The sequence below is a fragment of the Paenibacillus sp. tmac-D7 genome, assembly GCF_006519665.1.
In the GTDB taxonomy this organism is placed as follows: domain Bacteria; phylum Bacillota; class Bacilli; order Paenibacillales; family NBRC-103111; genus Paenibacillus_G; species Paenibacillus_G validus.
Genome location: NZ_VIDW01000009.1, coordinates 1 through 115,343, shown reverse-complemented (window position 1 = coordinate 115,343; position 115,343 = coordinate 1). Strand labels below are relative to the sequence as shown.

Genomic DNA, 115,343 nt, shown 5'->3' with positions numbered 1-115,343 from the left:
ATGATGCAAATTGTTCTTCATCTGATTGAAAGCTTCAGCCAGTTGTCCGAGCTCATCCCGCCTCGTTGCCTGCACATCCGCAATCGCAAGATCGCCGCCGGAGATCGACTTGGCCGTCTCCGACAACTGGCGCAGCGGCTTCGAGATCATCCTTGAGATGAAATACCCGATGATTAAAGCCAGCACGAGATTGATGACGCTGACGGAGATGACCAGCCTGCGAATATCGGTGATGACGGTTTGACTCGCCGCCTTCTCTGCATTCATCAACTGGTCCTGCTTGTCGGACAACTGCCCGGCGAACTTGACAATCACGACGCCAAGCGGAAGTATACCGGTTTTCGCTTCCTGAACGGCGCTTTCCAACTGATCTTTGGGAAGCCCGAATATCCGGTCCACCTTCTCCTTATATTGCTTGTTCAGTTTGATCGTATACTCCAGCTGCTCCAGCATTGCGGGATCGGCAAGCGCGCTTTTCATCTGCGCGAACAATTCGTCCATGCGTGCGTTCGTATTCGAAAAGTCCGTCTTAAAGAAGGCATCCTTGGTCAATAAATAAGCGTTCAAATTACCGTTTTGCGTGGTTGCGTAATATTTGAGGTTGTCCGCGTAAGACTTCATGACGGCATGACGGTCTAAGATGTTGGAAAGGGACTGATCGATTCGATTCAAGGAAAGATAATACATGGTACCCGCACAACCGGCGATCACGGCGATAACCAGAAAACCGGCCAGCAGTTTTTGCAGAATGGATATTCTCATCTTGTAACCCCCCCTTTCCCGTCATTCCCCGAGTCATCTCTTGACATTCTCTTACTTTTTCTTGTTCTTCTTCGAGTCGATAAATACGGCTACCGTGATGATGACGCCCTTCAAAATTTGCTGCCAGTACGAGGACACGTTCAGCAAATCCAACCCGTTGTTCATGACCCCGATGATCAGCGCGCCGATAACCGTGCCGCCGATCGTACCGATGCCGCCGGAAAGACTCGTTCCCCCGATAACGGCTGCAGCGATCGCGTCAAGCTCATACATCATACCGGCCGTCGGCTGACCGGATGCAATCCGGGAAGTCAGAATGATACCGGCAATCGCGGACAGCAAGCCGGCATAACCATAAATCAGTATTTTATATTTTTCCACATTAACGCCTGCAATCACAGCCGCTTGTTCGTTGCCGCCGATCGCATAAATATATTTACCGAACTTCGTTCTGTTCAGAATAATGTAGGACACAAGAGCCACAATGAAAAAGATGATAATCGGCATAGGAATTCCTAGTACGCTGCCTTGCCCGATGAACTTGAAGGAGTCGGAAAGATTGCCGATCGGCTTCCCGCCGGTAAACAGCAAGGCGGCTCCTCTAGCTGCTGTCATCATGCCCAAAGTGACGATGAATGGAGCAATCCGCCCTTTGGCAATAATCGTTCCGCTGATTAGACCCGTGCCCGCTCCGATAGCCAGCCCGACCAGAAGCGCAAGGGCCAGCGGAAAGCTGCCGGGGTGCGACATGCTGGCGACGACGACGGACGTAAGGGCGATGACGGATCCGGAAGACAGGTCGATTCCCGTCGTAATAATGATCATAGTCACGCCGATGGCGACGATACCTACCACGGACATCTGTCTAATAATGTTCAAAATATTGCCTGAGGTGAAAAACGTAGGGGACAGCAAGGACATGAGAATGACGAGACCGATCAATATGAGAAGCATGCCGTAACGACCGAGCAAAGCTTTCGCCTTCGTTGAACGTTCTTGCGGACCCGGTTTTTGGCCCTGTACAATTACAGTTTCTTTCATATGCTTATCCTCCAGTATGAATGTGTTTCTTTAAATCGCGTCCGGCTTGCGTCAACACGGACTACATATGTAATAGCATCCTTCGGTGGAAGAAATGACTTTCTTTTCGCCGTTGAGCCTTGAATGAACTGCATCTCATAGACCAAACATCGTGCTTAAAGACTTGTTGCGGAAGGACACATCCCGGATGGGGTGTCCTTCCACGCTGAATGTCGTTCGAATGAAACTATAAAACTATAAGGCTACCCGTATTTGGATTACTGCCATTTTTTGATGTACTCTTCCACGTTGGCTTTGGTCACAAGCTCATAAGGAATGTAAACATTCTTTTCTACCTTCTCGCCTTTTGCCGCTTTAATAGCCGTTTCCAATGCGCCCCTGCCTTGGCCGTCCGCATTTTGGAACACGGTGACATGCAGCTTGCCGGATTTCACGAACTCGAGCGCATCCGGGGTTGCATCGACGCCTGCGAACACGATGTCCTTCGCTTTGCCTGCCGCTTCCGCCGCCATAATCGCGCCGATCGCCATTTCGTCGTTGTTGGAGACAACCGCATCGATTTTTTGACCGGAGTTCAACCAGTTCTCCATCAGAGCCATTCCTTTGGCACGATCCCAGGAACCCGTTCCTTCCAGTACCAATTTCATCTCAGGGTTCTTGCTGATGATTTGTTTATTTCCTTCAGTCCGTTTGATTTGCGCTTCCTGCCCCGATTGTCCGGTCATGATGCCGATATTTCCTTTGTTATTCAGCAGCTTGGCCACTTCTTCCATCTCCATAATGCCCGCCGTAATGGATTCGGAACCAACGTAGGACGTCGCTTTATCCACACCATCATAAGAACGGTTCACAACGACGATCGGAATGTTGGCTTTATTGGCGCGGTCCACCATGTCTACAATGGATACCGTATCGACCGGAACAATCGCAATCGCGTTAACCTTCTGCGAGATGAAATTCTCAACTTGCGCCAGCTGTTTGTTCGCATCATTCTGCGCGTCAACGTAGGTCACTTCGACATCTTTCTGAGTCGCCTGGTATTTCTTCATCCCGTCCTGCAGATAGCTTAGCCACTTGTCGCTAAAGTCCGGGAGCGCGGCGCCGATCACGATTTTTTTACCGCCGGAAGCGGCATCATTACCACCGGAAGGCTTGGCCCCGCTTTGATCCGGTGCTGTGGATTGGTTAGTGCCGGAAGAACAAGCGGAAACGATCATTGCAAACACCAAACTTAACAATAGGACCATGCTGAATTTTTTCATAGTACTTCCCCCTCAACGAGTTTGATCAAGCGCTCTCCTGTGACTGACTAGACGCTATAACTCACTTACTGGATGGTGTAAACTCCCAGTCTTTCCTTTCCTCACCTCCTTAAAGTGTGATGTAAGCGTTCTCAGGATACGGCGTTCATGGTTCGTTCTTCTTGCGGACGACGGACATTTCTCCAGCCACCTCGTGAATCCTGCATCGATTTGCTGCCGCTTACTCGTCTTATCATCGCCTGCAAGCTTCTTTACGTAAATTGGGTTAAGCGCTTTACCCTTTATAAAGTAAAGCACTCATTCCAGAGAAACATTTACCAGATTAAGCGCTTTACCTGCATTTTACTATAACCTTTTATTTCTTGCAATCCCTTTCATAAGAATTTTGTCGGTATACGAACAGGCATCCTCCTGCCGGATCGAATTTTATGCTGCTGAACCATCCTGCTGCCACTGCCGGCAGTTTGGCGCAGTCAACCTTAAAGTAAGCGCTTCCTTTTCGGGGTAATCGATTACCTTTTTAGCACATTTTAATTTATTTGCTCTTTTTTTGCAACAAAGTTCTTGGTTATTTCCGATTTTCGCCATGCTTTCTTACTTTTTCTTCGAGGTGGAATTTCGAATCACGAGCTGTGGGGGCATTTTTATGTTCTGCTTGAGATTCGCTTGGCGTTCAATTTTGTCAATCAGCATATCGATTGCTTTTTTCCCCAATTCATGGACCGGCATCGCAATGGAAGAAAGTTCAGGAACTACGATTGTACACATTTGTGTGTTATCGAAGCCGATGACAGACAGTTCGTCCGGGACTGTAAGATGACGTTTTCTGGCCGCTTGCATAACCCCAATCGCCATGATATCGTTACATCCGAATATCGCAGTGGGCCTATCCGTCAAATCCAATAAAGTTCCGGCGGCGATTTCCGCATCTGCCATTTTGGAGCGGGTTATGACAATCATGTTGTCCTCCGCGCTAAGCCCGGCACTGCGCAAAGCCGATGTGTACCCGCGGATTCGCTCCCGGCAGCTGATCGAATCGTCAGCAATAACGCCTATTTTTTCGTGTTTCAGGGAGATCAAATGCTCGGTCGCCATAAATCCGCCCCAATAATCGTCGACGGTCACACTATCGATGGCCATTTCCGGCCGCTCGTGCGCAAAGAGCACGACGGGAACTTCATCTTGAAGCAGCTCGCTCAGCAGCTCTTCGTTGCTAAATTTTGAAGCGATAATAAAACCGTCGACCTTCTTTTGCCTTAATAGCGTAATATGTTTTGCTTCTTTCTCCGGATTATTGTCGGTACTGCACATCACGATACTGAAACCAAGTTCTTGCCCGCGATCCTCGATATGCTTCAAGTACTGCGCATAAATCGGGTTATCCATATCCGGGATCAGCAGTGCGATCTGGTACGTGCATTTCCCCTTCAATGCGGAAGCCAGTACATTAGGCCGATATCGCATCTCGTCCATGATTTGGTAAATTTTCTCCTTCGTCCTATCGCTTATTCTTCCCTTGTTGTTGATAACCTTGGAAACAGTAGCGGTCGAAACACCTGCGACCTTGGCGATGTCATAAATGGTCGGCTTCATAGGCATTACACTCTTTCTTTTGATGAAAACATGTCATTTGATTTGTTATTGTACTATAATACCAATGAAAACACTACCATTTACTTTTTTTTGAAACCAACAGACTTTTCGGGAATTGTATCGCGGTCACGCCGACTGAACTCCGCAAACAGCAAAAGATCCCGGAGGCACTATAGCAACTGCGGGACCCTTGCTTGCGCTATTTATCCAAATGGATGTTGAACCCGAGAATCGTATCTTTGCGGTGCCGCTCGATCTCCAGCAGCGTTTCGATCCTGGCATCCTCCGGAGCATGCTGCTCCAGGAACTTACGGAACGCCACCATGAATTGAATCTCCATGTTCAGTTCATTGTAGTTATTCGGATAACCTTCGAGCGTCCGAAGGTTATCCTCCCATTCCGCCAAGTCCGTGCTCGCGCTCTCTCCCTCCCGTACTCTTCGGGTGAGCTCGCGAAGCCTGGAGAGCGCTTTTCCCAGGGGCCCGGTGCGCTTGTGTCTTTGACGCAGCACATAGCCGGCCAGCAGCAGCAGCCCCAAACCGATCCAAGCTCCAAACTGTTCCATCCCATCACCATTTTCGCGAAAATTGGAAACAACCCTTATCCCAACCGTTGAAGCAAAGTTCGTTCCCCATTATATCACAGCCCGCCTCGGCTTGTATCCGGCTTCAAACAGGGGTGTACCGGAAACTGTCCATGAATTTTTTCTGCTGTCACCTACCGTAATCGGATGTACGATCCGAAAACTATACTGTTCTGCATCATGTTTGGGATATATGCTAAGGAGGAGTTTTTATATTACAAAAAACACACAGCGCGGCAGGGCTCGTGGCTGCTGAAATCACGCTTGTTTATCATGACGTGACTTTTTTATCCTGGGAGGCGGCCGGGGCTCTTCTGCTTGGTTGCTTAGCCGGCACTTTGGCCGATGTAGATAAACAGGGGTCGACGATGGCCAGGGTGCTTTTTCCGTTGTCGGCGCTGCTCCGCATTCTGAACGTACGTCACAGGACGGTTACGCATTCCTGTCTGTTTATCGGGGCTTTGATGCTTCTGGCTCTTCCTTTGCCCGTACTTTATTACTGGGTATTCATCGCCGCCTATGCTTCACACCCGCTTATCGATTTACTCAATGAGAAGGGCGTGCAGCTGTTCTGGCCGCTGAAATTGAAAGTTCGCGTACTTCCCAAATTTCTGGCTGTGGATACGGGATCGATGAGCGAGACGGTATTTCAATGGCTGCTGCTTGCCATAAGCTTGTGGATTCCTTTCAGAACGATTGAATTCTGAGCACCAAGCTTTCCTTGAGTGCCTGCCAATCATGCCAAAAGGATAGTCACACTGCCGGTCATGCGCCGCCGCTGCAGGTAGACTATCCTTGTTTCAATTTTCTTGAACGAAGCCCCGTTTTTTTTTCCACAGATGATAAATCAAGACAATGAGCCCCAGAAAAACACCATAGATGCCAATCGTGATCACGATATTCCCCGGCTCCGTCATCAAATGATCCCCCACCAGAGCAAACAACAGCATCGCCGGTATTTTGCCCAGGGAGGAAGCAGCGGCATAAGCGGCAAACGAAACGCGGCTTAGGGCCGAATATATATTTACAAGGATAGAAGGAACGAACGGAATCAATCGGGTAAAGAGAATGGCCAAAAACGCATTTTGTTCGAACAACGCCGTGATTTTTCCCAGGCTGTTGTGACGGTGCAATATTCGCACGCCCCATTCTTGATATCCATAACGAATAAATAAAAACATCAGCATCGAAGCCGTTGCGGAGCCTGCCCACGTGATAACCGCTCCTAGGGCAGGGCCATATGCCGCGCCGATCACGCCCCCGACAACAGGATAGGGAATGACCGGAAATAAGGCCATCAACGTTGCGATAATTATGACTACTGCCACCTGATTAGATGGATGGAACCAAGCCAGGATGACATCCCCGTAAATGTAAATGAGATAGGCAATTCCTAAGTAGAGGATCGCCAAACCTAGTTTTTTGTACATGATAGTCTCCCAAACCGTAATAACTGCTAGTTTCGCATATCTGTTGTTATTCTAAAACGCTCCATGGTCAATTTCCTTCAATTGTTCCGCTCTGATCTCCCTCACTCCCCCTGCTTTTCCGTTTCTTCACGAACAGCGTCAAGATAGCCGATACCGCCAGCCCGCCGACGAACCCGCCGCCATGGGCATAGATGTCGACATTCGGAATCAGGATGGAGTAGACGAACCCGATAATGACAATCGTTCTAACCGTTTGCTTCGACTGGTAGTCGATCAGATCCTTGCGGAAAACCGACAAGTACAAGTACGCGGCATACACGCCGTAGATCGCTCCCGACGCCCCGGCCCCGACATAGGAATCCGTGTGCAGCCACGCACTGGCCAGGTTGCCGATAATCCCGCATATCAAATAGAAAACCGCATACCGCCAGGAGCCAAGCATTCGTTCAAGCGGCGCCGCGAATACGTAAAGCGCAAAACTGTTAAACAGTAAATGCTCGAACCCGATATGCAAGAAGATGGACGATACGTATCGCCACGGTTCCGGCTGCAAACCGGGAAGATCGAACATCGCTCCAAACCGGAGCAAGGTGGCGGTATCCTTCGACGACCCGTACACTTCCATGGCCGCCATGAGGAGCAAATGAATCGCGATCAGCGTCGTGGTGACCGGATACAGCCGAACGTACTGCTTCAAACTTTCTCTTCGAGCAAACAAGCTTCCTCTTCCTTTCCCTTTTAGCCGAATTCACCTGGAATCGCCCCATGCCATACCCGTTATTCACTATGTTTAACGTTGGAACAAAGAACGACTCCGTCGCCATTGTGCGAACAGAGCCGTCCTGTCAGCCTCCGATGTGTGACATTTCGACTTTCTTTTTTTTGAGTCCCGGCGTATTGGAAAGCCTTTCTTCGGAATAACGATCTTTGCGCTGGCTCCAGTAATCCCTGATAAATTCCCGGATCTGCGGATCGCTCCACCCCTCACGCAAGGGGGCGCGAAGATCGGTGCCCGCTGAAGCGAACAAACAGCTGTACAGCTGCCCCTCCGCGGAGAGCCTTGCCCGGGTACATGTAGAACAAAAGGCTTGAGTAACCGAAGAAATCAAGCCGATCTCCCGCTCCTCTCCTACATAGCGGTACCGCGAGGCCACCTCCCCATAATGATTGGGCTTAACCGGCTCGATCGGCATTTCACGATGGATTCGCGCTACAAGCTCATGGCTGGGAAGCACTTGATCGAGTCTCCATCCATTGGAATTGCCGACGTCCATATATTCAATAAAACGCAAGATATGCCCTTTCTCGCGGAAGTATTTAGCCATGGGAACAACATCCTGGTCGTTCGTTCCCTTCTGGACGACCATATTCACTTTCACTTGCAAGCCCGCCGACGCAGCGGCGTCAATTCCTTCCAGAACGCGGGATACTTTAAAACCGCGTCCGTTCATCTGCCCAAACCGATCATCATCCAGGCTATCGAGGCTCACCGTAACCCGGTGTAATCCCGCTTCCTTTAGCGATTTCGCGTGCTTCGCGAGTAAAGAGCCATTGGTCGTCATGGCAATGTCCTTGACTCCGTCGATTTCACGGATCATGCGGATGAGCGCAGGAAGTTCTTTGCGCATGAGCGGCTCCCCGCCGGTGATGCGCACTTTCTCCACACCGAGCGAAACAAATATCCGGGTAATCCGGGTCAGCTCTTCGAAGGTTAGAAGCTTTTCCTTAGGAAGGAATTTGTAATCAGGCCCAAATATTTCTTCCGGCATACAATACCGGCAACGGAAATTGCATTGATCCGTCACAGACATACGCAGGTCACGAAGAGGGCGTTGTAGCTTGTCAACAATAGGATGAGTTGGTTCCTGCATGTGCTAATCACTCCCTCTACGATCGAAGTTAGTTCTCAAAAACAATCTGTCCGGACTCCCTGCAGCTGTACCCGCCCAAGGCTTCCATCTCCGTCTTGAACGATTCGGATTGAATGACATGCACCAGCATTTGCCCTTCCGGACTGTCGTAAAAGCGCTTGGTCATCAAGAGGTCGTACCGCTCTTCGGCTACCGGGATAAAATCAAGACCCATCGCCTGGGCCGCCGAATAAATGCCGAGACCGACATCCGCCGCTCCTCCCGCCACAGCCGCCGCTATGCTGAGGTGATTGATCGCTTCGCGATCGTATCCGTATACCGCTTCCCGGCTGAGACCTTCTTTTTTTAACAAATAATCAAATAACAGCCTCGTCCCAGCCCCCCGCTGACGATTGATGTAAGTGACGTGAGGCTTTACAAGATCTTCCATACATCTTATTCCTAAAGGATTCCCTTTAGGAAGGATCCAGCCTTGTTCGCGATAGACTAATTGAATCAATACGACGTCATGCCCTTTTAAGTGCTTTTCAATATAAGGAACGTTGTAGGTTCCCGATTCCTCGTCGAACAGATGGATACCGGCCGCATGGGCCTCTCCTTTCTGGATGGCGAGAATGCCGCTCATACTTCCAACATGAGAGGATACCAGGAAACGATCCGGATGTTCTTTGCGCAGCAGCGTATGCAGGACGTCGACGGACAGGTCATGGCTACCGGTTATAACCGTCGTACGATCGATCTGCTCTTTGGGCCGATAAAGCTCGAGCTCTACCACTTCGCCTTGCTCATAGCCCATATGCCCCGCAGGAATTCGAAGCATTCCGTCCGCGCGCACCATAGACATGGTGACTCCGGCCGCGCGGGTCAAAGGATTCGCCACATACGCGCCATGAATATAACCGATCGTCATCCGAACGAAATCGTCCGCCCCAACGTCGGAGACGACTCGTCTGCCGAGCTTGACGGGCAATGCGGCTCGCTTAGGCTCGATAAGACCATAATAATGGTAAACCAACGGCCGTGCAAACCATTCCAGCGAAAGATAGGCCGACACGGGGTATCCGGGGATTCCAATAACCGGCGTCCCCTCCACCACGCCCGTAATGGAAGGCTTGCCCGGCCTGGTCGCCACTCCATGAGTAAAGACTTGACCTAATTCGCCGATAACGTGAACCGTATAATCTTCCGTTCCCGCGGAAGAGCCTGCATTCAGAATGACAATATCGGCGATCCGAGCCGCTTCAAGCACTTTTTGTTTAATGACAGCGTACTCATCCTTCACGATACCGAAGTAAATCGGCTCCGCTCCCCATTCTTTCAGATACGAAGCAAAGACGGTGCCGTTAAACTCGATGATCTCCCCGTTATGTACGGTCTCGGACGGCTCGATGAGCTCGGTGCCTGTCGGAATGATCGCAACCTTCGGTCTGCGCAGGACAGGCACCTCTAAGTTGCCACCGGCCAGCAGCGCCCCCAGGTCGACCGCGCGCAGCGCATGGTGAGCCGGGACGATCATTTCACCCACGACGACGTCTTCTCCAATAGGACGAATATGCTGCCAAGGGGCTACCGGTTCAAGAATCTCAATCGTATGCTCATCCACTTGATGGATATGCTCGATCATGATGACGGCATCGAACCCGGAAGGAATCGGATCGCCTGTATCGACGATTGCATAATCAACGCCTTGTTGAAGACGGACCGGATTCTTCTCATCCGCCCCATGCGTCTTTACCGCCAGGACGGCGACTCCATCCATTGCCGAGGCATGATAATTCGGCATCGACACCTTGGCATAAACAGGCTCCGCCGTGACTCTGCCAAGGGCGTCGGTTGTCCGGACCCGCTCGATCTTCCGGTCAAACGTGATCTTCTCCACAAATTCACGCTGGGCGTCCTGCAGCGGAGTGTCTTCCAAATAAATTTTACGCATTGCTTACTCCTCCCGACACCATCTGCTTCCATGTCATCCCTATGTATTTGTCCTTAATAGGAGCTCCCGAACAGCATGACCTTCACCTGTTCCCCTTCGGCAACGCCTTCTTTGTTCGCTGCGATTTCCACAATGCCGTCGCTTTCGACCATCGTTGTAACGAGTCCTGACTTGCCGAACACGGGCACGGCCCACAGCTCGTCCCCGCGCTCTTCGAGACGAACCCGGATATAGTCGCTTCGCCCCGCGGCCGAAGGAACATTACGGGAAATGCGCGCCCGGCTTCGTTTATCCGGGACCTCGTTTGATTCGCCCTGAAGCCGTCTTAGAATCGACACCACCAATAAATCGAACATGATCAGAGCCGATACAGGGTGTCCCGGCAACCCTACGACCGGTTTGCCCTGTGACTTCCCGATAATCGTCGGTTTGCCCGGCTTCGTGGCGACCCCGTGTACAAGCACCCCCGGTTCGCCTAGCGCCTCGAGCACTTGAACGGTGAAATCTCGCGTCCCGACCGAACTGCCGCCTGACAGAAGAAGAAGATCCACCTGTTCGAACAGGGCTTTAGCACGCGTTAGCAACTCCTCATACTCATCCCGCACGATGCCGCCATACACCGCTTTCGCTCCCAGTTGGGCAAGCCGGGCGCCGATCATGATGCTGTTAATATCGCGAATCTCTCCCGGGGAAAGCTCCGCTTTGTCCGGAGGCACAATCTCATCTCCAGTGGACAGAATACCCACGACCGGGATGGGGTACACCGCTATTTCCGTTACGCCAATCGCGGCCAATACGCCTACATCCTGCGGGCGGAGCCTGCTCCCCCGGGCCAGCACACGATCCCCGACCCGTACGTCATCCCCGGCGCGGATCACATTCTCTCCGGGAGCGACCTGCCGATATACATTAAGCAGGTCGCCCACCTCTTCCACGTGCTCAATCATCACGACGCTATCGGCGCCCTCCGGCAGCATCCCGCCTGTAGGCATGTATTGGGCCTGTCCCTCAACAAGCGGCAGCTCCGCCCTCTTGCCCATATGGATGTTACCCGTAATGTCAAGGAAAGCGGGCAAGGACTCGGAGGCGCCGTAGGTTGTTTTCGCCTGAACCGCATAACCGTCTACCGTAGATCTTGCGAACGGCGGAACCTGTTCCCGGGAAAACACATCCTCCGCAAGTATGCGGCCCACCGCCTCCAGGATCGAAATTCGAACGGGCTCATGAATAGGAGCGAATTGCTCTTCGATCACGGCCATCGTTTCGTCCACGGTTTTTACATTAAAAAATTTCATGCGCCCTCCCGATTCTGAAAATAGTAACAAATCTACACAAATATGGTTGAAATCCATTATAATCAAGAGGTACGAAGAAGGGGGCAGAACCTATGAAGGTCAAGCTATTTGCCAATTTCCGTGATATTTGCCTGGACAAAGTCGTCGAAGTGCCTTCCCCTGACGGGAGCTCTGTCGCTCAAGTGCTTGAAGATTTAATCAAGCTTTATCCCGCCATGGAAAAGGAAGTATTCGACGGCGACCGGAAGCTTATGCCCTTCGTTCATGTGTTTATTAACGGAAAAAATATCATTCACGAAGATGGATTGAACACGCTCGTTAGCGGGGAGGACCAGTTCGCTCTATTCCCTCCGGTAGCAGGAGGATAATTCGAAGATGGCGGAACAAACGCTGGAATTCCGTGGTATTCGCTGCGAGCATCTGATGAATTATTTCAAGGAATTGGAGGCGGAACAGCAAACCTTTGCATTTCCTTATGTCTTTCATGGTCCCGGTTGGCGCGCGGACATCCTGAGGGAAGATCAGGTCCGGATTACATCCCGATTTGTTGTCAATGCGGTTTTTGTCCGTTTTGAAGCTTCATCCGAACAGGAGCTCCAGGATGTGATTGCCGCCTATCGCCGTAAAACATTTCGGGCAGGAGGGTAGAAAAAGGTGGAATCTGGATTCCACCTTTTTCCCGTTTGTGCTTTAGTTAAATAATCTCCAGCTCTTTCAGCTTTTCTTCCGGAACGACGCCGTTCACCCAGCCGCGAACCTGATAATATTCATCAAGCATAATATCCATACGGCTTACCGATCCCGCGCTGTTCCCTGTCGCGGGTTCTTCCGTGAAGCGTTTGGGCAGGTAATCGTCCTCGCGCTTATTAAACCCGGCCAGGTTGTTATAGTAACGTTCCAGATTATAGATTCTCTCCCCGATTCTCATCACATCGTCAGCGGTAACCTCCACGCCCGTCATCGTCGAGTACTGCTGCGCATAGTTGTCGGCATTCTCGGAGAAGGAAGAGAATTTACAGACGTTCATCGAATCGGAGAACGAGAGAAGATCCTGGAATACTTTAAGCAGGGCTCCTTTGCCTTCGGCCTTCAGACGGTCCGTAGGCTCGGGAATTCCCGCAATCTCGCTGGCTACGGTATAGCCGCGCAGGTGACAGGCTCCGCGATTGCTTGTCGCATAGCCCAATCCGATCCCTTGAATACCGCGAGGGTCATAAGCGGGAATCGATTGTCCCTTCACCGCCATAGCCAAATTCGGATCCCCGAACTGCGCGGCCGCACGGGTAGGCCCTTCCGCTAAGATATCCCCGATGCCTTGGCGGAAAACCATCTGTTCGATCAATTCAATCATCCGATCGGCGTCGCCCCAGTTGAGATTCTCGGAGATGAGCCCTCTCTCAGCCGCCTCCATCGTAACGGACAGGACATTCCCCAGTTCAATCGTGTCCATCCCATATTCGTTACACATGTTGATCATGAAGGAGATCGCGGCTCCATCGCTTAATCCGCAGTTCGCCCCCAGCGCCCAGCCCGATTCATATTCGAAGCTTTCCACGCGGGTCTTGTACTTGCCTTCCTTAACTTCGACTTCCTTCTTACAGGCGACCGGACAGGCGTGGCACGTATTATCGGCAACCAGCAGCGTAGCGTTGACCGTCTCCCCGCTATGCCCTTCCGCGCCGTCCCAGTTCGTATATTTGGAGTTCATGGTCGGCAAAGCCCCGACTTCATTAATGAGACTGGTGAGCACGTTCGTGCCGTATACGGATAATCCGCCCTTCTTCGGAGCGGTAAGCCCGCCTTCCATAATAGCCTTAAGACCGTTCTGATTCGCTTTCTTATAGGCTTCGTCCCGGGAAGGAACGGGCATGTTTCCTTTTTGCTCAGCCTTGATGACAATCGCCTTCAGATTTTTGTAGCCTGCGACGGCCCCTGTTCCTCCGCGTCCGGCCGCACGGTCGTTCTCGTTCATAAAGCCGGCGTAGCGCACGAGATTTTCTCCGGCCTGTCCGATCGTCATGACGCTAAGATTGTCTTTCCCATAACGGTCTTTCATCGTCTGTATGGTGGCTCGCGTTCCTTGTCCCCACACATCGCCGGCATCGCGAAGCTCGGCCTGCCCGTTCTCGATGTACAGGTAAACGGGCTTGTCGCTCTTGCCTTTGAAGATGATATTGTCTATGCCCGCCCATTTCAGCCTGGCCGCCGTCCATCCTCCCATATGGGAATCGGTTACGGTGCCGGTGAGCGGAGATTTCGTAACCACGCATAAGCGCCCGCTCATCACGGTTCTCGAACCGGACACCGGCCCCGTCATAATACAGAGCATATTGTCATCCGAAAACGCTTCCAAATCAGGGCCGTTATCTAATAAATACTTCACCCCAAGACCACGGCCGCCGATAAATTTCCTGGCCAAATCCTCGTTAATCTCTCTGTAAGCAATGGTTCGGGACGTTAGATCGACAACGACTTCTCGATTTTTAAATCCGCCTAACTTCATTCAACTCGCCTCCCAAAAGGTTGTGAAACAAGTAAAAAGTTGACATTCTATTCATATTATTTCGACACATCCCAATAAATTCCTGCTTTTTCACGAGCGCCCCGCCCGTTTTAAAAAAGATTGCTATGTCAGGAACTTCGTAATACATTAATAATTGAAACTATTTCTATCTTTTGGAAACGATCTGCTAGGGAGGATGAGCCATGAGGCCGAACGGAAGGATTCAAGTGATCTCTTATCTTGTAGGTTTCCTGCTAGTGTTTGGCGTAATCGCAGGCTGTAGCAGTCCGGCGCAGGGTACCGTTGCAAGCGCCGGAGACACAAAATCGATTGTACTGGCAACAACGACCAGTACGCAAGACTCGGGTTTACTGGATGTTATTCTTCCAGTCTTTGAGAAGCAATCCGGGATTCAGGTCAAGGTCGTAGCCGTAGGTACCGGACAAGCGATCCAACTGGGGAAAGACGGGAATGCCGACGTTCTTCTCGTTCATGCCAGGAAAGACGAGGACGATTTTGTCGCTTCCGGTTACGGTGTGAACGCTTATGATGTGATGTTTAACCAGTTTCTGCTTGTCGGACCCAAGGAAGATCCTGCCGGGGTGAAGGGGATGACGTCTGCAGCGGACGCTGTTAAGGCCATCGCTGCGGCAAAGGCCGCTTTCATCTCGCGCGGGGATGATTCGGGGACCCATAAGAAGGAGCTGTCCATTTGGAAAACCGCAGGGCTCAAGCCCGAAGGCCCGTGGTATTTTTCAGCCGGCCAGGGAATGGGGGCCACGCTCCAAATGGCGGATGAAAAGAACGCCTATACCCTTACGGACGAAGCGACGTACTTATCCAACAAAGGAAGTCTTGTCGTATTGAAGGAGGGCGATCCTACCCTGCTCAATCCATATGGGGTCATTCAAGTGAAATCCAGCGGTAAAGCGGAGTATGGGGAAACGTTCATTCAGTTCCTCGTCGGCCCGGATGGCCAAAAGCTTATCGGAGAGTTCGGCAAGGCCGACTACGGGAAAGGCCTGTTCGTCCCGAATGCCAAAAAAAGATAAAGGTTTAAAAGGGCGTGTCTATGATTTTTAGCTTGCAGGTCATGGAGATTATTGGGTTATCCATACAAGTTTCCACGATAGCCGTTCTATTCGGTATGCTTGTCGGCATCCCCTGCGGCGCTTTTCTAGGCCTGTATTCCTTTCCGGGAAAGCGCTTTATTGTTATTCTGCTCTTTACTTTGATGGGACTGCCTCCCGTTCTCATCGGCGTTATCGTTTATATGGCGCTGTCCAAATATGGTTTGCTCGGTTTTTTCCAGCTGTTGTTCACCCCCGAAGCTATGATTATCGCGCAGACCATCCTCGTGACCCCGATTATTACGGGACTGACGATGTCTGCGGTTCAGGCACGGGAAAGAACGTATTGGGAAACGGCCAAAAGTCTCGGCGCCACTCCCTTGCAGCTTGTATGGACGATTCTTAAGGAAGCCAGAGGCGGAATTTGGTCCGGCATTTCCACTGCATACGGGCGTGCGATATCGGAAGTCGGCGCGGTGATGCTCGTCGGCGGAAATATCGAGCATGAGACTCGCGTCATGACAACCGCTATTATTCTGGAGACCCGCAAAGGCAATTTCGATATCGCCCTGCAAATCGGTGCTGTACTGCTGCTCATCAGCTTTATTTTTAACAGCTTTCTCGTGGCGGGGGCCTTGCAAAACCTGAACGACGGGAGGAGAAAAACCTGATGAAACCGCTAGAAATTCACAATCTAACTGTTGCCTCCGGGGAGCGCATCCTTTTGTCCATCCCCGCTGCATCTTTCGATGAAGGCGTCATGTATGGAATTGTAGGACCTAGCGGTGCCGGGAAGAGCACCTTTCTACGGGTGTTGAACCTCTTGGAAAAGCCTCGTTCAGGGAGCTTATCGATCTGGGGGCATAAGGTGAATGCAGCGGAGCTATCCCACTCGAAGGGTGTTCATTTACAAAGACAGATGGCGTTTGTCGCGCAGAAGCCCGTGATGTTCCAAACTACGGTTTTTGACAATGTGGCGTTGGGGCTCAGCTATAGAGGAGTTCCCCGAAGCAGGCGGGCACAGCTGGTGAGGAAAGCGCTCGACCTGGTCGGTCTTGAGGCAGCCGCGGGCCGTAAAGCGACCTCTCTCTCGGGGGGAGAAGCCCAAAGAATTGCTCTGGCGCGGGCGCTCGTCCTGGAACCGAAGCTCCTCCTGCTGGATGAACCGACCTCGAATCTGGACCCGGCGAATGTAGCTATCATCGAACAGATCATTACTCGAATCCGCAAAGAAAGAGCTATGACGGTCCTGATGGTTACCCACCATTTGCAGCAAGCCCGGCGATTATCCGATCAATGTCTGTTCCTCCATCAAGGACAGATCATCGAACAGAACGTTACTGAAGCTTTTTTCGAATCGCCTCGGCATGAAACCCTGCAAGATTTCATTAGCGGAAAAATGGTCTACTGACGATCAACGGATGACGAACGGGCACCATACCCCGGCCGCTCATGAAGCAGGGATAAGCATCCATGCATGCTTATCCCTGCTTCATCCCGTTTCATCGCTCATTTACCTTCAACCGGATACTGGACTAACCGGGCCGCGTTATTTAAATGATAAATTTTCATATCGCAGCTCCTTCCCTACTCTCCTCCACATACGGAATGGTTAGCGGACCAAGCGGCAGCACGGCCACCGTCATCTCCTCGCCATATTTGGCCTTCAATTGCTCCAACGTATTTTCAATGTCCCGGGTCGGCTTGAACATGGCCATCCGGACGTCTTCATCGCCCAAGGTCGAATAGACGTAAACATCCGCCCAAACTTGAATAACCGCCTGTTTTTGTACCTGCCACTGATCGAACATTTTAAAGGGACGGTCATTAATCATGTCCAGTATTTCTTGTGGAGTTTTTCTCATTCGCAAAATTTCCGCATAGTTACCGTGATTAGGCAGACCGTCCGAACATTCGGCGGCGCAAATAATCGTACCTCCTTCTTTCACGATTTTGTGGGCCGCGCTCATCCCCTTGACCGCTTGGTACAAATTTTGATCGAGCGGATAACCCGAATTGGAAGTAATCACAACATCAAACCGGCGATCGCACCTGATCATGGCATGCTCTTTCGTAAATGCGCAGCCTGCATCATGAGCTTCAAACAGTTCTCCGGCAAACACTTGCGTTATTTCTTTCCGACTGTTCAAGGTCACATTCAACATGAAGTCCGGCTTGCACATACGATTTATTTCTCTCGTCATGTCCTGCAAGGGATTGTTGAGCATATTCCCCCAGGTGGACAAAGGGTCTCCGATCATCCTGGCATTGTGGAAGGTCAGAATCGTTTCAATCCCCGCAATTCCGGGGACGATGCCTTTAGGCCCCCCTGAAAACCCGGCAAAAAAGTGAGGCTCTATAAAACCTGTGACGATACGGAAATCAGCTTCTACATAAGCTTTGTTCAAATAAGCATCGCACCCGAATTCGCTGTGTCCGACCTTCACCAGCTCGTCTTGATGATGGCAGTGATGGTTAATAACTCGGATATGATCCACGACCCATTCACCCAACATCTGAACGAACTCTTCCCTTGTCTGATCCCGATGCGTGCCTGTTCCGTTGATAATGACATAGTTATTCAGCGGAACATGCGGAAGTTCTTCAATGATCCATGGAATCAGCTTATCGTTCGGAGTCGGTCTGGTAATATCGCTAATGACAATCGCTATTTGATCCGTAGCTTTGACGAGTTCTCTTAACGGCGGTAAGCCGATAGGCTGCCTTAACGCATTCATGACGGCTTGCTTCTCGTCCTTTAAGCCTTCGAGATGGTGCGGTTCAATGATGACCGAATGATCAGGCACGTTAATGTGTAAGCTTTCTTTTCCGTATAAAATCGTCGTTTTCAAGAAAAACCCCCCCGATGCCTTTATCCATTATCACGAACGATGAAAGAGGCGCCCGCCCATTCATAAGGCGGGTCGCCAATCAGATTACAAAGTTGTCGCGCCGGTGCGGGTGATCTTCACCACTTTATTGGTTAAAGCTCCGATTCCTTCAACCGTACACTCAATCGTATCCCCGTCCTTGATAAAATCAGCTCCGGCCGGCGTTCCCGACAGGATGACATCTCCAGGCTGCAGGGTCATGACTCTGCTGAGATAAGAAATCATATGATTGATTCCGACAATCATCAGGTTGCTTCTGCTGTCCTGCAGCACTTTACCGTTAACATGCGTTTGCAGCAGCAAAGATCGGGTGTCCAGTTTCGTTTCAATCCAAGGTCCGAGCGGGGTGAAGGTATCGAACGATTTGCCTACCATCCAATGACCGTCCGGATGGAAATATTCCGGCGAAGCGACATCGTTTGCAACGGTATATCCAAAAATATAACGCTCCACATCATCTTCGGGGATATTCTTGCCTTCCTTCCCTAGGATGACGGCAATTTCCGTTTCGAATTTGACCTGCTCCAGCGTGGACGGAATGATGATTTCCTCTCCCGGACCAATGACGGTGCTGACCGGTTTAAAGAAAAAAACAGGTATGCTGGGCAACGTCTGCGGTCTCTCATGCTCGAATTCCACATAATTTTTGCCGATCCCGATAATATGTCTGGGCTGAAGAGGAGCGACAAGCTGAACGCTTTCCAAAGCATAGCTGTTCCCCGTATAATTCCATGTCTCGAATACATTTCCCACGATTTCTTGGACCGTTCCGTCCACCACTACCCCGGACCGAACGGTTGGATCTCCCGCTGCGGTAAATCGCGCAAATTTCACTGGTTTACACCTTCTTTATTTAGGATGAGGAGCTGTTCGATCAACGATTATCCCGACTAAGCAAGCAGCCGATAACCGGGCAGCGTCAGGAATTCTTCAAAATCAGGAGCGAGGGTCATCTGGCTGAACAGCTCTCTGGCCTGTTCATATTTCCCTTGCGTATATTGTTTTTCACCGACCGCACTTCGAATTTTGGCCAATTCCTCAACGACCATTTGCTCGAACAATTGTTCCGTGATCGGGCCTCCGTCTTGCAAAACCCCTCTGGGATGACGAATCCACTGCCACACTTGAGCCCTCGATATTTCTGCAGTAGCCGCGTCTTCCATCAGATTATGAATCGGAACGGCTCCAGATCCGCGCAGCCAGGCTTCTATATATTGAATGCCTACGCTGATATTGGTTCTAAGCCCCGATTCCGTGATCGGTCCTTGCGGGACCTCCAGCAAATCGGCGGCCGTCACTTCGACGTGCTCCAGCTGCTTGCCCACCTGATTCGGCGCCGGCATGATCCGATCGAACACCTCCATAGCAACCGGCACAAGACCCGGATGCGCCACCCATGTGCCGTCGTGGCCGTCGGTAGCTTCCCGCTCCTTATCGGCCCGCACTTTGTCCATAGCCGCCTGGTTGGCTTCAGGATCGTTCTTGATCGGAATTTGCGCAGCCATCCCGCCAATGCAGTGCGCATTCCGTTTATGGCAAGTTTTGATCGCAAGCAGCGAATAAGCGCGCATGAATGGAGACGTCATCGTCACAAGACTGCGATCCGGCAGGATGACGTCCGGTCTGTTGCGCAATTTTTTGATATAGCTGAAGATGTAGTCCCATCTGCCGCAGTTGAGACCCGCAATATGATCGCGCAATTCAAACAGGATTTCGTCCATTTCGAAAGCGGCCAGAATCGTTTCGATCAGCACCGTTACTTTGATCGTTTGTTGAGGAATCCCGAGCCTTTCTTGAGCGAAGACGAACACTTCGTTCCACAGCCTTGCCTCTTCATGCGATTCCAGCTTCGGCAAGTAAAAATAGGGGCCGCTGTTTTTGCCAAGCAGCGTTCGGACGTTGTGAAAGAAGTACAGGCCAAAATCGAACAAACTGGCCGAAACGGGCTCCCCGTCGACGAGAACGTGTTTCTCCTCCATATGCCAGCCGCGCGGACGCGGAATCAAAACAGCCACTTTATCATTCAACCGATAAGACTTTCCTTCCGGGCTTTCATAACTGATCGTATGATTCACGGCATCCCGCATGTTGACTTGCCCCAGCATCGTGTTCTCCCACGTAGGCGAGTTGGCGTCTTCAAAATCGGCCATGAACAATTTCGCACCGGAATTCAGCGCGTTGATCACCATCTTCCGGTCGCCGGCCGGCCCCGTTATTTCAACTCTTCGATCCTGCAAGTCAGCCGGTACCGGGGCAATCGTCCACTTTCCGCCGCGGATATCCGCGGTAGATGGAAGAAAATCCGGCAAATGCCCTTCATCGATTTTTTTCTGCCGCTCGGACCGTTTGGCCAGAAGCTCTTTTCGCGTATTTCCAAACTTCCGCTGCAGCGACACGACAAACTCCAGCGCTTCGGGAGTCAGTATTTCCATAATTTCGGTTGTTTGCTTCCCTTGAATGACTACATGATCCAATTGATAGTTCTCTTTCATGTCGAATCGTCCCTTCGTTATTTGATTTATCCCTGATCGATTGCTATTTCCGAGGCGTAGGATTCCATGCATTTGGGGTATCCCGTACCGCCGTCAGGTCATGATCGTCCGGCCAAAGCGTCCAGAGCCGCCTGCGCACAAATGATATCTTGTTCCGAGGTTCCTCCTGAAACGCCGATACCGCCGATTAAGTGCGAATCGTGATAAATGGGCAAGCCGCCTCCAAGAATAATCATGTTGTCGATATGCGCTATGCCTTGCAGCTCAGGCTTATCTTTGATTTTGGAGTACCACTCGGAAGTCGGAATTCCGAAGCCAACTGCCGTGTAGGCCTTGTTATGAGCAATTTTCTGACCAATCAAAGAAGCTTTGTCCATACGAAGAAACCCTTTCGGGTTCCCTCCGTCGTCCATGACCATAATATTGACGGCTATGCCTAATTCATTCGCTTTATGCACACAAGTTTCTATCATTGTCATCGTCATCTCTTGCGTCAAAACCGGTTTTTGTCCAACAATTGCCACTGCAATTTCCCCTTTGCTATGATCTTGAATCAGGACTTGCCGTAATTTGCGGTTTTCCCCAGGTCATCTCTTCACCAATTCGATGTCGGGGAGAGATGAATCAGGCCGCTTGTTTCCGCATGGTTCCAGGTCATTTCATAAATCCCGTTTATTTTCGTGATGAACTTTACCGTTATTTCGCTTCCGTAGGCTGGTGGAAACATGAATTTGTCAGGCAGCTTCACTAAACATTTCGGAGCAGGCGAGTCTGCGTCTATTAAACAAGCAGCATTCACTTCGTATTCATCCTGATGCCAAGCGATCTGATAAAGTCCGGAATGAGGGAACATATAATTTTCCGAGGTCTTCACTTTAAAACTAAAAAATTTGGACTGGCTTGGCGATACGCTCCCATGAATCGTATAGTAATCGCCTAAATAGTCCGGCACACGATCGACTTTACCCGATTGTATAAGCTGCCTGATTAGCGTGGAGCCAATTTTCTGACCATGACGCTCAAGCTTCTCAATCGTAACGATGTTTACTTGCCCCATGGTATGCTCCCGGAGGGAAACCATATTGCCGCGTCCATATTTTCCATATGTAAAATCAAATCCCGCAACGATATGTTTGGGGTTTAGCGGAAGAATAAAGTCGGAAACAAACTGAGCCGGAGCAAGCGATGAGAATTCTTTATCAAAACGAATGACGTACAGGGCGTCAACCTTCATTTGTTCGAATATTTTTATTTTTAATGACAACGGCGTCATGCAAGGTCTCTGGATTTCCCGGGGGTCAAGCACTTCTTTGGGATGCGGGAAAAAGGTCATGACGGCCAGCTGCATGTTTTCCTGGATAGCCAATTTTTTAGCGCTGTTTATAATATGCTGATGAGCCAGATGAACCCCGTCAAAAAATCCCAAGACCAGCACACAAGGCTGCTTGGCCTGATCGCCATTCGGGTTTACGGGTGAGTCATAACAAATCACGGCCATTCTCCCTTCAAAGAGATATATAGACAAAATAACGCCGGATCGCATCACTTATCGGAAAAATGGTTGAGACAGGCCGGGCCCGAAGTTGAGAGCAGGTCGCAGATCACCCATGCCGCCTGCTCCTGCTCAGCTTCGATTTCATCCGCAGCTGCTAAGAGCCTATTCTTGAGGAACTCCCTTGCGTAAATGTGCTCATTCGCTTACGAAACGCCGGTGAGAGATGGACCTGATGAGTTTTAATGCTGTTTACACCCTTAATTTCGGTCAATGCAGGCTCGACAATAGCCAAGTATGTAAAACCAATGGCCGGACATGCACTGCAGGCCCCTATGAATTCGATCGACACTTCACCATCTTCGTCGATGTCATGGATGATGAGATCGCCAGCATGTCCCCGCAGACGCGCTCTGACATCTTTAATCGAATCATTGATTTCCTTAATCGACGGAACGTGGGTAGACATAGTCTCGTTCATAGGCTTTGCTCCTCACCTTATTTGATAAGTCCGATCGCGCGCGCTTTGGCATCCAGGTCGATTCCTAATGCTTTGGCATAGTTCAAGCCAAATATTTTTTTCTTCATTTCTTCTGTGACATCCGGGTAACCGTAGCCTTCCTGAAGGTCCTCAGGCATTTTGAAGTTATCCAGAATATCAATGTAGGACTGGACGTTCGGCCACAGCCATGCGTCCGTTCCGTAACAGATGCGATCCGCGCCAACGTGAAGAAGCGCCTTGCCGAGCAGTTCGGTCATCGCCCGCGGAGCAACGAAGTATTGGTTGAACCACAGAGGCATGATCATATAAATGTTGGAAAACCGCGAAGCAATGTTGATCGCCTCGTCAATGTAAGGGTCTCCAAAATGGTGCATGGCGAAGTTCAGCTGAGGGAAATCGTACGCCGCCTGCTGCAGGTCGTTCGGACGCAGGTGCTCCACCCGCTGGGTAGGTCCAATCGGCAGCCCTTTATGAAACTGCACGGTTTTGATGCCGAGCTCGATAGCTTTCTCAAATAGCGGGTAGGCGATTTTCTCGTCGTCCGCGCTCCACCAGTTCCTGATGGTCTGAGCTTGGTAGAACTTGATACTGACAGCGCCCATTTCTTTCACTTGGCGCTCCATCTCTTCCATCGCACCGTTGAGCCCCTGGTAGAGAGGATCAACCGCGCCACAGAAGAAGTAGCGATCGGGCTTCGTTTGGGCGATTTCGTACGCTATCCGAACAGGCGCCATGCCATCCTTGAAGACTCCGAAGGCCGGAATCGGCTGCACCACCGCGAAGTCCGTATCGGACTCGTCAAACAGCTTCTTATTCGCCCATTCGTACTCCGGCGGATTCTCGATCCCTGCATACGACACCTGCTGGCCGTTGATGCCTGTGAAGTCGAGGAATCCTTTCATGGACGCCTTGCCCATTCGCGAAGCGTCATTGATCATTTGCTGCTCCCGAAAGTCCATTGCATGTACCACAGCATCGAAAACGATTGCACCGTTTCTCATATCTCTTCGCCTCCAAATTTATATGATCTTTCATCGATCAGTTCAGGCTAACAGACTTATAATTGCTTCGATCCGAGGCCATCCAGCGATACTCGAAACAGGTCGTACGTCTCGGCGATATGCTCGCGCATCAGCTTTTCCGCGAGGTCCGGGTCACGATCCCGAATCGCCGCAACGATCCGGATATGCTGATTCGCAAAACGCAGCATCTGAACCGATGAAGTATGCGGAAAGTACAGCCGACGCGAGAGACGCACCTGGTCGGCGATAGATACCGCCATCCGGGCGATGACGGGGTTACCGCACCCGCCGGTGATCTTGTCATGGAAGTCGCTTCCCAGCGAGACCATGAGTTCGGGATCGGGAGCCTCATTTTTGTTCAAAATTTGACGGTATTCATTATCCACCAGCTCCAGCTCGGACGGATCCATGTAAAGCGCAGCGAGGCGCGCCGCCATACCGTCTATCGCCATTCGGGCCACAAAAAGATCTCTGAGATCGGTCGGGCTTAATATCCGGACGTTTGCGCCCCGATTGGGTATGAGCGTGACTAAACCGTCTTGCTCCAGCTGCAACAACGCTGCGCGGACCGGAATTCGGCTTGCGCCCAGCTCCTCGGCAACGACACGCTCGATGATCGGGTCACCCGGCTGGTAATAGCCCTGCAAGATGCGTTCTTGAATCTGACGATATATCGTTTCTTGCTTACTCATGCTCATAGGTAAAACCTCACTTCAATTTCATTTCCATTCCGTAGACCGTATTTCGTCCCCCCCAGCCTATATCGTTCAAGACCGTGCCTGAACCGGGTATCATAACCGGGCTCATCGTTGATTAGACGCTCTGACCACCGGCATGACTAGCCCAGCTTGAAAGGGTCGCGGCTCTGACCGGATAGCTCCACCCAAACGGACTTCACTTGCGTGTACTCCTTGATGGACTCGAGCCCGTTCTCTCTCCCGATACCGCTCATTTTGTAGCCGCCGAAAGGCGTATTGAAGGAGATGGTGCGATAGGAGTTAATCCAAATCGTGCCGGCGCGCAGGGCGTGCGCTACCCGGTGTGCCCGCTGAACGTCCTTGGTCCAGATACCGGCTCCCAAGCCGAACGGGCTATCGTTCGCCTGACGTACAATTTCTTCCTCGTCCTTGGCGGCGATCACGCTGAGCACCGGACCGAAGATTTCCTCCCGGGCCACTCTCATCTTGTTGTTTACGCCCGTAAGGATCGTCGGTTCGATGAAGAAGCCGTCTTGAAGTTCCGCTTCCGACGGGGCTTTGCCGCCGTAAACCAGCTCGGCGCCCTCTTCCAGACCGATGTTAATGTAGCTCTGCACTTTGTCGAGCTGCTCCTTGAAGGCGATCGGTCCCATCTCCGTCTCCATCTCCAGCGGGTTACCCAGCTTGATGGAGCGGGCCTTCTCAACAAGCCGCTTGACCAGCTCGTCATGGATGGATTCCTGGACAATGAGTCTCGATCCGGCGATGCACGTCTGACCGGTAGCCGCGAAAATACCGGCGACAACCCCGTTGACCACTGCATCGAGGTCCGCATCATCGAAGACGATATTCGGAGACTTGCCGCCCAGCTCGAGCGTGACCTTGGCGATATGTTCCGCAGCATCCTTCATCACCCGTTTCCCGGTCTCCGTAGAGCCTGTGAAGGCTATTTTGTCCACGCCAGGATTCCGGACAAGAGCGCTCCCCGTAGTGGCGCCGTAACCGGTTACAACATTGAATACGCCATCCGGGAAGCCCGCCTCCTGAATAAGCTTCGCGAACTCCAGCGTGGAGGCTGGCGTTTGCTCGGCGGATTTGACTACGAATGTACAGCCCGAAGCAAGCGCTGGCGCGAGTTTCCAGGTTAACAGAAAGAGCGGCGAGTTCCACGGCATAATGGCGCCGACCACGCCTAGGGGCTCTCTCCTCGTGTAAACGAAGAAATTAGGCTTGTCGGAAGGAATGGTTTCCCCCTGGATCTTATCCGCGGCGCCTGCGAAGTAGTAGAACCACTCCGACATCGCGCTGAGCTGTCCGCGCGTTTCTCTCAGGAGCTTGCCATTGTCCATACTCTCGATGGTAGCGAGCTCTTCCGTATGATCCGCAATCAGCTCGGCCAAGCGACGCATAAGCCGCGCTCTCTCCGTCCCGGTCATCTTCCCCCACGGGCCCTCGTCGAATGCCCGGCGAGCGGCATCAACCGCAGCTTCTACATCCTCTGCGCCAGCTTCAGGTACGGTGGCCCAAACTTTGCCCGTGTAAGGATTAATCGTCTCGAAGGTTTTGCCTGAGCGGGCGTCGAACCACGCTCCCCCGATAAACATCTTGTAGTCACGAACATCGACAGCCTTCGGTGCCTCGATCAGCTTCATTTTCCCCAACTCGTTCACCTCTCTCGGTTTAGTGTAAAGGGTGTGTCTTTACTTTAATTGTATACCAATTGAATACCATAATCAAGGAAATTTTGGCAATATTACCACTTCTCTTCGGGTCAAGGTTGACCGCCCTTCACTGGTCCAAGCACTGCCGCATGAGGATGAACCCGGCACGCCGCAGCATGGTCCGGACCTTCTCATGGACTTTGTGGGTCTTGGGAATAGGGCCATCCATTCATGTTCAGGAATGCCTTCGTGGTGTGACTGCCATCTTGAGTCTCGGCCAGCGACTTGGGCCCCTCGAAGCCGATTACTTTCCACCCGATATGATCTTTGTTGCCTCCGTAGACCGGATCTGAATAAAAGCCTTGTCTCGTATGAAAGACCAGCGTGTGAAAAAAGTCCAGTCCCTCATCCGAAACGGGCTGATTGGATGGAGGTGCGCCGCCTACGGTCGAGTCTTCGTCCCCGGCCTCCGCGTTTATCAGGAACGGCTGTACCGGCGGCTCGCCGGAGAGCGTAAGCAGCACCTCATCCTGCTGCTCTTCGGTCAACGCGATGAACGCTGCGCCGAATTTCTCCCGGCTTACTTCGTCCAGCTCGCGGACGCCCTCCGTGTACTTATCCTGCATGGCCTGCATGCGCGTAATCCAGGCTTCGAAGTCTTTGCCCGCCAGCTGCAGGAATCCGCTGCCGTCGGCGTTAGCATAAATGTAGTCGGTACCGGATATGTAGCGGTCAATATACCGCACCACATTCGCTTCTCGCGCGCCCGGGTCGTGATCGGTGGGAATGATGCGCGCCGTGGCGGCCTCGATGGTCAACCATTGGTGTTCGTCAAAGAACAACCGCTCGTCGGTATTGGCGTCAATCGGGAGCATCTCCCAGTTGCTTTGGCTAGTCATCGCTCCTACACATCCTTTCTTATCGTGCCTGAACGGCTACGTCCAGACCTTTGCCGTGCACCTGGGCGATATATTCCGAGCAGCGCCAAGCGTTAGCCATAATCGTAAGCGTCGGATTGACTCCCAGGTTCGGTAAGAAGCTCCCGTCAAGTACGTACAGGTTGTCGACGTCATGCGCCCGGCACCATTTGTTCAACACGGACTTCGAGGGGTCGTTACCCATCCGGGCTGTGCCCTGCTCATGGCAGGTGTTGCCGTTAATGCCCTCCATGTACACGGGGATGGTCTTGCTCGCGCCGGCCGCTTTCAATATCTCGATGTTCTTATCGACCTGCCAGTTCCCTTGACGGATGTCATTAGGGTGAGCGGTATGCGTTATTCGTGCGACCGGGAGTCCCCAGGCATCCTTAACCTCCGGATCCAGTTCAACCCTGTTGGTCTCCCGGGGCAGATCGTTAACGAGGACGCCGATCTTCATGCTGTGGTTAAACAGCTCCCGGTCTGTGTCCTTGGCCGCCTTGCCCCAGGTCGGCCGTCCTGGAAAGGTCCAGTTCACCGGAAGGCCCAAGCCGGACGCACAGATCAGCGAACCAAGAATATGCCCCCGGCTTTGATCCGTCTCGTAAAATTCCATGGAAGCTCCATTCACATAAGATCCCGCCCAGCCGTAAAGCGGGTCGTGAATTTCCTTATCGAACAAGCCGATGGCGAAGATGTACTCATGAAAAGTCACGTTTCTCCCCACTTGACCGCTGCTGTTCGCCAGTCCGTCCGGAAATAAATTCGACTTGCTCGCAAGCAGCAAGCGTGCCGATTCAATGGCCCCGCAGGCTAGAATCACGATGCTGGCCTCCTGCTCGACCTCGCGTCCGTTCTCGTCGATATAGATGGCTCCCTTGGCACGTCCGTCCTTGTGCAGCGTAATTTCGCGGACGTAAGTATCGGGCCGCAGTTCCAGCAGCCCCGTCGAAAGCGCTTCCGGAACAAACGTATGCAAGGTGCTCGACCTGCCACTTGTCGGGTCGCCGAACTGCTGCACGAACCCGGAGTGGTTAGAAGGCTTTCTTCCTTTGTGCTCCTTCGTAATTACCGCTTGAGGCATCGGGAATGAATTATAGCCCAGCTTGGAGCATGCCTCGTGAAACACCTTCCCGTAAGGGGACAACGGCATCGGCGGGCAAGGGTACTCTTTGCTGCGCGGTGCCTCGTACTTATTCAAGCCGCCCTTCCCGGATACGCCGAACTCCCACTCCACCTTGGTGTAATACGGCTCGAGCTCTTCGTAGGTAATAGGCCAATCGGCAAGGCTGGCGCCCGGGACATCTCCGTGCAAGGTATGAAGCATGAAATCCGACTTCGCAGCGCGCGGGAACCACCCGCTCATATGTACAGTTCCTCCGCCCACCAGGTTGGGAGTCGGCGAGAACCTGCGAACCACCGTTTGGGCGTTCTCATCGGGCCGGTAAGTACGCGGTTTTAATTTCTCGTCCGGCCAAATGTAGTTCCGGTTGAGGAATTTCAGTTCATCCCCGGAGAATTGCTCGGGCTTCAACCATGGACCGCGTTCCAACGCTACGACCTTCAGACCGGACTCGGTCAAAACCTTGGCCGCCGTTGCGCCGGTTGCTCCTGTTCCAATGATGAGGACGTCGACTGGATCTGGCTTATGAGCGTAATTCATACTTCGTACCCTCCCTAATTTATGTACAATATAAATTCTCTGGCAGGTTATCCTTTTCCTTCTTCTTTTTTGTAATCGGTTTCATCCGTTCTTGACGAATGCTGCCGAACCGGGTGAATCCTGAGCTCTCGCTTTCACCTCAACGCCGAAACCATTTAATCAGTTTATTAAGCCGTTTGGGACCTTCCCCGCCGGTAAAGAATACGGCGATGAGAATGACCAATCCCAGCACGATCAGTTGGGGCTCCGGCAGGATGCCGACCAGGTTCATGATGTTGGAAATGATGCCGATGAGGAGACCGCCTATAACGGCGCTGATCGGATTGCCGGTCCCGCCGAAGAGCGACGTCCCTCCGACTACCGCGGAAGCGATGGCATTGAGCTCATATCCCTTGGCGAGCAGCGAGCTGCCCTGCTGAAGCTGGGCGGCCAGGATGAGTCCCGCCAGACCTGAGAACAGTCCGGATATGACATAGGTGGTGATCAGATTGCGATTGACGGGCAGCCCGGAGAGACGGGCGGCTTCGGGGTTGCCGCCGATGGCGTACAGCTGGCGGCCGAAGGTTGTATATTTCATAATAAAGGCAGTGACGAGCATCACCACAATAACCAGAATGACGGAGTTCGGTATTCCCAGGAGACTTCCTGTAAATAGCTTCAGGTAGGTTGGATTGGAGACCTCAATCAGGGTGCCGACTTGAATGAGATACGCAACCCCTCGGGCGATGCTGAGCATGGCGAAGGTGGCAATGAAGGGTGTAATGCCCCCGTAAACGACAGCAATGCCGTTGATCAAACCCGCTGCAGCGCATACGGCCAAGGTTAACGCAATGACGATCGGAATCGGCAGCCCCTGCCGCAGCAGGACAGCGACCATCACCGTTCCCAGAGCGGCAATCGAACCGACCGACAAGTCAATGCCGCGTGTGACAATGACTTTGAACTGACCGATCGCCAGGATCGAAACAACAACTCCAGTCACGATGATGTTCTCGATATTGCGGCCGGTCAAAAAATAGGGCGAGGCGATCGCTCCTGCCACCACAGCCAGACCCAAGAAAATAACGAGGTAGCTTCGCTTGATGAGATCGACGATGCCGGATGAAGCGAACAGCGGCCCCCGCGATACCACCGACGTCTCTTCCTTACTGGACTTATTCAGCGTCTGCATGACTGTCCCCACCTTTCACTTGTATTCTTGTATCAGTAGCATTGCGCGATGACCACATCGCCGTGAGGATCCACTTCATCGTGCAAGAACTCGCCAACGATCCGACCTCGGGCGATGACTAGAATACGATCGCACATAAGCGTTTCTGGAAGCTCCGAACTCATGAGCAGCACGGATCCTCCCTCACGCACGAACTCCCCGATCAACTTGTAGATCTCCTCTTTGGCCCCGACATCAATGCCGCGTGTAGGCTCGTCAAAGATCAATATTTTCGTTTGGCTGGCCAACCATTTGGCAAGCACCACTTTCTGCTGGTTACCGCCGCTAAGATTCACGACTTTTTGATCCGGACCCCTCATCTTTATGTTCAGCGATAGGCCCAGTTCCCGAGCGCTCTGCTCCTCCCGGTTGCGGTTAATCACCGAATAGCGGCTCACATCGGATAAACTGGCCATCGTCACATTCTCAGTTACTGACATATTCAACACAAGGCCCTCGGTTTTGCGGCTTTGCGGAAGAAGTCCGATCCCTGCGCGGATGGCCTCGCTTGGACTTCGGAGCTTCGTCGGCCGACCGTTGATCGTGATCTTTCCGCTTATCCGTTCGCGTGCGCCGAACAGGCAAGCGGCCAACTCCGACTGTCCGCTTCCCACCAAACCCGCCACGCCGAGCACCTCGCCACGGTGAAGCTTGAAGCTTATATCGTGGAGAACGGAGCCATCATGGAGGTTCTCGACGGAAAGTGCGACATGCCCGGGATCGCCTCCTAGTCCGTAACGGGGCTTCTCGCCTCCCCCCAACGATTCTCCCAAGAGCGAGCCCCCGAGGTTTCTCCCGATCATCGCCCGGACGATGTCCGCCGGCGTCGTTTGATCAACCTCGTACGTTCCCACCTTGCGGCCGTCGCGCAATACGGTGATCCGCTGACAGATTTCAAAAACCTCATCCATTCGATGAGAAATATAGATGAATGTCACACCCTGTTTCTGAAGGCTTTTCAGCACCTGGAGCAGACGTTTAACGTCCTGCGCAGGCAGGGTGGCTGTCGGTTCATCCAAAAGTATGATTGGAGGGCGACCGTGGAGCGTTTTTGCCACATGCAGCACCTTGGCGAGTTCAACGCCCTGCTGTTGGGCGGTGGTTAACGAGCTGACCGGCTGATTCACATCGATGTTGATGCCGAGCCACTCAAGCGCCTCGCGGGCCCGCTCCCGCATCGTTCGCCAATTCAGGACTCCGCCGGCGCCACGCGGTAAGTCGCTGAGAAAAATGTTTTCAGCGATCGAGAGGCCCGGTACGAGGCTGAGCTCCTGATAAATAGTGAAGATCCCCTCGCGTTGACTGTCGTGCGGATTGTTGAACCGTACAGGTCTGCCCTCCAGCTCAATCGTGCCGCTATCAGGCCTTTCCACTCCGGACACCGCACGGATGATCGTAGATTTTCCGGCGCCGTTTTGGCCGGCCAGACAGTGGATTTCACCCCGGCGAATATCCAGGTTAATACGGTGCAGCACCTGGATACCGGAGTATGACTTACAGAGCCCTCGAAGGGAGAGAGCCAACTCTTCTTGTTCGACCATTTGACGCTGCCTCCTTTCACATCTGTGAGAGTGCTCGCTTCGACGAAGGAAGCCTGACACATGATCGGCAGGCTCACCGTCGTCCAGCGAGCGTCCGGCGTTCGAAGTCATTGATCCTCTGCCTGTCGTCTTATGCCTTCTCGACCTCACCGGTAAACTGCGCTTGTTAACCGTTCGTCATATGGCTTTTCCTGCATCCTGCATGTATGTTCCCGTTCGGGATACTTTTATTGAAGTTTGGTGAGAGATTCTTTGGAATAGTAGTAGCTGATGTTGGGGTCGTAGAACTGTTTGGCGTTTTCTGGGGTGATAAGGACGTTTTCCGTGTATCTGGCTCCGCCCGGACAGCTCGTCTTGTTCCCCTTGACCGCGTCTATCGCCATCTGAACGGCCGTTGCACCTTGCAGGTACGGCGAGTTCGACACAGTCGCTTGGAGAGGACCATTCGGTTCGTCCATCATCTTCTTGGCAAGAGCCATAGCGCCATCGTAGGAGACTATAATCACTTTGTCTAGGACGCCGGCTTCCCGCAAGCCTTGCTCAATGCCGGCGTGCATAACGTCACTCATGCTGAATACCGCTTTCAAATCGGGGTTCGCCGTGGCGATTTGTTGAACCGGTACGCGAGCTTTGTCCGGCAGCCATTCGCCATAGCGGATAGGAAGGATTTCAATTTTGTGGCCCGGGTTCGCTTCGAAGTAGCCATTGAAGCCTTTGAGGAAGCCCTCTTGCCGTAATGCCGTCGTACTTTCGCCGGAGTAGCCGCCAATGACGGCCAGTTTGACCTTCTCGTCTTTACTGTATTTCTGCGCAATTTTTCTCGCTAACTCTTTACCTGCCGAGGCAGCGGTGTCCAGCTGATCTTCCGCTACGAAACAGTACGACTTCTTCTCAAGCTCTGGGCTAAGACGGGTGTTGACCGCAACGAGAGGGATGCCCTCTTTCTCCAGTTCATTGACGGTATTCGCTATACCTCGAGGATCAAGCGCATTCACTACAATGCCCTTAGCGCCTCTGCTCATCATGTTCTGAATATCCGAGTTCTGTTGGACTGCATCTCCTCCAGCGTCTGTTACTAAGATCGTCACACCCTGTTTCTCGGCTTGAGCTTTGGCCCCTTCAATCAGCATCTTATACCAATCGCTTCCGGCAATGCGGTGTTGTGAGAAGCCGATGATGAGGTTATCGCTTCCCTTTGTCCCGGACTCACCCGCACTGGACGGTTGGCTGCAACCGTTGAGAGTTAACGCAATAAGCCCTAAGCCTAACACAGTACGACCCATCTTTTTCATTTGGACCACACTCCTTTATTCAGTTTTTGTTTCCACATTGACGGCATCGGCCAGCTTCCGTTCGATGGCAATTCTACCTAACCGGCATGTTGAGCTCCTCCATCCCGCCTTATTTTTTTCAAGCATTCTGACTTATGTAAGCGTTGTCACAATAGTATACCAAGTGAATACCATTGTCAAGGCTTGAAAACTATATGTGGAAATATATATATTTATCTACAAATATCCCATTTTTTATGCGATATTCTCCATCAATCGACTTCAGCACAACTCATTTCCGCCCATTAAGCAGCCGTATCAATCGCAATTCGCCTGCAGCCCCCTAACCATTTAGCCACGATGCAACGAATTCCTGCTGATGGCTATTGATTAACTTCAGATTCTGGTTTATAATATATGTATACAAGTATACGACTAGAATTTGAGTAATGAAATTATTATAAAGACCAAAGGAATGAACGAAATGGTTCTACAAGAAGAAATCATGCTGGAAGCACTTGAAGACTTCCCTGCCTACCTGCCTTTGCGAGAAGTTGTATATCAAACCTTAAAGAAGGCGATACTGAACGGAAATTTAAAGCCCGGACAGCTGCTGAGCGAGAATCTGATTGCTAACAAATTATCGGTGAGCCGTACCCCGGTTCGGGAAGCCCTTCGCAGCTTGGAAAACGAAAATCTGGTTTCCGTACTTTCAGGCCGTAAAGTGATTGTATCGATCCCGACGATTCAGGAAATCGAAGAAATCTATGACATACGCTTGATTGTGGAAGCGGAGGCCCTCCGCAAAATTACAGCAGACGACAGCGCAATTATCCAACAGCTGGAAAATTGCGTTACAATGGCGAAGGTCCACCTTGAAAAGGAAAACTTGCAGGAGCTTCATAAAACCAATTCGGAATTTCATCTCACCATCATTTCCGCCTTGCAAAATAACAAATTAAAGCAGTTTGTCGATTCGCTTCAGGACACCATATCCCGGTACAGCCTGTACTCCAAAACAAACTACAAGCTGGCCCAAGACCTGGAGGATGATCACTCCCAGATTCTGACTCATCTCAAGCAAGGCGATAACGAATTGGCGGTTCAAATTTTACGTCAGCATTTCACAACGACCAAGGAAATATTGAAAGCGATGTTCTAATACAGCGGGCAAATCGTCCGGTTTGAAAAAGACAACAAAGCACCTTCAGCAAGGGATCGTCGAGAAAAACTCGAGGGTCCCTTTTTGATGCGTTCTCAGATGATGAACAAAGCCCCGCCGATCGTTCTCCCCAATAATAAAGAACGGCTGCTGACCTTGGTCAGCAGCCGGATCGAAGATGATCTCCATCATAGGAGATGAACGTGATGAATAAGAGCAGCCGGCATCAAGCAAGTAAAACGCCATTTTGAGTTAGCACCTGTTTTAATTCCTGGACATCGATTGTTTTCGGAGTGAGCCCTCTCGTCGTGGCGAGAGCAGCCGCAGTTCCTGCAGCCTCGCCGATTGCCACGCAGGATGGCATTGCTCGGACGGCAGCAGCCGCTTCATGCGTAGCGGAAATACAACGGCCGGCGACCAGCAAGCCTTCCAGTTCAACAGGCAATAACGCGCGATAGGGTACATCGTAGCTATCGTCTACCTGGATCCAGGTGCTCTTCGAATCTCCGGGATTATGAATATCGATAGCATATCCACCACGCGCCACGACATCATCAAACCTTGTACCCTTCACGACATCCTCCTGCGTGAGTATATATTCGCCGATGATTCTATGGGTTTCCCTAATGCCTGCTTCGTTGGCCGTCTTGATGAGGAATGACTTTTCAAAACCAGGCACTCGTTTTCTTAAGAAATCTACAACCGACATCGTCTGGTATCGCAGCTCCACCTCTGCAGCTGTAACTTCAGACGCATTGGTCCCATCTATGAAATTAACGCGGGTAGCATTAACGGTAACTTCGCCTTCCCTTACGTTTGTAAACAAATTCAAGGTTTCTCTGCCTATGTTATATTCGCCGTTTTCTTTAGCCGCAGCTATTTCCTGCCAAAATCCTGAACAAAACAGCTGTTTACGCTGGCTGCCGGCAGGAAGATCTCCTTCCGCACTGCCTATCGCGTACCATCTGAAATTGTCCCGATTTCTCTTGATTTCTTCTTCGACCCGGTCGACATTCACGTTACCGACTCGGCAGTACACGGTGACGGGCATTTTTTCCCCGTCTTTTTCCCGGCCTTTTACCGTTTTGGCGCCCGCTTTCACAGCGACGTCGGCGTCCCCGGTGCAGTCGACAATGACTTTACTGAATAAAGTATGAGCGCCGGATTTGTTAAACACCGTAATGCCTTTCACTACGCCATCCTCAACCCATACATCCTTCAACAAGGTATGGTATAAAAAGCTCACTCCGGCATCTTTGGCCATCTTCGTTAACACAAATTTCAGGTATTCATCATCGAAAGGCGTAATCACGGGATTTTTCCCCCAAGGCGGGTTCCCTTCCTTGGGGCGGATAGGACCATGGCATGCTCCCATTTCCTTTAAGGAGTCAAGTATTTCTTTAAAAAGACCGGCTATCGTCGGTTCGCCATGAGCGTCATAATGGTTCGCATACGGCGACACTAGTGCAGAAGTTGAAGCCCCGCCCAGGTAACCATTCTTTTCGACCACAAGTACTTTGGCCCCGTTTCTAGCTGCCGCAATAGCTGCCGGCGCCCCCGCCGTTCCCCCGCCAACCACAATGACATCCCATTGATCATGCACTTGCATAACAATCCCTCCTCTGAAAGTTTTACGATATGTAGAAGTGTCGGTTGATTGCTGCTCCTCGCGGAGCACTTGTATACATGTATAACTTCTTGTATACATGTATATTAAAGCGTTATCAATGAATTGTCAATATTTATATTTACACATCTCAGCCCAAAAACATGAAGAAGCCCCATCCGAAGAGGGGCTTCTTCATGTTTTTGCGGCTCGGTCAAGCTTCATGGCGAGGCATTCCGTGATTTCTGCCCTGCCTCTTCGCATGATACATCGCCATATCCGCATTTTTTACCAATGCTTCTATCGTTTCTCCATCAAACGGGAACATGCTGATCCCAATGCTTGTTGAAATATACAGATCATGATCTTGAATACGGAAGGGCGCATTCAATGCCTCCATAATCTTCTGGCAGTAAGCTTCCGTTTCCGCTTTTGACGTATTTGGCAGTAGGATGGTGAATTCGTCACCGCCTTGACGTGAAACAATCCCTTTATCCGATACAAGATCTTGTAAGCGCTGGGACACACGCTGCAGAAGAAGATCGCCGACGGAATGACCCATCGAGTCATTAATGAATTTGAATCCATCCAAATCCAGATAAAGCACGGCAAACAATTGATTTTTTTGTTTGGCTTCGGCCATCGTCTTTTCAAGGATATGTTGAAACGATTTACGGTTGGGGAGTTCAGTTAAGGAATCGAAAAATGCCAATTTTCGAATGGTTTCCTCCGCTTTATTACGTTCGATTACCAGCCCTATTAAATAAGCGGAACGCTCGATCATTTGGAGTTCCCTGGTTTCGGGAGATTTTCGAGTCTTGTAATAGATAGCGAATGTTCCGATCACCTGATTGTCTTTATCCGTAAAGGGGACAGACCAGCAAGCCCGAAACCCGTGATCCAGCGCAATCTCGCGGAAATCCCGCCATAACGGATCATTCTCAATGTCAGATACAATAATATTTTTGTTATAATAGGCGGCGGTTCCGCAAGAACCCATGTCCGGTCCAATTCGTATGCCGTCTACAGCCCGCAAGAAAGAAGCCGGAAGACGGGGAGCCATTCCATGTTTTAATAAATCGTTTTCAAGCAGCAGAATGGAACAAACAGCCTCTGTTTGCTTCTCTACAAATTCAATAATGTGACCTAAAATATCTTGTAGCGGCCTGCCTTTGGCAACCATTTCCAGAACCACATTTTGCTCGTTCAAATGATCTTGAATTAACTTTCGTTCAGTAATGTCGCGGCCGACAACAATTAACCACTCCCGCCGACCATCCTCGGCCATAACAGGTTCTTTAATAAACTCGATAATTACGGTCGAGCCGTCGGAACGCTTGAATTTTTCTTCAAAATGAATCGTTTTGCCTCGTCTCCAGGCTTCATTGTCGGTTTCTTCGCATGTATGAAAAAACTCTTCCATATGCGGCTTAGAACGTTGAAAATCAAGATTTGTTTTCCCCTTATACGCGTCACGGTCTAACTCAAATAACTGCAGCGCAGCATCATTCGCTTCAACCCATGCCCCTTTACCGTCTTTAAAAACAATGATATCAGGCATGATTTGAATTAATGTCAGCAGGTAATCACTTGTCTTCTCTTTTATATGTTCTAACATGGGCACCATCTCAGTTCCGTGAAGGTAAAATAATTACTCACATATTCGACATGAACCATCCGCATCCTCCATGCCCGTTAAAATTTTACCATTCAAAAACCACACCGTCTTTCGTCTCCTACGTCGTTCTTTCTTTATTGCGATTGAATAATTTCACAGCTGAATAAACGAGAAGACCGGCCACAATCACGGCGGCAACCGGGAACAAATACCCCTTCGCCAGCTCCCCGACCTCGTGCCAATTGGGACCAAGCTTGTACCCAAGATAAACGTATAAACTCGTTATAGGCAGCATGGCACAAAACGTAAATAACGAGAACTTCCAGACACTCATTCTGGCCATGCCGCACGGAAGCGAAACAGCGGTCCGAACCCCCGGGATAAACCGGCCCAGAAAAGCTACGCCCGCCCCATACTTATGGAAAAATCGTTCGGCCTTATCAATCTCTTTCGTCCGTATAAAAAAGAACTTGCCAAACTTTATTATCACCGGCCTCCCCCCATACTTTCCTAATGCGTATAGAGTCAAGGGTCCTGTTACCCCTCCGACTGTCCCTGCCAGAATAGCCAGCCCCAAGTTCATATCCCCTTCATAGACCCAATAACCGACGAGGGGAAGAACCAGCTCTGCCGGAACAAACTCGAAAGTCAGCGCCAAAACGACGCCTATGTACGATAATTGTTTGAAATAGCCAATAAACTCCAATAATATCTGTTCCATTACTCACCTCATCTTGTTTCCTTAGCAATACGCGAAAAAAAATCGACGGTTTCAGGTCTCATACAAACAAGAACACAACATCATCGTGTTGTGTTCTTGTCCAAAACCGATTTAAACGCTTCCCATAAAGCATGACTTAATTCAATAGCCTTCGTTTCAATCATAGAGGTCTGCACGACCCATTCTCCGGAAACATGTTGAATACGGACGGAATGGTCATGTTTATTTAAGTAGCTTAACATTTGTCCGATCGTTAATAATGGAAGCGCTTTATGTTTCTCGACCCCGTTCAAGTAATAAATCATCTCTTCGTGGTCACCCATAGCTATATATTCGCCTTCTTGTGGAATCCAATGGTTTCGCAGGTATTCTTTTTGAACATCTGTCAGTTCTTGCAGGTGGGAAGAAGTAATTCGCTGGAGCATCATGATCCTCCTTACTTAAGCTATGATGTTATCATAAAAACAAAAAAGACCCGAATCCAGCCAGGATGCGCTATCATCTAGCGCTTATCGTCCTGGACTGCGACGGGTCTGGAGCACAAAAAGACCCGGATTCACGGGTCAACGATGCAAGTCTGCATACATACACAATTTGACCCATCTACTGCTGACGAGGTTAGCTGTCGGGCTCGGGAAAGATGGTTCCCTACATGGAATGATTCGCCCCAATTTCATTGGTTCCCCCGCTTTCCGGTTTCGTGTAAACCGGAAATTAAGCGTGATTTCATCATACAAAACTGCTATTCGCAAGTCAATAATCCAAAATCTTACAATTCATTGAGAAGTTGTTCCGGTCGCTTACTCCACGCGAGTTATTTTCGCCTGCCGACGTACAACTTCGCCATCCGTCTTGTGCAGCTGATTCAGCAATTCGATCTGAAAACTGCCCGGATTGTCGGAGCCGGCGATCTGGACCGCTCGCTCTGCGGCAACCCCATAATAAGCCAATGCCGCCACAGCAGCAGCCGCTTGATCGTTCTCCACCGCAAGGAAGGCGCCGACCACCGAAGTCAGCAAGCAGCCTGTTCCGGTCACTTGGGTCAGCAGCGGCGTACCATTGCTCACCCGATACGTCGCCTCGCCGTCGCTCACATAATCGTCACGGCCTGTGACGATGACGACACAGCTCATCGCCCGCGCCGCTTGCCGGACAAGCGCAGGCACTTCCCCGGCCGCACTGCCTGCATCGTCCACGCCTTTAATGCTCCACGATTTCCCGACGACGTTAGCCACTTCCGCAGCATTGCCTCGAAGTACCGAGATCCGCAGCTCCTTCATGAGCGAACGGGCCGTTTCCGTGCGATATGCCGTCGCCCCGGCTCCCACCGGATCGAAAACAATCGGAACGCCATGCGCGTTCGCCGATTGCCCCGCGATCCGCATGGCGTGAACGATACGGTCGTCCAGCGTGCCTATATTCAAGACGAGGGCGCCGGCGATTTGCGCCATCTCTGCAACCTCTTCGTGAGCATATGCCATAACCGGCGATGCTCCTAAGGCCAGCAGGCCGTTCGCCGTGAAATTCGTTACGACTACATTCGTAATATTGTGCACGAGCGGTTTATGGATCCGCACCTTATCAAGAATATCCGCGAAATATTGAACGTTCATTACCCCATCCCCTTCTTCCGGTTACATGATACTATCTCATATCGCGGATGGTTTGCCAAGCGCTTTATACGAGCGCACAGATATAAATAAAGAAGCCCCCGCCATACACCCGCGAGAGCTTCAAATCCCGTTAGGTTTGATCATGTTGCAGAGCTTTCCCGATAGCTTTCATTGTTGGTTATTGGGGTTCTTTCTCGTTTCCAAGCAGTCCGGCTCCTGGCAATCCGAATAATACGTAGTCACCTTCTCGGAATCGAACGTGCCAATAATTTCAGCGCAATGCTTACACAAGATTACACCCAGGTCTACGCTAATCGAGGAGTTTTCCATGCATGATCCATCCTTTCTTTCATGAAGTCGGATTAGCTCGGCAGCCAAGCTGGCATTCGCCTTTTCAATAACATGTTATTCCTGTTTATTATACACTATTCTTCTTATTTATGTCGTTATATTTAACGATAATCTCGAATAAAATATTTAATTCAGGTTGTAATTTCATTAAGTACACACGGAATAGCAGAAATTCTTCCTTTATTGCTCACAACTCGCCGAGTTTGACCTGCATTGCCGGCGCCCGCCAACACGACTATACCGGCAGCTGCCGGCCAACGCCGCTTTACCCGAACTTGGTGACGACATACGTTCCCGTATTTGTAAAGCTGCTCATTTCCTCGAATATGCCGTTCACCTCGGAAAGCGAAACTTCTCGCGTCACCATTTTCCCCGGCGTCAATTTCCCGTTGGATACGAGGGGCAGTACAGCATGATAGCGATGCGCCGGCATGCCGAAGCTCGTAATGAAAGAAAGTTCTTTCAGGATCATCTCATCGACCGGAATCGCGATGGACCCCGCATCCTGCTTCGACGTCATGCCGATTTGAAGATGCCGGCCGCGCTTGCGCAAGCTTCTGATCGCGCTAACCGCCGTCTGCGACAGCCCGAGCGCGTCTACCGACACATCCGCTCCGCCTTGTGTCATTTCGTTGACGGCTGCAATCGGATCGGTCGTCCTGCTGTTGACCGTGTAAGCGGCTCCCATTTGCTTCGCCAAATCGAGGTTGGCATCGTTGATGTCCACGCCGATCACATTCGCCCCCATAGCGGAGGCGATATTGACCGCCGATAGACCTACCCCTCCGCAGCCGTAAACAACAACCCACTCGCCGGGAAGCACCTGAACCCGGTCCACGATGCCGTGGAAAGCGGTAATAAATCGGCAGCCCAGGGCCGATGCTTCGGCAAAACTGATTTCTTCGGGCAAATGGATCATATTCCGGTCAGCGACAGGAACCGCCACATATTCGGCGTAGCCGCCCTGATACGTTAAGCCGGGCATCAAGAGCGAATCGCAAAGATGGGAATGGCCGCTTACACAATGCGGACAAGCGCCTTCGCTTCCGGAAAACGGCACCGTGACTCGATCGCCCTTCTTAAACCGGGTCACTTTGCTGCCTACCTCTTCCACAACGCCGCTAAATTCATGGCCGAGAATATTAACGGGAACGAGACCGCTTTCCCAAAAGTGATGATCGCTTCGGCATACGCCATTCGCCATAACTTTCAGCAGAACGCCATCTTCCGCCGGCTTCGGATCTTCGACTTGCCTCAGGATCAAGTTTTTAGCACCTTCCAGTACAAGCGCTTTCATCATTGTTTCCTCCTCAGGTATGTTCAGGCTGCAGAACGTCCAGGCCAATCGCGGCGGGCAGCACTACGCGTTTGCTCAAGAAGCCCAGCATGACTGCCGGGCTTCCCGAATATTTTATGGCAATGCTTCTTCTTCGGTCCAACGCTTTCCGGCGCACCTGCTTCCAGTCGAATGTGCTGCCGCCTCGCACCGATAGTGAGATGAATAACTCAAAATTTATACAAGAAAAAAATACCATGGTTACGCATTTGTGTCAATACTTCCGTTTATTTATTCGGAAACTGCCGGACACTATTCGACGCCAACGGTCCGTTTCAGTTCCCTCATATCCCGAATCACAAAATCGGGAGAAAAAGTTTTCAAGTACGCTTCTCCCTTGAGCGACCAAGAGACCGCGGCGGAAGCTACTCCCGCGCCACGGGCGGACAAAATGTCATAGTGACTGTCGCCGACCATCAAGGTATGCTCCGGGGAGGCATCCAGCAAGGCAAGCGCCTTCCGAATCGGCTCCGGGTCCGGTTTCCCTCTTTGGACGTCTTCTTCCGTAACAAGCGTATCCATATAGGGCAGCAGTCCGGTTGCTTGTAACCCCATCACGGCCGTTTTCTTTATTTTACTTGTCACAACGCCTAGCCGGATACCTGCCTCGTGCAGCGCTTCTAACGTCTCTTTCACATGAGGAAACGATTTCACTAAACGCTCGTGATGGGTCTCGTTATACGCTCGGTAAGCTTTTATATAAGGCTCTACCTCTGTTGACTTTGTATAGACCTCGAGCTGCTCTCTTAATGGCAGCCCCATGCTTTGGGCGATAAACTCCCGGCTGCAGCTTTCCGCATGGGGAGCGTCTTTCAGAACATGCATAAAGGAACGGATAATCAGCTCATTCGTATCGACAATTGTCCCGTCCAAATCAAAAAGAACCGTTGTAAACAACGTCCTCCCACCTTCTCCATCTATTTTACGGCCCGTCCCTTATCGTAAACCCGTAGACTTTCTCACTACAAGCTCCGGCAGCAGCACAATCCGCTGTTTATGCGTCACATCGCCCTTCAATTCCTGAACAAGCAAATCGACGATCTGCCTTCCCATCTGTTCCATCGGTTGAGCTATCGTCGTTAGCGGAGGGTCCGTAATCGTGGCCAGCATCGTGTTGTCAAAGCCGATCACGGATACATCCTGAGGCACCTTCAGTCCGTGCTCGTTCGCCGCCTGGATCGTGCCGATGGCCAGAAGGTCGTTGGTCGCAAATATAGCCGTCGGCGGTTCGTCCCCGCTCAGCAGCTGCAGAGCCAGCTTTTTCCCGTTAGGAACGGTGGCCTCGCCAAGCAGGACAAGGCTTTCATCAAGCTGCAGATCATGCTCCTCCAGAGCCTGATTGAAGCCGCGAACCCTTTCCTTGGCGCACCGGATATTTTCCACAATAAGCCCCATTCTGCGATGGCCGAGTCCTATGAGATGTTTGGCTGCTTCATAGCCTCCGACAAAATCATCGATCGAAACGGAGTTGATGGATATGGTCGGAATATCACGGGCGATCAGAGCAACAGGCATATTCGGCTTGACCAGATTTCTCGTAATCGTTTGCTGGTCTTCAAAGCCCGACAGGATAATGACTCCGTCCACACGTTTTTTTTGCAGCAGTGTAAAATAGGAAGCTTCCCTGTCCGCATCGTAATCCGTGCTGCAGATCATCACGCTGAAACCGAGTTCCCTCGCGCGGTCCTCGACGCTTTTGGCGATTTCCCCAAAAAAAGGGTTGGCCAAATTCGGAATGATCAATCCGAGCGTATAGCTGAATTTTCCGGTTAAAGCCGTAGCGAGCGAATTCGGCGTATAATTATGCTTTTCGATAATCTCCAACACTTTTTTTCTCGTTTTATCACTAATTCTGCCGGTATTATTGACAACTTTCGATACCGTAGCGATGGATACTTCGGCTTCCTTAGCAATGTCGAAAATATTAATACCCATTGCACAAACCTCATTTTCTATATATTCAAGGAAAACGTTTAACTCCCTTCATTGTATTATACTTTCAAAGGTTTTGATCATGCAATGGAGGAATTCAAAGCACCCTCGTTTCTTCCTTGGAGAGAAAGGCGTCGGCAGCCGCTTGGGCAATTTCCAAGGCCCGAAGTCCGTCGATGGCCGTACACGAAGGCTTTTGTCCATGACGAAGGCAATCGATAAAATGAGTCATTTCCAGCAGAAACGCATCCTTGAATTTTGTCGCAAACTCAGGAATAATATCGTGGCTGCTTCCCTTGGGTCCCAAAATGCGCAAATCGTGATGCCTCAAGGAGCCGATCTGCAGCGTGCCTTCCGTCCCGACCACCTCGCCCCGGATGTCGTATCCGTAGCCGGCGTTCCGGCTCGATTCGACATCGCCGGCCGCGCCCGATTCGAAGTTTAGGTAGGTTAGCGCCTGATCGACATCCCCGTATTCGCCCATGAAGGCGTGAAGCTGAATGCTTCCCATAGACCTGACGGACCGCACTTCAGACCCCATTAAGTATCGGGCCATGTCAAAATCGTGGACGGCAAGATCGAGAAAGATGCCGCCGCTATGTTTAATATACGCCTCCGGCGGAGATACGGGGTCCCGGCTGACGCCTTTAAAATAGATCGGCCGGCCGATATCGCCGGCATTGATTCTTTTCTTCGCCTCGGCGTAGGCCGGATCAAAGCGCCTCATAAACCCGACTTGGCAGGTAATGCCGGTTTCTTCCACCAAGCGAACAAGCTCGCGGCCTTCTTCCACAGACTTCGCTATCGGCTTTTCCACAAAAATATGTTTGCCGTGCAAGGCCGCTGTTTTCAGAAATCGGGCATGGGTATCGGTAGGCGTCGATAGGATCACAGCGTCGATATCCGGGTCCGTAAACACATCATCCGGATTCGTCGTCCATGCCTCGACCCCGAGCTCCCTTGCCGCCCTTTCTGCCGTCTCCGCCCGGGAGGACGCCACTTTGACCAGTTTGGCGGATTTGATTTTCGTATGAAGATTTTCGGCGTGCCAATACCCCAAGCGGCCCAGCCCGATAGCCGCGCAACGAATGTCTCCCTGCATATCCACACCTGTCCCTCCACGCGTCTTACGCGCTCTTATTTTTCGTCATGACATCAAAGCATACGGCCAATACCAGAATAAGGCCTTTCACAATATACTGCCAAAAAGCTTCCATATTGAGCAGGCTCATGCCGTTATCCAGGCTTGCCATAATGAGCGCCCCCAGGATAGCGCCCACCACCTTGCCCCGGCCGCCCATCAGACTCGTTCCGCCGATAACTGCCGCGGCAATCGCGTCAAGCTCCATCATATTACCCGAGCTGGGAGCACCGGCGTTAAGCCTTGCGGATAAGACGATACCGGCGATGGCCGCTACCAAGCCGTTCAGCATAAAGACGAGCAGCACAATCTTTTTGACTTGGATACCGGAATATTTTGCCGCCTGCATATTGCCCCCGATGGCATAAATATAACGCCCGAACTTCGTGCTGCCCGCAATGAACGAGAACAGCAGAACGAGTCCCAGCATGATGAGGACGGGAATGGGATAGCCTTTGTAAGAGTGCATCGAGAGATAGAAAATGACCATCAAACCGGTAAATAAAATCAAGCGGGCGGCCAATTTGCCGGCCGGTTCCAGCTCCAGGCCGTTTTTCTTCCTGGAACCTCTCTTCTTTAACGTAAAATAAACTAGGAGAACAATCGCCATGATCGTCAAGATCAGGCCGAACAAACTATTTACATATTGATCGCCCAGCACTTTATAGCTCGGATTCATCGGCGCGATCGAAATCCCTTTCGTTATGCCGATTAATATTCCTTTAAACACCATCATACCGCCAAGCGTGACAATAAAAGACGGAATATTCAGATAAACAGTCGCAAAGCCTTGGATGCCTCCGACGATCACGCCCAAAAGAAGCACGGCGAATAGGGTTGGAACCGTTCCCCACCCTTCCCAGGCCATTAAAGCTGCCGCAACCCCGCCGACCAATCCGACAAGAGAACCGACCGAAAGATCGATATTCCCGGTTACGATGATAAGCACCATTCCGGTAGCCAATATCGAGACCACCGACATTTGTACGGTCAGGTTGGAAATGTTGCGCGCGCTAAGGAACGTTCCGTCCGTTAATACGGAAAAGATGATCCATAAAATAATTAATCCCGCAATCATCGCATACGAACGGATATCGATTTTTTTCGTCAGCTGCCCTGCAGGAGTGCCCGGAGCTGCGGCCAGTTTATGTTCCATTTCATCTACCTCCTCCGGTTGCATAATGCATAATTTTCTCTTGCGTAGCCTCCCGATAGTCGAGCTCGCCTTCGATTCTGCCTTCACACATAACCAGGATCCGGTCGCTAATGCCGAGCACCTCTTCAAGGTCCGATGAAATCATAATGACGGTAACGCCCGCCTCTACAAGCTCGTTCATGATTTTATAAATTTCAAACTTCGCCCCAACGTCGATGCCGCGCGTGGGCTCATCGAGAATCAAAATTTCAGGCTCGGTCATCAGCCATTTGCCGATGACGACTTTTTGCTGGTTGCCCCCGCTGAGATTTTTAACCTGTGTCTCGACGCTGGATGTCTTAACGTTTAAAGCGGAGACGTATTTTTGGGAATACTGAATTTCATCATCGGGATGAAGGACGAATGCCGAAATTTTATTCAAGCTGGCTAAGGTGATATTCTCAGCTATGCTCATGTCGAGCACAAGACCGTATTTTTTCCGATCCTCGGAAACAAGCGCGATGCCGTATTCGGTCGCTTCGACGGGACTCTCGATCCTCGCTTTAACCCCATCAATCCATACCTCCCCTTCCTTCTTCCCGGGGAATGCGCCGAAAATGCCGGATACCAGCTCTGTTCTTCCCGAGCCCATCAAGCCGGATATGCCGAGAATTTCGCCCTTGTAAGCTTGAAGATTGACACGGTCGACAAGCTTCCGCCCGGGGTTCTGCTCGTCGTATACCGAGAAGTTTTTCACTTCAAGGGAAAGCTCTTTCCTCGTATGAGGCTCGCGGGGAAACATTTTATCGAGCTTTCTGCCGACCATCATATAGATTAACGATTCACGGTCAAGCTCATGAATGTCTTTCGTTCCGACATAGGTCCCATCCCGAAGAATGGAAACAGAATCGCAAATTTCAAAAATTTCGTTGAATTTATGGGAGATATAGATGCAGGTTACGCCATTTTCCTTAAGCTTCCTTATGATGTTCATCAGAATCTCGACCTCGTGCTCCGTCAATGCCGAGGTCGGCTCGTCAAGGATTAAAATTTTTGCTTTTTTCGACAGCGCCTTGGCAATTTCGACCAACTGCTGCTGTCCGACACCCAGGTTCTTCACCTTTTCATTAGGATTGATCTTTAAATCCAGCTCTTTCAACAACGCCGTCGTATTCCGGTAAAGCTCATCCCACTGAATGACGCCCATCTTTGTCGGTTCGTTGCCGAGAAAAATGTTTTCTTGCACGGAAAGCTCCTGGACGAGAGCCAGCTCCTGATGGATACATACGATGCCTGCCCGCTCGGAATCGGCCGTATGCTGAAAATGCTGCACTTCCTTGCGGATTACAATTTCCCCATCGTAAGTGCCGTATGGGTATACGCCGCTAAGAATCTTAATAATCGTCGATTTTCCAGCGCCGTTCTCTCCGCAAAGACCGTGAACCTCGCCCTCTTTAATTTGTATGTTCACTTGATTGAGCGCCTTGACGCCAGGAAACTCTTTGGTTATGCGATTCATCTCCAACATATATTCGCTCAAAGTATCACCTTCTTGACCATTCGGAGTTTAAGTTTCCAAGGATAGATCAGGAAAGAAAGGAAGCGGCGGTGCCCCGCTCCCTTTCCCACCCTCCAGCTTTTACGAAAGCGGCATAATGCTCTATTGGGCTTTAGGCCATTGATCCTTCGGCATATTTTTATAGATGTCTTCCATTTTTTGATAGCCGTCTTTAATTACCGTGTCTACCACATTCTCCTTGGTTACAAGCTGCACGTCCATGAGCAGACTTGTCACTTTTTTAGTACCGTTATCCACCGTTCCGACGTGACCGTTTTTGAAATTTCCGCTGTTCAACTCTTTGATTTTCGCTTCGTCTTTTGCCGCCAAAGCGTAGACAAGATCCATCGCGGTTTGGTTCAGAACTTGAGTAGGCTTGTACACGGTGCCGGTTTGTTTGCCTTCCACAATCCGTTGAAGGGCGGCGATGTCGGCATCTTGGCCGGAAACGCCCACTTTACCCGCCAAGCCTTGCGATTCCAGCGCTTGGACTACACCGCCTGCGGTACCGTCGTTGGAGGCAATAACGGCAACGACGTCGTTCTTCGCCTTGGTCAGGCCGTTTTCTGCAATTTTCAGCGCCTCCTCCGGGTTCCAGCCTTTCGCCCATTGCTGAACGACGATCTTAATGTCGCCCTTGTCCATATAAGGTTTGAGCACGCTTTCCTGCCCTTGTTTCAACAGATGCGCGTTATTGTCTTCCGGACCGCCGAGCACCCAAATGTAATTGCCTTTCGGATACCGGTCCGCGAGCATCTTGGCTTGCAGCTCGCCTACCTTGACGTTGTCGAACGTAATATAATAATCCAGGTCTCCGTTACGGACCAAGCGGTCATAGGCCACTACCGGCACTCCGGCCTGATGCGCCTTTTCCACAATAACGCCGGACGATTCCGAGTCTTGTGCCGAGATCAGCAGGGCGTCAATCCCTTGTGTCAGCATGCCCTCAACCTGCTGTACCTGTTTCGCGGCATCTTCTTCACAAGACTGGACAATCAGCTTGAATCCCTTCTCGTCTGCATATTTTTGCGCCATTTTCACTTCACGCTGCCATCTCTCTTGCTTCATGGTGCCGACGGAGAAACCGATGACCACTTCATCATTTTTACTTTTTGCGGCGCTGGCGCCAGGTTCACTGGAGCCCGCGTTTTGCCCGGCCGGCGCACCGGTTCCCGCCTGCTGACTGCAAGCGGTCATAAAGGCGGATAGCAGCACGATCATCATCGAAACGCTCTTCAAAACATTCTTCTTCATTCCAAAACTCCCCCTTCATATTAAGAAAGCGCTTTAATTAATAGGCGCATATCTTCTTTGATGAGTGATTCCGGTTCGTCATGCTTCGAACGCAGCGGCAATTGATCGTAATAATTTTCCAGGATGATCCAGCCGGTATAACCGATCTCCTTTAATACCTCCATGCTGCGGTAAAATCCCGAATCGCCCTCTCCGAGCAGAGACGAGCTGATTTTACCGTGTTTTCCGTCTTTCACATGGATTTCATCACCTAGCAGGGGAGCCAGCTCCTTCAGCATGGCGGGGGCGTCATATCCCCGGAACAAAGCGTAATTTTGGGTATCGAAATAAAGCTTCAAGTTCGGCCGGTTGACGATTTCGGCCAACCGGAACATCATCTGCGCAGCCAGCAAATTTTCTGTAGACACGGCAATGCCCCGCTGCTGAGCGTAATCGCAGGCGGAGATCAGCATCTCCGCGCTGCGAATGAGATCCTGCTCGCTCACGATATCGCTCACTTGAAAGCTCGGGATCATGACCGTAGGAATGTTCATCGCTTCCGCCGCCTCAATGGATCGCATGATGGCTTCCTTCACGATCCCGCTGTCGACGGAGTCGGGAGGCTGCGTCATGCTGTACGCATCCGTTACGCGAACGGCAATGGACGGAAAAGCGATGCCATATTGCTCGGCCAGCCCCAGATAAGCTTGTTGGACCGTTCTCCGCGATACAGGAAACCCTCTTTCGTAGCTTCCAATTTCGAGCTGGATGCCCTCAAACCCAAGTTCGGAGGCGGTCCTGCAAGCGTAAGGCCCGTCGATAGGCAGCGACCAATGGCAAATGCCCAGCTTATACGATCGGTTTACCATGATGGCGTTCCCTCCGTCACTTCGATTTCAGCCATGCGTGGTCGGGATCATCCTGGAACTTCCATGTGCGTACCGGGCCTGCCATCGTGTTCAAATAATACAGGTCATACCCCGGGGGCGCCGAGACCGGATGGTAGCCTCTCGGCACGAGCACCACGTCTCCGTCCTTCACAACCATCGTCTCATTCAGGGAGCCGTCGTCCGTATAAACGCGCTGGATCGCAAAACCGCCCTCCTGTTTAATCCGGTGGTAGTACGACTCTTCCAGATAGGTTTCGTCCGGCAAGTTATTTTGATCGTGTTTATGCGGCGGGTAGCTGGACCAATTCCCGTTCGGCGTGAACACCTCGACGACCAGCAAACTGTCCGCCTGCGCACTCTCGGGTAAAATATTGTTGACTTGCCTCTCCATATCGCCCGTCCCTCTCATTTCAACGGCGACATCTTCAGGCGATATCAATCTCGCTTCGTATGTTCCCTTGCCAGGGGCCGAACAAATCGCTATCTCCAACTCCGTATCTGCAGCAATTCTCACAGAGTCGCCCGGCGGCACATAGACCGAATAAGGAGCCATTTGCTCGAACACGCTCATCCGCTGGCCGATATGCTCCCAGGTTTTGTTCTGCGTAGCCACCGTCGCCTTCCCGCTTAATAGGACGACGCACAGCTCGTTCCCGCCGGTTTCCTTGTGCAAAGACTGGCCTTCGGCTAACGTATATACCTCGAATCCCACGTGACTCCAGCCTGCGCTTTCAGGTGTGACGACAAGCCGGTTCCCGTTGCTGCCCGGCTCTTTAGACGAGGGTACGATCAAATTGCTCAATGAGTTCAACGTCATTTCCCCTTTCGTTGTAAAACTTGCTCTACGGCATGGACAATGTTCTCCGGTCCGATATTGTATTTCTTCAGCAGCGCATCGTTGGAACCGGATTCGGAATTGCGATCCTGAACGGCTACCCGCAGCATCGGAACGGGGCAATTTTCTACCAGCACTTCCGCAACAGCGCTTCCAAGGCCTCCATAGATCGTGTGCTCCTCCGTCGTTACGATGGCGCCGGTCCGCTCGGCCGCCTCCACGATGGCCGCCTGGTCGATCGGTTTCACGGAAGGCATATGAAGCACGGTAACCCGGATGCCCCGGCTTTCCAGCGTCTGGGCGGCTTCCAGCGAACGAACCGTTTGCGTACCGGTTGAGATGATCGTCGCGTCTTCACCGTCTTTGAGTTTGATCGCTTTTCCCAGCGTAAACGAATAGGAGACTTCATCGAAAATCGTCGGCAGCGGGTCCCGGGCAAGCCGGATATAAACAGGCCCGTTGTATTGGTTGGCGAACTCCATCATTTTCTTGACCTCCACCCCGTCGGCCGGAGAAAGCACTACCATGTTAGGAATGCTGCGCATAATCGCCAGATCCTCAAGACCTTGATGGGTTTTGCCGGTACATCCGGTAAGAAGCCCGCTGTAGGCACCGATCATCTTGACATCCAGCTTGGGTTGTGCGACCGTCACCATGATTTGGTCCAAAGCGCGTTTGGTAATAAAGGCGGCGAACGAACAAACCCAAGGCTGCAGGCCCACCGTTGCGAGACCTGCCGCCACACCGACCATATTTTGCTCGGCTATCCCCATTTGGAGAAATTTGGACGGGTTGGCTTCGGCGACTTTATCCATCTTGGTCGAGGTCGCCAAATCGCCGTCCAATGCATAGACTCGCGGATCGGTTTGCGAAAGCCGGACCAGCGTATCTCCGAAGACGTCCCTCATCGCAACCGCGTTTCCCAACTGAACCGCCATCAGCGACTCCCCCCTTGTAATTGTTGCAAGGCTTTCTTCAATTCCTCGGCGTTCGGTACCTTCGCGTGCCAGACGTAGTTATTTTCCATAAAGCTGACGCCTCGGCCCTTCAACGTATGCGCAATGACGATAACCGGTTTACCTTGCACCGCTTTGGCGTCCGAGAAGGCGTCGAGCAGTTGTTCCATCGAATGGCCGTCCACCTCGCTCACATGCCAGCCGAACGCCTCCCACCGCAGTCGCGGGTCCTGGACGGGAGCCTCGCGCAAATCGCCTTCGCTGCCCTTCCAGCCATATTGCTGCAGCTTATTGTAATCCATCACGACGATCAAGTTGTCCAGCTTATACTTCGCTGCCACATCGGCCGCTTCCCATACTTGCCCTTCCTGGGCCTCGCCGTCGCCGATCACACAATACGTATAGAACGATTGGCCTTGCAGCTTGGCGCCCAGCGCCATGCCGACCGCTGCGGAAATTCCTTGGCCGAGGGAGCCGGTGGACATATCCAGGCCCGGGAGCAAATTCATGTCGGGGTGCCCTTGAAGGCGGGAATCGATTTCGTCAAAGGTCGGGAGCTCCTCGACCGGGAAGTAGCCCCTCAACGCCAGGACGGTGTATAAGGCGATGGCCGAATGCCCCTTCGACAATACGAAGCGGTCCCGGTCGCGTCCGAGGTGATCCTCGGGGTTGATATGCATCGCTTCAAAATACAGGCTGACCAAAATATCCGTAACCGAAAGCGGTCCCCCGATATGCCCTGCATTGGCATGATGGACCGTTTCCAAAATCAACTGCCTCGTCCTGGAGGCCAACCTTTCAAGCTCCTGTAAACGAAGCTGGGTTAAGGTTCCATTCATTTCGCTTCCTCCTTCAGCTGCTTGATCCACGGTTTACAACACTCTCGCGGATTGGACTTTGTCTTGCATTTGCCGATAGGCCGCTTGGACATCTTCGCTTTCCGATACTTCCGCGACGCCCAATCTCCACCACGATTCGTAGCCGGTCGTGCACGTTCCCGGCAGCACTTTGATATCGATCAAGGTCGATACCTGCTGCTGCTTCGCGTCGGCCAGTGCGCTGTGCAATTGTTCGAGCGTGCGTACCGTGTAGCCAACCGCGCCCTGGCTTCTCGCGTGGCCGGCATAATCGATCTGCACATAGTCGCCGGTCAGCCGGCCGGTTTCCCTGGAACGGTAACGGAATTCGTTGCCGAATCCTTGGCTGCCTTGGCCCCGTTGCAAATTGTGTATACATTGGAAACCGTTATTGTCGAGCAGCAGGACATTGATTTTATAGCCTTCTTGAATAGAGGTGACCAGCTCGGAGTGAAGCATCAAATAGCTGCCGTCGCCAACAAGCGCGTACACTTCCTTGTCCGGCTCCGCCATCTTAACGCCTAACGCCCCGCTCACCTCGTAACCCATACACGAGAAACCGTATTCCATGTGGTAGGTTTTAGGCACTTTGCTTCTCCACAACCGCTGCAGGTCCCCCGGCATGCTGCCGGCTGCGCAAATGATGATGTCTTGTTCATCGATGAAACGGTTGATTTCGCCCAATACACGCGTTTGCGCTAATCCGTCGGGGTTCTCGGCGCTGTAGTAACGGTCGACCTCCTCATCCCACTGCTTCTTCAAAGTCTCGATATGACCGGCCTCATAACCGCTCCGGTACCCCGCTTGCTTCAAGGCCTCCGCCAAAACCGGAAGCGCTTCCTTCGCATCGGCAACGATCCGCTTGGCATCCATTTTATACGCATCAAACTTGCTGACGTTAATGGATAAGAAATCGACGTCCGGGTTTTGGAACGCTGTTTTGGAGGAGGTTGGGAAATCCGCCAAACGCGTTCCGATCCCAATGATCAAATCGGCTTCCTTGGCCAGCAGGTTTCCCGCGAGCGAGCCGGTTACGCCAACCGCCCCGATATTCAAGGGGTGATCCCAGGGCAAGGCGCTTTTCCCCGCTTGCGTCTCCGCCACCGGAATGTGGAACGCTTCCGCAAATGCCTTTAATGATTCGGCAGCCTGGGAATAATGAACGCCTCCCCCGGCAATGATCAGCGGCTTCTTCTTGCCTCGGATCAGCTCAACGGCCCGTGCGACGGTTTCTTTATTCGGCGCTGCGCGCTCCACATCATGAACCCGTTTCCTGAAGAACGCGGCAGGGTAATCGTAGGCTTCGGTCTGTACGTCTTGCGGGAGCGCCAACGTTACCGCTCCCGTATCAACCGGATCCGTAAGCACGCGCATCGCATTCGTAAGCGCAGTTATCAGTTGTTCGGGGCGGGTTATGCGATCCCAATACTTGCTCACCGGCTTGAAGGCGTCATTGGCCGATATGGTGTAATCGCTCGGATTTTCGATTTGCTGCAATACCGGATCCGGCTGCCGGGACGCGAAAATATCGCCAGGCAGCAGCAGGACGGGAATGCGGTTTACGGTTGCCGTCCCTGCGGCCGTCACCATGTTCAGCGCTCCGGGTCCGATCGACGACGTGCAAGCGAAAATTTCCGTCCGATTGTTTTGTTTGGCAAAAGCGATTGCCGCATTGGCCATACCCTGCTCGTTTTTACCTTGGTAGTAAGTCAGACTTCCCCGATCATTCTCGAGGGCTTCCCCTATTCCCGTCACATTCCCGTGGCCGAAAATGCCGAAGACACCCTTGACGAATTTGCGTTCCGTCCCATCGACACGGATATACTGGTTATCCAGGTAATTCAGCAAGGCCTGAGCCATCGTTAATCGTATCGTTTGCATACTTGCAACACTCCTTGATATGGATTGGGGTTCAAGAAGACCCGGATTAAGCGTTGACGGTTTGGATCTGGACAAGCTTCCCGGATTTGAACGAATCCGTTGCGGCGATCGCGATCGCAAGTGCAGCCTTGCCGTCTTCTTCGGTACAATCCGGTTTCGTTCCGTTCATCAGACTTTCAATAAAATGAGCCATCTCCAGCAAATAAGCATCTTTAAACTTGCTTGGAAAATCAGGGATAATGTCGTATGTGCTGCCTTGGTGGTTCAAAATTTGGATGTTATGCTCGCGCAGCGAGCCGATTGTGATAACCCCTTCCGTACCGACGATTTCTCCCCGGATGTCGTAGCCGTAAGGCGCAATACGCATCGTTTCGATATCGCCAGCCGCTCCGTTGCTGAATTGAAGCGTTGTCAGAGCCTGGTCGACATCTCCGTATTCGGACAAGAAGGCGTGCATCAAGACATGACCCGTTGCTTGAACGGAGACGACATCCGCATTCATCAAATATCTGGCGATGTCATAGTCGTGAATGGAAATGTCCAAATAAATGCCTCCGCTGTGCTTGATGAACGAGGCCGGCGGCACATTGCCGTCCCGGCTTAAGCCTTTGAAGTAAATCGGCTGGCCGATGTCCCCCTTCGCGATTCTCTTCTTCGCTTCGTGATAGGCGGGGTCGAATCGTCTCATAAATCCGACCTGACAGACGACGTTGTTTTTACGAATCGCCTCAATCACTTCGTCCGCTTCCGCTAACGTTTGCGTGATCGGCTTTTCCACAAAAATTTGTTTTCCCTTTGCAGCCGCTTTTTTGATCATCTCCGCATGTGTGGAAGTAGGCGTCACAATGACCACCGCATCGATATCCGGATTGTTAAACGCGTCGTCCGGATCGATCGAATAGCTTTCAATCCCCAGCTCGCTCGCGACCTGCTCCGCCCGGCCTGCAATCGGATCGATGACGGTCAGCAGCCGTGCCCCCCTGATTTTTGTCGCCAAGTTTTCCGCATGCCAGTACCCTAAACGACCTAATCCCAATACAGCGCAACGAATTTGCTTCATGCTGTCCACCGCTTTCTTTTGATTTGTTTGGTTTGATGTTTATAGCTGCTCTTCCAAATTCACGGCTACGGTTACGGTTTCCAGCATCTCTTCGATGGCAAATGCCGGCCCCTCTTTGCCCATACCGCTTTCTTTGACTCCGCCGTAAGGCATTTGATCGGCGCGGAAGCTGCTCGTATCGTTAATCATGACTCCCCCGACCTCAAGCAAATAAGGAATCGTGTGCGCAAGAGAAACCGATTGGGTAAATACACCGGCCTGCAAGCCGTATTTGGAGTCATTGACCAGCCGGACGGCTTCTTCGATCGTCTCATAAGTGGCAATCGATACGACGGGAGCGAACACCTCCTCATCGACGACCTTCATGCCCTTGGTAGCGCCGGTAAGAACCGTCGGGTAATACACGTTGTTCTCTCTTCTGCCGCCGGTCCAAATCTTCGCGCCTTGTTCAACGGCCTCGTTCACCCACCCTTCAATGCGGATCGCTTCTTTCTCACTGATCATAGGCCCAACGATTGTGGAAGGATCCAGCGGATCGCCGACCTTGAGGCTTGCCGTGTATCTGAGAAACGCCTCCATGAAAATTTGTTCGATCTCTTTGTGCACGTAGATGCGTTGTACGGAGATACAAATTTGGCCTGCATGCGCAAAGGACATTCGAGCCAGCTTGGCCGCAGCCGTTTCCACATCGGCGTCTTGGTGGACAATCGTTGCGGAGTTCGACCCCAGCTCCAGCGTCACTCTTCGCATCCCGATCGTTCGATGGATATGCTTCCCGACTTCGGGAGACCCGGTAAAGGTATACTTATGGATCCGTTGATCCGTGAGTAATTGATCGCCCAAGGTGGAGCCGCTTCCCACCAAACAGCTTGCGAAACCTTTCGGCAAACCGGCTTTCTCCAGAAGCTCGCACAGCTTCAGAGCGGAATAAGCGGTATCCGAAGCCGGTTTAATGATGACGGGATTGCCTGCCGCCAAGGCCGGAGCGACCTTGTGGACAACCAGATTTAAGGGAAAGTTGAAAGGCGTTATCGCACAAACAAGGCCTATCGGTTTTTTGATCGTGTAAATGAGCCGCTTGCCGATGTTAAGATTGGGCGCCACTTGAGCCGGAATCATCTCGCCGGTAATTTTGATCGCTTCCTCTGCCGACAACAAGAAAATCAGCGCCGATCGGTTTACCTCAGTCCTGGCATCCACAATCGGCTTACCGCCTTCGGCGGCAATCGCCTCCGCGAATTCCTCCAGATGGTCAAGCAGCAGATGATACATCTTCATCAGAACCTGAAATCTCTGGGCGGGAGCGAAGTCGGATTGCCTGAACGCCCGCTCCGCCGCTTCCAGCGCCGCATTCATCTCCGCTTCTCCCGCCTTGCTAATTTGTGCGAATAATTCACCTGTATATTTATTGTAAATAGGATGCAGCTCGGAAGTTTCAACCCATTCACCGCCTATGAACAGCGGCTTAATTGTTTTTTGCGCCAGCATGGCGACCCTCCTTCATTCCTTTTTAATAGCATAACACTAGGGGAAAGCCTTTAACCTAAAGCTATAAATAGTTGCCTTATTTTATCCGCTTTCCGCTGCGCTTGCGCTTCTGCTGTCCCTCGCATGAGCATTCGCCGATTTGTCCGAACGGTTCCAGTACACGGTCAAACAGGCCGCGAGCAAGCCTGTCGCCGCTGAGAACAGGAAGCCGCCGGTTAAATCGGAGCCGTCGTTAAACCATCCGCCAAGGAAAGGTCCCAGGAAAATACCGAGCGAGTAGAACGCCTGATAAAATCCCATAGCGGTTCCGCGCTTCTCCTGGCTGATCCCTCGCAGCGCCAAGCTTAACAACAATGGAAAGCTCAGTCCTTGCGCAAATCCGTTGATCCCCTGGGTCAAGCACAGCAAGCCAAGATCATGAATAAACGGGGTGGCGAGCGTAAAGACGGCGCTGCCTGCAAAACCGATCGTCAAAGTCGTCCAGCTCCCCCATCGTTTCATAAACAGTCGACCCGACAGGAAGGTGGCGATTGCATGGGGAATCATAAAAGCAACGACCAGCATGCTGATGGCCTCTTCCGTTCCGCCAATCTTGAATGCCTGCAGCGGTGTAAACCCGAATATGGTAATAAACAACGTACTGTGGCAGATCGTGGAGAGCAAGGATACTTTCAACAAGTTCGGCTCTCTCACAACGGCGGTCAATCCGTCCCAACCCACAGGTTTCTTGAAAGATTGGCGCTCCGTATCCTTAATGCCCAGAGAAAGCAGCGCGCCTAGCATAGCGAAAGCGAGTGCGACCCAAAAGGGGGCGTGCCACCCCCAACCGCTGACGAGAAATGCGCTTGCGCTCATTCCCAGAAGCTGAGCAGCCACGGTAACGAACTGTATGTTGGACATCGCTTTGGCTATGTTCCCGCTTGCAAAATAAGCCGAATACAGAACCGTAAAGACGACCCAAGTCGACGCGGATACGCCCGAGACAAGTCTGGACACTAAGATCCAGCCGAAATCCCCCATTAATAAGCCCATGCAGCTCAGCATGCTCATAACCAAACCGAGTGAAACGAACAGCTTCCTTCGGCTTAAATAATCCGACATCATGCCCAGTGGAAATCGGATAAGCAATTGGGTAATGCCGTAACTGCCCAGAATCAAGCCGATCAAGAGATGACCGGCCCCCTTCTGCTCCAGATAGGAGGATAAGATTGGCGAATACACATACTGGGAAGACCAGAACAGGAAGGTAACCGCGATAAACAGCGCATGATCTTTGACTCGGATACCATGAATTTTCTCGATGTCTACAACCTCCTTGATGGAGTTCTATGCGCATACGGCAGCCTGCGCATTCCTTCGTAGCAAGACTTTAATCGACGGTGACGAAAGCTTCCCTCTCGATCGATTCATAGCAGGCGTCAATCACTTTCATATTCTGGATGGTGTTGGCCGGCGTATAGAATGGCGTCAAGCCTTCCAGCACACATTGCGAGAAATGCTCGACTTGCAGCACATACTGATGGCCCGCGATCGTTTCATCCCTCGAGGCCCCATCGTCCGTTTCCACCGTGATCGAGGATACCCCGTCCGTTAATTGCGGTAAAAACGCCCGGTTCACCCTCACGCATCCCTTGGTGCCCACAATTTCATAATGATGCCGCTGCTTCTGATCCATTGAGGCATCGAACAAGGCCGTCATCCCGTTCTTCAACTCCATGAACCCGGCTGCCGACAGATCCACCCCGCCCGGCTTATCTTTCTTAGCCGATACAAACACCCGCTCAGGCTCGGTACCCAGCACATTCCGGATCGCGTGCACGCAGTAGCAGCCCACATCATACAAACAGCCTCCGCCCAGCTCCGGATTCGTGCGAATGTTGCTTTCCCGCCCCTCAAGGAAGAACGAAAAGCTTACCTTCATGGTCTTGAGTTCTCCGAGCTCGCCGGAAGCTATTATCTCCCGGACCCGTTGATGCTGCGGATGAAATTGGTACATGAACGCTTCCATAAAAATAACGCCGTGCCGATGACAAGCTTCGATCATATGTGCCGTCTCTTCGGCCGATAATGCGGCAGGCTTCTCGCATAAGACGTGTTTGCCTTTCTCTGCGGCTTTGATCACCCACTCGGCGTGGAGCGAGTTTGGCAGCGGAATATAGACCGCGTCGATGTTCGGATCTTCCAGCAGCGCGTCGTACGTCTCGTACACGTTCTCAATCTGGAATCGCGCAGCGATTTCTTTCGCGCTCGGCTTTGAGCTGGCGATTGCTGTCACCTCCGCGTTGACCGCATCCCGAAAAGCCGGAAGCAATTCCTCCTGCGCGATTTTGGCCATGCTGATAATTCCCCATCGAACCTTGTTACTCATCGTTTGACCCCTTCCGGTTTTTATGGTATTACAGGTACGTGGCCGCAGAGGAACGGAAGCGCTTTCAAAAGGGATTTGTTGCATGGCTGCCGCCTCTCCCTGTCTAAGTTGCATCCTCCTTCTCTATCGACCGGAGGTTATCGGTTATGTAAGGCCTATATAAGGAAAGTGTTTAACCTGAATTCTGCTGGTTTGCGCATTTAATTCCAACTAAGCGGAGCTGCTTTACGATAAATTCCCTTAAATCCAGCCCGTATCGCCGGATATTACTCACATTCATGCGTTCTAACTATCGTCTGACCTCGCTAATTGGTCTGCATTTTAGGGAAAGCCTTTTCCTTATTCTATGGTTTTTATTTTAGCATATATGGCAATATTTATCAACTCTGAAATTCTTTGGCGCTTATTCACACCCTGCCTATTCCCTATTCGTCATACGTCAATAAAGCACGGTGTCGCCCGCATGAATCGACGTCAACTCTTCCGTCGCTTGAACGGCGCAGGCCAGCGGCTCGGTTAGGGCCGCTTCTTCAAGCGTGACATGGTCCGGAATTTTATAAATCATATCCTCTCGGGCCATGACATATTTCGTAAAGCCGCCGTCTATACCTGAGCATGCCCGATGCTCACAGGCGGGTAACTCTTATAGGTGTCATGGTAAATATGCAGATCCGTTCCGCAAATGTTTTTACGACAGCTTTCATTTTCGCCCTCCCCTGGATTCGATTTGGCAAGGTAAACCTTTACCCTCCAATGAGCTTATACTAGCATTATTTTTAGAACTGTACAACAAAATTATTAGCGCTGGACTGTTCATAAAAACAAGACGGGAGACTCCATAGAGCCCCCCGCCTTGGTCCTGCTACTTTTCAGTCCGATTGTTCGGATGTCAGCATTCCGTCATTGGCCGGTCCGTCTTCACCCGCGATTCCAAGCAATCGGGCCTTTGACAGTCGGAATAATAAAAAGTTATTTTCTCGGAATCGAACGTTGCAATCATATGCTCGCAATACTTGCACAGGATCGTTCCAAGCTCAACCCGGGAAGTTGCGTTGTCCATACATGATCCATCCTTTCTTCCATCCGCTGCACGGATTCGGAAACATGGCCGGCATAACCCGCTGCGCAACGCCTTTCGTTATAACAAGCTTTTCACGGTCTGGGCGATCCCCTGAGGGTCCATCCCGTAATATTTGTACACTTCGTTGGGCTCGCCGAGAACGGCAAACTGGTCGGGCAGGCCGATTCGCTTAAACTTGCAGGCAATGCCCGCCTCCGCAATAATCTCGGCCACGGCGCCGCCAAGGCCTCCGTTGATGCTCTGGTCCTCGACGGTCACGACGCAGCCTGTCTCCAAGGCGGCTCGGAGCACCGCATCCGTATCAAACGGCTTGATCGTGTGCATGTCGATGACTCTCGCCTTGATCCCCGATTGTTCCAGCTCTTTGGCCGCCATCAACGACCAGTATACGCTGCTGCCCGTGCCGATCAGCGTCAGATCTTTGCCTTCCTGAACGGTGATGGACTTGCCGATTTGAAATTCATAATCGTTATTCAGGTAGACGTCCGGTTCCGCGCCTCTGGCAATGCGGATAATCATGGGACCCAGATAACTCATCGATTCCCGGACCACTCTTGCGCACTGGTTGGCATCGGCGGGGCAAATAATGGTCAAATTCGGCACCGCCCTGTAGAAGGACAGGTCGGCGATCGCATTGTGGGTGGGCCCGCCGCCGGATGTGACTCCCGCGTGAGTGCCAATGAGCCTGACGGGCACATCATTGTAGGCGATATCCGCATGGATCTGGTCTGCGGCTCTCAGAGGCAGGAACGGTCCGAACACTTGCGAAAACACAATTTTGCCCGATAACGCCAATCCTGCCGATATGCCCACCTGGTTCGCTTCCGCGATCCCGACATTAAAGCAGCGGTCCGGATATTTGCTCATGAATTTGCCGACAGTCGAGGATGGAGCTACGTTATCGGAGCAAAGAAAGGCAAACTCCAACCCTTCATCGGCCATTTTCATCAACTCTGAACCATAAACCTCTCTGGCCGAAGACAAAATTTGATCAAAATTCAAACTAATTTCCACTGCCATAGCTTATCTCACCTTCCTTTTGCTTTCGATGGATTCGAGGGCTTCTTCCCACTTGGCTTTGTTCAGCGAGCCTGCATGCCACGCGACGACATTTTCCATGAAGGAAACGCCCGCGCCCTTGGTTGTCGTGGAAATAATGCAGATCGGCCTTCTCGGGGTAACGGGGTCTGCCGGAGGCAGGGACTCCAGCGCGCTGCATACCTCATACATGTCGTTGCCCTGGATTTCGATGACATCCCAGCCGAAAGCCCGCATTTTATCTCCAAGAGGATCGACGCTGACGGTATCCTTGGTCGGACCCGACATTTGCAGGTCATTCTTATCGATAATTGCTACCAGATTGCCCAGTTTAAATTGGCCCGCCGCCATGAAGGCTTCCCAGTTCGTGCCCTCCTGAAGCTCGCCGTCGCCAATAATGCAGAAGGTTCTCCAGTTGGCCTTGGACATTCTCGCGCCTAGCGCGAGGCCGGTGGCGAGGGGCATACCGTGCCCCAGCGAGCCTGTTGAGGCCTCGATGGCATCAATATATTTCCGGTTAGGGTGCATGCTGAACACCGCTGTGTCAAGCGATTCGAAATGTTCGACCATGTAGTCCATCGTGTACATTCCCATATCGGAATAGATTGTATAAAGCGCTTCGGCACAGTGGCCTTTACTCAAAATGAGCCGGTCTCTTTCTGCCCATTTCGGATTTTTCGGATCGTAGTTCATGTATTTGTAATAGAGGGCAACGGCAACGTCCACGATGGACAATTCGCCGCCCAAATGACCGGCGGTGCCGATTCTGTAAATAAAGGTACACAGATTTTTTCTGATTTCTACGGCCTTGTCTTCCAGTTTTTGAACCAGTTCCAAATCGACATTACTCATCGTTGAGATCTCCTTTGTACATCGCAGATTGATCAATCGCCAAGCTCGTTAATCTTCGTTGCATTGGATAAGCACCTTCGTATAGTTGCCGCTAACATGGGCAGCGAATGCCTCTTCCCCCTGAGCCAACGGGAAAACTTTCTGCGTAAACGGTTTCAAATCAAGCTTCGGCAGCAGCTGAACGGCCCGGGGAAACGCATACGGAGCCACGAAGATACCCGAAACCGTAAGCTCGTTCCAATAGCATTTGTCGTACAGATTGAACGGCATCTCATAGTCCTTCGGGAACATCGCGATATAGAGCACGGTGCCGCCTCTTGCCGCAATGTCGCATGCCGCGTTGGCGGCTCTGGGAGAACCGGAAGCTTCAATAACCAGATCGAAGCCTCGCCCTCCGGTAATTTTCCTGGATTCCTCCCGGACATCCTGGTTTACCGGGTCGATCACATGCTCGGCTCCAAATTCCAGGGCCAAGTCCCGCCTGTTCTGGATCGGCTCGATGAGTGTCAGGGAGGTGGCGCCAAACCTCTTGATCAGTTGAAGGGTCAGCAGACCGATGGGGCCGCCGCCTGAAATGGCCACGCGATGCCCCGCCTTCATGTTCGCCTTGTCCACAATTCTTACCGCAATCGACACAGGCTCCAGAAGGCAGGCTTCCTTCAAGCTAACATCGTCAGGAATTTTCCATACCTGGGATTCATGCCAGACGATCGATTCGGACATGCCGGGTCTGTTATACTCCATCATATGTTCGCAAAACTGCTCCTGCCCGTTCAGGCAATAATAGCAGGTGCCGCAAAATCTCAAGAAGTTGCCCGCTACCCTGTCGCCGACCTTCAGCCCTTTCTTAACGGCTTTTGGCCCGAGGGCCACGATGGTGCCGGAAACCTCATGACCGAGCCCGAACGGCGGTTCCAAATCGAATATGCCTTCCACCAGGTGCGGATCGGAACCGCAGATGGAACAATAGGCGACCTTGATTTTGACATCCTCGTCCCCCATCTCCTGCTCGGGAATTTCGATGACCTGAACGCGCCCTCTTGTTGCTTCATTGGGGTCTTTCAAGCTGCCTATTTTCACTGCCGCAATCGTTTTCACAGAGGCTGATCTCCTTTTTACAATGTAGTGGCAAACCCGCCGTCGACGTTAATGGTCCAGCCGTTGATGTAATCCGAGGCGCGGCTTGCCAGGAACACAGCCGTTCCCATCAGATCGGAAGGCACACCCCAGCGCTCGCTGGGAATACGGTTTGTAATTTTGTCATAGTATGCTTTATCCTCGTGCAATTCCTTATTGACGTCGGTAGCCAAAAAGCCGGGGGCGATCGCGTTCGTTTGAATATTGTACGGGCCTGCTTCATTGGCAAACACTTTCGTCAACCCTACAATGGCATGCTTGCTGGTCGTATAGGGCGGGCATTTTTTGTCGGCGGTAAAAGCGAGCGCCGAAGCAATATTGATAATCTTGCCCGATTTCTGCTTGACCATCTCCTTCACCACCCGATGGCTCAAGTAATAGACGGCATTCAAATTAATATCCATAATTTTTTGCCACGCCGCATCCGGATAGTCCAGAAACTCGCCGAACATGCTGGCGCCGGCATTGTTGACGAGAATGTCAATTTTCCCATACTGCTCCATGCAGGAATGGACTACACGCTCGATGTAAGATTTGTCGGTCAAATCCCCTTGCAGAAACGCGACCTTCCGGCCGGTTTCTTCGATAAGCCGCTTGACCTCGGATACGTCATCCGTAAAGTGAGGGATGAACAGGTCCGCGCCTGCTTTGGCAAAGGCGACCGCGTACGCCATGCCAAGGTTCTGGTTGGCGCCGGTTACCATGGCGACCTTGCCTTTCAACGAAAATGCATCCAATGAAAAATCTGCGAGTCCCTGTGACATGCTGGCACCTCTCTTTGTATGAAATGAATTTATATATTGATTTTACTGATTCGTCCGGCGGATTGGGTGTGCTTTTTTTAGAAATACGTGTGCATTTTCATGTTTATGACGGGGGCCGCCAGCCCTCATCTGCACGAAACGATTCGGTTTGACAACGTTCTCATCCTAAAATTATAATGACTATATCCAGAATTTAACTACAATACGGAGGTAGGTTATGGCTTCAAAAGTCATCCTGTATGCGGAAGATCATCTAAAGAGCATGTTCCGTGATTGCAGCACTGCAAACGCAAGCGGGTTTACCATCTCGTATAGGGCCGATTCTTATGATGCTTGTGCTGAAAAAGCGGTGGAACTCGCTGCCGATGTGATCATTTTTCAAGTCACCCATCCCGTCTATAAAATCCAAAATTTTTTCCATGACTTAGCGGTATTCAATATCTCCCCTATTCTGCTCATTTTTAATGTCATATCGGAAAATGAAATCGCTTACTCCGTTACGACCCATAAAGACATTCATTATATGAATCAAATCAAACAGTATTTCACCCATGCTTTAAGCCCGGCTTATCATTGTCGATTTAATTATATCGGGGAAGAAGAAGACTCCAACCTGATCATGGATTCGAGGATTAAGAGGCTTGAAAAGACCGAATATTTGAACGATATATTGCGGGGAGTCACGAACAGCGAGTTTTTGTATTATAAGAAAAAGGCCGGTCTGAACCTGAATAATTCCGGGTATTATTTATATCTATGGAATTTGATGGAAATCGAATATGCGGATCACGATTTGAACAAAAATATTTACTACTTCGTCGGAGAGGAATTTGTAAACGAATGTCAGGAGGTGCTCGACGAATATGGAGGCGGCGAAGCTTTCTATATTAATCCGACCCGATTGTGCATCATGATCAATGACTATGATTCCGTTAGCCAGGCCGGCAAGCAGTATAAGCTTCTTGATATTATCTCGAAGCTGAACAATGTAACCAATTGCAAAACAGCGTTCCGATATATGAGCGGTTATATCAAAAATATAGAGGATATCCGGAGCGCTTACGAATCGTTTGACCGGTTGAAAATTTACAATTTTTTCTGCAGGGACGTTAAATTAATTACCCAGGAGTACGTGAATTCCTTGCGTAAAGAAATCAACTATCACTATATTGATGACATGCTCCGTGAAATCAGGGAACTGATCAATTACGATCTGTTCAACCCTAAATTGAGCGAGCTGATCAAGAAACTGTTCCTGACTATTATTAAGCCAAGTCTCAACTACAATCTTTACTACTATTGCCACACATCCCTGTTATCCACGTTAAGCGATAAGTACGGCGATTTATACAATAAAAAAATAACCGACAGCAATGCCCCCAGCCAACTCTACTATTCTTCTATTGAACAAAAATGCTCCGAATTTATCGAATCCCTTCATTTGCTTAAAGCGGAGCTATCCATCAAAAATACGGTTAAAAACTCCATCGTATTTCAGGCCATCGAATTTATACATCAGCACTACAGGGAAGATATCACGGTCCATTTCATTGCATCCAACTTAAATATAAGCAATTCCTATCTAAGTCAAATTTTCAAGAAGGAGCTGGGCATCAGCATCATCAAGTACATCATCACTTATCGCATACAAAAAGCCAAGGAGCTGATTGCCTCAAGCGACGAGCTGGTTTGCCATGTAGCCGCCAGAGTCGGTTTTTTTGAAGTCAAGCATTTTTCCAAAACGTTCAAAAAAGTGACCGGCTTATCCCCTATGCAGTACAAAAAACAGAATATGAAGGCCGGATATATTTAAGGATACGGCGAAAATGCCCTAGCTCACCGATAAGTTACGGAGTTAGGGCATTTCATTTCACTTATACAGCATGGGCAACCCGGGCCTTGCGAACATAATAATCCCAGCCAATCACGACCACCAGAAGAATACCTTTGAGAAGGGCTTGATAGAACGATTGCACATTGAGCAAAGCCAGAGAGTTATCCAGAATGCCTAGTATAAACAGCCCCATTACGGCCCGAGTGGCGCTTCCCTCTCCTCCGGCCAGGCTCGTTCCGCCAATCACGACACTGGAAATGACCGTTAAGGCAGCGGCTCCGCCCACAAACGGCGAGGCCGAATTCAACATGCCGGTGAGCAGAATGCCGCCCATGGAAGCAGAGACACCGGAAATAACGAAAACGCTAATCTTATAAAACGGAACAGCAATTCCCGTTAGCTCCGCCACTTTGACATCTCCGCCCACGGCATATACATTACGTCCGTACTTGGTTTTGCGAAGTACGTATTCCGAAATCACATAGAATATGACAAAGATCCAAATGAGGTTGGGAATCCAAAGCGTTGTCTCGTTGCCAAGCCAGTTTAAAATCGGATCCTGCGTCATAATCGGTTTTCCACTCGATATTTTGAGAGCCAGACCGTTGTAAAAAAACATGGCGCATAACGTGACGATAAAGGAGTTCAGGCGCATCACGCTGACTAACAGACCCGAGAGCAAGCCGATCAAGGCGCCAGCCAGCAGCGTGATCAAAATAGCGGCCATCATGCCTGTATAGGATGACATTTTCACCAGAAATATGCCTGAAAACGCCATCACTGCACCTATCGACAGGTCGAATTCCTTGATCAAAATGACAAACGTCATCGCAAACGCCATAATTCCGTAAATACTGATCTGCATAATTAAATTATTGATGTTCTGGAACGTTAGAAAATAAGGCGCACAGAAGGAGGCGATAACAAACATCCCGATTAAGATAAGCAATACTTTTTGTTCGTACACGTTTCTTAAGACGCTCATTTCTTTTACCTCCTGCGAATACCCCTGGTTTCTTTACGTTTATCCAAAATGAGAGCCGCAATAATGATGAGCCCCTTCGCCATCATCTGGTCAAAATTGCTTAACCCGACGAGAACAAAAAGATTGCTGAGTACCCCGATTAACAGTACGCCTATCATCGTGCGAATGATGTTTCCTTCGCCGCCGGCCAAGCTCGTTCCGCCTATCGCAACTGCCGCAATAACATCTAATTCGAAGCCGACTCCGGCTACGGGAGATGCGCTGACCGTTTGCGAGCTTCGAATAAAACCACCGATCGCGACTAACACGGCCGCTACAATGTATGTAATCGTCCGAATCCGATGAATAGGAATACCGGACAAACGGGCGGCTTCCGGATTGGCTCCCGTTAAATAGATAGACCGGCCTAAGGAAGTGTTTTGTAAAATCACATGCAGGATGACCGCGCAAACGATCATCAGGATGACAGGGGAAGGGAGACCTAACACTTGCCCGTAGCCAAACCATTTAAACAGCGGATCTTCTTGCAGCATAAGCGTAAATCCTTTGGTATACATAAGAGCCAGGGCGGATAATATCGTTCCCGTACCAAAGGTTATCATAATCGAAGCTCCAAAGTCGCCTTTAATGAGACGAAGGATCGAACCATTCATGATCCCAATGATAACGGCTATGCCTATAACCGTGATAACGGACCCTACCGTACCCAGGACGGGAAGAAGCCCCACCGCAAGCACGCAGCTAAGCGATAAGATGCCGGCGATCGATAAGTCAAAAAAACCGGCAATTACAACAAACGTCATCCCGAGCGCGCCCAATCCCAGAACAGAGATTTGAGTCAGTACGTTGATGATGTTCCCTTTCGACCAAAACACAGGGGATAACAACGAGCCGATGACGAGTAACAGACACAGGGCCAGGACCGGGCCGAAATCGGCTAATCCCATTCGTTGTTTAATCCGACTGACAGAGGTCTGATTTTGCGCAGCTGTAACCGTATCCACTGTATCCATCCTTTCTCTAAATAAGCGCATGCTGCAAGATGCTCTCGGCACTCGCTTCGGACTGAAACATTTCCCCCTTAATTCTTCCTTCATGAAGAACGACCAGGCGATCGCTTAAGGCAATCAGCTCTTCCCAATCCGATGAAATGAGCACAACCGCCTTCCCCCTCCGGGTGAGTTCCCGGATAACCAGGTAGATTTCTCTCCGCGCCCCGACATCCACGCCACGGGTAGGTTCGTCCAGAATGAGAATATCCGCATCGGAAAATAAATATTTGGCCACGACAACCTTCTGTTGATTGCCGCCGCTAAGATTCAGCGCAATTTGTTCGATCGAGGGCGTCTTGATGTTAAGCTGCGTGACGAGATCCTCGGAAGCTTGGCGTTCCGCCTTTGACTTGATAAATCCCCACTTGACGATTTTACGGATCGCCGCCATCGTGAAATTTAACCGGAGCGGGAATTTTGTAATTAACCCATGGTCCTTCCGATCTTCCGGAACCAGGGCGATCCCGAGTGCAATGGCTTTGCGCGGATTCTGGATATCGACCCGGGTCCCTTTATACCTGATTTCACCTTGATCATAGCGGTCTGCGCCAAAAATACAACGGGCAATCTCCGTTCTTCCCGAGCCGACTAACCCGGCCAACCCTACGATTTCTCCGCGTTTTACATCGAAGGAAATATCGTGCAGCTTATTTTTTAAACTTAACCCTTTGACCGATAAAATCTCTTCGCCAAGCTCGATAAACTCGCGCGCGGGATATTCTTCATTCAGATCGCGGCCCACGATTCCGCGTATGATTTGATCTTTGTCCGTATCGGCGACAAGCCTCGTCTCTACGACCTGGCCATCGCGCATAATCGTTATTCGGTTACAGATCGTAAAAATTTCTTCCAGCCGATGGGAGATGTAAATAACGGTCACTCCTTTGGCCGTTAAGGAGCTGATCGTATCGAACAGCTGGGACAATTCGGGCCCGCTCAATACGGCCGACGGTTCATCCATGATAATGAGGTCGGCTTCAAACGACAGCGCTTTCGCAATTTCGACCAGCTGCATTTGCGCCACGCTCAGGTTTCTCACGATCGTATTCGGACTCAGATTAGTACCGATCTGCTTCAACAGGACGGCCGCTTGTTGATTGACCTGCTTCCAGTCAATGTTATGGGACTTGCCGAATAACCGCCCCAAGAAGATGTTTTCGGCGATGGACAAGGCCGGAACAAGGCTAAGCTCCTGATGAATAATGGCGATTCCCTTCTGCTGAGCAGCCAGCGGAGAGCTAAAGCTTACCCGTTCTCCTTGAAAAAGGATCTCTCCCTCATCCGGCTGGATGACGCCCGACAATACCTTCATTAACGTGGACTTCCCGGCCCCGTTAGCGCCCAGCAAACCGTGAACCTCTCCTTTTTTGACAATTAAATTGATGTCCTGAAGAGCATTCACGCCTGGAAACGATTTGCTTATCCCTTTCATCTCTAATACATCCATGGATGAACACCTGCAATCCATTCATATTTTAATCAACCGGCTCTTTCAGGCATGTAGCCCTGACGGGTGCCCGTCAATAGGTCGGGGTGTAACCGGCTAAGTTTGCTCTCGTAAGCTTCCCTGTCGGAACATAAATCGCTTTTTCTACCGGTTTTTTCTCTATGGCAGCCAAAGCCACTTCGATCTCTTTCTGAGCGGTCCAGACTAAATCTTCCGTAACCGTTCCATACATGTCTCCTTGCTCGAGAGCTTTGACCGCTTCTTTCGTTCCACCGAACCCGATCACTTTGACTTGGTCCGTCTTTCCCGCCTGCTTAATCGCCTGAATAGCCCCCATCGCCATGTCGTCATTATGGACGAACACACCGTTCAAATCCGGATACTTGGATAAGAAGTCCTGCATAATGGATAAAGCTTTGGCACGGTCCCACTGCGAGGTTTGAATATTCAGCACGTTGATGTTCTTGCCTTGCAAGCCCTCTTTAAATCCGGCCGTACGATCCTGTACCGTAATCCCCGGCGCACCTTCAATGATCACGACATTACCGCCGGCGCTCCCCAGGGCCTCGGCCATTAACTCGCCTGCGAGCTTACCGGCGGCGATGTTGTCCGGACCTACAAACGACGTAATATAGGGATCTGCCTGCTTCGATACCGGCAGCGTCCCGATGATTACGGGGATTCCCGCATCATGAAATTGCTTTAAGCTGGGAACGATTCCCTCGGGATCTATGACGTTCACAAGAACGGCGCCAACACGCTGCGACAGCAAATTTTTAGCTTGCGTAGCCTGCGTGAAGGGATCGAATTGGGCATCCATATTGACAATCTCGGCCCCTGCTGTCTTGGCGTCTTGTTCCGCTTTGTTAATAATGACCTGTACCGGCGGGATGGATGTCGTGGACCACAAGGCGCCGATCTTTTTATTGCCAGCCTGACTATTGCCGGATGAATTTGCCTGGTTTGCCGTATTTGCCGGGTTTGATGTACCGCATCCTGTAAGGAGCAACGCAACGAGTAATACACTTGCAACGACACTAGTTATTTTTTTCATCTTTCTCCTCCAAATTATATAAGTAATAGAATCAGATAATAATACGCTTACATTTTTAAGTTTTCTAACCGCCCCGGATCATTTCCCCCCATTGGTTTATTGTTTTTACTACTTGTATTTTACTTAGATTGATTCGGGAATTGGTGTGTTTTTTTTATCAATACGTGTGCTTTTCCATTATTATTGGGCGCAGAGGCCCGGGGTAATGATCACAGATTGCCGCAACGCCAAAAGACCTACAGCATACAGCCTGTAAGTCTTGGCGCTCGCCTATATACATAGGATGCGAAGGTCCGTTTCACAAAACGGATTCCGCTAAGATTTCCGCGATATCCTTCGCCTTTACTTGCTCCTCGATGCCCTTCACCTTCGCCCCGTCGCTCATCATCGTCAGACAGTAGGGGCAGGCGCTGCTGACCGTTGTCGGGTTAACGGACATCGCCTGTTCGATTCTCGCCACGTTAATGCGTTTGCCGGCCGTCTCTTCCATCCACATCAAACCGCCGCCCGCTCCGCAGCACATCCCGTTCTCGCGGGTTCGCTCCATTTCCACCAATTCCACGCCGGGGATCGCTCTTAAGATGTCCCTCGGTTGATCGTACACCTGGTTGTACCGTCCCAAGTAACAGGAATCGTGGTAAGTAATCCGCTCCCTGACTTCGCGTTTGGGAATTAACTTTCCTTCTTTGATCAATGCATCCAGCAATTCCGTATGATGATACACTTCCGCTTCGAGCCCAAACTCCGGGTATTCGTTTTTCAACGTGTTATACGTATGCGGACAAGCCGTCACAATCTTTTTTACGTTATATTTCTTGAACGTTTCCATATTTTCCTTGCAGAGCTCCTGAAACAAAAACTCATTGCCCAGCCGGCGTGGCGTATCGCCGGAATTTTTCTCCTCTTCGCCGAGCACGGCATAATTGACCTGCGCTTTGTTGAGCAGCTGGACGAACGAACGGGTCACCTTATTGCTTCTGGCGTCATAAGAGCCCATCGAGCCGATAAAATAAACAATTTCAAAGTCGGGATTTTCTTGGACCGTGGGGACGTGCAAATCCACGAAATCGTGCTTCCATTTAAAACGGTCCTTTTGGCTGAACCCCCACGGATTGCTTTGTCTTTCAATATTTTGGAGCGCACGCTGCCCGCCCGAAGGGATGCTGCCCTGCATAAGGACAAGCTGCCGCCGCAGATCGATAATTTTGTCGACATGTTCATTCCCGACCGGACATTGATCCTCGCAATTCCGGCATGTGGTGCATTCCCATATTTCTTGCTCGCTCATGACGTCGCCGATCAAGTTGACGTCTTCGATAGATTGATCCGAAACCGACCAGCCCGCTTGCTGCAAATGCATCGTAGGCGCAATATCGGTTCCGTCGCGCTCCGGGAAAGAGCCGTGCGGACTCCCGTTGCGGAACGTATGCACGCCTTCGTAGCCCATTACAAAGCTTGGCACCCAAGGGGATTGCGACGTTAAGCGTTGGCCCTTCTCCGTTAAGTGATCGCGCATCTTGGAAATCATATGCATCGGAGAAAGAGATTTTCCGGTGTTCGACGCGGGACAAACGTTGGTGCATCGGCCGCATTCGACGCACGCATAAAAATCCAGCATTTGCTTTTGGCTAAAATCTTCAATTTTCGCTACCCCGAACGATTCGGCGTTCTCATCTTCCAGATCGATGCTTTTCAGCTTTCCGACCGGTTCGCTTCGCTTGAGCCATATGTTGATCGGCGCCGCAATAATATGAAAATGCTTCGATTGCGGGACGTAGATTGCAAAGGAAAGGAGGATCAGCAGATGCATCCACCAACAGGCAAGAAACAAAACATGGTTCGCCGTTGCTGACATACCGTGAAACGGAATGGCCATCAGAGAAGACAGGGGAGCGTCCCAGGAAAATTCAACATGCCGCAGCATAGCGCGCTCCAAAGCTAGAGACAACATAACGGAAAGCATCAGAAAGAAAATGAAAAAGATGACGATACTCGGCTTCCAGCCCCGCTTAAGCCGTTTGATTCGCTCGACATACCTTCGGTATCCGGCATAGCCCGTGGCGAGCAGGATAAGAACGACCGTCGTTTCCTGCAGCAGCGAAAAAACGGAATACCCCGGAATGGGCAAAGGCTTTCCGGCTATGCCTTTATAAATCAAGTCGATGGCGCCCAATTGCACAATCAAGAAGCCATAGAAGATGATGACATGCATCCATCCGCTTTTCCGGTCTTTGAGCAGCTTCGTTTGACCGAAAATTTCAGCGGCAAACGCCTTCAACCGCTCTTTAATCGTATAGGGGACGGATGCAGGCTGGCCTAATCGTATATAACTGTAGCGGGCATAGATGACTTTGGCAGCGAAATAAAGCCCGGTTCCCGTTACTATCAAAAACAATAAAAGTTGGACCCCAGCCCACATCGCAATCTCTCCCCGTATGTAATCTATATAATCGATCACTTCAAATCAATTGGCGATTTTCTTTTTAAACTCTGCCGTCAGCAATGGAACGATCTCGAACAGATCGCCCACGATGCCGTAATCGGCAATCTGGAAAATCGGCGCCTCCGGGTCTTTATTAATCGCAACGATCACTTTCGAATTGGACATGCCGGCCACATGCTGGATCGCCCCGGAGATTCCGCATGCGATATAGAGATCGGGTGTGACGACTTTGCCCGTCTGGCCGATTTGCAAGCCGTAATCGCAGTATCCTTCATCGCATGCCCCACGGGAAGCTCCTACGGCCCCGCCCAATACGGACGCGAGCTCTTGCAGCGGCTCGAATCCATCCGGATGCTTCACGCCGCGCCCGCCGGAAACGACGATCTTGGCTTCCGCCAAATCGATCGCTCCGGTCGATTTGAGCACGATTTCGCGGATCACGGTTTGCAGATCGACAGGCTCCGCTTGAAACGGAACCGTTGCCGGCAGGGTCGGGGACGGCTCGACCTTGAAATTGTTCGGACGAATCGTAATAAACATAGCCCCGGAGGAGGTAAACCGTTTCTTCTCAAAAGCTTTCCCGGCATAAATCGGGCGGATATAAATCGGCTCCTCGCCTTCGAATTCCACCCCGGTGCAATCCGTAATCAAGCCATATCCGAACCGGGAAGCAATCCGCGGTGCGACGTCCTTCATGTTCGCCGTATGTCCGACGATGATCACATCCGGATTCGTCTCTTGAATGACTTGGACGAAAGCATGAAAATAAAGATCCGAATGATAACGGTTGTACCGATCATCAGATAAGGTCCATACCTGATTCGCGCCATGTTGACCGAGCGCTTCCACATAGCCGTCGGCCCCGCTGCCGAATGCGGCGGCGATCAATTCGCCCTGACCTGCGATTTGTTTGCCGAGCGACAGCGCCTCTAACGATACTTGGCGCAGGACGGAGCCCTTCGACTCCGCGAACACTAACACTTTTTTATTCATCAGACGTTCTCCTCCCTAATAGATAACAGCTTTATCGAACAGGATGCTGACGAGTGCGCGCGCCGAACCGGACGAATCGCCTTCATGGACGAATTGGCACGCCTTTCGCTGAGGAGGCAAGTACCGGTCCACCGTTTCCGTCTTGGCGTTCTGATCCATACCGGCGAATGCATCGGACGGGATCGTATGTATCGCTTTTTTCTTCGATTTCATAATGTTAGGAAGCGAGGGATATCGTGGATTGTTGAGTCCTTGCTGGCATGTGAGAAGCAGCGGAAGTTGGCCTTCGATTTGATAAATGTCGCCTTCCACATCCCGCTCCAACTGCACCTGGTTTTGTTCGACGGTCAGCTTGACGACCGATGTGACATAAGGGATCTTCAATTGTTCCGCCAGACGAACCCCCACTTGCCCCGCCCCGTTATCGACCGACTGGTTTCCCGTAAGGATCATATCGATTTCCTTGTCTTTCAAATAATGGGCCAACGCTTTGGAGACGACATATTCGTCCCCCTCCACTCCGCTGATAACGACGGCCTGGTCCGCTCCCATGGCGAGTGCATGGCGAAGCGCCGTTTCCACGCGCGCGGGACCGACCGAGATGACGGTAACGTCGCCGCCGAATTGCTCGCGCAGCTTGAGCGCTTCTTCCACCGCATATTCGTCATACGGATTAATCACCCAATTGGCCTGGTCTTCCACCACTTGACCGTTTACCAGCTTGATCTTCTCTTCGGTATCGAACGTTTGCTTCAAGCAAACCCAAATGTTCAAACCGTTCCCCTCCTTTGATGGTGCTGCTTCCTGTCTATAAAAGACAAGGGCCGTTCTGGGCGGACATCAGACAGCCCTCTGCGTGCCCTTACAAGGGTGGCGGGACTCGAAGCGGCGGACGTTCGTCGTCAATCTTCAAGGGCAGCCCTACCGATTTAAAATCCGCGATCCGGCTGTGTCCGATAGATTGAATCATGCCGCTGGCTTCAAGCTGGGGCTCTTTCATCATCTCGGCCACATTGAGGACAGGCGACGCCGGAATGCCGTTCTTGACCAGCGTTTCGATCCAATAGGCCGAGCTCTCGTGCCGGGTAATATCACAGATCAAGGCTCTTAGTTCATTTCGATGGATGACGCGCTCCGCATTGGTGACAAAACGCGGGTCGGCGATCCATTCCTCCCTGCCCAGAACGCCGCAAAGCTTATGAAACAAACCATCGTTGCCGGCAGCGATAACAACCCATTTGTCCTGCGTCGGAAAGGCCTCGTAGGGGACAATCATGGCCGGTCCCGATCCCCATCTTTGGGGCGATACGCCCGATGCCCAATAGGCCGGAATATGATAGCACATCCAAGCGATCGTCGTTTCATACAACGAACTGGTGATCCGGTGTCCTCTTCCTGTCTGCTCGCGCAGCCGCAGAGCCCCAAACACGCCTAGCGCCAGCCACATGCCGGTCGACATGTCAATGATGGAAGTCCCTACGCGAACGGGCTCCTGACCCTCATGACCCGTTACGCTCATGATTCCCGCCATCGCCTGCAGCAGCGGATCATATCCGGCCTCCATCCGTCTCGGGCCGTGGTTCCCGAATGCGGTTACTTCCCCGTAAATAAGCCGGGGGTAGCTTTCCGCCAAGCTTTCGAAGTCCAATCCTTGACGTTCCATCGCTCCCGGGCGGCTGCTGACCAGCAGCACATCCGCATCCTGGAGAAGGCCATGCAGCTGATCTATTCCTTCTTGCGTTTTGATATCGAGATAAACTTGGGCTTTATTCCGGTTTAACGCAAGAAAAGTCGGACTGGCTTCTTCCCAGAAGGGGGGACCCCAACCGCGGGTCGCATCCCCGCCCGGAGGCTCCACCTTCGTCACGGATGCCCCTAGATCGGCCAATATCATAGCGGTATAGGGACCGGCGACATTTTGCGTAAGATCAACGACGCGAATTCCATCTAAAGGCCACATATTCCCTCCTGTAATGCGTTAGTCTTCAAGCTTGATCCCACCCTGACGATCGCCGCGCAACAATCCGGAATCTAATAGGAGCGCGGCAGCCCGAGCACATGCTGGGCGACATAACTGACGACCAGGTTATTGGCAATTGGCGCGACCAGCGGCAGTCTGGCTTCACGGAACTTCCGCTCAATGTTGTATTCGGTTGCAAAACCAAATCCGCCATATGTGTTCATGGCCATATTGGCCGCCTTCCAGGATGCTTCGGAGGCCAAATATTTCGCGATATTCGCCTCCGGCCCGCGCGTGTCGCCCTGATCGAACTCACGGGCGGCTTGGTTGCGCATCAAGGTTGCCGCTTCAATATCCATATAAGCCTGCGCGATTGGAAATTGAACGCCTTGATTTTGTCCGATCGGACGCCCGAATACCACTCTCGAGGAGGCATATTCCACCGCTTTATCGACAAAGTACAGGCCGTCTCCGATACATTCCGAAGAGATGAGAATCCGTTCCGCATTGACCCCGCTCAGCAAATATTTAAATCCTTTGCCTTCTTCGCCGATCAAATTTTCTACCGGCACTTCCGCCCCTTCGAAGAACACCTCATTCGTTTCATGATTAATCATCGTTTCGATCGGCCTGACCTGAATTTTCCCCTCCTGCTCCCGCAAGTCGAGAATAAACAAACTAAGTCCGTCCGTTTTCTTCGCCACCTTGTCTTTAGGCGTGGTGCGCGCAAGCACCATCATCAAATCGGAATGCTGCACCCGGGAGGTCCAAATTTTTTGGCCCTTGATCACATACCGGTCCCCTTTTCTTTCGGCAAACGTCGTGATGCTCGTCGTATCCGATCCGGCCGTCGGCTCGGTAATGCCGAACGCCTGCAGCCGAACTTCACCTGAGGCGATTTGGGGAAGCCACCTTTGCTTTTGCTCCTCGTTTCCGTGCGTAAGCAAAGCCCCCATCGTATACATCTGAGCATGGCCCGCCGCCGCATTGCAGCCGCTGCGGTTAATTTCCTCCAGGATAATGCCGGCTTCCATCATGCCGAGACCCGAGCCCCCGTATTGTTCGGGAATCAACGCCGACAACCATCCTTCCTTGGTCAGCTCGTCAATAAACTCTTCCGGGTACTGATGCTGCGCATCCTTGTCTCTCCAGTAAGCATCGGGGAATTTCTTGCATAAAGCGCGTATGCTTTCCCGTATGATCTGGTGTTCGCTTTCCGTCGATTTCATAGTTTTCTCCTCGTTTCAGTTGGATTTTGTTATAGACTCAGACGATATCCAGGAATACGGGCGGCCTTTTTTCGTTGTATGCCCGAATCCCTTCTTCCCGGTCCGGGTGCACAATGGTGCGGTTGTAGCACTCAAGGGCGAGTTCGATCCCTTCCTCCAGCGGAAGATCGATGCCCAAGCGAAATGCTTTCTTGGCCATTCTTACCGCCAAGGGCGAATTTTGCGCAATCGTCTGGGCTGCTTGCAGCGTCTCCTTCAACAATTCACCCGGCTCAAGCAGTTTATTGACCATTCCATATTCGAACGCTGCTTCCGCGGAGAGAGGTTTCCCTGTCAACAGCAGCTCCAGGGCAAGCCCCCGGGGAAGGAATCTTCCAATCGTCTGCGTTCCGCCCACCCCGGGGATTATGCCGCGCGTCACTTCGGGTAACCCGAACTTGGCGGATTTCGAAGCATATACAAAATCACCGCTTAACGCTAATTCGCACCCGCCTCCGAGAGCAAACCCGTTGACCGCCGTAATGACCGGCTTGTCGGATTGACGAATTTTGCGGAATACGTCTTGAAACAGCCGATGCTGTTTAAGCCACTGCTCATTGGTCATTTGATTTCGTTCTTTCAAATCCCCGCCGGTGCAGAAGGCCCTCTCGCCTGCACCCGTGAAAACAATAACCCGAACCGATGCATCCTCGTTTAATCGGTCCAGCGCATCTCTTAACGCGAACCCTAATTCGGTGTTAATCGAGTTCATGACCTCCGGGCGATGTAACGTAAGCACCGCAACAGCGCCCTGCTCCACTCTTTCCTCCAGCAAACCGTTCATCAGATCCTCCTCTTTCCCGATCGTCGGGTCCGGGCTTTACTATTCCCTTAGGGATGCGGGTGCAGCTCCATCGTTTTACCTGCCTTCAACACTTGGCTCGGCAGCTGATGACCCAGCTGCCGCTCCAAACGGCGGCTTGCGGCCAACAGCTGATCCAGATCTATGCCTGTTGCGATATTCATGTCATGAAACATATTCACCGTATCTTCGGTGCAAATATTTCCCGTTGCCCCCGGCGCAAAAGGACAACCACCAATGCCCCCTAAGGAAGCGTCAAAATGACGGATTCCCTCCACATAGGCCGCATAAACGTTGGCCAGCCCCATTCCCCGCGTATTATGAAAATGCATATGAATTTCCAGATGCGGCCATTTCGCTTTCACGTCTCGAACCGTTTCCCGGACCAGCTCGGGATTGGCCATTCCAGTCGTATCGGCGAGCGTAACCGACTCCGCTCCCAAATCCAGGTATTGAGCAATCACTTCGAGTACGCGAGACCGGGCAACCTTCCCTTCGAACGGACAACCGAACGATGTCGCGACACCGCCCCGCACCGGCACTCCCGCTTCGGCGCACAGTTTGGCAACCTCCACAAATTCGTTCAACGTTTCAAAGGTCCCACGGCGCAGATTGGAGCGGTTATGGCTCTCGCTCGCCGATACGACCAAATTGAGCTGATCGGGATTGGTCCTTAGGGCGCGCTCCGCCCCGCGATAATTGGGCACCAGCACCTCATAGCGGGTGCCCGGATTTCGCTTGATGTTCAGCATCACTTCCTCCGCATCGGCCATCTGCGGAACCGCTTTCGGATGTACGAACGCTGTAACTTCGATCGCGGTAACTCCTGCAGCCGATAAAGCGTCGATCACCTTAATTTTGACCTCGGTCGGGACGAGCTCGGGCTCAATTTGAAACCCGTCCCTCGGACATACATCCGAAATCCATACGCGATTGTCAGACACTTTCATTCCCCTTCCTGTTCACCTTTCATGAGCGGTCCCCTGACTCGCCCTTCGCTACCGCTCATCGCCGGCGATATCGTTGTTCAACTCGCCGATTCCCTCGATATAAACGCTTACTTCGTCGCCGATTTGCATAGGCCCGATGCCTGCAGGAGTTCCTGTGATGATGACGTCGCCCGGCAGCAGCGTCATGACCTGACTGATATAATGAACCAGATAAGGGACGGAAAAAATCAGGTTTTTCGTATTGGAGCTCTGTTTCACTTCACCGTTTACCGTCAGCTTGATCTCCAGGCCGGACGGATCGATACCCGGAACGATGCCGGGACCGATCGGACAAAACGTATCGAACGATTTCCCCCTCGTCCATTGACCGTCCGCAAACTGGATATCCCGGGCCGTAATATCGTTCGCGCATGTATAGCCCAGGATATAATCCGCTGCTTCGTTCTCACGAATCCGGTAAGCCTTTTTCTTGATAACCACCCCCAGCTCCGCTTCATAATCGAGACGTTTGCTTTGGGCGGGGTAGATGACCGGGTCTCCAGGTCCGACCACCGTGGTGGACGGCTTCAGAAAGAGCAGCGGCTCTTTGGGAAGATCCAGGTTGACTTCCTTCGCATGGTCGACATAATTCAAGCCGACACAAACGATTTTGGATGGCTGAACGGGAGACAGCAGCTTGACCCTGCTTAGAGGCGTCCGCGCTTCGCCGCGAGCATATTCCCCATAAATATCGCCCTGCAGCTTGGCGATTTCCCCTTCCTGCAGCCAGCCGTAACAAACTTCATCTTGAACCTGATATCGAACGATCATGTCCCTTCTACCTCCTGGAATAATAATCTTCGTTATGATTATTCATATTGCAAGTATCATGCCAACCGTTTCATGCGGGTTTTTCCAGCCTCGTACCGTTAAGCTGTGCAAATATTGAACGAAGGATGTTCATTATTTGAACTCATCTCGCCCGTCGTTAAAGTTGTTAAAAAAGTGAACATCCCTATCTGGAACTCAGCCGGGTCTCAGTTCTGTCGTCAGGGAAGAAATACGCGGCAGGCTGTCCAGGAATACAATCTTTTCCAGACTGCGTTCGACACGGTCAGGGGTGAGTACCCGCCCTGCGCAATCCCGGTATTTGCCGATTAACGCTTCATAGCTAAGGGGATGCTCCGGGCTGCCGTCGGCCATTTGCTTGCTCCTTTCCAGCACCCTCCCGTCCTTCAGCTTGACCCGAATGAGAGCAGGGGCCTCTTCCACGCTTCGGGTCCGATATTGCTCATCGATTCCAAATTCCACCTTCTCCATGAGCCCCCGAATGACCGGATCGTTCACTTTGTCATCGGTAAACGTATCCAGCCCCACCTCGCCGTCCGCCACTGCGGCCGCGAGAACAAAGGGCATGCTGAACTTTCCCTCGGTCCCTTGAAGCGGCCGGTTGTGAACCAGCATGATCGGCCCGACCGGACCGCAGCCCGCATAGATGCTCTCGATTTGGTCCGCTTGGCATCCATACTCCTTGACCAGCGACAGCATGGCGTCAATGGCCGTATGGGTAGCTGCGCACGACGGATACGGCTTGACAAAAAAACCGGGCTGCAAGAGGTCGAAGGGTTCTCCCATGCTTTCTTTCAACACCGGTTGTTTATTGGCGAAGTTGGCGAAAAAACCTGTTTTTCCTTCCAACGCTTCCGGATTGGAGGTAAAGCCGCATTGGGCCAAATAGGCGGCGTTAACTCCATTGCGGGCGGCGATTCCGGCGTGGAACGGCTTGGTCATGGAGCCGAAATTTTGCCTTAAGCCGCTAGCCGAGGACGCGGCTATCCCCAAAGCATGGATCATCTGGTCGAGACTCAAACCAAGCAAATACCCCGCTCCCGCCGCTGCGCCCAGAACGCCGACGACGCCGGTCGCGTGCCAGCCGGCCTGATAAAGCTCCGGCTCCGCCGCTGCCCCGATTTTGCAGGAAACTTCGGTTCCGATCAAATAAGCCGTTACGAGCTCCCGTCCGCCGGCATCCATGCTTTCTGCCGTTGCCATGACGGAAGGAAGAACGACGGCACTCGGGTGCCCAATCAGCCGCCAGGACGAATCGTCATAATCCAGGGCGTGGCAAAGAATCCCGTTTACAAACGCAGCTTGTAACAACGATGCAGAAACAGCGTTCCCCAGCAGGGTATAGCCTCCCCGCTCTCCCAGGCGTTCTGTATAGGTTAGCAGGCTGGAAGCGATCGGATCGGTATTTCCGGCCAATCCGACGCCAAGGGTATCCAGGATATGCTCAATCGCACGCCGGCGGTGGTTCTCCCCGATCTTCCCGGCTGCTTCGCTTACTATAAACTTCGCCATCTCATCAACCAAGCTCATATCGATCCATCCTCCACCGCCCTCCAGACCGGAGCGTATAAGAAATTTTTACAGCTTAACGCTTACCGCTTTTACTTGGGTATACGTGTGCAGCGATTCCAAGCCTTTTTCCCGGCCGATTCCGCTTTTCTTGTACCCGCCGAAAGGGGCTTCCACATCGATCGGACTGTAATCGTTAATATAAACTTGGCCGGCCTGCAGTTGTTTGGCGACACGATGCCCCCGGTGTATATTTTCCGTCCATACTGCAGCCGCCAGACCGAACTCTGTATCGTTGGCCAATCGAATCGCTTCCTCCTCGGTATCAAAGGGAATGACGACGACGACAGGGCCAAATATCTCTTCCCGGGCAATGGTCATCGTGTTTGTAACATCCGTGAAAATGGTAGGTTGCATGAAATAGCCGTCTTTCAATTTCTCTTCTTGCATGCGGCTGCCGCCGTAAACTAACCGGGCTCCTTCTTGTTTGCCGATTTCCACATACCGGAGCACGCGGTGCAGCTGCTCTTCACAAACCAAAGGACCGATCGTCGGATTATCGATGCCATACCCGATCTTTATTTGTTGGGCTTCTTCAATTAATTGTTCGACAAAGGCAGGCAGGATCGAACGCTGGACGATTAAGCGCGTACCCGCCGAACACACCTGGCCGGTATTAAATGTAAAGGCTCGCAAGGAACCTGCCGCAGCCGGATGTAAATCCGCATCATCAAACACGATATTCGGCGATTTACCGCCCAGCTCCAGGGAAACGGGAACAATCCGATCGGCGGCGGCCCGCATGACGATTTGTCCGGTTTCGACCGAGCCTGTAAAAGCAATTTTCCGTACCGCAGGATGGTTGATGAGCGGGGCGCCTGCTTCCTCGCCGTAGCCCGTGACCACATTGAAAGTGCCGGGCGGCATCCCCGCCTCAACGCAAAGCTTAGCCAGCTCCAACGTAGAAAGGCAGGCCTGCTCGGCAGGCTTCATCACGACGGAATTCCCCGCGGCAAGTGCGCTGGCCGCTCCTCTCGCCGCCTGCGTAATGGGCACGTTCCATGGCGTAATATGTCCCGTTATCCCATACGGCTCGCGATATGTATACGTCAGGTGTTCGTTGCTGGCCGGGATCACCTCGCCGAAAATTTTGTCCGCCGCCCCGCCCAAATATTCGAAATACCTGGCGCTCGTTTCTACCAAAGATGCTGAAAAAACGAGCGGTCTCCCGGTATCGATCGTTTCCATGTAAGCAAAATCTTGTTTGTATTTACGCAAAAGCTGGGCCACGCGGTTTAAAATTTGTCCGCGGGCACTCGGCTTCAAGGCGTACCAAGCCTGAAACCCTTCTTCCGAGCTGCGGACGGCGCGCTCGATATCCTCCTTGTTCCCGCGGGCAAAGCTCGCAATTTTGTTCCCGGTAGAAGGGTCCACCCCTTCAAAATATTGATGATTGGCCGGCTCCACCCATTGACCGCCAATGAAATGCCCATATGTTTCCTGCAAAGCGATTTGTCGATCCATTCGCCCTCACTCCTTATTATTTATTTACTAGAATTGTGGCTCTCGTTACTTCACGGTTTGCGGATTTCTCCAGAGCAAGCGTCGCTTCTTCCAAGGAGAATGCAGCGTCCAACAAGCCGGCAAACGGATATTTCCCTGCGTTTCTCTCTAAAAATTGCAAGGACTTATACAGATACTCCGGGTTATAGCGATTGGCAGGAATAATCTCAATGGCTTTCCGGACCAGCAAACCGGGATCAAATGCCGTCGTATGCCCCGGCGTAATATTTCCCATGACGACATATTTGCCATTCTGCTTCACAAGGTGGATGCCTTCGCTAAACGCATCGGGAACTCCGGCTACCTCCAAGCCAAAATCGGACCCCCAGCCGCCGGTCAGCTCCTTGACGCGGTTCACTCTTGCATCCAGCGTATCGTAGGCGTTCATATCGATAAGCTCATCTGCTCCGAATTTCTTAGCCGTAACTAAACGCGAGGGCGCGCTGTCGATCACGATCACTTTAGCCCCTCTCTCCTTGGCGACGGCGCAAGCGGTTAATCCCAATCCGCCGGCCCCTTGAATAACGATGGAATCGCCCGGGTTGATATGAATTTTGTCAAGGCCGAATAAGATTTGGGCGAAAGCGCAGTTCGCACTGGCCGCTTCCGCATTGGACACGCCGTCAGGCACTTTGAAAAAATATTGATCGTGGTGAACCGTGTAATAAGAGGCGAATGTTCCGCTCTGCCCCTGGTATTTATACATATGAATGCAATGATGGAGATTACCTGCCAAGCATTCTCTGCATTGATTGCAGGTTACAAAATAGACCGGCACGACGCGATCCCCTACCTGCACCGGATTGCCCGCGTTGTCCGTCTTTACGTTGTCCCCCAGCTTGGCAATCCGGCCTATCATTTCATGACCGATGACTCCGCACTTCAAGGTAGGGTGATGGCCTTTAAACACGTGCAGTTCCGAACCGCATACGTTCGTTTGAAGCACCTCCAGCAGCACGGAGCCCGCTTCGACTTCCTCGGAAAACTCATGTTCCCGAACCTCAATTTTCATCGGTTCGGTCTGATAAACAATTTTACCCTTCATGTGCTAGCACCTCATCCTTTATGCCCCAAGGTAAAGCTGGCGAATTTTGTCGTTTTCTTTAATGTGCCGGGATTCGCCCTCCAGTGCGATTCTGCCGTTCTCCAGCACGTACGTATAATGCGATATTTCCAGCGCCAAATGGACATTCTGCTCCACAAGCAGAATCATCGTCCCTTCCTCATTGATTCTCATAATGATTTGGAAGATGTCACGAATGATATTGGGCGCGAGGCCAAGGGATGGCTCATCGAGCAGTAAAATTTTCGGATTACCCATTAAAGCCCTGGCAATGGCAAGCATTTGCTGCTCGCCGCCGCTTAAAGTGCCGGCGTATTGGTTCAGCCGTTCCTTCAACCGCGGGAAGTAGGCAAACACCTTCTCCAGATCGGCCGCCACCTTCTTGTCCTTTCGGGTAAAAGAGCCGATGCGGAGGTTTTCTTCAACGGTCAGCAGCGGGAACAGCCTTCGGTTTTCCGGACAGTGTATCACCCCGCGCTTCACGAGATCGCTGGGCGTTTTTTTCAGCATAGATTCGCTTTCCAGGTCATAGCTTCCCTGCTTGGGCGGAATCAGACGGGAAATCATCTTCAAGGTAGTCGACTTCCCGGCGCCGTTGGCCCCGAGCAAGGAAATGATCTTTCCTTGCGGTATTTCCAGGGAAATACCCTTCAAGGCATGGACATGCCCATAGTAAACATGGATGTCATGAAGTTTTAACAAAGCTATCCACCTCCCCTAAATACGCTTCAATGACAGCCGGATCGTTCTGGACCTCCTTGGGCTGGCCTTCGGCTATTTTTTCCCCAAAGTTCATGACCGTGACATAATCGGAAACCTTCATGACCAACGACATGTCATGCTCAATCAGCAGAACGGTATAACCCATCTCCTTCTTCAATTGCACAATGAGATGGCTGATACGCTCCGTCTCCACCGGGTTCATCCCGGCTACCGGTTCGTCAAGCAGAATCATCTTCGGGTCGGCCATCATCGCCCGCCCGATGTCAACCATCTTCTGATAGCCGAAGGACAGGTTCGATACTTCTTCACCGGCAAGATGGGAAATATTGAGCAGCTCCAACACTTCATGCGCTTTTCTCACCGCATTCCGTTCACTGGCCCGATTGGCCGGTAAATTCAGAGCGATGGAGACGATATTTTTCTTCATTCTGGGATGGTAACCCGTCAGGAGGTTATCCATGACCGTCATTTTTTTGAACAACTCCACATTTTGAAAGCTTCGGGCGATCCCTTTCCGGATGACTTGATGCGGCTTGTATTTGTTCAGATCTTCCCCGTTGAATACGATCTCCCCGGACATCGGCGTATAGAATCGGCTGATGCAATTAAACACGGTCGTTTTGCCAGCCCCGTTAGGTCCGATGAGCGAGTAAATTACCCCCTTGGGCACTTCAAACGAGAGGTCGTTGATCGCTCTAATTCCCCCGAAAGTTACCGTTACATGACGGAACGTCAGCATACGCCTATTCACCTCCTGCCTGTTGCGATAACCATGAGTTACGGTCTTCCGCCACGGTTTTATTCAGCTTCCGCTTGAAAAGCCCCTTCAAGGACACAAGCCCTGCCGGCCGTAATAAAATAATTAATGCCATCGCGGAACCGATCACGATGCTGTGCATGCCAATGAGATGTTCCGTGAAATGAGGGAGCACCGAGAACAAAATCGTGCCTATGATGGCGCCGGGTATGGAGGCCAGTCCCCCAACCACGATCATCGCCAGCAAGAGGAAGGATGTGGTCACCGAAAAATCGCTCGGACTGATGTAGCCCAGCCAGTAGGCATACAACCCGCCCGCCAATCCGGTGAAGAAGGCACTGATGACGAACATGACGGTTTTATACAACGCGACATGAATGCCCATCGCCTGTGCCGCCACCTCGCTATCCCGGATGGCCACGAAAGCCCTGCCCAGACTGCTTGCGACAATGTTGCGGATGAACCAGGTGACGAGAACCGTCACGGCGACGATCACATAGAAAAATTCGATATCGGAGGATAGAAAAACGGGTCTCGATACGGCCATGCCTTGATAGCCTTTCGTTAAAGAATCCCAGTTCAGAACCAGCAACGGCACCGACAGCCCGAAGCCGAGCGTAGCCACAGCCAGAAAGTGACCGCGAAGCCGCACAGCGGGCAGGCCGATCAGCAGCCCGATCACCCCGCTGACGATGCCCGCCATCAGGAAGGATACGAAGAATGGAACTCCTCTTTCCCCTAATATGGCTACCGTATACGACCCGATCACCAGAAATCCCGCATGACCAACGGACACCTGCCCCCCGTAACCGACCAGGATGTTGAGCGATAACGAAGAAATAATATAGATGCAGGTGATGCTGAACAGCGTCAGGAAATAGTTCGAATAGCCAACGAGCAGCGGGTAGACCGCCATCAGCAGGACAACCAGCGCCAGCAAGACCTTTTTGACCCAATGGTTTCTCAGCATGTCTTCACACCTTCTTCAAGTACTGGTTTCCGCCAAATAAGCCGGTCGGTCGAATATACAGAACGACGATGATCAGCAGGAACGTGTAAACCAATTTCATCTCGGGCGATACATAAAAACTGATCAAATTGCCAAAAACGCCGATAATCAAGCCGCCGATAACCGCTCCGGGAAGGCTGATGAAACCTCCCAATACCGCTGCCGCAAACCCCATAATCAGCACGTCCGCCATCATGCTCGGTTGAAGAAAGGTGAACGGAGCGGTAAGCATTCCCGCCACCCCGCCGAGGACGGTTCCTACTCCCCAGGTCCATGTAAAGACGCTGGAAACTTTGATGCCCATCAACTCCGACGCCATGCTATCCTGTGAGGACGCGCGCATGGCGAGCCCGATTGCCGTGAAGCGAAAGAGCAGGAAAAATCCAAACATCAGGATCACCGTAACGCCAATGACGAAAACTTCGTTCATCGAGATGAACACGCCGCCCAGATCATACGGGTCTCCCGCAAAGGCCGGCGGATATGGAGCCGGGGTGTGCCCCCAGATCAAACCGGCCACCCCGTTGAACGCCAGAAACAGCCCTAGCGTCAGCACGATTTGATTCAAGGGCGGCGCCGATTGAATCGGTTTCATAAATATCCGGTGGACAACAGTACCGAATATACCGGCAAAAACCAAAGCTAAAATAAACGAAATCAGATACGGGAGTTCCAGCTTCGTCAAAAACATAAAACTGACAAAAGTTGTAATCATGGCCATTTCACCCTGCGCAAAATTGGCGATATCCGTGGTTTTGAAGATCAGCACAATCCCCAAAGCCGCGAGTCCATAGATGCAGCCAAAAATAAGACCGCTCACAATGAGTTGAAGCATATGCGTCCATCCCGCCTTTCATTAACCTTGCTGCCGTGTCCGGTCCGTTGAAAGACCGGACACTTCCTTTCCGTTCCGCGATGCTCTGTTTATGCTTTATTTTTCATAAGTGATCTCATTGGTTTTCGGGTTGAAGTTGATCGTTTTGGAAATCGGAATGATCTTCCCGTCGACGGCCTGTGTAATGAACATACTCGTCAGTCCGTAATGGTTATCCGGCGCGAAGGTGACGCCCGAATACATGGATCCCTTCCAGTTATCGAATGTATGCATAGCGTCGAAAAATTTATCGTAAGTGATGTCCGGTCCGGTTCGCTTCAGTCCTTCTACCATGACTTGCGCTGCGGACCATCCCCACTGGGCGAATCCATGGTAGGAGGAGCCCGGGAAGTCCTTCGAGAAACGCTCTACGTACAGCTTCATCCCCGGATCGTCCACGGCGTCCGGCATAGGAATGACCGCGGAGCTAATGGTCCCCGCCCAGACGTCGCTTCCTGCCAGTTTGAATAAATTAAGATCGTTCGCTCCAATGGAAGAAACAATAAAAGGAGTATCTTTTATCCCGTATTTATGCAGTTCTTTCTTGAAGTTGGCCACCGGGTTGGGCGGGCCGAACATGATGATGGCCTCAGGGTTGAGCTGCTTGATCTTTTGCGCTTGGGAGCTCATATCGGGATCGGATACGACAAAAGGAATTTCTCCTAAAATTTCAACACCGGGGTAATTTTTCACGGCCTCATGGCTGGCTTCCAAATTTTCTTTTCCGAAGTCGTCGTTTTGATACACGATCGCGATCCGTTTTTTACCGAGCTTATTCACGGTGTAGTCCATAAACACTTTCGTTTCTACGCGATAATTGAGAAAGGAGGAGCCGAAGTAATTTTTAACCGGCGGGTCGACGAAGCGCTTGGCTCCCGTGCTGACCATGATGACGGGCGTGCCTTTTTCCGTAAGATAAGGCTGTGCGGCCGCATTGCACGGTGTGCATGCACTGCCCAGCAAGGCAAATACCTTATCTTCTTCTACGAGTCTTTTGACAAGCTGTACAGTTTTCGCCGGCTGATACCCGTCGTCATAAGCAATCAGCTTCAGCTTGCGGCCGTGTACGCCTCCTTGTTCGTTTGTATAGTTGAAGTAGGCCTGAATCCCTTGCCGGATCAAGTCATAGACAGCGGAAACACCGCTCTGGGGCGCTAGATGACCGACAAGAATCTCTTTCTCCGAGACCCCTTGGGCCAGCTGTGCCGTTCCTCCGCTTTGCGGGCCGCCGCTCTTGGAGCTGCCGCCTGCGGGACTTCCCCCCGAACAAGCGGTTAACGTCAGCACCGCTGCCAGACCGACAGCCAAAAGCTTGGATAATGTATTCTTTTTCATCTCAGAACCTCCATTTTAATGAAATTCCCCGCTCGCTTGCCTGCCTGTTCCTCTAGTCATCAAGTCAGTCGTTCCACCTTTAAGAAATAATTGAAAGCGCTATCAAATTGGTTAACGTCACCCCCATTCCTCTAGAAGCCCCTTTTATCAAAGCAAGTTCTTCTAATACTAATTATTAAGCAAGTAGCATGCCAACAAAAATGACCGGGATTTTTTTATTCACAACAGAATTGTTCTCATTTTAAACATATTCTGTTAAATATATGAACATACAAACGGTTATTGTTTAAATTGTGAATAGGATTCGGCTTTGTCAATAAAGTGAACAGCCAAGAAAAAAAACAGTGACCTCTCCGTGGCATGTACCGGGAAGAGATCACCGCACCATGTCATACCGTCTGCCGAACAGTTAGGCCCCCCTAGCCGTCCAGCATGAGGATATCGTCGCCTTCCTGAAGCAATTTCCATAAGGTTGTTCTGCTGATTCCTAATTTTTTGGCTAATTGAGTCTTGGTATACTCCCTTCTCTCCAGCAGCTGCTTCACTAAGCTTCGCTGCATGTCGTCCATTGTCCCAATGGTTACCGCAAGCGTATGGGAATCGGCCGGGTCAGGCTGGTCAACCTTCGGAGGATCAACCTGTCGGACCTCGTTTCTGCCGAATTCATCCTGTAAGTTTTGGATCAGAACCGTGGACAATTCGTCCGAATTGTCCGCCATAACCATGCACCGTTCTACGATATTCTCCATCTGCCGCAGGTTTCCCGGCCAGTTGTAAGCGCACAATTGGCGAATCAGGTCTTCCCGCAGAGGCGCAACGCGCTTGCCGTATTTGAGGGCATATTTTTTCAACATGAAATTGACCAGATCCGGAATGTCCTCAATCCTGTCCCTCAACGGTGGGATAGGCAAGACTAGCACCTCCAGACGGTAATACAGGTCAGACCTGAACTTCTCTTTCTCAATCAGCTCATGGATATCGTCATTAACGGCCGCAATGACCCGTACATCTATCGGAATGTTACGTTCCCCCCCGATCCGGCGAATCTCCCGCTCCTGGATCACCCGCAGCAGCTTATCCTGAAGATCCATGGAAACTTTACCGATCTCATCCAGGAAGATAGTTCCACCGTGCGCCAGCTCGAATAAACCGGGCTTGGCCTGCTTTTGCGCGCCTGTGAACATGCCCGGCTCATATCCGAACAATTCGCTTTCAAGCAATTGATCGTTTAGCGCGGCGCAATTGACGGCGACGAAGGGTCCGTTTTTCCTCTCGGGATGTGCATTGTGAAGACTTTGCGCCATCAGTTCCTTGCCGGTGCCGCTTTCGCCGATGATTAAAGCGTTGCAATCGACATGAGCATATTTTTTCGCTTTTTGGATGAGCCGGTTCATCGGCACACTGCTATATAAGATGTCGTCAAACGTATATTTCGCCACTAGCCCCTTGGAGTACAGCTTGCGCCTGATGCGCTGCTCCGATTCTTGAATTTGAGTCGCATCCCGGAAGGTGACGACGATTCCTTTGTTCTCGCCGGTGACCATGTAGGACGCCCGATTCACCAAAAGCGTGATGCCGGATATTTCTTGAATTTCCTCCAGACTGTTCACCGGCCCGCCGAACAGCTTGCCGAACCTCGCGGATTCATGGATCTCGGTCAACTTCTTGTACAACACCTCGGAAGCCTGAACGCCAAAAAACTGCGCGGCCTTCGGATTAAACACCACAATCTGTTCATGCTCGTCGATGGCTATAATTCCTTCATGAGACAAATCGATGACGGTTTGGATAAATTCAGAGGCCTGCTTTTCCTTCGCCCTTGTATGCAAAATATCGCAAACCCTGGCTAACACCTGCTGGATCGTCGATAGACCGGGAATCACGTTGATATGGCCGATTCCCCGTTCCGCACACATTTGCTTGCCGCGCAATCCTCCGCCGATCATAATCTCCATGCCGTCATATTTAGCCCGGTCCACTTGATAGGCAAAGTCAAGCGAATTCTCAAAAAAATAATAAGAAACCTCCATGCCGATAATTTGGATGAGATGGTCCAATTTATATCTCATTTCCTCTTCCTTGGACCAGAGCAAACCTGTCCGTTTCCCAGTTTTCTTGGCTTCATGCAGCACACAGATGACATCGAACTCCGTCGACTCCGCCCTTAACAGCTTCACGGCGGGAAATTCCTTTTCCAACAGGTTGGCCGTGGCCCCTCTGCTCACCAGAATGGCATCTCCGTCCCGATGAACGAACGGTCGGACCATCTCCACCGCTTCGTCCAGCGCCGTTTCCACAATCGTCATTTCCAATTTCAGTTCTTTAGCCACTTTATGGGCCATGACCGTCATTTCATGATAGGGCGAAGTAAAAATTACCGTTGACAAACTCGATCCCTCCTTCAAGCGTAAAAGAAGAGCCGGTAACAGCCTCCCATGGAAGGAAGGAAACGGCTCTTCTTATGGATGACGGCGGCTGCCCGATGCCAACCCTGCAACCGCTCAATACTTTTTCCGCTGGGCGGTCGACAATATGTTCAAGTCCTCCCGATACTTCGTGACGGTTCGTCGCGAAATCGTGAGCCCTTCCTTTTGCAAATACTCGGCAATTTTTTGATCCGACAGCGGGGCCGACTTATTTTCTTGTCGGATGATTTCGCGAATCCGTTCTTTCATCTGTACCGCGGATACGGATTCCCCGTCCGACTGCTTAATGGAGGAGGTAAAGAAATGCTTCAATTCATACAATCCCCATGGCGTCATGACATACTTGTTGTTGACCGAGCGGCTAACCGTCGATTCATGGATGTCCAGCATATCGGCGACTTGCTTCATGGATATGGACTGAATAAATGACGGACCTTTCCTGCAAAATTCGGATTGCCTTTCAAAAATAACGCCGGCTACTCTCAATAGCGTCATTTTTCTTTGATCGATACATTGCATCACCCATTTGGCGGCTTGCCATCTTTTCTTCAGGTAACCGGATACTTCCTTCGAATCGTTTTGTTTCATCATGTCGAGATAGTAGGTATTTAATGAAAGTTGGGGAAGGGATTGTTCTTCGATGAATAGCTGTATCGTATGTCCGGTATTCTTCAGAACAAGATCCGGAATGATATAATGAGGATTTTCATTACTGAATATCGAGCCTGGCTTTGGGTTGAGCTTGCTTATCCGGTCGATCCTTTGCTGAATGTCGGCAGCATCCGTCGCGTATTTTTTAGCCAACTGCTGGATCTTGCCTTTGGCGATGCTCATCAGATCATACCGGACCAAATCGCGAATTAACGTATCCGTATCCCCCAGCTGGTCCAATTGAATAAGCAGGCATTCCTCCAGCGAAGAAGCAGCCAGACCATAGGGCTCCAGGCTTTGTATAATTTGCACCGCATGGTTTACCTGTTCGATCGAAACGCCCAGACGCTCGACGATCCATTCCTTTTGTTGAAGCAAGTATCCCCTCTCATCCAGACTGCCGATGACAAGCGTACATAACTCGAAGGTTACTTTGTCGAGGTTCAAATATTTCACTTGTTCCAGAAGAGCCGACTCCAGGGTGCTCTCAGTCTTGTGATTCCTATTTAACCACCATTCATTCGGGGAGAGGCTTCTATATTTCATAGATGGGCCGAACTTTGCTTTATAGGGATCGGCGTTTATTTCGATAAAAGGATTATCGGCCGTGTGCTCCCTTATATACTCGCTCAAGTCAAGCGAGGACATGTGCAAAATTTCCATCGATTGCCGCAGCTGCGGCGTGATCGACAGCTTCTGGTGCTGCGCGGACGTCAACGCTAGTTCCATCTTCCCGCCTCCTCTGTTAGCGCTTTCTTTTTTGCTAATTATAATATAACGCCCCTTGGAATTGGAAGCATTAATTATTCCGGAGGGTTGTTTTCTCAAAATAGCTGTCAAAATCGAAGTGAAAGCAGGGGTGTCTTTGCACCCCTGCTTTTCAGGCGATTCGCATACTATGGCGTGTTAAGGATATGACGCACTTGCCGATCGCTCGGGCGCATATTTCCGGCAAAGGTTTTTCAAATTACTGCCATTAAACTCCTGTTTGATCTTCTGGTAGATACAATTCGTTTTTAGGCGTTAAGCGCCCTCATATTATCCCTCAATGTTCCGTTTTCAACATATTCCGTCCTGGCCAACCCGCGTTTTTGTAAAATCGGCACAACCAACTCCACAAACTCTTCCACCGAACCGGGCAAATAGGCTGGACTTAAGAGAAAGCCGTCTCCCCCCACTTCATTCATTGTCTCTTCCATCCAATCGGCAACTTGCTCTGGCGATCCAACCAACTGGGGAGTCATGACGCCACGGCCATGCAACATCCCTGCCTCACGAATGGTTGCATTTGCAGAGCTACTGTTTTTATAAGCGTCAATCATTCCCTGAATACCTGGCACTTTTAAATCAGCAATTAATTCGTCAAGTCGGTGTTTGGACAAATCGTAGCCCAAGTGTCCGGACAAGATCGTTACCCCCGCTTCAGCCGGAACGAGAGCATTGTGTAGAGCAGCTTTAGCGCGGGCAATTTCCTCTGTCTCTCCGACAAAAACTTGCAGCCCAAAACATACCCTGACATCATCCGGGTCGCGCCCAACTCTCACTGCCTCTTCTTTCAAACGATTATAATAAGCCTTCATTGCTTCGCGATCAGGTTGAAGGGTAAAGATAAGCTCGGCGTGTTTGGCGGCAGATTGGATTCCACGCGACGATTGTCCAGCCTGAAGGATGACCGGGTATCCTTGCGGGGAACGATCAATATTCAGTGGGCCTTTGCAGCTAAACCATTTTCCTTCGTGATTAATCGGATGCACTTTTTCCGGATCGGCAAATATGTTGTTTTCCGCATCCATCACGATCGCATCCGGCTCCCAGCTGTCCCATAACTTGTAACATACCTCCATATACTCATCCACCCGATCATAGCGCTGATCGTGGGATAAATGATATTGTTCAACACTCAACCCAAGGTTTTCGGATGCATTCTTATGAAAAGCAGTGACGACATTCCAGCCGACACGTCCGCGTGACAGGTGATCCAACGTGGCCAGTTTTCGCGCAAGAATGTATGGTGGATAACCTGCCACCGAAAACGTCATGGTCAGGCCAATATGTTTGGTTACCGCACCCATAAATGACATCAATACCGACGGTTCATAACACGGTACTTGCGAGGCATAGCGCACGGCACTTTTGTAGCTGTTCTCATACTCGGAATAGATGCCTTCCGTATCGGCAAAAAATACGGCATCGAATTTGCCTCTTTCGGCGATGCGGGCAATCTCTTGCCAAATCTCCGGACGATTCCATTGAAAGGCATTCGTCATCGTCATATTCCGTGGGTGTTTCCACGTTGCGCTGCTATGATGAGTGGCAGGCGGCATCATATACTGGAGCAAATGCATTTTCTTCTTTTTCATGAGATTTTTCCTTCCAAGATGATTTCGCTATAATCCATTCTTTCTTTATTCATGAAAAGGGCTTTTTCCACAGTCGTTTTCATGTTTGTCTGAATTTTAAGATGTTCTTCATAAAAAAAGAGGATTTCAATTCAAGCGATACTTTGAATTGAAATCCTCTAGTGGTCTAGTCGGCATTTTGAATAATACTAATTCAATAAATCCTATGTGTCAAGTAGGAATAGTTCTTGAAAACCGGCCTTGTTCCTAGCCAAAGGGTTGTTTCTTGCAGAAACGGTCCTTTTTGGCGACCGGCCCCAAGTCCTGGACAATTTTTTGACATTGGATTTACAAAACAACATCAGGATCGGGCGATGCCAAATAACACCTTCCCGTCCTGAAGCCGTGAAGACACCTCTCCCCGCGATTCAAGGTAAGTCAAACGGGCGAGCGACGACTGAATTTCCATCATGAATCGGGCGTTGTCATCCTGGTTGTTATATACGATTCGGCTCACTTCGCCCGCGGTCATTTCCTCTTCTCCGAGAATATCGATGATTTGGCGCATGCGAACATGATGACCGTCCCGGATCTCCGATACCCGCTGCTTCAAATCGGAAATTAGCCCCCCATGGCCAGGAAGGACAAGCTCTGCCGAAATCTTCTCTATCTGTTCCAAGGATCGGAAATAATCTTCAAGCGGATTTCCCCCGTCATCGGACCAAAGCGTGATCACGGGCGAAATATCGCCGAGCACATGGTCACCTGCAAGCAGGCGGCCGTTCTCGCGATCGTAAAAGCAATAATGATCGAATGCATGTCCAGGTGTCCATAACGCTTCATACATGCCGTCGCCAAGGCGGATTTCCTCTCCGTTCTCGAAGAGTCCGTCAGGTTCCATAAACCCGGCGCTCGCTTGCTGCAGCATTCGCTTGTACGGCACGGCAGGTCCGCCATGCTTCAGTAAAAACCGATACGGCTCATTCTCGCCGTCCGCATAGGCCAGCCATAGCTCATAGGCCTTGCGCATCGTCTCGTACCCGATCCGCGACATGATAACAGGAACCCCCAGGCGCTTCTGAAACCAGCCTGCCAATCCGATATGATCGGGATGCGTGTGCGTAAGCACGACCTTGTCGATCGTCAGTCCGTTCGCGAGCACGTTCTCCCATTGCTGGATCGCCGATTCGGAATGAATTCCCGTATCGACCAGGGTGTACCCGCTTTCCCCCTTCAGGAGATAACAATTGACGTCCCCGCCTTGCGGGAATGCAATGACCACTTTATCGATATGACTTGCTACTGGAATTAGCATGAACTTCCCTCGTCCCTTCCGTCTCTTCCCCGAAAATCATTCTCTGTCTATTCTATCCTCCTCGTTCCGAATAAACAATCATCATCTCTTCGAGCTTTGTTGGTTTGAAAATCCGTTACAGGATATTTATACATATTCTGGGACATTTCCGTTCATATTAACTTCGATGAAGGAACACATTCCAACGGTGGTTTGAAGGGAAGCGTTTAAACAATGGATAACGTTGTATTGGCCCGCGCTCTGTTCGGCACTTCAATGGCATTTCATATTATTTTTGCGACGCTCGGGGTTGGAATCCCCATCATGGTCTTATTCGCGGAGCTGATGTACCATATCCGGAAAGATAAATATTATGCCATTCTGGCAAAGCGCTGGACCAAAGGCTTTGCTATCATCCTGGGGGTGGCGATTCCATCGGGCACGATCGTCGGGGTCATGCTGTCCTTGCTGTTTCCCGGCTTTATGGCCATCGTGGGCCAGGTGATCGCCGTGCCTTTTCAGGTGGAAATCTGGGCTTTCCTGCTTGAAGCTTTATTCATGTCGATCTATGTGTACGCCGCGGATAGACTCTCGCCGCTGCTTCGCATCGTCAGCGTCTTTTTCGTTGCCTTGGGAGCCAGTGCGTCCGCCGTCCTCATCACAGACGCCCATGCCTGGATGAATACGCCGCGGGGATTCGATCTCGTGAACGGCGTAGTCTCGAACGTGGACCCGATCGCGGCGATCTTCAGCCCGAGCCTCTATACGACGGCGCTGCATGTCCTATCTTCCGCCTATATGACGGGAGCGTTCGTCATCGTGTCGTTGGCCGCTTATAAGCTGTTGAAACGGGGGAGATCGGCGGAAGAGCGCGAATACCATTCCCGGAGCCTGCTGCTCGGGCTGGTCGTGGGCGGGGCGCTCTCGTTGTTCACGGCGTTGAACGGGCACGCCACCGCGCAAATGCTGCACCATTACCAGCCGGAGAAGCTGGCCGCCGCGGAGGGACTGTTCGAAACGACGGACCATGCGCCGCTCGCTATATTTGGGGTGGCCGACCCGGAATCGGGAGAAGTGAAGGGCGGCATCGAAATTCCGGGGGCGCTCAGCTTCCTGGCGGGCAACAGCTTCGATACGGTCGTGAAGGGATTGAACGAATACCCCGAAGAGCTGTGGCCGCCGCTTTATATTCATACGCTGTTCAATATTATGGTCGTGATCGGCATGGTGCTCATCGGCTTGTCCTTCGGCGCCCTGGTTTGGCGTTACGTGCTGAAGCGGACGCTGCCCCGATGGGGGCTGTGGCTTCTCGCAAGCTCGGGCACGCTATCTCTTATCGGCATCGAAACGGGCTGGATCTTCAGCTGCACCGGCCGCCAGCCGTGGACGATTTACCACATGCAGCTCACGAAGGATGCCGCCACCAAAACGGGCAACCTGGGACTGCTGTTCGCGCTATTTGTAGGCATTTACGTGATTCTGCTGTTTCTGACCGCTTTCGTCCTGCTCTACTACTTCAAGCGCCATCCGGCCTCCAAAGAGCTGAACCCGCAGATGCCGGTGCTGGACGATGAGGGGGTACGGACTCATGTCTGAACCGACACTCGCGATTATGCTCGTCTGGCTGCTGTTATTCGTATACTCCATTCTGGGCTCCATCGATTTCGGGGCTGGCTTCTGGGGGATGGTATTCGGCCGCAGCGACGCGACGAATGCGGGGGCGCTGGCGAACCGATTCTTGTCGCCGACCTGGGAAGTGACCAATACGTTTCTCGTTCTGGTGGTGGTCGCGCTGGTCGGTTTTTTCCCGAAGGCCGTCGCCATGCTGGGAACCGCCCTGCTGCTGCCGGTGAGCTTGGTTCTGATCCTGCTGTTGATCCGAAGCAGCTTTATGGTATACGCTTATTCCTCCAAAAGATACGGCAAAGAGCTTAACGTCGTCTCCGGCGTGACCGGTCTTCTTATCCCCGGATTGCTTGTAGCCGTACTGCCGATTTCGCTAGGCGGCTTCATCGACATCGTGGATGGCGTGCCTTCGCTGCATTTCGGCCAGCTGCTGGCTTCCCGGACGCTTTGGACCCACCTGGGCTTCGGCTTGTCCACCGAGCTCTACCTGGCCGCGTTGTTTCTGGCCGATTACTCCAACGAATCGGGAGACAACGGGGCTTACAGGCTGTACCGCAAAGCAGCGATTTGGCTCGGTCCCTTCACGCTGTTTTTTGCGGTCATCACCACCTTTGGCATGGTGCCGGAGGCGTACTGGATCGTGGAAGCCATCGAACGCAACAGCCTGTGGTTCATCTTCTCGATTCTCGCATTCGTCTTTGGATACACGGCTTTGCTGTGGGGCCGGCCGGATGGCGGGCCGGGTGTGCCGCGAGTCGCGTTCACGGCGATTATCGTCCAGTACGCCTTCGCCAGCATCGGCTACGGCCTCTCGCATCTTCCGTACATCATCTATCCGTACTTGACGGTGGAGGAAGGGTTCACCAATCCCAGCACATTCCGGGCTCTGCTTGTCGCCTATGTCATCGGACTGCTCATTCTCGGCCCGGCTTTCTACCTGTTTTGGAAACTGTTTTTGAAGGACAAGCGTTATTTGCGCCAAGAATAGCCGGACAACCGCTTATAACGATGACGGCTATAACCGGGCCGAAGCTCACTTCGGCCCGTCTTCACCGCCATCTGCATAAGCTATTTTTTCAAGCTTCCGCAGATCGTCGGGCGTGTCGATATCCATCCCCCATTGCTCATTAGCGAATGGAACGACGTGCAGCAGGGAACGATGTTTGATCAGGATGGATTTTCCGCCTTCATCGCCCCGGATATGTTCCAGCTCGGCAAACAAATCGGCATCGAACAAAACGGGGTGTCGGGGACGTCCTTGATACTCGGGTCGTACAATACGAATCCCCTCATGGCGATGAAGATTATAATGCCGTACGATCTCGTTGATGACGACAGGAGCTACGAGAGGCTGGTCCGCCAAAAATACGATCGCGGCATCGGCACGCCCCTTTACCGCCTGCAGGCCGGCTTGAAGCGAAGAAGCCATGCCCGATTGATAATCTTTGTTCTCGATGCCTTCGATGTCCGCGCAGTCCGCGACATGCCGAAGCAGCTCCTCCATGCGGCTGCCTCCGACTATCACTACGGGCTGCAAACCGGCCTGGATAGCCGCATCCACACTGTAACGAAAAAGAGGCTTCCCCAAAAAAGGCAGCAGCAATTTGGGCTGTCCCATTCGCCTTGACATCCCCGCCGCTAAAATAACCGCTACGATCGCGCCCATATCCGGTATGGTTTCACTCCTTACTCGCGTTACCTTCGATTCCTGATTTGGAGCAGCTCGGCCATGACGCTTACACTGATCTCTTCAGGTCCTTCGGCGCCGATGCGCAGTCCTACCGGAGCATGAACCCAGTCCGGCATTGCATCGGGCAAGAATAGACGTTCTGTCCTTCGTCTAGGCCCGAGTACCCCTACATAATAGGGGGGCGATGAAAGCAGATGACGTAAAATATGCCGATCCCGCTGAAAGCTGTGCGTCATGATGAGCACATAGCTTTTCCCCGGTATCGGATTCGTTTGCAAATAAGCTTCCGGATGTTCGGGTATGCATCGATCCGCCGCCGGAAATACCGTCTTGTTGCAGCGGCTGCTTCTGGGATCAATGAGGGTAACATAGAAATCCAGGCTGGAGGCCAGCCGGACAATCGGTTCTACATCGGGCCCTGCTCCGAATAGATAGAGCTGCTCCCGGGGCTCATACAATTCGAACAAGAGATCGGCTTCGGCATGGGCTGGCTTAACGACCTGCAGCTTTTGCCCGCTTTGCAAAAACCTCTTGAGTCCGGGGATGATTCTCCGCCTCGTTTCTTGATCCGCGTCCCCAAGTACCGTGCCGTTGTCCGCATAAAAGAGCGGTACGCTTTGGCCGTTATCTTCGCCTATTATTTTTGCACTTGCGACCTTGTTACCCGAATCCAGCAGCGATTCCACTTGAGGCCATACCGGTTCATCCTGAAAGCGCGGCCTGGCTTCCCATTCGCAAGGCTCCACATACACCTGAATACTCCCATTGCAGCCCGCTCCCTGCCCCCAGGATAAATCATCCTCGGCCTTTAAATGATAAATTAACGTCTGCGGCTGCCGGGTCTGAAGCACCTCCCGGGCATGATAAGCCAAATCCTCTTCCAGACATCCGGCGCTAAGGGTCCCGTATAGACTGTCGTCTTCCCCGATCAGCATTTTAGCTCCCGCATGCCGGTAAGCCGAACCGTCCACATGAACGATCGTCGCCAGAGCAAATGTTTGTTCCTTTTTTTCTTTCATTTTTTTTAAAATCCGGTAAGCATCGTTCATGGTCACTCTACCTCCGGTTTTAATCCTGATACCGCTTCTCAAGCTCCGATAATTCCGGGAATCTCACTAGCGATTGCCGGTCTTCCCAGGACAGCATCGGAATACGCTCGCTTGTTCCGTCCATTAAGAGCAGCCTTGCCGCATCAAATGCGGCATGAAGGGCGGCACGCGGAATCGCATACCGATTCTACTTTAGCCCATAGGCTAACGCATGCGCCCCGGCCCGGCGGCCAAACACAAGCCCGCGCAGGACAGACGTGGCCCCGGGATACTTGCCGTAATAAAGACCTGTTATTTCACCGGCGGCATATAAACCCGGAATGGCATCGTTATCGCCCGTTAATACACGTCCATCCGTGTCCGTGAACAAGCCGCCGTAGGAGAACACATTGGAACAGATGACCGGGTAGGCGATAAACGGACCTTGATCGATCGGAATCGCCCAGTTCGATTTGGGCGGTGTAATCCCGCTGGTATGTTTACCGTCCTTCCGGTCCCAGTAGAAAGGTCCAGGCTGGATCGCTTCGTTGAAGGCCCGCACCGTTTCACCGAGATTTTCCGGCGGTACCCCGATTTTCCCGGCAAGCTCCTCAATCGTGTCCGCTTCGATGGGCGGTTGTTCGGTTTGCAGCGCCCGTTCGTAATTCGGAATGGCGAACATCTTTTGGTCGGACACCATATAAGCCATTCGGCCCGGCAAGTCATAGAAGATCGTTCGCGCAACCGATTCGTATTGCTCATCCACCGTGGAGATCCCTTCGTCCAGGAAACGCCTGCCGTTCCGGTCCACCAATATGGCATACGGGTATGTCATGACGGTAGCCTCTTCCCGCTTGCTTCGCGGGTCAACAGGCTCCGCATGGAAGGAATCCCACTGACCTGCCCCTTTGGCCCCTATGGCCATCGCCATCCGGATGCATTCCCCTTTGTTGGCCAGCCCGCCTTCCGCTATGGTCGGAATTTGATGGGCGTCTCTGCCGATATATTGCGCCATCATTTCGGGATTGCCCTGGAATCCGCCGGCTGCGAGAATGACGGTTCTCGTTCCGAGCCGGTACGAGGTTCCGCCCTTAACGCGGACCATAAGCCCTTCTATCGCGCCTTCATCGTCCAGCAGCAGCTGCCAGGCGGTCGTTTCATAAATCATTTGTACGCCAAGCGCTTCGGCACGCCGCAAGAGACAATCGATAATGGCGCGCCCCCCGCCGACGGGCAGTAAACGCGGTTTGGAAGAAGTGAGAAACATCGTCGGGAGGTGGTCAAAATCGACGCCTTTTTCATGCACCCACTTGAGCGTTTCGCCAGCATGTTCAGCCAGAGTTTCGATGTATTTCTTATCCGAATAATAGCTTGAGAACGACAGCATATCCTCGACAAAGTTGTCTGCTGTCCGTTCCAGGCTCTCCATGCGCAGGAATGCTGCCGTCCAGCGGGAGTTTCCGCCCCGATGGTGATAATCGGTCCGCTCCAGTATGGCAATGCGCGCGTTTTTTCCGGTTTGCTTGGCATGTTCCGCTGCAGACAGAGCGGCAGCCGCTCCTGCGACGCCGCAGCCGACAATCACAATATCGAAGTCAACCTGTTTTTCCATGACATGACCCTCCCTTGGTTTGACCGGAATGGAAGCTGCGCCTTATGTCAAGACGCCCCGGAAACGCAAATCGTCCATTTGTGCATCGCTCAATTGCAATAGCTGCCTGAACACATATTCGTTATCGGCGCCCAAACCGGGGGCTGGCCGTATATGTCCGCGCTGCATGCGCGAATCGATCCAGGGGAGCCCCCTGACCCATGTGCCGGTCTGGTCGCCTTGCGGAGTGAAATACCCCCGATCCAGGAGATGCGGATCCGCGACTAAGTCGTGAAAAGAGCTGCTCGCTGCAGCGGCAATTCCAATTTCCCTGAGACGCTCCGCCAGTTGATGACAATCCCAGGACCGGGTCCACCCCGCTATTGTGCGATCGATGAGCTCCGAATTTGCCAAACGTTCCGCGCCTGTGCGGTAAGACCGTGCCCACCCCGGGTTCCCCATCAAATCGGCCAATCGCTCCCACTCGTCATCATCATAGATAGCCAAAGCGATCCACCGGTCCTCGCCCGAGCAAGCGTAACAACCGTGCGGGGCGGCATGGGGCGAACCGTTGCCGACCACCGGGGGCGATTCGCCGGTCAAAGACACCTCAATCAGCGGCTCGACCAGCAGCGTCATAATCGACTCCAGCAGGGACAAGTCAATCAACGCTCCATGCCCGGACTGGTCGCGCCGCCTTAACGCAGCCAATATGGCGAGCACGCCCATAACGCCTGCAACATGATCCGTCAACGGCGGACGGACGCCCATCCCTTCGACGCTCAAGTCCGTTTCCTTGACCAATGACGTCCACCCGCTGTACGCTTGCAGCAGCGATCCGTACCCGAGAAGATCCCGCGCCTGGCCTTCCCGCCCTAAACCGGACATCGACAGCATGATGAGCCGCGGATTGATCGGACGGAGCCGTGCGTAATCAATACCCAGCTTCTCGGTAACCCCTGTCGAGAAATTCTCAACCACCACATCGCTCTTCCGAATCAGCTCTCTAACTAATTCCTGGCCCTCCGGCTCCTTAAGATTGAGGGTACAGCTAAGCTTGGAACCATTCAATGCAGGAAACCATCCGCTTCGCTTCCGATATTCCGGCCGGGTAGCTGACTCCACTTTAATGACCTCCGCCCCCATCAGGCCTAAATATTGCGTAGCAATCGGCCCTCCTACGACCCAAGTAAAATCGACCACACGGATACCTTTAAGCAGCATCGGGTTGCTTACCTCCCCTTCGATTGGAGCAATCTTGCCTTATGAAAGGAGTCGCCAATCAACGAGACCTACGTACTTTTCAACAAAAAAGGCAGCCCCGGCAAGACGACGGCAGGTCCGCTTGTTTCCGGATTCAAGGTGTGCCAAAACTTCCGAAAGTCAAGCTGCTCAATAGCAAAAGCTTCTTTAATCGTATTGACAGGGAAGCACGCCACCTTATTTTTCTGCAGCTCCTCGTGAACTTGCCGCTTCGTCATGTGACGGGTCTGTTCGCTCAAATAGGCCTGTAATTGAGACCAATGCTGCATCCTTGACGACGGGCTTGCAAATTCGGGCCTCGCAGCCCAACCGGGGCGACCCAGCCATTCCACAACCCGATCCCATTGGTGCTGTTCGCGGGGGGAACACATGACAAATCCGTCGGCGCATGGCATAATGCCTACCAAGCCTCCGGCAACCGGCGTACCTTCCGCCGCGTTCTCCACCTGCCTCGCAGCGGGCAGATGGCCCTCATTGTAGGCGGCTAATTCCTCGAATAATAAGGAAGCAACGGCCTCTTGCTCCGACAGGTCCATGAATGTCGATGGCTGGCCTCGCCCGGTTCCAAGCAGAGCGCCGATGGCCGCTACCGCGCCGATGAGCCCGGCGAATAATAGCGATTGTCCGGCCGGACCGCGTTTAGGCGGATTGTCATCGGGAGAGCTGCTGGGAAAGGCCAGGTGATAAGCATATCCTCCAGCGTGACTGGCTATAAGATCTCCGCCGGGAGCATGGGCGTTCGGCCCTGTCAGCCCGAACGGCGTAATGGCGAGGACACTCGTGCCTCCGGCCAGCAATGCTGACGGCAGGTGTGCCATATCGGCAGCTTCATAACCTAGAATGCACAGCTCGGCTTCTTCGCTCCACCGTTTGATTTCTTCTTCGTCCGCCAGCCGCCCGCTTCCGGTGCGGACTGCCTTGTTTTGGTTCAGGTAGCGGTCGAACACTTCCCGTGTGCGCCTAGGTTGACTTTGGTTGTCGCGTTGCTCTGCGCGAGCCGTCCCGATGCTTGAGAGCATCGACACTTCCGCACCCAATTCGGCCAAAATTTTACCGCAATATCGCGCCGAATCGCTCTTTCCTACCTCCAGAATCCGTACGCCCTCTAATAACGGATACATATCCGACTAACCTCCCCTGCACCGCCGGTTCCATGCTGCGTACTCGGCGTTAACGAAAAATTTGAATGCGCCGGCTGATCATCAGCAGCGTGCTGTCTTTCTCGGTTGTAAAGGACGTTTCGGTTATTACAAACACAAGCGGACCGGACGATCCTTCCTTCTGGTAAATATCCCGGTACCGGCTTGTCGCCACAATCCGATCACCCGGGCGCGCAAAGGCATAAAACTCGACCTCGTTGCCCCCATTGATCAATCGCGTTAAAGGAATCGGGACGGGAGGCAGCCCCAGCCCTTCCCCGTGCGATTGACCCGCACCGTCAAAGTCGGGGTCCGCATCGCTGAACACCAAGGGATCGGGCGTGCCGGGAAGTCGCCGGATCGCGTGCATAGGATAAAGCGGCGGGGCAATGACGCCGCCAAACTTCGTGGTGCTGGCATAGTCCTGATCCCAGTAGACGGGATCGTCGTCCATAATCCCCTGAGCCATTCGGCGAATTGCGCCTGTTTCCACAGGGTCCCAAGCGACAACCGGTTCCGATTCGCGTCCGATAAAGGAGCGAACCTCTGAAGTTATATAATTCATGCAACAGATCCTCCTTACGGTAATGATGCGGCTGTTGTCGTCCATGCTTCACGGCTATTCCAGCGTTCCGTCCTGCGCAGCTTGCCGGGGCGGCACGAACGGGTACGGAATCTTCCGGCCTTCCCGCATGGGCAAAACAATAACGGCCTCGCCCGTTGTAGAACGCACCCCTCTTTGATTCTCGATCCCGATGGTGCAATGAATACAGCCGAGCCCGTCTTGAACTTCTTTCCGGTCAATGCGGCCGCCCGCCGTCAATACGTCCCCGGCTACATCCCAACCGCGATATTCGTACTTGACCTTCCATATCCAGCCCAGCGGTCCAGCCCACTCCTTCAACATCTGAACGAGCATATGCTGCTTCCATGAGCCGCTGACCACGATGTCAGGCAGCCCGTCATGCCCGGTAGCGAATGGATAATCGTAATGGATACGATGCCAGTTTTCCTGAAATGCGGACCAACGCATCATCAGCATCGTATTCATCGGGCCTCGCTGCAGCGGGGTTAATATTTGCCCTTCGTCGACATCCTCATAGTATTTTTCACTCACAGCTTTCACCTCTCCTTGTACGATTGAACCTACCGCGCTTAACCCGCCTCACCAGGCGGCAAGGGATGAAGATCAAGCGTTCTGCCCGCCTTCATGACCTGACCCGGCAGTTCGTGACCCAAGGCCCGCTCCATATCCCGGGATGCTTCCAGCAGCCTATCCAAGTCTATGCCAGTCTCCACTCCCATCTCCATGAACATGTGCACGGCGTCTTCGGTGCAAATGTTTCCAGTGGCCCCCGGAGCAAAGGGGCAGCCTCCGATCCCGCCGAGCGAGCCTTCAAAGTGGCGGACGCCTTCCAGGTAGGCCGCATACACATTAGCCAAGCCCATCCCCCTTGTGTTATGGAAGTGCATATGCAATTCCAGGTCCGGCCAACGATCCTGAATCGCGCGAATGACCTGACGTACATGGGCCGGGTTAGCCATCCCGGTCGTATCGGCCAAGACAACCCCATCCACCTCAAGCGCCACGTAATGTTCTACGACTTCCAGTACCCGTTCCAGCGGAATCCGCCCTTCAAAGGCGCAGCCGAACGTCGTGCTCATCGCCCCTTGCAGGGTGACGCCGGCCGAATGGACGAGGTGCGCCACCTGCTCGAATTCATTCAACGTTTCGAAGGTGCGGCGGCGGATATTGGCTCGATTGTGACTGTCACTCACCGAAACGACGGTTGTAATCATGTCCGGCTTGCACGCCAAAGCCCGCTCTGCGCCGCGTAAATTGGGCACAAGCACGGTATAGCGCGTTCCCGGATACCGGGTGATGCGCTTCATGACCTCCTCGGCGTCAGCCATCTGCGGCACGGCCTTGGGATGGACAAAGGAAGTAGCTTCAATGCACGGTACGCCGGCCGCGCCCAGCGCGTTAATCGTCTCAACTTTCGTTTCCGTCGATACCCGCTGGGGCTCGATTTGAAATCCGTCACGCGCCGCCACATCGGTAAACCATACCCGATTCGAATTGCTCAAGATTCGTCACTCCCCCGGTCATTTTTATTTGGTTGTTTTTGCCCACGCGATGCTTACTGTGCCGTTTCGAGGTAGTTGGTCAGTTTTTTGGAAAACTCCTGGACAATCTGGTCTGCCTTTCGCTTGATCAGCGGCTGTGCAAGCTCGCCCAGTTTGCCGGCTATCACAATATCGGCGTCGATCTGAAGGATCGAGCCGTTGCCGGCCTCATCCGGAACCAGCCTCATCGTGAATTGACCGTACACATTACCGGAGCGGGAATCGCTCATGGTAACGCCCGCTTGCATGGCCCGCTCCTCTTGATGAATCTCCAGCTCTGCGCTGCCGTTAAACCGCAGCGAAACCGGTCCGAGCTTCGTCACAATTTTCACGTCATAATGGCCTTCCGAAGTTTCATCGGCCTCCTCAACGCCCGGGATACAGTGAACCATCGCAAGCGTATCCTGCATCTTCTCCCACGTCTGCGCAGCTTCGCTCGCTACAGCGATTTTATACAAAAACTTCACGCGATCGTCTCCTCACTTGTCGGATCTCCAGCCAACGAAGCAAGCACGCGCTTCGTCCAGACAGCCGCCATGTCGCGCTTGTAAATTTCGCTTCCTCGCGCATCGTCCCATGGCTCAGCTTGCTCATGAACAACCTCAGCGACTTCGTTTAACAGGGACTTCGTTAAGGATTTGCCTACCAGGAGCCTTTCCGCATCGGGAAATCTGCACGCAACCGGTCCCGCACCGCCTACAGCAACGGATGCTTCACGGACCGTGCTGCCGTCCGCTTCATAGGCGATGCTCGCTGCGACCCCGACCGTACAGTAATCGTCCTGGCTGCGGGGCCGAAACTTTACATAACGGGAAGCCCGGGCCAATGCCTTGGCCGGAATCGCGACCTCGACCAGAATTTCGTCGGGACGAATGACCGTTTCCATCGTATCTGCAAAAAACTCGTTCAGCGCGACGATGCGTTGACCCGTCTTCGATTGGAGCTTCACGGCCGCATCCAAGGCCAGCAGCATAGGCGGCAAGTCTTGCGCCGGGTCCGCGTGGATGAGGTGGCCGCCGAGCGTGGCGGCATTCCGGACGCGGACGTTCGCAATGACTTTGGCCGTTTCGGACAAGCTTGGAAGCAACCCGGCAAGCAAGGGAGAGAGCTCCATGTCACGCAGCCGTACCATGGCCCCCAACCGGAGGCTCCCGTCTTCCTCCTGTGTAATTCCGTACAATTCCTGCACGCGTTCTAAACCGATCACGACGGAGGGCGCAAGCAGCTTTTGTTTCATAAGAATCGTCGACGCCACCCCGCCGCCCCACAAGAGGACGTCGTCGTCCGGATTCAACAACGATAAGGCTTCGTCAAGACTGCTCGGAACAGTAAGCTTAAAGGACGGCACGTTCAGCCCCCCATTTCTGCGCAGCAAGTTGAATCGCCCGTATGATCGACAAGTAGCCCGTGCACCGGCATAGGTTCCCGGCCATGTACCGGCGGATCTCCTCTTCGGTCGGATCGGGATGCTCGCGAAGCAGGCTGACGGCCGACATAACTTGCCCGGGTGTGCAGATGCCGCACTGGAGTCCTTCGCATTCGACGAATGTTTCCTGCACAATGGCCCACAGCCTCGGATCCGGCGCAGCTTCCGGAAGCGTATCCTGATCCGTGAGCATACGAAGCCCTTCCGCGGTAAACACATTCGCTTCATGGGCAAATACGGCCGGCATCAGGCAGGAGCTGATGGCTTTCCCGTTGACAAGCACCGTGCATAGTCCGCAAATTCCGATGGAGCATGCTTCCTTCGTACCTGTCAGCTGAAGCTGATTGCGCAGAAAGTCGATTAATAGCTCGCCCTCATCCACCTCGGCCGAAATACGGCGGCCGTTTACCTGCAGCTGAATCGATTGCGTCATTGTGCCTCCTCCTTCCCGCGAAGCGCGAAGTACACGCTCTCGGCGGTGATCGGCAATTGCTTCATCCGCACGCCTGCCGCATCCGCGATCGCGTTGGCAATGGCGGCCGGGACCGCTACATTGGACAATTCGCCTGCCGCCTTAATATTTTCCGCCCCAATGCCCCGTCCGCCTTCGACCAAAGACATGTGAACGGCTGGAATATCCTCTTGAGACGGCAGCTTATATTCGCCCAGACTGGCGTGGGTAACGCGGCCTTCCTCAATGACCAAGTCCTCGAGAACAGCCTCGCCGTAGCCAAAAACAACGCCGCCCTCCAACTGGATGTAATGTGACGCCTCATTGATAATGCCCGCCACGTCGTACGCTGCGATGAGATCCTCCACGACAATTTGACCGGTTCCAAGGTCAACGCGAACTCTTGCCAGGGTTACGTTGTAGGAACAGACATGTTCGATTTCACTGGCATCATGACCGACACGAAGCCAGTCGCCCTCCCTCTCCCGTGCGAACCGGGCCAAGGCGGCCCGAAGATCGGGCAGCTCATACGTGCCCGGCAAGCCGAACCGGCTTTGGAGCTCCTGCACAAGCAGCTTGGCTGCCTTGTGAAACGCCTCGCTGGCCGTGACCGTCACACGGCTTCCCCCACAACCCGTATCGTAGTTCAGTTCATGGGTCTCAGCTTGGCGAACGGTAATCAGCTCGCCCGGAAGTGATAACAGCCGGCTTAAAATGTTGCGGCCGAGCGTCATTTGTCCGCCCCCTTGGTCAGGGAACGGAACATGCACAACTAATTGTCCGGAACTCGTGGGCTCCAGTCCGATTTCAGTTATACCGCCGTGTGTCGGCCTTTGATAGAAGGCATACCCGGTGCCCCGCACCCACTCTCCCTCCTTCGGAAGCGGGCGAACAGGCACGCTGTCCGCAAGCTCCTTCACGGCTGCAAGCGTCTCCCGGGAACGGACCTCCAGAAAGTGATCGCCGGTGGGAGAAGGGTCTCCATCCTGAAGCATATTCCGCTCCCGCAGCTCCAGCGGATCGATCTGAAGCTGGCGTGCAGCCATATCGATCACACTTTCCACAGGGAAGTGCATCTGAACCGAGCCTGGCGCACGGGCATGGCCACGGGGGACGGTGTTCGTATAGGCGATCGTACTTTGAATACGGGCGACCGGAATACGGTAAGCGGAACCCGCGTCCGGAATCCCGATAAGGTTCACGTTAACCCCTGCCTTGTACCCCGCATAAGCGCCGCCGTTCAACACCGCGTCGACATCGAGCGCAGTAAATTTGCCATGCTCATCGAGACCTAGACGAACCTTAACGGAAGCCGAATGCCGGGGATTCGTTCCCATCAGGTCTTCGGCATAGGTCATTCGAAGCTTCACCGGGCGCCCTGTAGCTTTCGCAAGGGCGATCGTTAACGGAATTTCCATAGGAGAGCCTTTACCTCCAAAGTCGCCGCCGACAAAAACAGGATGAATGTGAACGTGCGACGCGTCAATCGCCAGCCAATCGGCCATTTGCTGGCGAAGCCGGTACGGTGACTTGTTCGGCGCCCAAATTTCAACCTCATCTCCAAGGACTCGGGCGATACAGGAGTGCGGTTCCAGGTACCCCTGGTGACGAGCCGCCGTTGTGAACGTTTCAGTGAAGACATACTTCGAACGGGCCAACGCCTCGGATACGTCTCCACCGTTCGACAAGCATATGCGGGATTGCAAATTCGCAGCATCGGTATCCTTCGTGACGGCTCCCTTGTAATTCCATGGAGAGTCGTGCAGGATAGGCGCCCCCTCCTGCAGCGCCTCTCTGGCATCGTAAACGGCCGGAAGCGGTTCGTACTCCATCTCGATGAGCGCCAAGGCTTCTTCCGCAATGTCTCTTGTTGTGGCGGCGACGGCAGCGACGCGATCGCCCGCGAACAAAACCTTGTCGCTCGCAAGAACCGGGATATCCCTTACGATCCGGCCAAATGTGCCGCTTCGAATGTCTTTTGCCGTAATAACGGCAACAACACCGGGCAATCGGGCGGCTTCCTCGGTGTTAATCGATACGATACGCGCATGTGCATAGGGACTTCGCAAGACGGCCCCATAGAGCATATCCGGCAAGGTGATGTCATCCGTATACCGCGCTTCGCCACGAACCTTCTGAAAGCCGTCGACCCGATTCGATTTTTGTGTAATTGGCGGCGTTTGCGAACTCATCGCTTACCCCCTCCTCTAAGTGAGATGGACAACGTGTAACTGCGAGCGTGAGGAGCGCCCGAGCCCGAACACAGGAGCGTCAGGCGACTCCCGGGTTAATCGAGCTTGATGCCGCGCGTCTCTTTGAACACCCAAGCCCATGCGGCGAGTGCCAAAAACTCAAGCGCGCCTACCAGAACAACGGATTGATATCCCCATGCAGCCGACATGCTCGCCGCAATGAGCGGAGGGAAGAACGCCAGACCACGGCCGATCTGCAAAGCTGCCGAAACACCGGTGGAGCGCAAATCAGAAGAGAACATCTCACTAAACAGGACGCCAAACACGGTTGCGGCATTACAACCAAAGTAGAGGATGAAGAAAGGAAGGAGAATCCAGGAAGAGGTAAGGAGGTATTGCCAAGTCAAGAAAAGAATAATGCCTCCGACCGCAGCGGTGGCCGCGAGATAGCATAACGTAACACGTCTGCCCCAGCGGTCATTCGTGTAGGAAGCGACTACATTGCCCACAAGGCCGGCCAAAGCGGAGAATAAGACCCACCAGGAGGCGTGCGTGATGGACAGACCCTGTTTCGTCAGATAGGTCGGCAGAAATGTGGTGATCCCGTAGTAGGCGAAGAACTGAAGACAAGCAGCGATCAGGCACTTGAAAAACGGAACCATGAAGCTCGCTTTAAAAATTTGACTCCAGTCAACGCCGGTCTTTTCGACCTTTTTCTGCCACACTTCCGACTCCGGTGTCGTTTTGCGGATATAGATCGCAATCAGGATCGGAAGCGTTGAAAGCACCAAGGTCCAGCGCCAGCCGATCGCAGGCGCAACATAACCCCCGACAACGGCGGCGAGAGCGATGCCGAAGTAGATACCGCCATACAGCAGCCCTCCCCACCAGCCGCGTTTCTCCTTCGGCACGACTTCCGACACCAGCGTTTGGCCGACGCCATACTCGCCGCCGATGCCAAGTCCGGCAATGATGGTCCAGATGATGAGCCACTCATAGTTGAAGGTAAAAGCCCGGGCCAACGTACCTACGCAATAGACGACGATGGTCCAGAACAAAATATTTTTTCGTCCGTATTTATCCGCCAACATGCCAAATCCGATGCCGCCCACGGCCATCGCCAACAACTGAATCGAAAACACAAGCGCTGTTTGCCCCCCAGACAGGCCAAATGCCGCAGCGATAGGAACGATTAGAAAAGTCATTAGCGCGACTTCATAATAATCAAAAATCCAGCCCACCAGTGCACCTATGAATGCCGATTTGTAACCACGGCGCGCAGGGAGCGTCCCCGTACCCGTCTGAGGTTGTAAATTTGACATATCGAGCCACCTTCCCTTATGAACTCCTGGATTACTTGAGGGTAAGCAGTTTCAGAAAACAAGTTGCATTTCGATTTGGCAGTTGGTGTAACGATCTTAATTTTGTAAGCGTTTACAATAATAAATCACATTGTTTATTCGCCAATAAGATTTCCGTTCTGAAGACTGAACGCCCCCTTTAAACTTCTTATTTGCTCTCCTGCTGATCCATGAAAGCCATGAATTACGCTCGGGGTCATCGTGTTAAGCACATAGTAAATTACACCTGTTCGAAAGTCAATATTTAATTTTCCAAAACCGAATTTCGGACTTTTTTTGAAAAAATGGACATACTGCCGCAAGCTCAGCATAAAATAAATGAATGTCCACCCTATCTTTAAGGAGTTAAAACCGTTCGTTCTTCGGGCAGGAATATTGGCGAAATGACAAGGCGGGCTGCGCTGGGCGCAGGAGATGAAGGCAGGGAGGATGGAAGAGATTCACGGTCCGGGCCTCTCCCTTCCCTTAGGTAGGGTGTTTGGCGGGAGAGGCTGCACCAAAGCCGGTAAAGCAGCGTTACTAGCCGAAACCGCAGGCTCCCTTTACCCCATTTGCTTTAGGGTGTCCGGGTTCCAGCCCACACGCTTCGATATTTCCGCTGCTGTATGCATCACACGTTGAATGACATCGCTTACCAGGTATTCCCTAAACCGGTAGTCTGGTCCGGTAATGCTAAGGCCTGCTATAACCTCGCCCTTGTGGTTAAAAATCGGCGCAGCGATGGCAGCCGCACCATTCTCCAATTCTGAAAAGCTGATCGAATAACCGTCCTGCCTGCACTTAACGAGGACCTCGCGCAATTGTGACTTATCCGTAATGGTGCCGGAAGCAATCTGGACCGGTTGAATCGATTCCAGGTACGCGTTCACGCGGTCTTCGTCCATATTGGCAAGAATGATTCGCGGGCAGGCTCCGGCATAGAATGGCGCCCTGCGGCCGATACGCGTAAAGACACGAACCATTTGGCTGGCTCTTGCATCTACTTTTTCGACATAAATGGCTTCTTCTTCCTCAGGCACCGAAAGGTTAACGGCTTCGTCCATTTCGTCGCGAAGCTGGTTCATCAGCGGCAGAGCAACCTTCCTTAAATCCAGACGCTCGGCAACGAGATGACCGTAATGAAGAAGAGAGAGCCCGAGAACATATCTTCGGTCGCTTCGTTTAGACAAAAACCCCATATCCTCCAGAGAGCTCACCATACGCATCACCGATGTTTTAGGTAAATTCGTTATGGTTACCATTTCATTGATAGACAAGGCTTCTGAATGCTCGAATAATTGCAGAATATTCATGGATTTAATAACAACTTTGTTTTTGGTCATAGGTGCACCTCCCCGGAAAAGTCCGAATTTTGAACCTTAGAAATTAAATATTGACTTTCACACATGGATATTTTACTATGTGCTTGACAAGATGGCAACTAACCTTCAAAAATCTGCGCTGATTTTATAAGGGGGTGTTACGTCCATATCGCTCGGTTTCTCGGATGGTTTAACTTGTACCGCATCTATTCATGAAAGCGGTTTTATAACCTTGGGGAGGTTTCGGCATGAGCAAATGGGAGATCGTACCTGTAGACGTGGGGACGCTGACCGTCGATAAATCGGAGTTCACTTATATGCGTAATTGCGGTGTTCAAATGTACGTTCCGAATATCGTCTGGTTCGTAACGGATGGCGAACGCCAATTGATTGTGGATACGGGGGCTCCTGACCCGGAGTTTTCGACGAAGTATCATTTTCCATTCACGCGGTCGTCCGAGCAAGAGCCCGAGGTTGCCTTGAGGAGTAAGGGGTGTGATCCGAGTAAGGTTGAGGCGGTGATTACGACACATTTGCATTGGGACCATGTGTACAACAATCATCTTTTCGAGAACGCCCAATTTTACGTTCAAGGCAGAGAATTGCGTTATGCCATCGACCCGCTTCCGATTCATATGAAAGCCTACGAATCGATGGCGATCGGCATGTCGCCAAGCTTCATCACCGACACCAAATACAATATCCTTCACGGCGACAAACAGCTTACGGAAGGTATATTCTTGTTTACGACGCCGGGTCATACTCCGGGAAGCATGAGCGTTGCCGTTGAAACCGCGAAAGGCACCTACGTGATCGCCAGTGACACCGTCCCCTTGTTTGAAAACTGGAACTGGCCTACTGCACATATGCCCCACCTCCCCAACGGGATTCACTGGGATCTCGAAGAATACTTCCAAAGCTTCAAGAGGATTGAGGAGATTGCCGATTTTGTGTTGCCCGGGCATGACCCTCTCGTATTCAATTACAGCAAATACCCGCCGGAGGACAATGCCTCATGATATATGAGCTTCGAATTTACGACATCCACCCCGGAAAAATGCAGGCGATCAACGACAGATTCGCTCATTTCACATTAAGCATTGGCAAGAAATGAAGAGCGAAACGGAAAAGGAAGGGCCGATCGTAGCGAAGGTGGAGAGCGTTTTCCTTCGGCAGGTGCCTTATTTCCCGCAGCCTTGAGAGATGTTTCATCCTTTTCCCGTCTCATGCGACAAAAGGCTGCGCTTGCAGCCTTATCATGCAGCCGTCGATTTGTTGTTCTTCGGACCCAGACAGCAAACGGAGCCGCGCAACCCGCGCAGCTCCGTTATGGTTGTTACATATTACATGAGCGCAAAGCCTAACTCCCCGCATTTTTTTTGGTGATCTCTACGATTCCGTTATCGCCATCTACTTTGACCCAATCGCCGGTTTCGATAATATCCAGCGGGTCCTGATCCAGCCCCGTAACCGTGGGCGCATGAGAAACCACCGTACCCAAGGCCGCCTTCGTCGTCATCACGTTAAAAATCATCGCTTTGGGAGCCGCCCCCACCATCCGCGCCATGTGGAAATAGGCGGACCAGCCGGACGATCCTTTCGCGCCGGGAAACACGAGCACTTTATCTTTAAAGCTTTGGCCTCTCAATTCATGCTGCAGTTCAATAATCGTACCGGTCATCGGATTAATGCCGCCCCAGCCGGATATCGTATCCTTGGTAACAAGCGCCTCTCCTTCCGCGCATCCGCCGACCACTTTTCTTCCGTGAAGAACAATTTTCGTCATCGCAATTCTCCTCCCCAATTCCCTGTTATCGCTGCCCGGACGCAATCCTCAAGCGATCCGAACCAGCATTGGATCCCCATAATCGCCGGCAGGTAGTGCGCCTGCTTCGCCGAGTCGGTGGCCACCACCTTCGTACCCGGCGGCAGTACTTGCCCAAGCGCCGGACACGTATCGCTCATCAAAAAACCTCCTGCGTCGGTAATGATCTGGGTATATCCGTTCCGGTCCGCCAATTCCCGAATCGCCCGCGGTGTGAAGATCCAAAGCTGCGTGCCGCTGTGGACCCGCTTTCCTTTCAGCAGCTTGCAAATTTCCCAGATCTGTTCGATGGACGCGTGCGGGCAGCCCAGCATAATGAAATCGACCTTCGTATCTTTGGCCGATATGTTCAACCGGTTATACGCCCGTTGTCTCTCCTCTTGGCCAAACTTGAAGCTGAACTGAGGTTTCTTCCCTCCTAAAGCCTCCTCAACCGATTGCGCTTCCGCCGTTATTTTCGGGATATGGTACAGCTCCACACCGCCCGAGGAAGCGGCGGACGCCCCAAAATGCTTGATCCGATAAGAATTCGGAACATGCCGAACCCCGCTCAGCACAGGCACCCGATCGCCCGCGACTTCACCGACGTAGTAACCGAGGAGACCCCAATCGAGCATGCTCTCGACGTCCCATTCGACTTCCACCAGATCAGTCGCCAGCCGATTTTCGTCCACATGGTAGCCCCAGTAAGGGATTCGCCCTGTCAGCATCGCCGCCCCCGTGCTTTCCCGCCCTTCACAATTGGTGCGGGCGCCGAGCACCGAGTTGATGTACACGACGGCAGAAGATTCCATCCAGGCGCAGTGCTCCCCCTTCACCGGTATATTCCCGACCTGGTAGGGCGTACAGGTGCTCATCAGCTGGATGCCGATCGAAGCGTTGTATTCTTCATGCTCTTTAATGGACTTCACACGGTCAGGGGTGCCGCCCATCTGCTCCCAGTGCTGCGCATCAAAACCGGTGATCAGCTGACAGGAGTGGGTTTTGACCATCGGAATCTCAACAGCCTCCTGACTGTCCAGGTTAAACTCGGAAAATAACGCGTCGAATCCGTACTTAGCCGCATAATCCCGCATGTAGCCGCTGGAAGCGACTACCGTTGTGCTCACGTTGGAGGTTTCCACTAATTTCTCCGCCCCCAAAGCCTCTCCGTAGCGTATGAGCAAATCCATCGCCTTTTGCACCGCGGGCCCGTCGCTGCCATCCAGCATCCGTTTCTCTTCGTCGGTCAATCTCATCTCACACGCTCCATTGTTTGCCGTCTATACGGAAATTCATAGTCATTTGCTTATCCGTACGATCCAGATTATCTTTCCCATGCGTTAACGGGTAGCCGTTGATTGTAGACGATAATAATTTAACCTTAGCCCCGTCGAATGCGGGACTAAGGTTTATTCAGACATACGCCTGTAGTCAAAGAGCCTTTCCTTTCACCGGCCGCTGGCCGTTATAGGCATACTCCAGCAATTGCCGGATCGACTTTTCATCGATTGGACGAGGGTTATAATAAGGATTCTGCGTGGCTAATTTGGCCGCTGCATCGAGATCCTTCTCTTTCATTCCGATTTCTGCAAGCGAGGTTGGAGCATCCATCGACTTCAACAGGTCGTAGATGGAACCGGCGACATCGCTCACATCGGAGCCCAATGCCCGGGCGAGCGCTTTCATCGCTTCCGGCGCATGGCCGGCATTGTACCAAATCGCATACGGCAGAACTACCGTGTGCGTTTCCGCGTGCGGCAGATTGTAGCTGCCGCCCAGCACGTGGCACAGTTTGTGATGTAAAGCCATTCCTACCGATCCCAATACGGTTCCTCCCAGCCACGTTCCGTATTGCGCTTCGGAGCG

106 protein-coding genes and 1 riboswitch (1 of these 107 running past the window's edge) are annotated in these 115,343 nt (G+C 52.0%); of the genes, 11 read left to right on the top strand and 95 right to left on the bottom strand.

All coding sequences use genetic code 11. The features are described from left to right. The 6 genes from FKP33_RS09070 to FKP33_RS09050 all read right to left on the bottom strand — a co-directional run. A protein-coding gene (locus tag FKP33_RS09070; RefSeq protein ID WP_127606439.1) for a methyl-accepting chemotaxis protein crosses the window boundary here: on the bottom strand, window positions 1–762 show its 5' portion. Its footprint begins 927 nt before the window's first position; only the first 762 of its 1,689 coding nucleotides appear in the window; it begins with the start codon at window positions 760–762; its stop codon lies off the left edge, out of view. 51 nt (window positions 763–813) lie between these two features. Beyond that, window positions 814–1,803: an ABC transporter permease gene (locus FKP33_RS09065; RefSeq protein WP_127606441.1), complete on the bottom strand. Its 990-nt coding sequence runs from the start codon at window positions 1,801–1,803 to the stop codon at window positions 814–816. Between the two features lie 257 nt (window positions 1,804–2,060). Continuing rightward, a complete protein-coding gene (locus FKP33_RS09060; RefSeq protein WP_127606443.1) occupies window positions 2,061–3,065 on the bottom strand; it encodes a sugar ABC transporter substrate-binding protein in 1,005 nt (334 codons plus the stop codon). A 426-nt stretch (window positions 3,066–3,491) separates the two neighbouring features. After that, window positions 3,492–3,653 (bottom strand): hypothetical protein, encoded by a 162-nt coding sequence (locus FKP33_RS27065; RefSeq protein WP_181410094.1) that lies wholly within the window; start codon window positions 3,651–3,653, stop codon window positions 3,492–3,494. A 6-nt stretch (window positions 3,654–3,659) separates the two neighbouring features. Further along, window positions 3,660–4,658, bottom strand: coding sequence for a LacI family DNA-binding transcriptional regulator (locus FKP33_RS09055; protein WP_127606445.1), 999 nt, complete (start codon window positions 4,656–4,658; stop codon window positions 3,660–3,662). A gap of 199 nt (window positions 4,659–4,857) precedes the next feature. Next, window positions 4,858–5,223, bottom strand: coding sequence for a hypothetical protein (locus FKP33_RS09050; protein ID WP_054795414.1), 366 nt, complete (start codon window positions 5,221–5,223; stop codon window positions 4,858–4,860). Between the two features lie 230 nt (window positions 5,224–5,453). Here FKP33_RS09050 and FKP33_RS09045 point away from each other — a divergent pair, with 230 nt between their 5' ends. After that, window positions 5,454–5,948, top strand: coding sequence for a metal-dependent hydrolase (locus FKP33_RS09045; protein WP_127606447.1), 495 nt, complete (start codon window positions 5,454–5,456; stop codon window positions 5,946–5,948). A 93-nt stretch (window positions 5,949–6,041) separates the two neighbouring features. On the opposite strand, the gene FKP33_RS09040 is transcribed toward FKP33_RS09045, so the two are convergent. From FKP33_RS09040 to FKP33_RS09020, 5 genes are all read right to left on the bottom strand, one after another. Further along, window positions 6,042–6,671 carry a TVP38/TMEM64 family protein gene (locus FKP33_RS09040; protein ID WP_141334625.1) on the bottom strand — a complete coding sequence of 210 codons (630 nt, stop codon included), beginning with the start codon at window positions 6,669–6,671 and terminating at the stop codon, window positions 6,042–6,044. 67 nt (window positions 6,672–6,738) lie between these two features. Then, window positions 6,739–7,389: a rhomboid family intramembrane serine protease gene (locus tag FKP33_RS09035; RefSeq protein WP_127606451.1), complete on the bottom strand. Its 651-nt coding sequence runs from the start codon at window positions 7,387–7,389 to the stop codon at window positions 6,739–6,741. A gap of 127 nt (window positions 7,390–7,516) precedes the next feature. After that, window positions 7,517–8,542 carry a GTP 3',8-cyclase MoaA gene (gene moaA, locus FKP33_RS09030; RefSeq protein WP_127606452.1) on the bottom strand — a complete coding sequence of 342 codons (1,026 nt, stop codon included), beginning with the start codon at window positions 8,540–8,542 and terminating at the stop codon, window positions 7,517–7,519. A gap of 28 nt (window positions 8,543–8,570) precedes the next feature. After that, a complete protein-coding gene (locus FKP33_RS09025) occupies window positions 8,571–10,475 on the bottom strand; it encodes a molybdopterin biosynthesis protein (RefSeq protein WP_141334623.1) in 1,905 nt (634 codons plus the stop codon). A gap of 53 nt (window positions 10,476–10,528) precedes the next feature. Beyond that, window positions 10,529–11,770 (bottom strand): molybdopterin molybdotransferase MoeA, encoded by a 1,242-nt coding sequence (locus tag FKP33_RS09020; protein WP_141334621.1) that lies wholly within the window; start codon window positions 11,768–11,770, stop codon window positions 10,529–10,531. Between the two features lie 92 nt (window positions 11,771–11,862). Here FKP33_RS09020 and FKP33_RS09015 point away from each other — a divergent pair, with 92 nt between their 5' ends. Both FKP33_RS09015 and FKP33_RS09010 read left to right on the top strand, forming a co-directional pair. Then, window positions 11,863–12,138 carry a ubiquitin-like small modifier protein 1 gene (locus FKP33_RS09015; RefSeq protein ID WP_127606458.1) on the top strand — a complete coding sequence of 92 codons (276 nt, stop codon included), beginning with the start codon at window positions 11,863–11,865 and terminating at the stop codon, window positions 12,136–12,138. A 7-nt stretch (window positions 12,139–12,145) separates the two neighbouring features. After that, window positions 12,146–12,418, top strand: coding sequence for a MoaD-like domain-containing protein (locus FKP33_RS09010; RefSeq protein ID WP_054795412.1), 273 nt, complete (start codon window positions 12,146–12,148; stop codon window positions 12,416–12,418). 46 nt (window positions 12,419–12,464) lie between these two features. Here FKP33_RS09010 and FKP33_RS09005 read toward each other — a convergent pair whose 3' ends face one another. After that, the gene (locus tag FKP33_RS09005; RefSeq protein ID WP_141334619.1) at window positions 12,465–14,273 is read right to left on the bottom strand and encodes an aldehyde ferredoxin oxidoreductase family protein; all 1,809 of its coding nucleotides are present in this window, start codon (window positions 14,271–14,273) and stop codon (window positions 12,465–12,467) included. Between the two features lie 203 nt (window positions 14,274–14,476). Between FKP33_RS09005 and FKP33_RS09000 the strand changes: the two genes are divergently transcribed. From FKP33_RS09000 to FKP33_RS08990, 3 genes are read left to right on the top strand one after another with little or no spacing between them, the layout of a single operon-like run. Further along, window positions 14,477–15,325: an ABC transporter substrate-binding protein gene (locus tag FKP33_RS09000; protein WP_141334617.1), complete on the top strand. Its 849-nt coding sequence runs from the start codon at window positions 14,477–14,479 to the stop codon at window positions 15,323–15,325. Between the two features lie 20 nt (window positions 15,326–15,345). Then, on the top strand, window positions 15,346–16,014 hold the full coding sequence (locus FKP33_RS08995) for an ABC transporter permease (protein WP_141334663.1): 669 nt from the start codon (window positions 15,346–15,348) through the stop codon (window positions 16,012–16,014). Then, window positions 16,014–16,754 carry an ATP-binding cassette domain-containing protein gene (locus FKP33_RS08990; protein ID WP_141334616.1) on the top strand — a complete coding sequence of 247 codons (741 nt, stop codon included), beginning with the start codon at window positions 16,014–16,016 and terminating at the stop codon, window positions 16,752–16,754. The genes FKP33_RS08995 and FKP33_RS08990 overlap by 1 nt, the downstream gene beginning before the upstream one ends. Window positions 16,755–16,911: 157 nt before the next feature. On the opposite strand, the gene larA is transcribed toward FKP33_RS08990, so the two are convergent. The 14 genes from larA to FKP33_RS08920 form a co-directional block, all read right to left on the bottom strand. Then, window positions 16,912–18,195 carry a nickel-dependent lactate racemase gene (gene larA / locus FKP33_RS08985; RefSeq protein WP_141334614.1) on the bottom strand — a complete coding sequence of 428 codons (1,284 nt, stop codon included), beginning with the start codon at window positions 18,193–18,195 and terminating at the stop codon, window positions 16,912–16,914. A gap of 84 nt (window positions 18,196–18,279) precedes the next feature. Next, window positions 18,280–19,068 (bottom strand): fumarylacetoacetate hydrolase family protein, encoded by a 789-nt coding sequence (locus FKP33_RS08980; RefSeq protein WP_141334612.1) that lies wholly within the window; start codon window positions 19,066–19,068, stop codon window positions 18,280–18,282. Between the two features lie 56 nt (window positions 19,069–19,124). After that, window positions 19,125–20,726 carry a malate synthase A gene (aceB, locus tag FKP33_RS08975; RefSeq protein WP_141334610.1) on the bottom strand — a complete coding sequence of 534 codons (1,602 nt, stop codon included), beginning with the start codon at window positions 20,724–20,726 and terminating at the stop codon, window positions 19,125–19,127. 98 nt (window positions 20,727–20,824) lie between these two features. Beyond that, window positions 20,825–21,250, bottom strand: coding sequence for a GlcG/HbpS family heme-binding protein (locus tag FKP33_RS08970; RefSeq protein ID WP_141334608.1), 426 nt, complete (start codon window positions 21,248–21,250; stop codon window positions 20,825–20,827). A gap of 71 nt (window positions 21,251–21,321) precedes the next feature. Continuing rightward, the gene (locus FKP33_RS08965; protein WP_181410093.1) at window positions 21,322–22,218 is read right to left on the bottom strand and encodes an FAD synthetase family protein; all 897 of its coding nucleotides are present in this window, start codon (window positions 22,216–22,218) and stop codon (window positions 21,322–21,324) included. A gap of 157 nt (window positions 22,219–22,375) precedes the next feature. Continuing rightward, on the bottom strand, window positions 22,376–22,699 hold the full coding sequence (locus tag FKP33_RS08960; protein ID WP_054798920.1) for a NifU family protein: 324 nt from the start codon (window positions 22,697–22,699) through the stop codon (window positions 22,376–22,378). Between the two features lie 17 nt (window positions 22,700–22,716). Beyond that, window positions 22,717–23,721, bottom strand: coding sequence for an amidohydrolase family protein (locus FKP33_RS08955; protein ID WP_127606472.1), 1,005 nt, complete (start codon window positions 23,719–23,721; stop codon window positions 22,717–22,719). Between the two features lie 56 nt (window positions 23,722–23,777). Then, window positions 23,778–24,440 carry a GntR family transcriptional regulator gene (locus tag FKP33_RS08950; protein WP_141334604.1) on the bottom strand — a complete coding sequence of 221 codons (663 nt, stop codon included), beginning with the start codon at window positions 24,438–24,440 and terminating at the stop codon, window positions 23,778–23,780. 140 nt (window positions 24,441–24,580) lie between these two features. Beyond that, window positions 24,581–26,092 carry an aldehyde dehydrogenase gene (locus tag FKP33_RS08945; RefSeq protein WP_141334662.1) on the bottom strand — a complete coding sequence of 504 codons (1,512 nt, stop codon included), beginning with the start codon at window positions 26,090–26,092 and terminating at the stop codon, window positions 24,581–24,583. A 200-nt stretch (window positions 26,093–26,292) separates the two neighbouring features. Continuing rightward, the gene (locus tag FKP33_RS08940) at window positions 26,293–27,000 is read right to left on the bottom strand and encodes a gluconate 2-dehydrogenase subunit 3 family protein (RefSeq protein WP_141334602.1); all 708 of its coding nucleotides are present in this window, start codon (window positions 26,998–27,000) and stop codon (window positions 26,293–26,295) included. 19 nt (window positions 27,001–27,019) lie between these two features. Next, window positions 27,020–28,681 carry a GMC family oxidoreductase gene (locus tag FKP33_RS08935; protein WP_141334600.1) on the bottom strand — a complete coding sequence of 554 codons (1,662 nt, stop codon included), beginning with the start codon at window positions 28,679–28,681 and terminating at the stop codon, window positions 27,020–27,022. Between the two features lie 139 nt (window positions 28,682–28,820). Beyond that, window positions 28,821–29,852 carry an ABC transporter permease gene (locus FKP33_RS08930; protein WP_127606480.1) on the bottom strand — a complete coding sequence of 344 codons (1,032 nt, stop codon included), beginning with the start codon at window positions 29,850–29,852 and terminating at the stop codon, window positions 28,821–28,823. Window positions 29,853–29,884: 32 nt separating this feature from the next. Continuing rightward, window positions 29,885–31,432, bottom strand: a complete 1,548-nt coding sequence (locus FKP33_RS08925; RefSeq protein WP_141334598.1) for a sugar ABC transporter ATP-binding protein — start codon at window positions 31,430–31,432, stop codon at window positions 29,885–29,887. A gap of 227 nt (window positions 31,433–31,659) precedes the next feature. Next, a complete protein-coding gene (locus tag FKP33_RS08920; RefSeq protein WP_141334596.1) occupies window positions 31,660–32,724 on the bottom strand; it encodes a sugar ABC transporter substrate-binding protein in 1,065 nt (354 codons plus the stop codon). Window positions 32,725–33,187: 463 nt separating this feature from the next. Here FKP33_RS08920 and FKP33_RS08915 point away from each other — a divergent pair, with 463 nt between their 5' ends. Beyond that, on the top strand, window positions 33,188–33,865 hold the full coding sequence (locus FKP33_RS08915) for a GntR family transcriptional regulator (RefSeq protein WP_054795400.1): 678 nt from the start codon (window positions 33,188–33,190) through the stop codon (window positions 33,863–33,865). A gap of 226 nt (window positions 33,866–34,091) precedes the next feature. Here the strand turns inward: FKP33_RS08915 and FKP33_RS08910 are convergent, their stop codons facing one another. The 28 genes from FKP33_RS08910 to FKP33_RS08775 form a co-directional block, all read right to left on the bottom strand. Further along, window positions 34,092–35,543, bottom strand: coding sequence for an FAD-dependent oxidoreductase (locus tag FKP33_RS08910; protein ID WP_164751766.1), 1,452 nt, complete (start codon window positions 35,541–35,543; stop codon window positions 34,092–34,094). A gap of 142 nt (window positions 35,544–35,685) precedes the next feature. Then, window positions 35,686–37,089 (bottom strand): diguanylate cyclase domain-containing protein, encoded by a 1,404-nt coding sequence (locus FKP33_RS08905; protein ID WP_181410092.1) that lies wholly within the window; start codon window positions 37,087–37,089, stop codon window positions 35,686–35,688. A 118-nt stretch (window positions 37,090–37,207) separates the two neighbouring features. After that, the gene (locus FKP33_RS08900; protein ID WP_127606488.1) at window positions 37,208–37,810 is read right to left on the bottom strand and encodes a DedA family protein; all 603 of its coding nucleotides are present in this window, start codon (window positions 37,808–37,810) and stop codon (window positions 37,208–37,210) included. Between the two features lie 80 nt (window positions 37,811–37,890). Then, window positions 37,891–38,235, bottom strand: a complete 345-nt coding sequence (locus tag FKP33_RS08895; RefSeq protein WP_127606490.1) for a hypothetical protein — start codon at window positions 38,233–38,235, stop codon at window positions 37,891–37,893. A 167-nt stretch (window positions 38,236–38,402) separates the two neighbouring features. Then, window positions 38,403–38,541: riboswitch (cyclic di-AMP (ydaO/yuaA leader) on the bottom strand. Between the two features lie 69 nt (window positions 38,542–38,610). Further along, on the bottom strand, window positions 38,611–39,423 hold the full coding sequence (gene thiM, locus FKP33_RS08890; protein WP_054798912.1) for a hydroxyethylthiazole kinase: 813 nt from the start codon (window positions 39,421–39,423) through the stop codon (window positions 38,611–38,613). Window positions 39,424–39,591: 168 nt separating this feature from the next. Beyond that, window positions 39,592–39,753, bottom strand: coding sequence for a GapA-binding peptide SR1P (locus FKP33_RS08885; RefSeq protein WP_230875980.1), 162 nt, complete (start codon window positions 39,751–39,753; stop codon window positions 39,592–39,594). Window positions 39,754–40,039: 286 nt separating this feature from the next. Then, window positions 40,040–41,074 (bottom strand): zinc-binding dehydrogenase, encoded by a 1,035-nt coding sequence (locus tag FKP33_RS08880; RefSeq protein WP_306439343.1) that lies wholly within the window; start codon window positions 41,072–41,074, stop codon window positions 40,040–40,042. Between the two features lie 288 nt (window positions 41,075–41,362). Beyond that, window positions 41,363–42,007, bottom strand: coding sequence for a pyrophosphatase PpaX (gene ppaX / locus FKP33_RS08875; protein WP_141334590.1), 645 nt, complete (start codon window positions 42,005–42,007; stop codon window positions 41,363–41,365). Between the two features lie 39 nt (window positions 42,008–42,046). Next, window positions 42,047–43,045, bottom strand: coding sequence for a LacI family DNA-binding transcriptional regulator (locus FKP33_RS08870; RefSeq protein WP_127606494.1), 999 nt, complete (start codon window positions 43,043–43,045; stop codon window positions 42,047–42,049). A 94-nt stretch (window positions 43,046–43,139) separates the two neighbouring features. Next, window positions 43,140–44,144 (bottom strand): inositol 2-dehydrogenase, encoded by a 1,005-nt coding sequence (gene iolG / locus FKP33_RS08865; RefSeq protein ID WP_054795417.1) that lies wholly within the window; start codon window positions 44,142–44,144, stop codon window positions 43,140–43,142. 25 nt (window positions 44,145–44,169) lie between these two features. Next, a complete protein-coding gene (locus tag FKP33_RS08860) occupies window positions 44,170–45,339 on the bottom strand; it encodes a sugar ABC transporter permease (protein WP_230875979.1) in 1,170 nt (389 codons plus the stop codon). A 1-nt stretch (window position 45,340) separates the two neighbouring features. Then, window positions 45,341–46,858, bottom strand: a complete 1,518-nt coding sequence (locus FKP33_RS08855; protein WP_141334588.1) for a xylose ABC transporter ATP-binding protein — start codon at window positions 46,856–46,858, stop codon at window positions 45,341–45,343. 120 nt (window positions 46,859–46,978) lie between these two features. Beyond that, window positions 46,979–48,130, bottom strand: coding sequence for a sugar ABC transporter substrate-binding protein (locus tag FKP33_RS08850; protein WP_141334587.1), 1,152 nt, complete (start codon window positions 48,128–48,130; stop codon window positions 46,979–46,981). A gap of 20 nt (window positions 48,131–48,150) precedes the next feature. After that, complete coding sequence (locus tag FKP33_RS08845) at window positions 48,151–48,978, bottom strand: sugar phosphate isomerase/epimerase family protein (RefSeq protein WP_141334585.1); 828 nt, start codon at window positions 48,976–48,978, stop codon at window positions 48,151–48,153. Window positions 48,979–48,994: 16 nt separating this feature from the next. Then, window positions 48,995–49,801, bottom strand: coding sequence for a 5-deoxy-glucuronate isomerase (iolB, locus tag FKP33_RS08840; RefSeq protein WP_141334583.1), 807 nt, complete (start codon window positions 49,799–49,801; stop codon window positions 48,995–48,997). 11 nt (window positions 49,802–49,812) lie between these two features. Continuing rightward, window positions 49,813–50,772, bottom strand: coding sequence for a transketolase family protein (locus FKP33_RS08835; RefSeq protein ID WP_054795389.1), 960 nt, complete (start codon window positions 50,770–50,772; stop codon window positions 49,813–49,815). Beyond that, on the bottom strand, window positions 50,772–51,629 hold the full coding sequence (locus tag FKP33_RS08830) for a transketolase (protein WP_054798910.1): 858 nt from the start codon (window positions 51,627–51,629) through the stop codon (window positions 50,772–50,774). The genes FKP33_RS08835 and FKP33_RS08830 overlap by 1 nt, the downstream gene beginning before the upstream one ends. A gap of 33 nt (window positions 51,630–51,662) precedes the next feature. Further along, a complete protein-coding gene (iolD, locus tag FKP33_RS08825; RefSeq protein WP_054798909.1) occupies window positions 51,663–53,528 on the bottom strand; it encodes a 3D-(3,5/4)-trihydroxycyclohexane-1,2-dione acylhydrolase (decyclizing) in 1,866 nt (621 codons plus the stop codon). Between the two features lie 46 nt (window positions 53,529–53,574). Then, window positions 53,575–54,588 (bottom strand): inositol 2-dehydrogenase, encoded by a 1,014-nt coding sequence (gene iolG, locus FKP33_RS08820; RefSeq protein ID WP_127606509.1) that lies wholly within the window; start codon window positions 54,586–54,588, stop codon window positions 53,575–53,577. A 39-nt stretch (window positions 54,589–54,627) separates the two neighbouring features. Beyond that, window positions 54,628–56,076 (bottom strand): aldehyde dehydrogenase family protein, encoded by a 1,449-nt coding sequence (locus FKP33_RS08815; RefSeq protein ID WP_141334581.1) that lies wholly within the window; start codon window positions 56,074–56,076, stop codon window positions 54,628–54,630. 81 nt (window positions 56,077–56,157) lie between these two features. Further along, a complete protein-coding gene (locus tag FKP33_RS08810) occupies window positions 56,158–57,318 on the bottom strand; it encodes an MFS transporter (protein ID WP_258313417.1) in 1,161 nt (386 codons plus the stop codon). Between the two features lie 127 nt (window positions 57,319–57,445). Further along, window positions 57,446–58,444, bottom strand: coding sequence for a Gfo/Idh/MocA family protein (locus FKP33_RS08805; RefSeq protein WP_141334577.1), 999 nt, complete (start codon window positions 58,442–58,444; stop codon window positions 57,446–57,448). 439 nt (window positions 58,445–58,883) lie between these two features. Beyond that, window positions 58,884–59,024, bottom strand: coding sequence for a hypothetical protein (locus tag FKP33_RS27640; protein ID WP_258313416.1), 141 nt, complete (start codon window positions 59,022–59,024; stop codon window positions 58,884–58,886). A gap of 309 nt (window positions 59,025–59,333) precedes the next feature. Then, entirely contained in the window at window positions 59,334–59,504 is a 171-nt protein-coding gene (locus FKP33_RS08795; protein ID WP_127606519.1) for a GapA-binding peptide SR1P, read from the bottom strand. Window positions 59,505–59,582: 78 nt separating this feature from the next. Next, window positions 59,583–60,545 (bottom strand): transketolase family protein, encoded by a 963-nt coding sequence (locus tag FKP33_RS08790; protein WP_141334575.1) that lies wholly within the window; start codon window positions 60,543–60,545, stop codon window positions 59,583–59,585. Between the two features lie 3 nt (window positions 60,546–60,548). Beyond that, window positions 60,549–61,415, bottom strand: coding sequence for a transketolase (locus tag FKP33_RS08785; protein WP_127606523.1), 867 nt, complete (start codon window positions 61,413–61,415; stop codon window positions 60,549–60,551). Window positions 61,416–61,463: 48 nt separating this feature from the next. Then, the gene (locus FKP33_RS08780) at window positions 61,464–62,513 is read right to left on the bottom strand and encodes a zinc-dependent alcohol dehydrogenase (RefSeq protein ID WP_054795385.1); all 1,050 of its coding nucleotides are present in this window, start codon (window positions 62,511–62,513) and stop codon (window positions 61,464–61,466) included. Between the two features lie 17 nt (window positions 62,514–62,530). Further along, window positions 62,531–63,316, bottom strand: coding sequence for an SDR family oxidoreductase (locus tag FKP33_RS08775; RefSeq protein ID WP_127606525.1), 786 nt, complete (start codon window positions 63,314–63,316; stop codon window positions 62,531–62,533). A gap of 217 nt (window positions 63,317–63,533) precedes the next feature. Here FKP33_RS08775 and FKP33_RS08770 point away from each other — a divergent pair, with 217 nt between their 5' ends. Continuing rightward, window positions 63,534–65,129 (top strand): helix-turn-helix domain-containing protein, encoded by a 1,596-nt coding sequence (locus FKP33_RS08770; protein ID WP_141334573.1) that lies wholly within the window; start codon window positions 63,534–63,536, stop codon window positions 65,127–65,129. A 61-nt stretch (window positions 65,130–65,190) separates the two neighbouring features. On the opposite strand, the gene FKP33_RS08765 is transcribed toward FKP33_RS08770, so the two are convergent. The 24 genes from FKP33_RS08765 to FKP33_RS08650 form a co-directional block, all read right to left on the bottom strand. Next, window positions 65,191–66,135 (bottom strand): ABC transporter permease, encoded by a 945-nt coding sequence (locus FKP33_RS08765; protein WP_127606529.1) that lies wholly within the window; start codon window positions 66,133–66,135, stop codon window positions 65,191–65,193. A 5-nt stretch (window positions 66,136–66,140) separates the two neighbouring features. Continuing rightward, window positions 66,141–67,139, bottom strand: coding sequence for an ABC transporter permease (locus FKP33_RS08760; RefSeq protein WP_164751768.1), 999 nt, complete (start codon window positions 67,137–67,139; stop codon window positions 66,141–66,143). A 16-nt stretch (window positions 67,140–67,155) separates the two neighbouring features. After that, the gene (locus FKP33_RS08755) at window positions 67,156–68,634 is read right to left on the bottom strand and encodes a sugar ABC transporter ATP-binding protein (RefSeq protein ID WP_219996645.1); all 1,479 of its coding nucleotides are present in this window, start codon (window positions 68,632–68,634) and stop codon (window positions 67,156–67,158) included. Between the two features lie 73 nt (window positions 68,635–68,707). Further along, window positions 68,708–69,688, bottom strand: a complete 981-nt coding sequence (locus FKP33_RS08750; protein WP_127606535.1) for a sugar ABC transporter substrate-binding protein — start codon at window positions 69,686–69,688, stop codon at window positions 68,708–68,710. 298 nt (window positions 69,689–69,986) lie between these two features. Further along, the gene (locus FKP33_RS08745; protein ID WP_141334567.1) at window positions 69,987–72,107 is read right to left on the bottom strand and encodes a (Fe-S)-binding protein; all 2,121 of its coding nucleotides are present in this window, start codon (window positions 72,105–72,107) and stop codon (window positions 69,987–69,989) included. Window positions 72,108–72,152: 45 nt separating this feature from the next. Next, complete coding sequence (locus FKP33_RS08740) at window positions 72,153–73,124, bottom strand: electron transfer flavoprotein subunit alpha/FixB family protein (protein WP_127606539.1); 972 nt, start codon at window positions 73,122–73,124, stop codon at window positions 72,153–72,155. A gap of 15 nt (window positions 73,125–73,139) precedes the next feature. Then, window positions 73,140–73,898: an electron transfer flavoprotein subunit beta/FixA family protein gene (locus FKP33_RS08735; protein ID WP_127606541.1), complete on the bottom strand. Its 759-nt coding sequence runs from the start codon at window positions 73,896–73,898 to the stop codon at window positions 73,140–73,142. Window positions 73,899–73,986: 88 nt separating this feature from the next. Next, complete coding sequence (locus tag FKP33_RS08730; RefSeq protein WP_054795375.1) at window positions 73,987–75,084, bottom strand: CaiB/BaiF CoA transferase family protein; 1,098 nt, start codon at window positions 75,082–75,084, stop codon at window positions 73,987–73,989. Window positions 75,085–75,155: 71 nt separating this feature from the next. Then, complete coding sequence (locus FKP33_RS08725; RefSeq protein ID WP_127606543.1) at window positions 75,156–76,313, bottom strand: acyl-CoA dehydrogenase family protein; 1,158 nt, start codon at window positions 76,311–76,313, stop codon at window positions 75,156–75,158. 37 nt (window positions 76,314–76,350) lie between these two features. After that, window positions 76,351–77,136, bottom strand: a complete 786-nt coding sequence (locus FKP33_RS08720) for an enoyl-CoA hydratase/isomerase family protein (RefSeq protein WP_127606545.1) — start codon at window positions 77,134–77,136, stop codon at window positions 76,351–76,353. Window positions 77,137–77,183: 47 nt separating this feature from the next. Continuing rightward, entirely contained in the window at window positions 77,184–78,098 is a 915-nt protein-coding gene (locus tag FKP33_RS08715; RefSeq protein WP_196426850.1) for a hydroxymethylglutaryl-CoA lyase, read from the bottom strand. Window positions 78,099–78,152: 54 nt separating this feature from the next. Further along, window positions 78,153–78,914, bottom strand: coding sequence for a fumarylacetoacetate hydrolase family protein (locus FKP33_RS08710; protein ID WP_127606549.1), 762 nt, complete (start codon window positions 78,912–78,914; stop codon window positions 78,153–78,155). A 195-nt stretch (window positions 78,915–79,109) separates the two neighbouring features. Beyond that, window positions 79,110–80,462: an MmgE/PrpD family protein gene (locus FKP33_RS08705; protein ID WP_141334565.1), complete on the bottom strand. Its 1,353-nt coding sequence runs from the start codon at window positions 80,460–80,462 to the stop codon at window positions 79,110–79,112. 48 nt (window positions 80,463–80,510) lie between these two features. Continuing rightward, on the bottom strand, window positions 80,511–81,965 hold the full coding sequence (locus FKP33_RS08700; RefSeq protein ID WP_219996644.1) for an aldehyde dehydrogenase family protein: 1,455 nt from the start codon (window positions 81,963–81,965) through the stop codon (window positions 80,511–80,513). 16 nt (window positions 81,966–81,981) lie between these two features. Further along, the gene (locus FKP33_RS08695; protein WP_141334563.1) at window positions 81,982–83,049 is read right to left on the bottom strand and encodes a zinc-binding dehydrogenase; all 1,068 of its coding nucleotides are present in this window, start codon (window positions 83,047–83,049) and stop codon (window positions 81,982–81,984) included. An 18-nt stretch (window positions 83,050–83,067) separates the two neighbouring features. Then, window positions 83,068–83,769, bottom strand: a complete 702-nt coding sequence (locus FKP33_RS08690) for an ABC transporter ATP-binding protein (protein ID WP_127606555.1) — start codon at window positions 83,767–83,769, stop codon at window positions 83,068–83,070. After that, complete coding sequence (locus FKP33_RS08685; RefSeq protein WP_127606557.1) at window positions 83,753–84,529, bottom strand: ABC transporter ATP-binding protein; 777 nt, start codon at window positions 84,527–84,529, stop codon at window positions 83,753–83,755. Before FKP33_RS08685 ends, FKP33_RS08690 begins: the two co-directional genes overlap by 17 nt. A 4-nt stretch (window positions 84,530–84,533) precedes the next feature. Next, window positions 84,534–85,517 (bottom strand): branched-chain amino acid ABC transporter permease, encoded by a 984-nt coding sequence (locus FKP33_RS08680; protein WP_141334561.1) that lies wholly within the window; start codon window positions 85,515–85,517, stop codon window positions 84,534–84,536. Window positions 85,518–85,521: 4 nt separating this feature from the next. After that, a complete protein-coding gene (locus FKP33_RS08675) occupies window positions 85,522–86,391 on the bottom strand; it encodes a branched-chain amino acid ABC transporter permease (protein WP_054798896.1) in 870 nt (289 codons plus the stop codon). Window positions 86,392–86,487: 96 nt separating this feature from the next. Then, window positions 86,488–87,765, bottom strand: coding sequence for an ABC transporter substrate-binding protein (locus FKP33_RS08670; protein ID WP_127606563.1), 1,278 nt, complete (start codon window positions 87,763–87,765; stop codon window positions 86,488–86,490). A 419-nt stretch (window positions 87,766–88,184) separates the two neighbouring features. Continuing rightward, entirely contained in the window at window positions 88,185–90,152 is a 1,968-nt protein-coding gene (locus FKP33_RS08665; protein WP_141334559.1) for a sigma 54-interacting transcriptional regulator, read from the bottom strand. Window positions 90,153–90,266: 114 nt separating this feature from the next. Continuing rightward, window positions 90,267–91,571, bottom strand: a complete 1,305-nt coding sequence (rpoN, locus tag FKP33_RS08660) for an RNA polymerase factor sigma-54 (protein WP_141334557.1) — start codon at window positions 91,569–91,571, stop codon at window positions 90,267–90,269. Window positions 91,572–91,858: 287 nt separating this feature from the next. Next, window positions 91,859–93,202, bottom strand: coding sequence for an LLM class flavin-dependent oxidoreductase (locus FKP33_RS08655; protein WP_141334556.1), 1,344 nt, complete (start codon window positions 93,200–93,202; stop codon window positions 91,859–91,861). Between the two features lie 340 nt (window positions 93,203–93,542). Beyond that, window positions 93,543–94,496, bottom strand: coding sequence for an MBL fold metallo-hydrolase (locus FKP33_RS08650; RefSeq protein ID WP_054795357.1), 954 nt, complete (start codon window positions 94,494–94,496; stop codon window positions 93,543–93,545). 213 nt (window positions 94,497–94,709) lie between these two features. On the opposite strand from FKP33_RS08650, the gene FKP33_RS08645 reads away from it, so the two are divergent. Together FKP33_RS08645 and FKP33_RS08640 are read left to right on the top strand one after the other, a co-directional pair. Continuing rightward, on the top strand, window positions 94,710–96,071 hold the full coding sequence (locus tag FKP33_RS08645) for a cytochrome ubiquinol oxidase subunit I (protein ID WP_141334554.1): 1,362 nt from the start codon (window positions 94,710–94,712) through the stop codon (window positions 96,069–96,071). Further along, window positions 96,064–97,089 (top strand): cytochrome d ubiquinol oxidase subunit II, encoded by a 1,026-nt coding sequence (locus tag FKP33_RS08640; protein ID WP_127606575.1) that lies wholly within the window; start codon window positions 96,064–96,066, stop codon window positions 97,087–97,089. Before FKP33_RS08645 ends, FKP33_RS08640 begins: the two co-directional genes overlap by 8 nt. 45 nt (window positions 97,090–97,134) lie before the next feature. On the opposite strand, the gene FKP33_RS08635 is transcribed toward FKP33_RS08640, so the two are convergent. The 14 genes from FKP33_RS08635 to FKP33_RS08570 form a co-directional block, all read right to left on the bottom strand. Beyond that, window positions 97,135–97,767 (bottom strand): nucleotidyltransferase family protein, encoded by a 633-nt coding sequence (locus FKP33_RS08635; RefSeq protein ID WP_141334552.1) that lies wholly within the window; start codon window positions 97,765–97,767, stop codon window positions 97,135–97,137. A gap of 29 nt (window positions 97,768–97,796) precedes the next feature. Continuing rightward, window positions 97,797–98,840, bottom strand: coding sequence for an XdhC family protein (locus FKP33_RS08630; RefSeq protein ID WP_141334550.1), 1,044 nt, complete (start codon window positions 98,838–98,840; stop codon window positions 97,797–97,799). A gap of 187 nt (window positions 98,841–99,027) precedes the next feature. Then, on the bottom strand, window positions 99,028–100,431 hold the full coding sequence (locus FKP33_RS08625) for an FAD-dependent oxidoreductase (protein ID WP_127606581.1): 1,404 nt from the start codon (window positions 100,429–100,431) through the stop codon (window positions 99,028–99,030). 42 nt (window positions 100,432–100,473) lie between these two features. Continuing rightward, complete coding sequence (locus tag FKP33_RS08620; RefSeq protein ID WP_141334549.1) at window positions 100,474–101,634, bottom strand: CaiB/BaiF CoA transferase family protein; 1,161 nt, start codon at window positions 101,632–101,634, stop codon at window positions 100,474–100,476. Between the two features lie 68 nt (window positions 101,635–101,702). Further along, window positions 101,703–102,794, bottom strand: a complete 1,092-nt coding sequence (locus FKP33_RS08615) for a CoA transferase (RefSeq protein ID WP_141334547.1) — start codon at window positions 102,792–102,794, stop codon at window positions 101,703–101,705. 49 nt (window positions 102,795–102,843) lie between these two features. Continuing rightward, window positions 102,844–103,377: an FAS1-like dehydratase domain-containing protein gene (locus FKP33_RS08610; RefSeq protein WP_181410090.1), complete on the bottom strand. Its 534-nt coding sequence runs from the start codon at window positions 103,375–103,377 to the stop codon at window positions 102,844–102,846. Between the two features lie 54 nt (window positions 103,378–103,431). Then, window positions 103,432–103,929 (bottom strand): hotdog family protein, encoded by a 498-nt coding sequence (locus FKP33_RS08605; RefSeq protein ID WP_127606587.1) that lies wholly within the window; start codon window positions 103,927–103,929, stop codon window positions 103,432–103,434. A gap of 38 nt (window positions 103,930–103,967) precedes the next feature. Beyond that, window positions 103,968–104,900 carry a hydroxymethylglutaryl-CoA lyase gene (locus FKP33_RS08600; protein WP_141334543.1) on the bottom strand — a complete coding sequence of 311 codons (933 nt, stop codon included), beginning with the start codon at window positions 104,898–104,900 and terminating at the stop codon, window positions 103,968–103,970. Window positions 104,901–104,953: 53 nt separating this feature from the next. Beyond that, window positions 104,954–105,406: an SRPBCC family protein gene (locus FKP33_RS08595; RefSeq protein WP_127606591.1), complete on the bottom strand. Its 453-nt coding sequence runs from the start codon at window positions 105,404–105,406 to the stop codon at window positions 104,954–104,956. Continuing rightward, the gene (locus FKP33_RS08590; protein WP_164751771.1) at window positions 105,403–106,287 is read right to left on the bottom strand and encodes an FAD binding domain-containing protein; all 885 of its coding nucleotides are present in this window, start codon (window positions 106,285–106,287) and stop codon (window positions 105,403–105,405) included. The genes FKP33_RS08595 and FKP33_RS08590 overlap by 4 nt, the downstream gene beginning before the upstream one ends. After that, window positions 106,274–106,798: a (2Fe-2S)-binding protein gene (locus FKP33_RS08585; protein WP_054795348.1), complete on the bottom strand. Its 525-nt coding sequence runs from the start codon at window positions 106,796–106,798 to the stop codon at window positions 106,274–106,276. Before FKP33_RS08585 ends, FKP33_RS08590 begins: the two co-directional genes overlap by 14 nt. After that, window positions 106,795–109,008 (bottom strand): xanthine dehydrogenase family protein molybdopterin-binding subunit, encoded by a 2,214-nt coding sequence (locus tag FKP33_RS08580; protein ID WP_127606594.1) that lies wholly within the window; start codon window positions 109,006–109,008, stop codon window positions 106,795–106,797. The genes FKP33_RS08585 and FKP33_RS08580 overlap by 4 nt, the downstream gene beginning before the upstream one ends. 95 nt (window positions 109,009–109,103) lie before the next feature. Beyond that, window positions 109,104–110,330, bottom strand: coding sequence for an MFS transporter (locus tag FKP33_RS08575; protein WP_127606596.1), 1,227 nt, complete (start codon window positions 110,328–110,330; stop codon window positions 109,104–109,106). A 581-nt stretch (window positions 110,331–110,911) separates the two neighbouring features. Continuing rightward, complete coding sequence (locus FKP33_RS08570) at window positions 110,912–111,691, bottom strand: IclR family transcriptional regulator (RefSeq protein WP_127606598.1); 780 nt, start codon at window positions 111,689–111,691, stop codon at window positions 110,912–110,914. A gap of 227 nt (window positions 111,692–111,918) precedes the next feature. On the opposite strand from FKP33_RS08570, the gene FKP33_RS08565 reads away from it, so the two are divergent. Continuing rightward, a complete protein-coding gene (locus tag FKP33_RS08565) occupies window positions 111,919–112,689 on the top strand; it encodes an N-acyl homoserine lactonase family protein (RefSeq protein WP_054795343.1) in 771 nt (256 codons plus the stop codon). A gap of 341 nt (window positions 112,690–113,030) precedes the next feature. Here the strand turns inward: FKP33_RS08565 and FKP33_RS08560 are convergent, their stop codons facing one another. From FKP33_RS08560 to FKP33_RS08550, 3 genes are all read right to left on the bottom strand, one after another. Further along, window positions 113,031–113,456 carry an aconitase X swivel domain-containing protein gene (locus FKP33_RS08560; RefSeq protein WP_127606601.1) on the bottom strand — a complete coding sequence of 142 codons (426 nt, stop codon included), beginning with the start codon at window positions 113,454–113,456 and terminating at the stop codon, window positions 113,031–113,033. Next, window positions 113,453–114,733, bottom strand: a complete 1,281-nt coding sequence (locus FKP33_RS08555) for an aconitase X (protein WP_141334541.1) — start codon at window positions 114,731–114,733, stop codon at window positions 113,453–113,455. The genes FKP33_RS08560 and FKP33_RS08555 overlap by 4 nt, the downstream gene beginning before the upstream one ends. A gap of 175 nt (window positions 114,734–114,908) precedes the next feature. Beyond that, a partial coding sequence (locus FKP33_RS08550; protein WP_141334539.1) for a dehydroquinate synthase/iron-containing alcohol dehydrogenase family protein occupies window positions 114,909–115,343 on the bottom strand: 435 nt, incomplete at its 5' end.

What these genes read in the sequence shown, in the direction of transcription:
- FKP33_RS09065 (WP_127606441.1), bottom strand. Translation starts at nt 1,803, where the DNA reads ATGAAAGAAACTGTAATTGTACAGGGCCAAAAACCGGGTCCGCAAGAA.
- FKP33_RS09060 (WP_127606443.1), bottom strand. Translation starts at nt 3,065, where the DNA reads ATGAAAAAATTCAGCATGGTCCTATTGTTAAGTTTGGTGTTTGCAATG.
- FKP33_RS27065 (WP_181410094.1), bottom strand. Translation starts at nt 3,653, where the DNA reads ATGGCGAAAATCGGAAATAACCAAGAACTTTGTTGCAAAAAAAGAGCA.
- FKP33_RS09055 (WP_127606445.1), bottom strand. Translation starts at nt 4,658, where the DNA reads ATGAAGCCGACCATTTATGACATCGCCAAGGTCGCAGGTGTTTCGACC.
- FKP33_RS09050 (WP_054795414.1), bottom strand. Translation starts at nt 5,223, where the DNA reads ATGGAACAGTTTGGAGCTTGGATCGGTTTGGGGCTGCTGCTGCTGGCC.
- FKP33_RS09040 (WP_141334625.1), bottom strand. Translation starts at nt 6,671, where the DNA reads ATGTACAAAAAACTAGGTTTGGCGATCCTCTACTTAGGAATTGCCTAT.
- moaA (WP_127606452.1), bottom strand. Translation starts at nt 8,542, where the DNA reads ATGCAGGAACCAACTCATCCTATTGTTGACAAGCTACAACGCCCTCTT.
- FKP33_RS09025 (WP_141334623.1), bottom strand. Translation starts at nt 10,475, where the DNA reads ATGCGTAAAATTTATTTGGAAGACACTCCGCTGCAGGACGCCCAGCGT.
- FKP33_RS09020 (WP_141334621.1), bottom strand. Translation starts at nt 11,770, where the DNA reads ATGAAATTTTTTAATGTAAAAACCGTGGACGAAACGATGGCCGTGATC.
- FKP33_RS09015 (WP_127606458.1), top strand. Translation starts at nt 11,863, where the DNA reads ATGAAGGTCAAGCTATTTGCCAATTTCCGTGATATTTGCCTGGACAAA.
- FKP33_RS09010 (WP_054795412.1), top strand. Translation starts at nt 12,146, where the DNA reads ATGGCGGAACAAACGCTGGAATTCCGTGGTATTCGCTGCGAGCATCTG.
- FKP33_RS09005 (WP_141334619.1), bottom strand. Translation starts at nt 14,273, where the DNA reads ATGAAGTTAGGCGGATTTAAAAATCGAGAAGTCGTTGTCGATCTAACG.
- FKP33_RS09000 (WP_141334617.1), top strand. Translation starts at nt 14,477, where the DNA reads ATGAGGCCGAACGGAAGGATTCAAGTGATCTCTTATCTTGTAGGTTTC.
- FKP33_RS08995 (WP_141334663.1), top strand. Translation starts at nt 15,346, where the DNA reads ATGATTTTTAGCTTGCAGGTCATGGAGATTATTGGGTTATCCATACAA.
- FKP33_RS08990 (WP_141334616.1), top strand. Translation starts at nt 16,014, where the DNA reads ATGAAACCGCTAGAAATTCACAATCTAACTGTTGCCTCCGGGGAGCGC.
- aceB (WP_141334610.1), bottom strand. Translation starts at nt 20,726, where the DNA reads ATGAAAGAGAACTATCAATTGGATCATGTAGTCATTCAAGGGAAGCAA.
- FKP33_RS08960 (WP_054798920.1), bottom strand. Translation starts at nt 22,699, where the DNA reads ATGAACGAGACTATGTCTACCCACGTTCCGTCGATTAAGGAAATCAAT.
- FKP33_RS08955 (WP_127606472.1), bottom strand. Translation starts at nt 23,721, where the DNA reads ATGAGAAACGGTGCAATCGTTTTCGATGCTGTGGTACATGCAATGGAC.
- FKP33_RS08950 (WP_141334604.1), bottom strand. Translation starts at nt 24,440, where the DNA reads ATGAGCATGAGTAAGCAAGAAACGATATATCGTCAGATTCAAGAACGC.
- FKP33_RS08945 (WP_141334662.1), bottom strand. Translation starts at nt 26,092, where the DNA reads ATGAAGCTGATCGAGGCACCGAAGGCTGTCGATGTTCGTGACTACAAG.
- FKP33_RS08940 (WP_141334602.1), bottom strand. Translation starts at nt 27,000, where the DNA reads ATGACTAGCCAAAGCAACTGGGAGATGCTCCCGATTGACGCCAATACC.
- FKP33_RS08935 (WP_141334600.1), bottom strand. Translation starts at nt 28,681, where the DNA reads ATGAATTACGCTCATAAGCCAGATCCAGTCGACGTCCTCATCATTGGA.
- FKP33_RS08930 (WP_127606480.1), bottom strand. Translation starts at nt 29,852, where the DNA reads ATGCAGACGCTGAATAAGTCCAGTAAGGAAGAGACGTCGGTGGTATCG.
- FKP33_RS08925 (WP_141334598.1), bottom strand. Translation starts at nt 31,432, where the DNA reads ATGGTCGAACAAGAAGAGTTGGCTCTCTCCCTTCGAGGGCTCTGTAAG.
- FKP33_RS08920 (WP_141334596.1), bottom strand. Translation starts at nt 32,724, where the DNA reads ATGAAAAAGATGGGTCGTACTGTGTTAGGCTTAGGGCTTATTGCGTTA.
- FKP33_RS08915 (WP_054795400.1), top strand. Translation starts at nt 33,188, where the DNA reads ATGGTTCTACAAGAAGAAATCATGCTGGAAGCACTTGAAGACTTCCCT.
- FKP33_RS08905 (WP_181410092.1), bottom strand. Translation starts at nt 37,089, where the DNA reads ATGTTAGAACATATAAAAGAGAAGACAAGTGATTACCTGCTGACATTA.
- FKP33_RS08900 (WP_127606488.1), bottom strand. Translation starts at nt 37,810, where the DNA reads ATGGAACAGATATTATTGGAGTTTATTGGCTATTTCAAACAATTATCG.
- FKP33_RS08895 (WP_127606490.1), bottom strand. Translation starts at nt 38,235, where the DNA reads ATGCTCCAGCGAATTACTTCTTCCCACCTGCAAGAACTGACAGATGTT.
- thiM (WP_054798912.1), bottom strand. Translation starts at nt 39,423, where the DNA reads ATGAACGTTCAATATTTCGCGGATATTCTTGATAAGGTGCGGATCCAT.
- FKP33_RS08885 (WP_230875980.1), bottom strand. Translation starts at nt 39,753, where the DNA reads ATGGAAAACTCCTCGATTAGCGTAGACCTGGGTGTAATCTTGTGTAAG.
- FKP33_RS08880 (WP_306439343.1), bottom strand. Translation starts at nt 41,074, where the DNA reads ATGATGAAAGCGCTTGTACTGGAAGGTGCTAAAAACTTGATCCTGAGG.
- FKP33_RS08870 (WP_127606494.1), bottom strand. Translation starts at nt 43,045, where the DNA reads ATGGGTATTAATATTTTCGACATTGCTAAGGAAGCCGAAGTATCCATC.
- iolG (WP_054795417.1), bottom strand. Translation starts at nt 44,144, where the DNA reads ATGCAGGGAGACATTCGTTGCGCGGCTATCGGGCTGGGCCGCTTGGGG.
- FKP33_RS08860 (WP_230875979.1), bottom strand. Translation starts at nt 45,339, where the DNA reads ATGGAACATAAACTGGCCGCAGCTCCGGGCACTCCTGCAGGGCAGCTG.
- FKP33_RS08850 (WP_141334587.1), bottom strand. Translation starts at nt 48,130, where the DNA reads ATGAAGAAGAATGTTTTGAAGAGCGTTTCGATGATGATCGTGCTGCTA.
- FKP33_RS08845 (WP_141334585.1), bottom strand. Translation starts at nt 48,978, where the DNA reads ATGGTAAACCGATCGTATAAGCTGGGCATTTGCCATTGGTCGCTGCCT.
- FKP33_RS08835 (WP_054795389.1), bottom strand. Translation starts at nt 50,772, where the DNA reads ATGGCGGTTCAGTTGGGAAACGCGGTTGCGATGAGGGACGTCTTCGGA.
- FKP33_RS08830 (WP_054798910.1), bottom strand. Translation starts at nt 51,629, where the DNA reads ATGAATGGAACCTTAACCCAGCTTCGTTTACAGGAGCTTGAAAGGTTG.
- iolD (WP_054798909.1), bottom strand. Translation starts at nt 53,528, where the DNA reads ATGCAAACGATACGATTAACGATGGCTCAGGCCTTGCTGAATTACCTG.
- iolG (WP_127606509.1), bottom strand. Translation starts at nt 54,588, where the DNA reads ATGAAGCAAATTCGTTGCGCTGTATTGGGATTAGGTCGTTTAGGGTAC.
- FKP33_RS08815 (WP_141334581.1), bottom strand. Translation starts at nt 56,076, where the DNA reads ATGCTGGCGCAAAAAACAATTAAGCCGCTGTTCATAGGCGGTGAATGG.
- FKP33_RS08805 (WP_141334577.1), bottom strand. Translation starts at nt 58,444, where the DNA reads ATGAGTAACAAGGTTCGATGGGGAATTATCAGCATGGCCAAAATCGCG.
- FKP33_RS27640 (WP_258313416.1), bottom strand. Translation starts at nt 59,024, where the DNA reads ATGGCCCGAGAGGATATGATTTATAAAATTCCGGACCATGTCACGCTT.
- FKP33_RS08795 (WP_127606519.1), bottom strand. Translation starts at nt 59,504, where the DNA reads ATGGACAACGCAACTTCCCGGGTTGAGCTTGGAACGATCCTGTGCAAG.
- FKP33_RS08790 (WP_141334575.1), bottom strand. Translation starts at nt 60,545, where the DNA reads ATGGCAGTGGAAATTAGTTTGAATTTTGATCAAATTTTGTCTTCGGCC.
- FKP33_RS08785 (WP_127606523.1), bottom strand. Translation starts at nt 61,415, where the DNA reads ATGAGTAATGTCGATTTGGAACTGGTTCAAAAACTGGAAGACAAGGCC.
- FKP33_RS08775 (WP_127606525.1), bottom strand. Translation starts at nt 63,316, where the DNA reads ATGTCACAGGGACTCGCAGATTTTTCATTGGATGCATTTTCGTTGAAA.
- FKP33_RS08770 (WP_141334573.1), top strand. Translation starts at nt 63,534, where the DNA reads ATGGCTTCAAAAGTCATCCTGTATGCGGAAGATCATCTAAAGAGCATG.
- FKP33_RS08765 (WP_127606529.1), bottom strand. Translation starts at nt 66,135, where the DNA reads ATGAGCGTCTTAAGAAACGTGTACGAACAAAAAGTATTGCTTATCTTA.
- FKP33_RS08755 (WP_219996645.1), bottom strand. Translation starts at nt 68,634, where the DNA reads ATGGATGTATTAGAGATGAAAGGGATAAGCAAATCGTTTCCAGGCGTG.
- FKP33_RS08750 (WP_127606535.1), bottom strand. Translation starts at nt 69,688, where the DNA reads ATGAAAAAAATAACTAGTGTCGTTGCAAGTGTATTACTCGTTGCGTTG.
- FKP33_RS08745 (WP_141334567.1), bottom strand. Translation starts at nt 72,107, where the DNA reads ATGTGGGCTGGGGTCCAACTTTTATTGTTTTTGATAGTAACGGGAACC.
- FKP33_RS08740 (WP_127606539.1), bottom strand. Translation starts at nt 73,124, where the DNA reads ATGAATAAAAAAGTGTTAGTGTTCGCGGAGTCGAAGGGCTCCGTCCTG.
- FKP33_RS08730 (WP_054795375.1), bottom strand. Translation starts at nt 75,084, where the DNA reads ATGTGGCCTTTAGATGGAATTCGCGTCGTTGATCTTACGCAAAATGTC.
- FKP33_RS08725 (WP_127606543.1), bottom strand. Translation starts at nt 76,313, where the DNA reads ATGAAATCGACGGAAAGCGAACACCAGATCATACGGGAAAGCATACGC.
- FKP33_RS08720 (WP_127606545.1), bottom strand. Translation starts at nt 77,136, where the DNA reads ATGAACGGTTTGCTGGAGGAAAGAGTGGAGCAGGGCGCTGTTGCGGTG.
- FKP33_RS08710 (WP_127606549.1), bottom strand. Translation starts at nt 78,914, where the DNA reads ATGATCGTTCGATATCAGGTTCAAGATGAAGTTTGTTACGGCTGGCTG.
- FKP33_RS08705 (WP_141334565.1), bottom strand. Translation starts at nt 80,462, where the DNA reads ATGAGCTTGGTTGATGAGATGGCGAAGTTTATAGTAAGCGAAGCAGCC.
- FKP33_RS08700 (WP_219996644.1), bottom strand. Translation starts at nt 81,965, where the DNA reads ATGGATCGACAAATCGCTTTGCAGGAAACATATGGGCATTTCATTGGC.
- FKP33_RS08695 (WP_141334563.1), bottom strand. Translation starts at nt 83,049, where the DNA reads ATGAAGGGTAAAATTGTTTATCAGACCGAACCGATGAAAATTGAGGTT.
- FKP33_RS08685 (WP_127606557.1), bottom strand. Translation starts at nt 84,529, where the DNA reads ATGCTGACGTTCCGTCATGTAACGGTAACTTTCGGGGGAATTAGAGCG.
- FKP33_RS08680 (WP_141334561.1), bottom strand. Translation starts at nt 85,517, where the DNA reads ATGCTGAGAAACCATTGGGTCAAAAAGGTCTTGCTGGCGCTGGTTGTC.
- FKP33_RS08675 (WP_054798896.1), bottom strand. Translation starts at nt 86,391, where the DNA reads ATGCTTCAACTCATTGTGAGCGGTCTTATTTTTGGCTGCATCTATGGA.
- FKP33_RS08670 (WP_127606563.1), bottom strand. Translation starts at nt 87,765, where the DNA reads ATGAAAAAGAATACATTATCCAAGCTTTTGGCTGTCGGTCTGGCAGCG.
- rpoN (WP_141334557.1), bottom strand. Translation starts at nt 91,571, where the DNA reads ATGGAACTAGCGTTGACGTCCGCGCAGCACCAGAAGCTGTCGATCACG.
- FKP33_RS08655 (WP_141334556.1), bottom strand. Translation starts at nt 93,202, where the DNA reads ATGAAAAAGAAGAAAATGCATTTGCTCCAGTATATGATGCCGCCTGCC.
- FKP33_RS08650 (WP_054795357.1), bottom strand. Translation starts at nt 94,496, where the DNA reads ATGCTAATTCCAGTAGCAAGTCATATCGATAAAGTGGTCATTGCATTC.
- FKP33_RS08645 (WP_141334554.1), top strand. Translation starts at nt 94,710, where the DNA reads ATGGATAACGTTGTATTGGCCCGCGCTCTGTTCGGCACTTCAATGGCA.
- FKP33_RS08640 (WP_127606575.1), top strand. Translation starts at nt 96,064, where the DNA reads ATGTCTGAACCGACACTCGCGATTATGCTCGTCTGGCTGCTGTTATTC.
- FKP33_RS08635 (WP_141334552.1), bottom strand. Translation starts at nt 97,767, where the DNA reads ATGGGCGCGATCGTAGCGGTTATTTTAGCGGCGGGGATGTCAAGGCGA.
- FKP33_RS08630 (WP_141334550.1), bottom strand. Translation starts at nt 98,840, where the DNA reads ATGAACGATGCTTACCGGATTTTAAAAAAAATGAAAGAAAAAAAGGAA.
- FKP33_RS08625 (WP_127606581.1), bottom strand. Translation starts at nt 100,431, where the DNA reads ATGGAAAAACAGGTTGACTTCGATATTGTGATTGTCGGCTGCGGCGTC.
- FKP33_RS08620 (WP_141334549.1), bottom strand. Translation starts at nt 101,634, where the DNA reads ATGCTGCTTAAAGGTATCCGTGTGGTCGATTTTACTTGGGTCGTAGGA.
- FKP33_RS08615 (WP_141334547.1), bottom strand. Translation starts at nt 102,794, where the DNA reads ATGTATCCGTTATTAGAGGGCGTACGGATTCTGGAGGTAGGAAAGAGC.
- FKP33_RS08610 (WP_181410090.1), bottom strand. Translation starts at nt 103,377, where the DNA reads ATGAATTATATAACTTCAGAGGTTCGCTCCTTTATCGGACGCGAATCG.
- FKP33_RS08585 (WP_054795348.1), bottom strand. Translation starts at nt 106,798, where the DNA reads ATGACGCAATCGATTCAGCTGCAGGTAAACGGCCGCCGTATTTCGGCC.
- FKP33_RS08580 (WP_127606594.1), bottom strand. Translation starts at nt 109,008, where the DNA reads ATGAGTTCGCAAACGCCGCCAATTACACAAAAATCGAATCGGGTCGAC.
- FKP33_RS08575 (WP_127606596.1), bottom strand. Translation starts at nt 110,330, where the DNA reads ATGTCAAATTTACAACCTCAGACGGGTACGGGGACGCTCCCTGCGCGC.
- FKP33_RS08570 (WP_127606598.1), bottom strand. Translation starts at nt 111,691, where the DNA reads ATGACCAAAAACAAAGTTGTTATTAAATCCATGAATATTCTGCAATTA.
- FKP33_RS08565 (WP_054795343.1), top strand. Translation starts at nt 111,919, where the DNA reads ATGAGCAAATGGGAGATCGTACCTGTAGACGTGGGGACGCTGACCGTC.
- FKP33_RS08560 (WP_127606601.1), bottom strand. Translation starts at nt 113,456, where the DNA reads ATGACGAAAATTGTTCTTCACGGAAGAAAAGTGGTCGGCGGATGCGCG.
- FKP33_RS08555 (WP_141334541.1), bottom strand. Translation starts at nt 114,733, where the DNA reads ATGAGATTGACCGACGAAGAGAAACGGATGCTGGATGGCAGCGACGGG.